This window comes from Niallia sp. HCP3S3_B10, assembly GCF_052064465.1.
Lineage (GTDB): Bacteria > Bacillota > Bacilli > Bacillales > Cytobacillaceae > Niallia > Niallia hominis.
In genome coordinates, this window is sequence record NZ_JBQHVO010000010.1 from 1 (window position 1) to 97,703 (window position 97,703).

At 34.5% G+C, this 97,703-nt stretch carries 86 protein-coding genes, 1 pseudogene and 3 riboswitches; of the genes and pseudogenes, 18 read left to right on the top strand and 69 right to left on the bottom strand.

Translation table 11 applies throughout. The features are described 5' to 3' along the window. The 18 genes from ACTNDN_RS07075 to ACTNDN_RS07160 all read right to left on the bottom strand — a co-directional run. A partial coding sequence (locus ACTNDN_RS07075; RefSeq protein ID WP_441130999.1) for a flagellin N-terminal helical domain-containing protein occupies positions 1-926 on the bottom strand: 926 nt, incomplete at its 3' end. A 255-nt stretch (positions 927-1,181) separates the two neighbouring features. Beyond that, entirely contained in the window at positions 1,182-1,403 is a 222-nt protein-coding gene (csrA, locus tag ACTNDN_RS07080; protein WP_441131000.1) for a carbon storage regulator CsrA, read from the bottom strand. A gap of 4 nt (positions 1,404-1,407) precedes the next feature. Beyond that, positions 1,408-1,857: a flagellar assembly protein FliW gene (gene fliW / locus ACTNDN_RS07085; RefSeq protein WP_441131001.1), complete on the bottom strand. Its 450-nt coding sequence runs from the start codon at positions 1,855-1,857 to the stop codon at positions 1,408-1,410. A gap of 13 nt (positions 1,858-1,870) precedes the next feature. Next, entirely contained in the window at positions 1,871-2,458 is a 588-nt protein-coding gene (locus ACTNDN_RS07090) for a DUF6470 family protein (RefSeq protein ID WP_441131002.1), read from the bottom strand. Between the two features lie 105 nt (positions 2,459-2,563). Beyond that, positions 2,564-3,454 carry a flagellar hook-associated protein FlgL gene (flgL, locus tag ACTNDN_RS07095; RefSeq protein ID WP_154708630.1) on the bottom strand — a complete coding sequence of 297 codons (891 nt, stop codon included), beginning with the start codon at positions 3,452-3,454 and terminating at the stop codon, positions 2,564-2,566. An 11-nt stretch (positions 3,455-3,465) separates the two neighbouring features. Beyond that, positions 3,466-5,007 carry a flagellar hook-associated protein FlgK gene (flgK, locus tag ACTNDN_RS07100; protein WP_441131003.1) on the bottom strand — a complete coding sequence of 514 codons (1,542 nt, stop codon included), beginning with the start codon at positions 5,005-5,007 and terminating at the stop codon, positions 3,466-3,468. 13 nt (positions 5,008-5,020) lie between these two features. Further along, the gene (locus tag ACTNDN_RS07105) at positions 5,021-5,515 is read right to left on the bottom strand and encodes a flagellar protein FlgN (RefSeq protein WP_441131004.1); all 495 of its coding nucleotides are present in this window, start codon (positions 5,513-5,515) and stop codon (positions 5,021-5,023) included. Between the two features lie 170 nt (positions 5,516-5,685). Further along, positions 5,686-5,952 carry a flagellar biosynthesis anti-sigma factor FlgM gene (flgM, locus tag ACTNDN_RS07110; RefSeq protein ID WP_235252097.1) on the bottom strand — a complete coding sequence of 89 codons (267 nt, stop codon included), beginning with the start codon at positions 5,950-5,952 and terminating at the stop codon, positions 5,686-5,688. A 196-nt stretch (positions 5,953-6,148) separates the two neighbouring features. Continuing rightward, entirely contained in the window at positions 6,149-6,547 is a 399-nt protein-coding gene (locus tag ACTNDN_RS07115) for a TIGR03826 family flagellar region protein (RefSeq protein WP_441131005.1), read from the bottom strand. A gap of 13 nt (positions 6,548-6,560) precedes the next feature. Continuing rightward, complete coding sequence (locus tag ACTNDN_RS07120; protein WP_031540579.1) at positions 6,561-7,253, bottom strand: ComF family protein; 693 nt, start codon at positions 7,251-7,253, stop codon at positions 6,561-6,563. After that, positions 7,250-8,749 carry a DEAD/DEAH box helicase gene (locus ACTNDN_RS07125; protein ID WP_349204469.1) on the bottom strand — a complete coding sequence of 500 codons (1,500 nt, stop codon included), beginning with the start codon at positions 8,747-8,749 and terminating at the stop codon, positions 7,250-7,252. Before ACTNDN_RS07125 ends, ACTNDN_RS07120 begins: the two co-directional genes overlap by 4 nt. Then, the gene (locus ACTNDN_RS07130) at positions 8,749-9,744 is read right to left on the bottom strand and encodes a nuclease-related domain-containing protein (protein ID WP_441131006.1); all 996 of its coding nucleotides are present in this window, start codon (positions 9,742-9,744) and stop codon (positions 8,749-8,751) included. The genes ACTNDN_RS07125 and ACTNDN_RS07130 overlap by 1 nt, the downstream gene beginning before the upstream one ends. Before the next feature lie 282 nt (positions 9,745-10,026). Continuing rightward, positions 10,027-10,272 (bottom strand): hypothetical protein, encoded by a 246-nt coding sequence (locus ACTNDN_RS07135; protein ID WP_441131007.1) that lies wholly within the window; start codon positions 10,270-10,272, stop codon positions 10,027-10,029. A 23-nt stretch (positions 10,273-10,295) separates the two neighbouring features. Further along, positions 10,296-10,457 (bottom strand): hypothetical protein, encoded by a 162-nt coding sequence (locus ACTNDN_RS07140; protein ID WP_441131008.1) that lies wholly within the window; start codon positions 10,455-10,457, stop codon positions 10,296-10,298. Positions 10,458-10,661: 204 nt separating this feature from the next. Next, positions 10,662-11,504, bottom strand: coding sequence for a DegV family protein (locus tag ACTNDN_RS07145; RefSeq protein ID WP_441131009.1), 843 nt, complete (start codon positions 11,502-11,504; stop codon positions 10,662-10,664). A 148-nt stretch (positions 11,505-11,652) separates the two neighbouring features. Further along, the gene (gene sda / locus ACTNDN_RS07150; protein ID WP_251627618.1) at positions 11,653-11,802 is read right to left on the bottom strand and encodes a sporulation histidine kinase inhibitor Sda; all 150 of its coding nucleotides are present in this window, start codon (positions 11,800-11,802) and stop codon (positions 11,653-11,655) included. A 213-nt stretch (positions 11,803-12,015) separates the two neighbouring features. Next, positions 12,016-12,702 carry a response regulator gene (locus tag ACTNDN_RS07155; RefSeq protein WP_441131010.1) on the bottom strand — a complete coding sequence of 229 codons (687 nt, stop codon included), beginning with the start codon at positions 12,700-12,702 and terminating at the stop codon, positions 12,016-12,018. Positions 12,703-12,728: 26 nt separating this feature from the next. Beyond that, the gene (locus ACTNDN_RS07160; RefSeq protein WP_031540587.1) at positions 12,729-13,868 is read right to left on the bottom strand and encodes a sensor histidine kinase; all 1,140 of its coding nucleotides are present in this window, start codon (positions 13,866-13,868) and stop codon (positions 12,729-12,731) included. A 541-nt stretch (positions 13,869-14,409) separates the two neighbouring features. Here ACTNDN_RS07160 and ACTNDN_RS07165 point away from each other — a divergent pair. From ACTNDN_RS07165 to ACTNDN_RS07175, 3 genes are all read left to right on the top strand, one after another. Then, positions 14,410-15,042: a YigZ family protein gene (locus ACTNDN_RS07165; RefSeq protein ID WP_235250672.1), complete on the top strand. Its 633-nt coding sequence runs from the start codon at positions 14,410-14,412 to the stop codon at positions 15,040-15,042. A gap of 123 nt (positions 15,043-15,165) precedes the next feature. Continuing rightward, a complete protein-coding gene (locus ACTNDN_RS07170) occupies positions 15,166-16,227 on the top strand; it encodes an LCP family protein (RefSeq protein WP_251627619.1) in 1,062 nt (353 codons plus the stop codon). A 484-nt stretch (positions 16,228-16,711) separates the two neighbouring features. Beyond that, the gene (locus ACTNDN_RS07175) at positions 16,712-19,654 is read left to right on the top strand and encodes a SpoIID/LytB domain-containing protein (RefSeq protein ID WP_016205201.1); all 2,943 of its coding nucleotides are present in this window, start codon (positions 16,712-16,714) and stop codon (positions 19,652-19,654) included. 98 nt (positions 19,655-19,752) lie between these two features. Here ACTNDN_RS07175 and ACTNDN_RS07180 read toward each other — a convergent pair whose 3' ends face one another. After that, a complete protein-coding gene (locus ACTNDN_RS07180) occupies positions 19,753-20,814 on the bottom strand; it encodes a glycosyltransferase family 4 protein (RefSeq protein WP_169189141.1) in 1,062 nt (353 codons plus the stop codon). A gap of 378 nt (positions 20,815-21,192) precedes the next feature. On the opposite strand from ACTNDN_RS07180, the gene ACTNDN_RS07185 reads away from it, so the two are divergent. Continuing rightward, positions 21,193-21,330, top strand: a complete 138-nt coding sequence (locus ACTNDN_RS07185; protein ID WP_169189142.1) for a hypothetical protein — start codon at positions 21,193-21,195, stop codon at positions 21,328-21,330. Positions 21,331-21,441: 111 nt separating this feature from the next. On the opposite strand, the gene ACTNDN_RS07190 is transcribed toward ACTNDN_RS07185, so the two are convergent. From ACTNDN_RS07190 to ACTNDN_RS07215, 6 genes are all read right to left on the bottom strand, one after another. Continuing rightward, positions 21,442-22,953 carry a glycosyltransferase gene (locus tag ACTNDN_RS07190; protein WP_016205204.1) on the bottom strand — a complete coding sequence of 504 codons (1,512 nt, stop codon included), beginning with the start codon at positions 22,951-22,953 and terminating at the stop codon, positions 21,442-21,444. A 602-nt stretch (positions 22,954-23,555) separates the two neighbouring features. Further along, positions 23,556-23,894, bottom strand: a complete 339-nt coding sequence (locus tag ACTNDN_RS07195; protein WP_251627621.1) for a hypothetical protein — start codon at positions 23,892-23,894, stop codon at positions 23,556-23,558. 90 nt (positions 23,895-23,984) lie between these two features. Beyond that, positions 23,985-24,743, bottom strand: a complete 759-nt coding sequence (gene istB, locus ACTNDN_RS07200) for an IS21-like element helper ATPase IstB (protein WP_251627622.1) — start codon at positions 24,741-24,743, stop codon at positions 23,985-23,987. Beyond that, positions 24,736-26,277, bottom strand: a complete 1,542-nt coding sequence (gene istA, locus ACTNDN_RS07205; protein WP_251627623.1) for an IS21 family transposase — start codon at positions 26,275-26,277, stop codon at positions 24,736-24,738. Before istA ends, istB begins: the two co-directional genes overlap by 8 nt. 375 nt (positions 26,278-26,652) lie before the next feature. Continuing rightward, positions 26,653-27,432: a teichoic acids export ABC transporter ATP-binding subunit TagH gene (gene tagH, locus ACTNDN_RS07210; RefSeq protein WP_016205205.1), complete on the bottom strand. Its 780-nt coding sequence runs from the start codon at positions 27,430-27,432 to the stop codon at positions 26,653-26,655. 14 nt (positions 27,433-27,446) lie between these two features. Continuing rightward, a complete protein-coding gene (locus ACTNDN_RS07215; RefSeq protein WP_016205206.1) occupies positions 27,447-28,265 on the bottom strand; it encodes an ABC transporter permease in 819 nt (272 codons plus the stop codon). 400 nt (positions 28,266-28,665) lie between these two features. On the opposite strand from ACTNDN_RS07215, the gene ACTNDN_RS07220 reads away from it, so the two are divergent. Beyond that, a complete protein-coding gene (locus ACTNDN_RS07220) occupies positions 28,666-31,113 on the top strand; it encodes a glycosyltransferase (protein ID WP_251627624.1) in 2,448 nt (815 codons plus the stop codon). Between the two features lie 54 nt (positions 31,114-31,167). Here the strand turns inward: ACTNDN_RS07220 and ACTNDN_RS07225 are convergent, their stop codons facing one another. From ACTNDN_RS07225 to galU, 3 genes are all read right to left on the bottom strand, one after another. Next, the gene (locus ACTNDN_RS07225; protein ID WP_016202182.1) at positions 31,168-32,670 is read right to left on the bottom strand and encodes a glycosyltransferase; all 1,503 of its coding nucleotides are present in this window, start codon (positions 32,668-32,670) and stop codon (positions 31,168-31,170) included. A gap of 115 nt (positions 32,671-32,785) precedes the next feature. Continuing rightward, positions 32,786-35,437 carry a glycosyltransferase gene (locus ACTNDN_RS07230; protein WP_016202181.1) on the bottom strand — a complete coding sequence of 884 codons (2,652 nt, stop codon included), beginning with the start codon at positions 35,435-35,437 and terminating at the stop codon, positions 32,786-32,788. A gap of 211 nt (positions 35,438-35,648) precedes the next feature. After that, positions 35,649-36,539, bottom strand: a complete 891-nt coding sequence (gene galU / locus ACTNDN_RS07235; protein ID WP_016202180.1) for a UTP--glucose-1-phosphate uridylyltransferase GalU — start codon at positions 36,537-36,539, stop codon at positions 35,649-35,651. A gap of 270 nt (positions 36,540-36,809) precedes the next feature. On the opposite strand from galU, the gene tagU reads away from it, so the two are divergent. Further along, positions 36,810-37,739, top strand: a complete 930-nt coding sequence (tagU, locus tag ACTNDN_RS07240) for a polyisoprenyl-teichoic acid--peptidoglycan teichoic acid transferase TagU (RefSeq protein ID WP_016202179.1) — start codon at positions 36,810-36,812, stop codon at positions 37,737-37,739. A gap of 25 nt (positions 37,740-37,764) precedes the next feature. Here tagU and ACTNDN_RS07245 read toward each other — a convergent pair whose 3' ends face one another. Continuing rightward, positions 37,765-39,861: a CDP-glycerol glycerophosphotransferase family protein gene (locus ACTNDN_RS07245; protein ID WP_016202178.1), complete on the bottom strand. Its 2,097-nt coding sequence runs from the start codon at positions 39,859-39,861 to the stop codon at positions 37,765-37,767. A gap of 283 nt (positions 39,862-40,144) precedes the next feature. On the opposite strand from ACTNDN_RS07245, the gene tagD reads away from it, so the two are divergent. Together tagD and ACTNDN_RS07255 are read left to right on the top strand one after the other, a co-directional pair. Beyond that, on the top strand, positions 40,145-40,540 hold the full coding sequence (tagD, locus tag ACTNDN_RS07250; RefSeq protein ID WP_016202177.1) for a glycerol-3-phosphate cytidylyltransferase: 396 nt from the start codon (positions 40,145-40,147) through the stop codon (positions 40,538-40,540). Beyond that, positions 40,533-41,705, top strand: coding sequence for a CDP-glycerol glycerophosphotransferase family protein (locus ACTNDN_RS07255; RefSeq protein ID WP_285846402.1), 1,173 nt, complete (start codon positions 40,533-40,535; stop codon positions 41,703-41,705). Before tagD ends, ACTNDN_RS07255 begins: the two co-directional genes overlap by 8 nt. 268 nt (positions 41,706-41,973) lie before the next feature. Here the strand turns inward: ACTNDN_RS07255 and gloA2 are convergent, their stop codons facing one another. After that, the gene (gene gloA2 / locus ACTNDN_RS07260) at positions 41,974-42,363 is read right to left on the bottom strand and encodes an SMU1112c/YaeR family gloxylase I-like metalloprotein (RefSeq protein ID WP_169189145.1); all 390 of its coding nucleotides are present in this window, start codon (positions 42,361-42,363) and stop codon (positions 41,974-41,976) included. Positions 42,364-42,477: 114 nt separating this feature from the next. After that, the gene (gene galE, locus ACTNDN_RS07265; RefSeq protein WP_016202175.1) at positions 42,478-43,440 is read right to left on the bottom strand and encodes a UDP-glucose 4-epimerase GalE; all 963 of its coding nucleotides are present in this window, start codon (positions 43,438-43,440) and stop codon (positions 42,478-42,480) included. Between the two features lie 443 nt (positions 43,441-43,883). Here galE and ACTNDN_RS07270 point away from each other — a divergent pair, with 443 nt between their 5' ends. Beyond that, on the top strand, positions 43,884-47,492 hold the full coding sequence (locus tag ACTNDN_RS07270; protein ID WP_251627631.1) for an alpha-amylase family glycosyl hydrolase: 3,609 nt from the start codon (positions 43,884-43,886) through the stop codon (positions 47,490-47,492). Positions 47,493-47,525: 33 nt separating this feature from the next. On the opposite strand, the gene ACTNDN_RS07275 is transcribed toward ACTNDN_RS07270, so the two are convergent. Then, on the bottom strand, positions 47,526-48,278 hold the full coding sequence (locus tag ACTNDN_RS07275) for a WecB/TagA/CpsF family glycosyltransferase (RefSeq protein ID WP_441131011.1): 753 nt from the start codon (positions 48,276-48,278) through the stop codon (positions 47,526-47,528). 255 nt (positions 48,279-48,533) lie between these two features. Next, positions 48,534-48,620, top strand: a riboswitch (cyclic di-GMP riboswitch). 26 nt (positions 48,621-48,646) lie between these two features. Here ACTNDN_RS07275 and ACTNDN_RS07280 point away from each other — a divergent pair. Continuing rightward, positions 48,647-48,790 carry an anti-repressor SinI family protein gene (locus ACTNDN_RS07280; RefSeq protein WP_109767414.1) on the top strand — a complete coding sequence of 48 codons (144 nt, stop codon included), beginning with the start codon at positions 48,647-48,649 and terminating at the stop codon, positions 48,788-48,790. A 279-nt stretch (positions 48,791-49,069) separates the two neighbouring features. Here ACTNDN_RS07280 and ACTNDN_RS07285 read toward each other — a convergent pair whose 3' ends face one another. The 4 genes from ACTNDN_RS07285 to ACTNDN_RS07300 form a co-directional block, all read right to left on the bottom strand. Continuing rightward, entirely contained in the window at positions 49,070-49,219 is a 150-nt protein-coding gene (locus ACTNDN_RS07285) for a hypothetical protein (protein ID WP_204375772.1), read from the bottom strand. 11 nt (positions 49,220-49,230) lie between these two features. Then, positions 49,231-49,572, bottom strand: coding sequence for a single-stranded DNA-binding protein (locus ACTNDN_RS07290; RefSeq protein ID WP_031540392.1), 342 nt, complete (start codon positions 49,570-49,572; stop codon positions 49,231-49,233). 264 nt (positions 49,573-49,836) lie between these two features. Next, positions 49,837-51,573 (bottom strand): phospho-sugar mutase, encoded by a 1,737-nt coding sequence (locus tag ACTNDN_RS07295; protein WP_441131012.1) that lies wholly within the window; start codon positions 51,571-51,573, stop codon positions 49,837-49,839. A 169-nt stretch (positions 51,574-51,742) separates the two neighbouring features. Beyond that, positions 51,743-52,249 carry a cupin domain-containing protein gene (locus ACTNDN_RS07300; protein ID WP_031540395.1) on the bottom strand — a complete coding sequence of 169 codons (507 nt, stop codon included), beginning with the start codon at positions 52,247-52,249 and terminating at the stop codon, positions 51,743-51,745. Between the two features lie 259 nt (positions 52,250-52,508). On the opposite strand from ACTNDN_RS07300, the gene ACTNDN_RS07305 reads away from it, so the two are divergent. Next, on the top strand, positions 52,509-54,197 hold the full coding sequence (locus ACTNDN_RS07305) for a methyl-accepting chemotaxis protein (RefSeq protein ID WP_031540396.1): 1,689 nt from the start codon (positions 52,509-52,511) through the stop codon (positions 54,195-54,197). 185 nt (positions 54,198-54,382) lie between these two features. On the opposite strand, the gene ACTNDN_RS07310 is transcribed toward ACTNDN_RS07305, so the two are convergent. The 13 genes from ACTNDN_RS07310 to ACTNDN_RS07370 form a co-directional block, all read right to left on the bottom strand. Next, positions 54,383-55,852, bottom strand: a complete 1,470-nt coding sequence (locus ACTNDN_RS07310) for an MFS transporter (RefSeq protein ID WP_441131013.1) — start codon at positions 55,850-55,852, stop codon at positions 54,383-54,385. 121 nt (positions 55,853-55,973) lie between these two features. After that, the gene (locus ACTNDN_RS07315) at positions 55,974-56,594 is read right to left on the bottom strand and encodes a cysteine hydrolase family protein (protein WP_035416839.1); all 621 of its coding nucleotides are present in this window, start codon (positions 56,592-56,594) and stop codon (positions 55,974-55,976) included. Positions 56,595-56,659: 65 nt separating this feature from the next. After that, complete coding sequence (locus ACTNDN_RS07320; protein ID WP_349205346.1) at positions 56,660-57,694, bottom strand: ABC transporter substrate-binding protein; 1,035 nt, start codon at positions 57,692-57,694, stop codon at positions 56,660-56,662. Between the two features lie 56 nt (positions 57,695-57,750). Then, entirely contained in the window at positions 57,751-58,611 is an 861-nt protein-coding gene (locus ACTNDN_RS07325) for an ABC transporter permease (RefSeq protein ID WP_441131014.1), read from the bottom strand. Positions 58,612-58,635: 24 nt separating this feature from the next. Then, a complete protein-coding gene (locus ACTNDN_RS07330; protein WP_109767437.1) occupies positions 58,636-59,406 on the bottom strand; it encodes an ABC transporter ATP-binding protein in 771 nt (256 codons plus the stop codon). Between the two features lie 139 nt (positions 59,407-59,545). Beyond that, complete coding sequence (locus tag ACTNDN_RS07335; RefSeq protein WP_152910832.1) at positions 59,546-59,932, bottom strand: Na-translocating system protein MpsC family protein; 387 nt, start codon at positions 59,930-59,932, stop codon at positions 59,546-59,548. 243 nt (positions 59,933-60,175) lie between these two features. After that, positions 60,176-61,609 (bottom strand): NAD-dependent succinate-semialdehyde dehydrogenase, encoded by a 1,434-nt coding sequence (locus tag ACTNDN_RS07340; protein WP_109767411.1) that lies wholly within the window; start codon positions 61,607-61,609, stop codon positions 60,176-60,178. A 152-nt stretch (positions 61,610-61,761) separates the two neighbouring features. Next, entirely contained in the window at positions 61,762-64,002 is a 2,241-nt protein-coding gene (locus tag ACTNDN_RS07345) for a GAP1-N2 domain-containing protein (RefSeq protein ID WP_109767410.1), read from the bottom strand. A 252-nt stretch (positions 64,003-64,254) separates the two neighbouring features. Next, positions 64,255-64,695 (bottom strand): VanZ family protein, encoded by a 441-nt coding sequence (locus ACTNDN_RS07350; RefSeq protein ID WP_109767409.1) that lies wholly within the window; start codon positions 64,693-64,695, stop codon positions 64,255-64,257. Positions 64,696-65,384: 689 nt separating this feature from the next. Then, positions 65,385-66,293 carry a nuclease-related domain-containing protein gene (locus tag ACTNDN_RS07355; RefSeq protein WP_349205350.1) on the bottom strand — a complete coding sequence of 303 codons (909 nt, stop codon included), beginning with the start codon at positions 66,291-66,293 and terminating at the stop codon, positions 65,385-65,387. 57 nt (positions 66,294-66,350) lie between these two features. Next, complete coding sequence (locus tag ACTNDN_RS07360) at positions 66,351-67,346, bottom strand: NADPH:quinone oxidoreductase family protein (protein WP_349205353.1); 996 nt, start codon at positions 67,344-67,346, stop codon at positions 66,351-66,353. A 107-nt stretch (positions 67,347-67,453) separates the two neighbouring features. Continuing rightward, positions 67,454-68,266, bottom strand: a complete 813-nt coding sequence (locus ACTNDN_RS07365; protein ID WP_031540409.1) for a MurR/RpiR family transcriptional regulator — start codon at positions 68,264-68,266, stop codon at positions 67,454-67,456. 48 nt (positions 68,267-68,314) lie between these two features. Then, a complete protein-coding gene (locus ACTNDN_RS07370) occupies positions 68,315-68,899 on the bottom strand; it encodes an AAA family ATPase (protein WP_441131015.1) in 585 nt (194 codons plus the stop codon). Positions 68,900-69,074: 175 nt separating this feature from the next. On the opposite strand from ACTNDN_RS07370, the gene ACTNDN_RS07375 reads away from it, so the two are divergent. Beyond that, the gene (locus ACTNDN_RS07375; protein WP_031540412.1) at positions 69,075-70,163 is read left to right on the top strand and encodes an iron-containing alcohol dehydrogenase family protein; all 1,089 of its coding nucleotides are present in this window, start codon (positions 69,075-69,077) and stop codon (positions 70,161-70,163) included. Between the two features lie 31 nt (positions 70,164-70,194). On the opposite strand, the gene ACTNDN_RS07380 is transcribed toward ACTNDN_RS07375, so the two are convergent. Together ACTNDN_RS07380 and ric are read right to left on the bottom strand one after the other, a co-directional pair. After that, entirely contained in the window at positions 70,195-71,058 is an 864-nt protein-coding gene (locus ACTNDN_RS07380; RefSeq protein WP_109767404.1) for an NAD(P)-dependent oxidoreductase, read from the bottom strand. 133 nt (positions 71,059-71,191) lie between these two features. Then, positions 71,192-71,881 (bottom strand): iron-sulfur cluster repair di-iron protein, encoded by a 690-nt coding sequence (gene ric, locus ACTNDN_RS07385; protein ID WP_109767403.1) that lies wholly within the window; start codon positions 71,879-71,881, stop codon positions 71,192-71,194. Between the two features lie 153 nt (positions 71,882-72,034). On the opposite strand from ric, the gene ACTNDN_RS07390 reads away from it, so the two are divergent. After that, positions 72,035-72,745 carry a Crp/Fnr family transcriptional regulator gene (locus tag ACTNDN_RS07390; RefSeq protein ID WP_031540415.1) on the top strand — a complete coding sequence of 237 codons (711 nt, stop codon included), beginning with the start codon at positions 72,035-72,037 and terminating at the stop codon, positions 72,743-72,745. 149 nt (positions 72,746-72,894) lie between these two features. Here ACTNDN_RS07390 and ACTNDN_RS07395 read toward each other — a convergent pair whose 3' ends face one another. The 8 genes from ACTNDN_RS07395 to ACTNDN_RS07430 form a co-directional block, all read right to left on the bottom strand. Further along, positions 72,895-74,376 (bottom strand): glycosyltransferase family 2 protein, encoded by a 1,482-nt coding sequence (locus ACTNDN_RS07395; RefSeq protein WP_235250683.1) that lies wholly within the window; start codon positions 74,374-74,376, stop codon positions 72,895-72,897. A 452-nt stretch (positions 74,377-74,828) separates the two neighbouring features. Further along, a complete protein-coding gene (locus ACTNDN_RS07400; RefSeq protein WP_235250466.1) occupies positions 74,829-76,061 on the bottom strand; it encodes a Zn-dependent hydrolase in 1,233 nt (410 codons plus the stop codon). Positions 76,062-76,080: 19 nt separating this feature from the next. After that, positions 76,081-76,323 carry a hypothetical protein gene (locus ACTNDN_RS07405; RefSeq protein ID WP_031540418.1) on the bottom strand — a complete coding sequence of 81 codons (243 nt, stop codon included), beginning with the start codon at positions 76,321-76,323 and terminating at the stop codon, positions 76,081-76,083. Positions 76,324-76,460: 137 nt separating this feature from the next. Next, complete coding sequence (locus tag ACTNDN_RS07410) at positions 76,461-77,936, bottom strand: NCS1 family transporter (RefSeq protein ID WP_031540419.1); 1,476 nt, start codon at positions 77,934-77,936, stop codon at positions 76,461-76,463. 57 nt (positions 77,937-77,993) lie between these two features. Further along, positions 77,994-79,412 (bottom strand): dihydropyrimidinase, encoded by a 1,419-nt coding sequence (hydA, locus tag ACTNDN_RS07415; protein ID WP_031540420.1) that lies wholly within the window; start codon positions 79,410-79,412, stop codon positions 77,994-77,996. Positions 79,413-79,469: 57 nt separating this feature from the next. Next, a complete protein-coding gene (preA, locus tag ACTNDN_RS07420; protein ID WP_031540421.1) occupies positions 79,470-80,756 on the bottom strand; it encodes an NAD-dependent dihydropyrimidine dehydrogenase subunit PreA in 1,287 nt (428 codons plus the stop codon). Between the two features lie 15 nt (positions 80,757-80,771). Continuing rightward, positions 80,772-82,145: an NAD(P)-dependent oxidoreductase gene (locus ACTNDN_RS07425; protein WP_441131016.1), complete on the bottom strand. Its 1,374-nt coding sequence runs from the start codon at positions 82,143-82,145 to the stop codon at positions 80,772-80,774. A gap of 407 nt (positions 82,146-82,552) precedes the next feature. Then, positions 82,553-83,929, bottom strand: coding sequence for an aspartate aminotransferase family protein (locus ACTNDN_RS07430; RefSeq protein ID WP_031540423.1), 1,377 nt, complete (start codon positions 83,927-83,929; stop codon positions 82,553-82,555). Between the two features lie 185 nt (positions 83,930-84,114). Between ACTNDN_RS07430 and ACTNDN_RS07435 the strand changes: the two genes are divergently transcribed. Further along, positions 84,115-85,749 carry a PucR family transcriptional regulator gene (locus tag ACTNDN_RS07435; RefSeq protein ID WP_441131017.1) on the top strand — a complete coding sequence of 545 codons (1,635 nt, stop codon included), beginning with the start codon at positions 84,115-84,117 and terminating at the stop codon, positions 85,747-85,749. 194 nt (positions 85,750-85,943) lie between these two features. Here the strand turns inward: ACTNDN_RS07435 and ACTNDN_RS07440 are convergent, their stop codons facing one another. The 3 genes from ACTNDN_RS07440 to ACTNDN_RS07450 all read right to left on the bottom strand — a co-directional run bounded on the left by ACTNDN_RS07440 (position 85,944) and on the right by ACTNDN_RS07450 (position 87,489). Beyond that, positions 85,944-86,096, bottom strand: a complete 153-nt coding sequence (locus ACTNDN_RS07440) for a hypothetical protein (RefSeq protein ID WP_155986809.1) — start codon at positions 86,094-86,096, stop codon at positions 85,944-85,946. 118 nt (positions 86,097-86,214) lie between these two features. Next, positions 86,215-86,691, bottom strand: coding sequence for a hypothetical protein (locus ACTNDN_RS07445; protein ID WP_441131018.1), 477 nt, complete (start codon positions 86,689-86,691; stop codon positions 86,215-86,217). Between the two features lie 99 nt (positions 86,692-86,790). Beyond that, positions 86,791-87,489, bottom strand: coding sequence for a GerAB/ArcD/ProY family transporter (locus tag ACTNDN_RS07450; RefSeq protein WP_349205134.1), 699 nt, complete (start codon positions 87,487-87,489; stop codon positions 86,791-86,793). 122 nt (positions 87,490-87,611) lie between these two features. Then, positions 87,612-87,728: riboswitch (cyclic di-GMP riboswitch) on the top strand. A gap of 37 nt (positions 87,729-87,765) precedes the next feature. Between ACTNDN_RS07450 and ACTNDN_RS07455 the strand changes: the two genes are divergently transcribed. The 3 genes from ACTNDN_RS07455 (at position 87,766) to ACTNDN_RS07465 (ending at position 89,224) form a co-directional block, all read left to right on the top strand. Further along, positions 87,766-87,948 carry a hypothetical protein gene (locus tag ACTNDN_RS07455; RefSeq protein ID WP_235250406.1) on the top strand — a complete coding sequence of 61 codons (183 nt, stop codon included), beginning with the start codon at positions 87,766-87,768 and terminating at the stop codon, positions 87,946-87,948. 97 nt (positions 87,949-88,045) lie between these two features. Continuing rightward, positions 88,046-88,450: a YkvA family protein gene (locus ACTNDN_RS07460; RefSeq protein ID WP_031540431.1), complete on the top strand. Its 405-nt coding sequence runs from the start codon at positions 88,046-88,048 to the stop codon at positions 88,448-88,450. Between the two features lie 183 nt (positions 88,451-88,633). Continuing rightward, on the top strand, positions 88,634-89,224 hold the full coding sequence (locus tag ACTNDN_RS07465; protein WP_441131019.1) for a DUF421 domain-containing protein: 591 nt from the start codon (positions 88,634-88,636) through the stop codon (positions 89,222-89,224). A gap of 56 nt (positions 89,225-89,280) precedes the next feature. On the opposite strand, the gene ACTNDN_RS07470 is transcribed toward ACTNDN_RS07465, so the two are convergent. From ACTNDN_RS07470 to ACTNDN_RS07500, 7 genes and pseudogenes are all read right to left on the bottom strand, one after another. Next, positions 89,281-90,462 (bottom strand): NupC/NupG family nucleoside CNT transporter, encoded by a 1,182-nt coding sequence (locus ACTNDN_RS07470; RefSeq protein WP_031540433.1) that lies wholly within the window; start codon positions 90,460-90,462, stop codon positions 89,281-89,283. 438 nt (positions 90,463-90,900) lie between these two features. Next, positions 90,901-91,422 (bottom strand): KdsC family phosphatase, encoded by a 522-nt coding sequence (locus ACTNDN_RS07475; RefSeq protein WP_031540434.1) that lies wholly within the window; start codon positions 91,420-91,422, stop codon positions 90,901-90,903. A gap of 8 nt (positions 91,423-91,430) precedes the next feature. Next, positions 91,431-92,414, bottom strand: coding sequence for a KpsF/GutQ family sugar-phosphate isomerase (locus ACTNDN_RS07480; protein ID WP_031540435.1), 984 nt, complete (start codon positions 92,412-92,414; stop codon positions 91,431-91,433). Between the two features lie 17 nt (positions 92,415-92,431). After that, the gene (gene kdsA / locus ACTNDN_RS07485; protein WP_031540436.1) at positions 92,432-93,259 is read right to left on the bottom strand and encodes a 3-deoxy-8-phosphooctulonate synthase; all 828 of its coding nucleotides are present in this window, start codon (positions 93,257-93,259) and stop codon (positions 92,432-92,434) included. Positions 93,260-93,552: 293 nt separating this feature from the next. After that, positions 93,553-94,860, bottom strand: a complete 1,308-nt coding sequence (locus ACTNDN_RS07490; RefSeq protein WP_441131020.1) for a nucleobase:cation symporter-2 family protein — start codon at positions 94,858-94,860, stop codon at positions 93,553-93,555. 1 nt (position 94,861) lies between these two features. Then, on the bottom strand, positions 94,862-95,470 hold the full coding sequence (locus ACTNDN_RS07495) for a xanthine phosphoribosyltransferase (RefSeq protein ID WP_235252427.1): 609 nt from the start codon (positions 95,468-95,470) through the stop codon (positions 94,862-94,864). A 165-nt stretch (positions 95,471-95,635) separates the two neighbouring features. Continuing rightward, positions 95,636-95,737, bottom strand: a riboswitch (purine riboswitch). Positions 95,738-95,882: 145 nt separating this feature from the next. Next, positions 95,883-96,203 (bottom strand): annotated as a pseudogene (locus tag ACTNDN_RS07500) (methyl-accepting chemotaxis protein); the annotation flags it as partial. A gap of 693 nt (positions 96,204-96,896) precedes the next feature. Here ACTNDN_RS07500 and ACTNDN_RS07505 point away from each other — a divergent pair. After that, positions 96,897-97,586, top strand: coding sequence for a response regulator transcription factor (locus ACTNDN_RS07505; protein ID WP_031540440.1), 690 nt, complete (start codon positions 96,897-96,899; stop codon positions 97,584-97,586). Positions 97,587-97,703: the final 117 nt, after the last annotated feature.

Genomic DNA, 97,703 nt, shown 5'->3' on the forward strand with positions numbered 1-97,703 from the left:
TTTACAGCAGTTTTATCTAAGCTATACTTTTTACCATCAATTGTAATATCTAGGGTTGCATCTGCACTAGTCATGTCGTTTGTTGATGCTAATGTACCTGTAATGGTACCGGCAGAAGGTGCGTCTAAACCTTTTTCCTCATCTCCAGAAGTAATACCTAAGTCTGTTGCTAATTTCGCTGCATCTGTACCACCAGTTTCAATTTTAACCTGAGAATCTGAACCAGCCGTTTTAGAGGTAATCGTTAATTTACCGCTTGTAATTGAGATATCAGCAGCATCAGTAATTGCTTTTCCATCTGCATCCTTTGCACCTTTTAATGCATCAAGAATCTTTGTTGTATCAGTCATATCTCCCATAGAATTTACAGCAGTTTTATCTAAGCTATACTTTTTACCATCAATTGTAATATCTAGGGTTGCATCTGCACTAGTCATGTCGTTTGTTGATGCTAGTGTACTAGTCATTTCTGCTGCTACTTTTCCACCTGTGCCACCGGCTCCACCTGTACCACCATTTAATAATTTCTTTGTATTAAACTCTGTTGTATTACCAATTCGGTTAATTTCAGAAGTTAATTGGTTAATTTCTTTCTGGATTTCTCCACGGTCATCAGTAGTATTTGTATCATTTGCAGCTTGAGTAGCTAATTCACGCATGCGTTGAAGGATATCATGTGTTTCATTTAAAGCTCCCTCTGCTGTTTGTACCATTGAAATACCATCTTGTGAGTTCTTAGAAGCCATATCTAAACCACGAATTTGTCCACGCATTTTTTCAGAGATTGCTAGACCCGCTGCATCATCTCCAGCTTTGTTAATACGTAAACCAGAAGATAATTTCTCCATTGATTTAGATTGTGCAGTTGATGCAGTATTCAACTGACGATAAGTGTTCAATGCAGCAATATTATGATTAATTCTCATTGTTTGTTTTCCTCCTTGAATTTAGGTGTTCACATCCTTGTGAACATGATCATTTTTATTGGAGTTAGGAAGGTCGGCCGCCCTTCCCTCTCTTACTTTATATATCGTCTCTGCTATTCAAAGTTTAATAGTTTTTTGATAATATTTTTTATTTTTTATAAAAAGATTTTAGAGATAGCTATTTTTATAGAGTCTTTAACAAAGAAAAAGCATAGCCCCTTTCAGCTACGCCATTTTATCTAATAAATATCTAATTCAATTATTCCCTTTAAACAAATCCATAACTGTTGCAACATCCACAGATGCCTGTTGATTTTCTGCAATAATTTCTTCATATACTTCTTTACGATATATTTCTACACTCTTTGGGGCTGAAATACCGATTTTTACTTGTTCTCCCTTAGATGCAATAATAGTGATTTCAATATCATCCCCAATTTTTATTACCTCACCTTTTTTCCTTGTAAGTACTAACATTGAATCACCCCTTCACCAATATTGGTTTTGATTTTTCAAATAACGGGTGTTTTGTATGATAATTCGGTTCATTTAAAATTACTTGTTTTGCAATGTTTTTCTTACTATTAATTATGATTGGTGCTTGCAAATTTGCTGTTGTCATTTCAAATGGATCTTGAACAGTTAATATAGAAAAAACTTGGACTTCTTCTTCTGATTCTAATTCCAATAGCTCGACAATATGATCTTCTAATGTAAAATCATAATCCTGAAAAAAGGTAAATGGATTGGACAGCACAAAAGCTAATTGCTGATTTCCCACCGATTGTAAGACAATAAATTGTCCTTCCTCATCAAGGGGTAATAGAACAAATTCCTTTTCTTCAGGAAATCCAGGAATTGCTTGAGGAAATGTAATAACTTCTTTATCTCTTATTTCTTTCTCACCATGATATTTCGTCGCAATTTTCACTTACATCATTCCTTTATATGTATTGTTCATAGTTTACCCCAATATACTTTAAATTTTCAAAGTCTATCTCTAAAGATGGATATTGTGCTAGTTGGATATTTACTTTGGAAGGGGTGTAATTAATTTCTGGATTGTTCATTTTAGTATTAATAATTGCTTTTTTCGGTTCAATCGAAACGTTCACTTCTCCTGGATCATAATTGATTTTCACACTATTTGAAGAAGGAATCCAACCTATGCCAAATTGTTTCGGACTTCCTTGACTATTTCTTTTAGCCTGGGCAGCAATAGGGTTTCCACCATTTTGGATTTGTAGCAATTCATCGCGCTCTTGTCCTCTTCTTGCTATCCCTTCCATCACCGCCTGCTTTCCCTCTGCCGCAGCATCTTCAATCATCCGGGGCACACTTTTATAGCCAACATCTTCCCTTGCCTTTGTCTGATCAATCGTTAATTGGGACGGTCTTCTTTCAATCGTTAACTCTGCTTTTGGCTGTTCTATCTCTAATTCTGCCTGTTTTTGTCGAATCTCTAATGACCCCTTATCTACAGACATATCCAAACGTGCAGGTGTCGATTGTAATCTAATTTGCGGAAACATACTCTTCACATCCTTTTGTGCTTTATTATTTTAAACTTTAAACATAATTAAATAGGAGCCAAACCATCAGACCAAAACAATAGTCAGGCTTGCCTCCTTCCATTTTTATGTTAAGAAATCAATTAAAGACGTTTGAATCAATCTTGCGCCAACTGCCAATGCTGCATTATGAACACTTTCCTGAACAGATAAATCAGTAATTGCCTTTTCCATATCGACATCTTCATTATCAGAAAGTACCTTTGTTGCCATTACTTCCTGTGCATCAATTCTCGCTTCTACCATTTCCAAGCGATTGGAGCGAGCGCCAAGCTCTGCTCTTTCACTGTTCATTGAGTTAATAACATTATCAAGCCGACCTAATAAATCGTCTAATCCTTCTGTTTCATTACTATTGAATTTATCTTCAATTCCTTGTAATACATCAAACATCTCTTGATTAAATGTACTAGCCGGACTAACATTTGCCTTCATTGTAATTCCTTGAGAAACTTCAACCCCATAATTATCAATTGCTGGTTCATTGATATTTGCTGCTACAGTAGGAGGTGAACCACTCGTTACTAACGGATTGGATACATCCGTACCATGGAAAATGTATTTTCCATTAACTTGTGTATTAGCAACATTCACTAAATCGTCTTTAATCTGGGCAATTTCTTTTGCGATTGCAGATCTTTCATCAATACCATTTGTACCATTTTTTCCTTGCAGTAAAAGTTCGCGTACGCGATCCAACCCGCTTGTTGCCTGTTCAATTCCCGCCTCGGAATTATCCATCCATAAATGTAACTCTGAAAGATTTCGCTTGTACTGTTCGACTTGATTTAAATTGGATCGGAAGTACATTCCTTTCATTGCAACTACTGGATCGTCAGATGGCTTTGTGATTTTTTTACCGGTTGCAACCTGATTATTTAGTTCTGCTAATTTATTATAGCTATTGCTAATATTTCGAAGGGAGTTTGCTGAAACCATTGATTGTGTAACACGCATTATTTATTCACCTATCTTCCACCGACACCCATGCCGTTAATAATTTTGTCTAACATTTCATCCATTACGGTAACCATTCTTGCAGATGCATTATATGCTTGCTGGAATTGGATCATATTGCTCATTTCTTCATCTAACGAAACAGAGCTCACACTCATTCGTCTGTTATCAACTGTTTGTTGAAGTGTAGCAGAATTAGCAGTCATCTTATTCGCCTCTTGTGCGCTTACTGCCATACTTCCAATAACTCCTTCAAAATAGTTGCGGAAATTAGACTGCTCTGAGTTATTGCCATAATCATAATTATTATTGAAGATGTCTGCTAATTTGCTCACATAGGTTGCATCCCCCAGTGTTGGATTAGATGGATCAGCATTTACAATATTATCTAAGCTATTCTTAATATCTTCTGAAATCGTGATTCTACTTGCAAAGCCTTCTCGCTCTCCAATGCTTCCACTTTCCGAATCGGCAAAGAAAGAAATCGCCTGGTCCCCATCAGTTATTTCATTGGGGCTCAAACCTTCTTCATGCACCTTGTTAAATTCTGTTGCAAACGTATAAGCAAGATTATCTAATTCTGTTAACATATCATTATATATTCCTGCTAATTGTCCATTTTCATCCTTGTAACCATAGGATTCTACGACACTCTTTAATTTTCCAGTAGAATTGAAGTTATTAATGTCAATTACTGTATCGCCAATAGAAATCGACTCAACAGCTGTATCATCCACATTGTGGTTTACTTTTATTTGATGGACACCATCCGTATCCACTAAGGTACCAAGAGCATTTCCACTGTCATCCACTAAAGTTACTACTGCTTTTCCTTCTGCTTGTGCTAAAGCATTTCCGCCTGAAGCCTCGTAGCTAACTTTAATGTTGGCATATTGGGATAATTCATCAAGGATGCTATCTCTTTTATCATATAAATCATTTGGCAAATAGCCATTTGGTTCCACACTGCCAATCTGCTTATTTATTTGGTCAAGCTGTGAAAGCAAAGTATTCATTGCTTTTTCCGATACGCCTAATTCATTTTTTGCATCTGCTTTTTCTGCTGAAACGGTTTGATGTAAGTAGTTAAATGTTTCTGCAACAGCAATACCGCGCTGACGAACAACAGCACGAGCGCCTGCATTTTGTGGGTCAACGGCCATGTCTTGTAGAGATTCCCAGAAAGAATCCATCGCTGCAGCTAAACCAGAATCTGAAGGCTCGTTCATAATCGTTTCCAAATCACTTAATGCTGCAGCACGATTTTCCCAGTAACCAAGCTTGCTGGATTCTGAGCGATACTGTGTATCAAGAAATGTTTCTCTCACACGTACAACGGAGCCAGCTTCCACTCCTGTTCCCATTTGACCTGGTATCATCGGAGCATTTTGCCCTACAGATGGAAAGCTTTGTGATTGCTGCAAATCCACTCTTTGCCGAGTGTAGCCAAGTGTATTTGCATTTGCGATATTATTTCCTGTCGTATATAAAGCACTTTGTTGTGCAGTCAGTCCACGTCTTGCGGTTTCTAATCCCATAAACGTTGAAGCCATTTTCTTTCCCCCATTATGCCTTAATATTTAAAATGCTATTTCCTTGTTTCCCAATCGTGTTTGTACGAATATTATTGCCGCTCGGCTTACCATAATTCATGCTTTTCTGCGTCGGCTTAAATAAATTTAAGGAAATATTGACAAATTGCATGGATTGCTGAAGAAGCTGTTGATTCAATGAATTTGTTTCTTTTAAATCCATGATGATTTCTTTTAGTTGATTGGCAATTCCAGCTATATTCGCCGCAGCTTCAGAATCAAGATGCTTGACGCAATCCATCACAGAAGGATCTGGAACATTGACAACAATTCGTTTCGAGATGGTCATCCTTGCTTCTTCTAGCTTTTGGATACTCATTATATGAGCTTGTTCATCCTTCATTATTTGCTGAAGGGCTTCCATATCGCCAACCTTAATTATTTCCGTCTTCTTTTTTGCCACTTCATGTAAACTTTCATGAAGTTTTACAAGCTTGTCTAACGTCTGCATTAATAATGTAGCTGACATGTTAGCCCTCCTTTTTATATGAAAGTTGTTTCAGTAAAGTTTGTTGTTATAACCCGCACGCAGCCTGAATATACTTCGCTTTCCATGGGAGTTTACGTGTATTAAGGCTTAGAGAATATACCTCTATTGAAAAAGCAACAAGCTTTTAGAAAACAACCTTTATGGATGAATTAGTTTTTGGAATAAAAGTTCAAGATGCTTTTTGCTACATCCTGTGGATTTACTTCATATGCACCACTTTGCACTTGTTTCTTTAGTGCGTCAATTTTCTCCGTGCGGGCTGCAGAAACTTGGGAAACTTGCTGTAGTTCTTTTGCGGCTGCAGAAATTTCCACTTTATCTGCTCCCTTTGTTCCTTCCGCTTTATTGGATTGTTCGACTTTGTTTACTTTTTTATATGGGTTAATGCCCTGTGTCCCAAAATTATTGATTTTCATTGTGTATTCCTCGCTTTCTTTCCCGTACAAGTTTTATTCTTATTACTAGTATCGGATGATTAGCATTTTATTTAAACATTTCCTTCTACTTTTATAAAAATACGCCAAAATAACTACTTTTCAAATAGCTTATATGAATATCTTCCTAGAGGGGATAGTAGGTTGTAGGTTGCGCCGAAGGGAATCGGCGCTTTGTTTATCGAGTAAAATACGTGTTCCTTTTTTCTAACTCTTTTTTTCGTTCTTCTTCTTTTTCAATGACATGCAAGTCACTCTGTATTCCTGTCATACATGGCTGACAAAGCTTTCCTTCGCGAATAATCGTTCCACACTTTGCACAAGGGTATCCAAGATTAGGAAATTGAGCAAGCTTAATTCTGCCTTTTTTTATAAATTTATATATCAGCGTTTTTTGTACACCCGTCGCTTCTACTACTTCCTCCATTTGCGCTGTGCGGTTCTGTTTTTTTCGAATAAATTGGTAGACCTTTTCGAAATCTGCTTCTTCTTCCTTATAACAATTTAGACACACATCACGAATATTATTTAACACATAAATATCTCCACATTGTGGACAATTTCCCAGTTCTGCCATCCATGGTTCCTCCTCATCTTGCAATCGTAAAGGAAGTGATGGACTTTGCTCCCGCTTCCTTTAATACTTTCGCCGCATTTCGTAACGTCGATCCTGTAGTATATATATCGTCAACGAGGAGAATATCTTGAGCCATAATCGACTCTTTCTGTTCTAGTTTAAAAATATTTTCGATTTGCAATCGCTCTTTTCTTGTTTTTTTCGATTGTTTCTCACTATGTAACCGGACCATACAGTTCAAATAAGGGACTTTAGCATAGAAAAGAACTGCTTCTACTTGATTAAATCCTCTCTCGTACAACCGTTCCTCACTTAATGGAATGGGAACTACCACCTTGTTTTTTGCAAAATCCTTCGGTAAAAAAGAAACAAAGGATGCTGCTATTCGAAAATCCCCTCGATACTTAAACCGAGCGATTGTTTCTTTCAAAAAATCATTATATAAAAATAACGATTGATTTGCTTCCAGTATTCCTTTCCATTCTGTGGATTCATTCCATCTGCAGCAATCATGGCATACTCCTTCCTCCACATGAACAGCTTCAAGCAGGTCGAGGGGCCGACCACAAATCTGGCATGTTTCTCCCATAATTACTTGAAGCTTTTCCTTACATCCTATGCATAAATAACATTCTGGCTCTTTTGATAAAAGATATGTCCAGTTAAAATCAGGAGTAACAGGCGTTAAGCAAATCACACAAATCATAGAAGAAGCATACCCCTTTCCCTTGCTTCCTTATTGCTTTTCATAATTTGTTTTCGTGCAGAAACCATGCTATTTGTTTTTCCATAGTGAAAAAAAGTAATCGTTCCATCAGGAAATTCTTTTTTTCGCCCAACTCTCCCAGCAATCTGCACAAGGGCACTTTCTGTGAAAATTTGATTTTCCGCCCCTAACACAGCAACATCTACATTTGGAAAAGTAACCCCTCTCTCTAAAATAGTTGTTGTAATGAGCAAATCGACCTCTTTCTTCCGCATTTTTTGCACCTTTTCTTTTCTGTCTGGGTCTTCTGCATGAACCGTTTCTAAACTGCCAACTATTGATTGCAAAAGAATTTTTACTTTTTCCATATAATGAATTTTCGGGACAAATAAAAGCATTGGCTTATTCAGCAGAACACGTTCTTGCATCCAATTAACAACTGGCGTAGGGAGCTTGTCCTTGTTCAGTCCCTTTTCCCAATTACCACACCACTGGAAGTTTGGAACAGGCAACGGAAATTGATGGAAGCGCGCCGGAATCGTAACATAATCAATTTTGTTTTGTCTGCATTTTTCCTGCCAATTTTTATCAGGGGTTGCCGTTAAGTAAATGAGCGTGGAATGATCTTTTCTCGCCTTTTGCACAGCATACTGAAGCGATTTGTCTACAGAGTAAGGAAAGGCATCCATCTCGTCCAAAATAACAAGATCAAATGCCTGTTGAAAACGAAAGAGCTGGTGGGTCGTGCTTATTGTGAGTGGACTAAAATGATGGCGATCTTCACTGCCACCAAAGACAGGCAAAACCTTTATCTTTGGGAAAACTTCCTGTAATCGAGGGGCCAATTCGAGGACAACATCAGTACGAGGAGTAGCAATGCAAACACGTTGATTTTTTTGCAATGCTTTTTCAATTCCCTTGAAAAGTATCTCAGTCTTGCCAGCTCCACACACTGCCCAAATTAAAAGCTCAGATTTATTTTCAATAATAGAAACCATTTTATCTGATGCTTCTTGCTGTCCAGGGGAAAGTGTCCCGCTCCATTGTAAAGCATTGTCTGAAGTATCTTGATTTAACTGCGGCCCACACCAAGTAATTAGTGGTGTGCATTCACTAATTCTTCCCATCATGATGCAATTGCGACAATATGTGCATATCACTTTACATCGTGCACATGGAAAACTGGCAAACAGCTCCTGATTCTCATTGCCACATCGTTTGCACATATATTTATTGCGAGCATTTTTATCAATGCCCTTCAAGTAAGAACAATATCCATTTTCATAATGGGCTTGGATTTCTTCTTGGGAAAAAGGAATTTCATCAAGTAGTAAGGCCTTGCCTTGAAGTGTGGATTGTAGAGATGGGTTAAATGGGTAATTTTCTTTTTGGGGAAGTTTGTTGAGTTGAGTTTTTGAAATATCTGCTATTCGGTAAGCATGTGTGGGATTAGTTTTAGTAGGAATTAGCAGATTGTCTTTTATATAAAACCGCATTAGTTTCCTCCTATTTCTGATTTAAAAAGGTTTAAGGATAAGTGATGGACAGTCTTTTTACCCGTTCCAGTCACTTTCAGGTTTAATTTTGCTAGTATTCTTGATGATGTGTATATAGATTCTATTTGTAAAAATTCCCTAAGTTGAGAATTGGTAATCTGTTCCCCGAAAAGAAAGTAGTAGTCTTTTAAATTAGGTATCAATAATTGACGTTCCTTCTGTTTGCACCCAGTACAATACCAGTGTTGCATATGTTTTTTCATCAAAAATTGATTGCAGCCTTCGCATTTTATACCAGTAATAATATCTTTTTTATCAACCTGATATTTATGCAAAATCTCAGTATCTAAAGGAGTATGCTGTCTTTTTAACCCCTTGATCAATTTCTTTCTCTCATTTGATGGAAGGAAGGTCGGTTGGTAAGAAGCAGTTAGTTTAGGAATTAATTCTGGTAAATATTCTTTATGAATTAAAGTATTTTTAAAGGTTTGAATTTGAGTTGGGGTTAAGCGTAAAATCGACTTGGTATTACTAAACACAACGAGGGGATAGATCGGTATGTTGGGGAAATGATGGACCGCTAGCCAAGTCTTGAGTTGCCTTGTTAGGCGATTCACTTGAAGAATAGGATCTGGGAAGGCCTCTTTTTCCTCACCTTTTATTCGTATCATTTGATGCAAGTCTGTATCAAAGTATAGTTCACCGACTATGTTTTTTACCTCGATGATTAACGCATATTTTGCATGGAGGATTAATACATCAATTTGGAAAAAATGCTTTCCATCCCAAAGCCGTAAATCATGAAGAATAAAATATTCCTCGTCTGGTAAAAAACTAAGTGGGAAGTCAACAGCTTTCTCTCCTCTGTATCCAGCTAGTTTCCATTGATAATCTTGATTAATCAAGGAAATATTAGGATGATTCGCCTTGATCCTAGAGAGTAAAGCTTCTAATTGGAGCGCTCGATATGGATATTCAATTGGTTTAACAATCAATTAATCACATCCTTTACATTTTATATTGCATTATTCTTGGAGCTTGGCGAAAATTCCTGCTTATTTTAGAAAAATGTTGGGGCTATTGAAGAGTTAATTTATTTTGATGCTTTTTTACGGGCATGATGGGGGCAGTCTTAGTTTTCGCTTTCGATCTCTTACTTGTGGCTTTTCTACTTTTACTTGCTGCTTTCTCACTTTTACTTACGCTTCCCACCTTTACTTGCGACTTTCTCACTTTTACTTGCAACTTTTTCACTTTTACTTGCAGCTTCTTCACTTTTACTTGCGCTTAACACCTTTATTTGCAGCTTTTATACTTTTACTTGCAACTTTTTCACCTTTACTTGCAGCTTTTACACTTTTACTTGCAACTTCTTCACTTTTACTTGCGGCTTCCCCACCTTTACTTGCGCTTTCCACTTTTACTTGCGACTTTCTCACTTTTACTTGCAGCTTCTTCACTTTTACTTGCGGCTTCCCCACCTTTACTTGCGGCTTTCCCACTTTTACTTGCAACTTCTTCACTTTTACTTGCGACTTTCTCACTTTTACTTGCGCTTAACACCTTTACTTGCGACTTCCCCACCTTTACTTGCGACTTCCCCACCTTTACTTGCGACTTTCTCACCTTTACTTGCGACTTTCTCACCTTTACTTGCGACTTTCTCACTTTTACTTGCAACTTCTTCACTTTTGCTTGCGCTTAACACCTTTATTTGCAGCTTTTATACTTTTACTTGCAACTTCCCCACTTTTACTTGCAACTTCCCCACTTTTACTTGCAACTTCCCCACCTTTACCTCCAACTCCCCACCCTTACCTCCAACCCCCCCACTCCAACTCACCCGCACCCCAATCAATCCACCAACACAAAAAATCCCGATTCTCACCAAGAACCGGGATCTCACATAACTCTATTCTCTTTTCTTCATCCACCCAAGACCCATAGAACCTTCACCTAAATGGGTTCCAATTACAGCACCAAAGTAGCTTAATGAGAATTCAATGTTTGGGAATTCTTTCTCTAGTTCCGCTTTCCATTCTTTTGCCTCTTCTTCCCGATTAGCATGGATAATGACGGCGTAGTAGCTGTCACCATTTGTGGCTTCTCCCAAAAGCTCTACAATGCGCTTCATTGCTCTTTTTTTTGTGCGGATTTTTTCAAATGGGACGATTAATTTATCTTTGAAATGAAGTAATGGTTTAACTTGAAGGAGGCTTCCTATTATTGCTTGGGCACTTGATAGGCGTCCGCCTCTTTGAAGGTTAGACAAGTCATCTACCATAAAGTAAGCATGGCTTGTTTCTTTCAATTCATCTAGAATTGGGATTATTTCTGCTGCTGATTTCCCTTCTTGGACCAACTTTGCTGCTTCAATTGCATAAAAGCCTTGCACCATACAACTCACTTCTGTATCAAATGCATATACTTCCAATCCTTCCACCATGGATCCCGCAGAAATAGCGCCTTGGTATGTACCGCTTATTCCACTTGATAAGTGAACGCTGATTACTTCATCATACTTTTCAGCTAGCTTTTCAAATAGCTCCACAAACTTTCCAATTGGTGGTTGAGAGGTAGTTGGCAGCTCCTTTGTTTTAATTACTTCATAAAATTCGGCAGCAGTTAAATCTCTTTCTTCCTCATACACTTCTGCACCGAGAATCACCGTCAACGGAATCATATGTATATTATACTTTTCCCTCACTTCTTGAGGAATATAAGCTGTACTATCTGTAACAATAGCTGTTTTCATCCAATTAATTACCTTCCTTATCTATTCGTTTGTCTATCATTTTAACTAAAAAAGAGTTTACTTGCATTATTTATTAACTCTATTATAATGCACAAAAAGAGGAATTAATATGGAAATTTAAAAGGCAGGATAAATAAAGCAACAGATCTTATTTTGGAGAGGAGTGAGGAACTGGAAGATTCCTTCTTTTTAGTTCAGCAAGGAGGATCATGATGAACTCTTCCGCTAGCTCTAACTTTACAGCATCTGTATATGCTTTTAATAGGGCTGGATCCGAAATTCTGTTTATTCCATTCATTGCAATCCTCCCATCACTAAAGAAATTTATACTTATCTTATCAAGAATTGCAATAAAAATATAGGTGAAAACACCTACAACTCGCAGAATTTTATGACAGATTTCCAACAAATAAGTAGTAATTTTCAGATTAAGAAAAGGAGTCTTCCTTTTATTTTAAAAATAAAAAGGAGCTCCTCAAACCATCTAGTGATTCAGGTAACTCCTTTCTTTTTAACGAACTTCTACCCAACCGTTTTTAATCGCAACAACCACTGCTTGTGTACGGTCATTTACATTCATTTTTTGCAAAATATTACTTACATGGTTTTTAACCGTTTTTTCACTAATAAATAGTGCTTCGCCGATTCCTCGGTTACTTTTTCCATCTGCCAGAAGCTGTAAAACTTCGCATTCACGTCTCGTTAATAAATGTAATGGTCTTCTAATTTCTACTACTTGTACATGATGTTCATCTGAATAAACATTTTCTAATGCTAAACGACGATATTCATTTACTAAATTATGCGTTACTTTCGGATGAAGATAAGAACCTCCATCTGCAACTACTTTAACAGCTTCAATTAGTGCATCTGCATCCATTTCTTTTAACAGATAGCCGCTTGCTCCTGTTTTTAGGGCATGTGTTACGTAGTTTTCATCATCGTGTATGGATAAAATAATGACCTTTGTTTCAGGAAATTTCTCTAATAATTGTCTTGTTGCCTCTACTCCATTGATAGAAGGCATGTTTATATCCATGATGGTTACGTCTGGTTGGTATTCTTCGATTAGCTGAATGGCTTGTGTGCCATCATCTCCTTCAGCTACAACCTCGAAACTTGATTCGAAGTCAAGAATTCTTTTTACCCCTTCTCTAAACAATTGGTGATCATCAATAATAACTATCTTTGTAGTCAACTGCTCCGCCTCCCTTTTTTTCTTTATCATCTAATAGGAACGTTGATCATAACAATGGTTCCAACCCCGAGTTTGGAATCAATGGTTATTTCTCCATCAAGGAGTTGTACTCTTTCTCGCATCCCAATTAAGCCAAAGGATTCTTCCTTCTTCTGATTCTTATCGAATCCTTTCCCATTATCCTTAACTAAGACGATAATTTGATCTCTTCGTAATTCTACTTTTACCGTAATATTAGATGCTTCTGCGTGCTTTAAAGCATTTTGTACGGATTCTTGAACTAACCGAAAAAGTGCAACTTCATATTTACTTGGAAGTCTTGCTTCCTTCCCTATTGTGGCAAACTCGATTTTTGTCGATTCATGATACTCTTCTATTGTTTTCAGATATTTTTTCAACGTTGGAATGAGGCCCAAATCATCTAAAGCCATCGGGCGAAGATCGTAAATAATTCTTCTTACTTCATATAACGCGCTTCGAACCATAACTTTTAAATTTCTGATTTCTTCAAACGCCTCTTTTGCACCACGCTCTTTATATATTCTTTCCACTAAATCAGAACGCATCATAACATTTGCCATCATTTGAGCTGGTCCATCGTGTATCTCCCGAGAAAGTCGCTTTTTCTCTTCTTCCTGGGCACCGATAATTTTCAGGCCAAAATCCTGCTTTTGCTTGGCGTCTTCTATTACTTCGCCAACCTGTTTCAAATCACTAACCAAATAATTCATGACGACAGAAATTTGCGTAACCAGATGCTCAGCCCTCTCGATTGTTTCATCTAGTCCTAACAATCGGCGTTCCAAATCATCTCTGCGCTCACGATATTGCTTTTCAAGATGCCGATTCATGCTTAAATCCATTTGCAACGTATGTGCTCTTTCATAAGCTTCTCTTACTTCCGCTTCTGAGTATTCATTAAAATGCTTACTTACTTCTGACAAGCGCTTACGAGCAAATCGAGACTGGATTTCTAACTCGTCTCCTTTTTCTATCGTTTCTAACACAAGTACTTTCATTTCTTTTAATTCTTCGGTAAGGGTTTCATAATCTTGTCGACATTGTTCTCCGATACGAAAAATTTCGTCCTTGCTGGAACCAACAGTCTGAATCATTTGTTCCACAATATAATCTAACGTTTTTGTGTCAAATTTCCTTATTAACATATATAATTCCTCCAAAAAGGCTAAAACCCTTCCAACATCCATTCTTATTTTAGCTTGAAAGTTAATAATATGTATAATTCATTATAAAATAAATGAAAATCGTTATTTAGACACATATCCCCCTGTTCAAAACCATGTCTTAAGACCTAACAATTCCAAAGATTGCTGTGAAAAAGTATGTAAAAATTCGCTAATATAATTTTATCCTATTCTAAACGAAAAACAAAGAAAAAGAAATATATATAGGTTAGAACATGAACACAAGCCGCTCCATGTAGAATAGCCCATTCCATATGTAGCGGGTCTTTTCGAGCATGGAGTTTTACTTATTATATCACGCTTGCTAAATCACTATATTAAGATTTGATTACAATAATTGAAGAATAGACCTTGTCGAATTATAATGAAATAAGACTAATTATCGATTTTCCTGTTTTTTTTCGAAAAGCTTAATCGATACACCCGTCTTTATAGATAGAAAAAATTAATCGCACTTTAAACAACGGACGGTTATAAAGACATAATGAAAGGAGCTTTCAGTATGCTTCCTTCCTATCTAACTGTGCCTAGCTACGGAGAATACGAGCTAATTATACAAAAATCGCGGTTTATTGCACATATTGCGCGAACAGAAACAGAAGAAGCTGCACAGGCTTTCATAGGAGAAATAAAGAAAAAACATAAAGACGCAACACATAATTGTTCTGCTTACTTAATTGGAGAGCATGACCAAATTCAAAAGGCAAATGATGACGGAGAACCAAGTGGCACAGCAGGAGTACCCATTCTTGAGGTGCTCAAGAAAAAAGGTCTAAAAGATACTACCGTTGTTGTAACAAGGTATTTTGGTGGGATCAAGCTTGGTGCTGGAGGCCTTATTCGCGCTTATGGAAAAACAACCTCAGAAGGCTTGACAAACGTAGGCATCATCGAAAGAAAATTAAAGCAAATAATCAGTGTTTCCATCGAGTATCCTTTACTTGGTAAAATGGAAAATGAATTACGGTCCTCAAACTATCAAATCAAAGACATTCACTATTTAGAAAAGGTTGAAATCGAAGTCTTTGTAGATTCAGATCAAATCGAAAACTACAAAGCGTGGATAACAGACTTAACGAATGGACAAGGTATTATGACAGACAAAGAAAAGATTTATGCAGAAAATTTTATTTAATTTTTTTCACCATACAAAGAAATACCTAATATAGCCAAAAAATGCTAATTTACGGAACCGATATTTATCGTTAATATAGTATATAGCTTTTGGTGGTATTTTTTATTTACAAAGGAGAAACTTATGGCAAATAAATCAAGAGAAACATATATAAAGGATAATAAGAAAAAGAAACGAAAAAAAGTAAAACTTTTTATTTTCGTTCCTCTGCTTGTTATTATTTTAGCAGGCATTGGTTATGGAGCAACCCTCTATTCAAAAGCAAAATCAGTTGCAGATGATTCATATGAACCAATTGATCGTGATACAAAAAGGGAAACTAGAGTGGACCCAGATATCGACGATGTTTCCATTTTATTTATTGGAGTAGACGACAGCGAAAAGAGATCAAGTCAATCTGGAACAACACGTTCTCGTTCCGATGCCTTAATGGTTGCTACTTTAAATGAGAAAGAAAAGTCCGTTAAATTACTAAGCATTCCACGTGATTCTTATGTATATATTCCTGAACGCGGCTATAAAGATAAAATTACCCATGCACATTATTTTGGCGGAGTTACATCTACTTTAGATACTGTAGAAAATTTACTAGAGATTCCAATTGACTATTATGTAAAAATGAACTTTGACGCTTTCATGGATGTTGTTGATGCTTTAGGTGGTATTGATGTCGATGTTCCAGTTACTTTTACAGAGCAAAACTCAAAAGATAAAGCAGGAGCTATCCATCTAGAAGAAGGATATCAAGAATTGGACGGAGAAGAAGCACTTGCCCTTGCTAGAACAAGAAAAATTGATAACGACATTGAGCGTGGAAAAAGACAACAGTTAATCATGCAAGCAATCATGAAAAAAGCGATCTCTGTTGAAGGGATAACAAAATATTCAAAAGTAATGGAAGCGGTCGGAAGCAATATGACAACAGACCTATCATTCAGCGATATGCAGTCCTTAATTGCTTATGCAACTGCCGATAACGGTTTACAAGTAGAAACACTTACACTCGCGGGTACGGATGGCCGTGTAGATGGTAAATATATTTATCAATTAGATGAAACAGCATTAGCGGAGACAAAATCTGTCCTTCAGCAGCATTTAGGTCTAAATAGCAGTTTCTTATCAGACTCTAAAAACTCTACTGAAACAGAAACAGATTCAACAACGGATTCCTCCACTTTAAACTAATCACTATATCTGACATACACCAATTTTCATTGGTGTATGTTTTTTGGTTTATTCGATTCAATAGAAGATAAGCCTAATGTACTTCCCTCATCTTTCCCAATATATTATTTAGAAAGATTGTTAACCGAATGAATATCTACTTTTCAAATTAAGAAATTTGTCACTAAACTAATAGAAGATAATAATTCTATATTTTGTTCTATATTTTTCCTATCTAAAATTCCCCCTACTTATTTATCTAACCATTAATTCTACTTATTATATTCTCTATTAGATATTCACCATAATTATCCATACTAACACAACATGCTATTATGATAGAATCATATTAGTCCCTTATTTTAGGTAAAAAGACATAATTTTTAAGTATTTCTTTCACCTACATTAAAATTTGGTATAATTCTAATTAATTGTAACGGGGTCTAAAGTATTAGATTTTTTTACTAGATTCATAGTTTATTACTAATGTATGAAGGAGAAAAAGATGTTAAAAAAATTACTATCCATGTTGCTTTCATTTGTTTTACTGATTTCTATACTGCCAATTTTCGAACATAATGCCTATGCTAGTGTTAACGAACCACAAGTACATGTAAAACTTAAGAATTACCTCGGAAATAAAACACAAGTTACTCTTAAACCATCCGGAACCTATAAAACCATTGATGGCAAAGTTTCTTTAAACAGCAACACAGAATATATCCTTAAATTAGAGCAATCTCAACTAAAATTGTATCAAGGAAGCAAATCTATTTATCAATCCACTTCCTTTACTCTAGCTTCTTCCGACTCAGACAGCTCCTTATCGATTAATAATCGTTCATATAAAGGATCTTTTGAATTTATTATGGAAACAATAAGTGGCAAAAACTATATTAGACCAATTAATACGGTTGGTATGGAAGATTACCTTAAAGGGGTTGTTCCGCGAGAAATGCCAGCTTTATGGGATCTTGAAGCGTTAAAAGCTCAAGCCGTTGCAGCACGTACTTATTCTTGGAATTATGGTGGTCAGACAATCACAGATACTATAAACCATCAAGTTTATGGCGGACTAACTGATTCCCATCCTAACTCCAATAAAGCTGTAGATTCTACTACTGGACAAGTCTTAAAATATAATGGAAAACTAATCAGTGCCGTATTCTCAGCAAGTAATGGTGGCGTAATGGAGGCTGCTAAGAATGTTTGGGGATACGAATATGGATATCTAAAAAATGAACTCGATCCTTATGATACAAGCTTTAATTGGGATTTTAGCTTGCAAAAAACGCAAATCGACATGAAAGACAAAGATTTAGTTAAACCAGATACATGGTGGAAAAATGCGTCTGAAAAAGATAGTAAAATTATCTCCCTTATTAAAACTTGGTTAAATAATAATGGGTATAAAGATAAAGATATCAAGATTGTCTCAATTCCAACTCTTTCTTTTAATAACCCTTCTTCCACAAAACGTGTAACTACAGGTTCCATAACGGTTCAGTTTTACGTGAAGGATATAAAAGACAAAGACGGAAAACTAATTTTACAAGAAGTAAAACAAACGAATGTTGCAGCATCAAGAGTTAGAGCAATGATAGGAATAGACAATGTAAAAAGTTATCTTATTACAAAAAGCTCCTCTAATTCAACTGCTCATAGCATTGCTGGAAAAGGGTACGGTCACGGAGTTGGCTTGAGCCAATATGGTGCAAATAATCGTGCTAAGGCAGGACAAAAATACAATGAAATTCTAGCATTCTATTATCCTGGAGCTAAACTAGTTACTGAATATACACAGACTGATATTTCTGCTCCCGTTATAAAAGATATAAAAGCTTCGTTCGTTAACTCGAATGATAATGTGAGAATATCATTCAATATCAATAAAGCAGCAACTGTCATAGTAAGAATTAAAGACAGCACTGGTAAAATCGTATCAACACTTTTGAATAACAAATCTTTAAACGCAGGTAGCTACTCCTACACTGCTGATGCTTCAAGTTGGAGCAACGGAAGCTATACAACAGAAGTTATAGCAACAAACAGTAATAATCAAACAACTTCAAGTAGTGCCATTGTTCAAGTATCAAAAGTAGAAGCACCAACTATTAGTTCAATCAGCACTAAATATGATTCAGATCCAAACAGAATAGTTGTTTCCTTTAAAGGAAACCAACCAACAAAAACAACTGTAATAATAAAAGATAACAACAATAAAGTTATCAAAACATTAGCAAGCAATCAATCAATCGCTGTTGGAACAACTTCGTATAATTGGGATGTATCAAATGTCAACAACGGAAACTATACTCTAGAAATTACATCTGTTAATAGTGTTGGCAAATCAAGTTCTGCTAAACAAAATTTCACTTTAAAAAAAGCAGAAATAGTAGCTCCTTCTATTAAAGATATAAAAACAAGCTATACCGCAAGTAACAACCAGGTAAAAGTTAGTTTCCATGTTGATCAAACAGCAAAAACAACTGTCGAATTGAAAGATAGCAACAATAAAGTAATTAAAACGCTAGCTAGTGATGAATCAAAGGCTGCTGGTACGAGAACGTATAACTGGGATGTTAGCAAAGTTAATAATGGAACCTATACTGTTGCAATAACTTCAACTAATAATAGTGGACAGAAAAAGACAGCTACTCAAAAATTCACTTTACAAAAGCCAACTGCTCCTACTATAAAAGACATAAAGACAAACTATACAGCAAGTAACAACCAGATGAAAATTAGTTTCAATGTTAATCAAACGACCAAAACTACTGTGCAAATTAAAGACAACAAAAATAAAGTCATCAAAACATTAGCAAACAATCAATCAATTGCCACTGGTACGAGAACTTATAACTGGGATGTTAGTAAAGTTAATAATGGAACCTATACTGTTTCAGTCACTTCTACTAATACTAGTGGGCAGAAAAAAACGGCTAATCAAAAATTCACTTTAAAAAAAGCAATTGCTCCCACCATTAAAGAGATGAAAACGAGCTATGATACATCTGGCAATAAAATCAAAGTTAGCTTCCATGTTAACCAAGCTTCGACAACAACTGTAAAAATCGTAAATGGTAAAAACAAAGTCGTCAAAACCCTTGCTTCTAATAAGTCCATAAAAGCAGGAATTCATTCTTATACATGGAATGTTGGCAATGCAAGTGATGGAAGCTATACTGTATCTATTGAATCTGTAAATGGTAGTAAGCTAAAAAAAACAGCTACTAAAAAGTTTACGTTATATAAAGTAAAGACAGGGACTGTTAAGGCAACAAATCTAAATATTAGACAAAAGCCGAATGCGTCATCCAAAAAAGTCGGTTCAATACCTAATAACAAGAAAATAACAATTTTTGAAAAAAGCGGAGCTTGGTATAAAATTAAATATGGTAAAGTTACTGGCTATGTTTCAGTACAATACGTAAAGAATGTGAAATAATAAATAAGAAGTAAGGCAAATCTAGCCTTACTTCTTTCCTTTCTATTTACTACATAAAAAACAAAAGACCCTCCTTCATTCTTGAAGGGGGTCTTTTACTATCGATTTTTATCAGTAGAATATCTTATATCATTAATAAATTTTAAAATAGGTTTATAGTTCTTTCCAACTAAACCTATCTTTTCAACAATTAATTCAATTACTAATAATACAGTAACTATTAGGAGTATTGCTCCCCATACTTTTGCCATTGAAAAAATCACCGCAACTAGTCCAAAAAAAGATGCCATTGCATAAATTATAATAACCGTTTGACGATGTGTAAAACCAACATTTAACAAGCAGTGATGTAAATGCGACTTATCTGGAGCCATCAATGGCTGCTTATTAACTAATCGACGAATAATAGCAAAAAATGTATCTGAAATAGGAACTCCTAGAATAATTACTGGAATAATAAAAGAGATTAACGTAACATTTTTAAATCCTAATAGAGACATTACCGCAATAATATAGCCAAGAAATAATGCTCCCGTATCTCCAAGAAAAATCTTTGCAGGATAAAAATTGAAAAATAAAAACCCAAGTGTACTTGCTAAAACAATGGAAGATATAGCAATTACATATCCATTCCCCATAATCATTGCCATACCAGTGATCGTAAATAAAGCAATACAGGAAACACCTGAGGCAAGCCCATCTAATCCATCAATTAAATTAATTGCATTCGTTATGCCGACAATCCAAAGAACGGTTATCGGTATATCCAAGAATCCAAATTCCAATTGTCCTCCGAATGGCAAGTTAATAAATTCAACTTGTACGCCACCCCAAACAACAACAATTATAGCGGCGATTGTTTGAGCAAGAAACTTAATCTTTGCAGAAAGATTATAAATATCATCCAATACTCCCGTTAACACTATAATGACACTACCAATCAATATTGGATAATGGTAAGCTTTATCCGGATTAACTACTAATGCACCGATCACAAAACTAATGTATATAGCTAAACCGCCCATACGAGGCATAATTTTTTGATGTACTTTTCTTTGTTCTGGTTTATCCATTGCTCCAACTTTAAATGCAAGCTTTTTTACTAATGGAGTAAGTAAGATAGAAGCAATGAAACATACCACAAGCATTATATAAATCATGCAAATCCTCCCTAATGCCTTAATTAACGTACTTCATAGGCATCTATTCTTGCATATAATCGAAGTTTATTATAACACAATACCTACTGGCATGTTTATATTAATTTCATCATTATTTTACATTTATATTACATTTTTTATAAACTAAATTTAAATAACTGCTTATTATTATATATGACGTATTTCATTTTAGAAAGTTTCATCTTAAATTTTTTTATTAATTACCTAAAATTAAACTCAATTCTAAATTTTTTATAATGAAGAGTTTTTAGATTATTGTTTTGAAATGTTTAATATTTTTTTCAACTATTGCTTTAAAACGTTCTAAGTTAGTTCATACTATTAAAAATAAAAAACAATATAAAATGAGGGATAGAAATGAAAATCTGGACGTTCAACAGAACAAACCTTGAAAATTTACAGCACTATAATAGCAAACTATTCTACAGCGATGATGAAGAAGGCGAAGAATTATTAGATATACCCTCAAAAATAGCAATAAATGAGCAAGATTAAACATACTCATTTAGCAAATACTTCCTAACAAAAAGATCTATATAAAGTGGTAAATTCACCTCGTATAGATCTTTTTTTTGATTAGGAGATAGACAGATATTATCCTAATTATTATGAATTAATTGCTCTTATCCATCTCTCTTCATACTTTTGATAATTAAAACGTTCATTTACTTCTAGTGCGTTCTTGGACAATTGATTTCTAGTATCGTCATCAGACAAAATCTTTACTACTTTTTCAGCTAACTTCTTTTTATTTCTACATGGTACTAAAAACCCATCTATTCCATCTCGAATAATATCACTTGGTCCATATTTACAATTATACGAAACAACCGGAGTTCCTACCGCCATGCTTTCTGTAATAACCATTCCAAAACCTTCATAATCAGATGTCAAAATAGAACAGGATGCGGACTGATAAACTGCAGATGCTGCATTCGTAAACTCTTGTAACATTATATTTTTCTTTAAATTCAATTCTTCTATTAACGCTTCTAACTTTACTTTTTGGGGACCAAATCCATAAATATGCAATTGAGCATCTGGTATCTTTTTTACAACATATTTGAATGCTTTAATTGCTTCATCAATTCTCTTCTGAGATTCAAATCTTGCTAAATAGACTACTAATTTTGGATTATATTTCTCCACTGTAGCAACCTTCATTTCAGGCACAGCATGGGGAATCACATCAAATGTAGGGAGATTCCCCACTAATGTTCCAATGTCTTTCTTTTGATCATTCGTTAAAAAAATGACCTTATCATATTCATGAATTCTATTGAGAAAGGATTTCCATGTTTGCTTAGTATCCGCTCTAGTATTGTATGGCCAGGAATAATGATTGTTATGTAGAACAGCAACTCTTTTTATATTCTCTACCTTTAAATCAAGAACGAGACCATCAGAAAAACGTGAATCAGAGAAAGCAACCGGATTCTCAATATCTTCTAACTTTTCCTGCACCCAAAAAGTAAATAATTTATATAGTGATTTAAATTCGTGGCAAGTTGGTTCATACAAGAGAGAACGTCCTTCTTTTTTAGTATAGTCATCTATCCAAACAGTCATATAGCACTTCCCATTTTTAGCATAATAACTTTTTAGTCTTGGACTATTATTTATTGGGTCCATGAATTGTGAGCACACCAAATAGCCATTTTTATCATACTCATCTCTGCGAGTTCGATTCCGACTTTCACTCATATAATCAACAAATACTAACCTTCCCTCTTTATCGAATCTTTTATATTTTATATAAACACCATTTTTATAGTAACGATAAGAAGGCAATTCATTTCCCTTATCAATAAACTCATATAAGCCCTCTTCTTTGATTATATTGTTTTTAGGTTCTTTTATATCTACTTTATTATCGCCTACCTTTTTTGATAAATCATGGAAACAATTAAACACCTGTACACGCTTATCTAATCGACCTGTACTATATAATTCCTGTAGAATATCTTCAAAATCTGGTTGGAAGCTTAAAGTAAGAATATAAACTTGATTATAGTATTTTATTAATGTATTCGCTCTTGTAAGAATCGCTTTAGTGAGCCCACCTCTTACTATATTTAGTGATTTAAATATAAATACTGGAGTATAATTTACTTCCATTACTTTCTCCCTTTCTTTCGCTATATTTACTATTTCATTGTTGACTGAAACATACGTAGATAAACATACAGAAAATCTATTGTTCTAATAAGTTAGTCAAGTCTTCTAGATAGAATGGATTAAATAACTTGGTCAGTGATATTCAGACTTAGTATGCAACTAGATATAAATTTTTTAAACAAAGGTGTGTAACAAGTAGCTCCTTCATTTTTTTGTAATTTTCATAATATTCTATCTCACTAACGAGAAAAATGTAGGTATTACTCAGAAACACTATCTGCTTGAATATCGTAACAATAGTCAAAAGGGACAGTTAATTTCATAAGAATAGAAGAATTTAAATTAAGCTGATAAAACTCATTTAGAAGAAACAAAAGCATGATTGTAACCGTCAAGTAAAAATGAACATTTTTTGCTCGTTTGTAATGAACACTTTTGCTAAAGATACAGCTGCCTATTATTTGCGATCGCCATTTATGTAAGAACCTTTACATCATATAACTGACGATCTAAATTGACAGCCGTAATCCTTGATTATCCATTTATTCAATGTTCTCCTACCAAACCTGTTTAAAATGGGTGGAGAAAAATACCTCCTAAACTTAGAACGGCATAATTCCTAGTAAGTTCTGTAATTGTTCCTTCAGTTGTGATTTCTCTTTTTCTAATTCGATCACTCTTTGTCTATAATCCTCAACTTCTTCTAATAATCTACTAATCTTTAGCTGGTCATCTATTCCTTGTTCATATGCAGTCCCTTCCCATCTATATGCTGCTAAGAAGTTATAAACTGCTCCTTCCTCTATAATAGTATTCCCTTCTTTTTCAACTCCTTTGAGTTTTCCTTCTTTTAACCATTGTTTTACCATCTGCACATCACATTTTATCCCATATGAATGAATAAGTAGGGTAGCTTCATTTTCATTTAATAATTTAACCATCTTTTAAAACCTCCGGCTTACTGAGTTAACTGATTCTAAATAGTTTTGCCACCTTTAAATAGAATTTTGTAGTTATCGCTTATTTTCCATTTACATTTTTTCTTGAAATACATGCTGTCTATTTTTCATGCGATAACTTTCGCCATTCATGCGAATAACCTCTACTCGATGTAACAAACGGTCCAAAATTGCTGTAGTTATACCTTGATCTCCCATTAGCTCACTCCATTGGTCAGGACTCTTATTTGAGGTTAAAACAATCGAACTTCGTTCATACAAGTGATTAACCAGTTGAAAGAATAGGTTTGCCTCACGTTGATCCATTGCCATATACATCAAGTCATCGATGATTACTAAATCAGATGCCTGTAATCTTTTCAATTGCACCTGTGATTTATGCGCAAATTCTTGTGTTTTCAGTAGCTGGATTAGTTCGCCCATTGTCACAAAATACACTTGGAATCCTTTTTGGATAGCCTGTATTCCTAGCCCTACGGCTAGAAACGTTTTTCCTACACCAGGAGGTCCTAATAAAATTAAATTATACTGTTTTTCTAGCCAGCTAAATTCTTGAAGTTGTGTTAACTGCCGTTCTGTAATGGCAGTTTGTTCTTCTACATTGAATTCATGAAGCGTTTTAACAAAAGGGAAACGAGCCCATTTCATTCTTCGCTCCATACTTTTTATCTCACGTTTATTTAGTTCGAATGTTGTAACTGCTTCTAAGAATTCTAAATAAGTCCATGATGCTTTTTCTGCTTCACGAAGGAGTTGAGGAAGTTCCTCTGCAGTTTCAGCTAATCTTAGTTGGCGAAAGTAGTCTTGTAACTCCTTGACGGTTTTATTCATTGGATACACCCTCCAAAATGCTTGTATATGTACTTATAGAGCGTGTTGTTACTTTAATTTTTGTTTTAGAAGTTGGCACAATATTACTCTTATAAATTGCGGAAATAGATTCTGTATTTGACTTACTTAAATAATTAACCACATCGCGGAAATCATTGGCGCTATAAAGTTTTTCGTAGATACATTTTTGAAGTGCCTGATTAATCCATTCTGGATCGCTTTTTATGACAGATAAAAGAATAGCTAGTTGATCGCGTCGATAACGAGTATAGATTTGACAAATTTCATCTATATAGGCTCTTGCATCTTCCTGCTTTTCAAAACTAGAAATGACGCTTTGTTTTATCTCCTCAATTCCTTTAGAACGGTCGCGTGAATGATTTCTATTCTTAATAAGTCTACCTTTTTCATTACTAATTTTATGTTCAGCTAGTATCTCGCCATCTGCCTGAGTTAGAATAATCAACGTATCTTGTTTTATTTTGAGGTACACTTGATTGTCTGGTTGCGACCCATAAGTTCCAACAGGAACTGAATAACGATTTGACTTGAAGCGAATCGTATTGTCCTTATTTATGTTCCTTGGTATAATTACTGTATGGTTACTTTCTAATGAAAGTATAGGGGAGACTGGCTGTAAGTGTTGCTTTTCGACGAGAAACACTTCAACTGGTCTCTTTTTCGTTGTATTATGTACATTCTTATTACCTGTACGATCTAACCATTGTAATGCACTTACATTCCAACTCTCAATGTCTTTAAAGACGCGACTATCTGCGAAATTACCTTTTATGTATTTCACCACGTTTTCTATCATCCCTTTTGACTCAGGATCGGCTTTTCGACATAAGTGTACGCGAAACTTACGTTCTTTTATATAGGCTTGAAATTCTGACGTTAAAATTAAATCTCCTGCATTTTCACTAACGGAAAGTAAATGGTCTTGATCATAAACAATTTCCTCTGTATAACCACCAAAAAAGCGAAATGCATTTTCGTGACAGCGAATGGCATCCTTTGTTGTAAAAGGCCGGTCTAGCCACTCCATATATTTATAACGTGAATGCGCCAAGACAAAAGCGATGAAATACAATTTAACTTCTTTTTTCTTTATCGTTTTCTGCTTTGTTTCACCCCAGTCCACTTGTAGCTGCTTAGCCATCGGCTGTTCAGGTACAGCCTCGTAATGTCTAACAATGGCTTTTTTCTCAATCTGATATATTTCGCGAATTTCTTTTACATAAGAACGTACCGTGCTTTCTCCAATCTCTAAATTGGGATGACGTTCTAATAGCCAATCTTGAATTTGTGCAGCACTTAAATGAGGGTACTCCTCTAACCAAGCTACAATCCAATCCCGATAGGGATCTAGTTTTTTAGGCTTTTGAAGTGGGTTTCCTAAATACTCCTGTGCTTCTTCAAAAGACATTCCTAAATACTTATAGACAGTCCCCCGATTAATTTTTAAATGTTTAGCAATTTGAGCAATCTTTAATTTACGCTTAAATAGTTGATGAATCTCAATATATAACACTAACTTTCCCTCCAAGTCTTTAACCTCCAGTAAACGAATAATTCTAGTTTACTAGATTGTCTATATGTTTGGCGAAAGTGTTCACGGGATTCTAGCGAAAACTGTCTATTTTATTCTAGCGGTTACAATGATCTTCCTTATAGAATTTATATAGTGGTTATCTATAATATCCAAAGATACCAGTTAAACGTACAAACCTAATTTAGTTTTCCATAAAAAGGGGTACAACAATGTTTAAAAATTTTATCATCAATACTACTTATGTAATTTAGAGTTAGTTGTAGATATAATTTAAAATAACAAAAAAAGCTAGATGTGATTGAGGTCTCCAAAAAATCGTTAAGGTTTCCTTTACACATCTAGCTAATATATTATTTAACTTTCAAACCCTTTTTCTCTAAAAGCTTGCTTTTCCTCAGGGGACATTTTATTATATGTCTTTAAAAACTCCTCATAAGAGGATAAAACCTCATTTATACTTCCAATCATCTTAACTTGTCCATGCTCAATCCAGATTCCTTTTTGACAAAATTGCTTCATCTGTCCAATAGAATGACTTACAAAGAACATCGTCTTACCACGCTCTTTAAACTCTTCCATTTTCGCTAAACATTTATCTGCAAACGCCTTGTCTCCTACTGACAATGCCTCATCTATAATAAGAACATCAGGATCTGTATGAACAGAAATACCAAACCCAAGTCTTGATTTCATTCCACTTGAATATGATTTTACTGGCTGATCAATAAATTTTCCTAATTCGGAGAACTCAATAATCTTTGGTTCAAGCACTTTTATCTGGTCTTTAGTAAAGCCAAGCATCAAACACTTTAGTTCAATATTTTCACGACCCGTTAATTCATTATTGACACCCGCTGCTACAGCTATAAGAGATGCTTGTCCGTCAATTAAAACCTCACCAGATGTAGGCGGAACAATTCCTGCAATAATATTAGATAAAGTAGATTTACCGGATCCATTTACTCCAACAAATCCTATAACATCGCCATGGTCTGCTTCAAAACTAACGTTTCTTAAAGCATAAAATGGTTCTCCATAATCTTTAGGAAAAAATACATCCTTTAGTTTTTCCGATTTATTATTATATAACTTATATCTTTTTGTTAAATTTTTCACTACAACAGATTTTTCCATCTAACCACTTCCAATTATAAAAAGTCAATAAAGTGTCTTCTGAAACGCACATGCATATAAGATCCTATAGTCAATAATAGGAAAACTACAGCCCAAAAGTATATCGTTATAGCTGGATGTTCTATAATAAACCAACCTTGTCCTAATAGGGCATATCGATATCCTTCTATTAAATAATAGACTGGATTTAATTTCATGATAAATTTAAATGTATCACCTAAATTATGCACTGGCCACAATATAGGAGTTACATACAACAGAACTCTCATTAGGGATTGTAACAGCATTTGAAAGTCACGAACTATAGTAGCTATAGTCGATGTAATAAGTGATAATGAAAATAAAAAGATAATGGCTGCAAATAAGAAGTACGGTAACTGAATATAATATATAGATATTGGATAACCAATAAATTGAAAAATTATAATAACAGCAACCATTAATAAGAGCTGCGGATATAATAAGGACAGCATGACATAAGACGGAATGGCACTTAACGGAAAATTCATTCTTGAGACCATTCGTAACCTAGTGTATATAGATTTAGATCCTTGCGTTATAGCTGGATAAATGAAAAACCACAGCACAATCCCAGCTAGCATCCATATAAAAAAAGGTATCTCTTGTCCATTTGCACCATCAACAGTTGGTCTTTTTTGAACATATCCAAAAACAAACCAATAGATTGCAATTTGAATACCAGGATTGATAAACTCCCATAATATCCCCAAATAATTATTCCTATTTGAACTCTTAAGTTCATACATAGACAATCTTCTTATTAAATGAAAATTATCTATTTGCTCTTTTATAACATTGATAATAGAACTCATTTTTATTATGCCCTTCCTAAAACAAACCTAATTGTATTTATTTTTTTATCATTATTTTTATTTAAAGTTATTATTATCCTATAAGTAAGTGATTCTTCCTTTTTATCTCATCTCTTTATGATTCAGTTTATGTATATTCCCTCCCTTAGCTTTTAAAGTAATAGCCTACATATTTTATCATATATCTTCATTTTCTTCTAATATTCTTCCCAAATTTAATTCACTTTTTACGCTAATTCGAAACATTAAATTCTTTATACAGGAAATTATAAAAGAATAAAGTATAATTTTTTTCAGTAGATTATTCTTTTATAATAAAAAAAAAGAAAATCTTTTTATACTTATAAGATAAATTGCTATACTATACAAAGACCAATGTTAAAAGAGGAGTATATTAAAAATGGCCATAAAAAATTTTTTCAATAAAATATTTACATTAATTGAGCTTATTAGATTACCTTATATTAAACGAGCAACAGATAGAGAATTTAAAATGATTAATTCATATACTGACTATTTTAAAAAGAAAGCTATACTACATAACACTATATTATACCAGTCTCATAATGGAATGGGGATGTCCGATAGTCCTTTAGCTATTTTTAAGGAACTTATTTCCCATCCAAGCTACAAGGGTTATAAACATATATGGGTCGTAAATGATATAAATAATCCCACGATTAATCAATATAGTTCTATGTCTAATGTTAAATTTGTTAAACTTCATAGTGATGAGTATTTAATGTATCTTGCTTCTGCAAAATACTTAATTAATAACCATTCATTTCCAAGCTACTTTCAAAAAAGAGAAGAGCAAATTTATGTGAATACATGGCATAATACACCTTCCTTATATGATGAAAGCTCTAACTATGGGAGAGTTTATGCAAATACTCAAAGAAATTTCTTACAAGTAGACTACCTACTTACAGATAGTTTGCAAAACGCAAAAAATTTGATGGGTTCATATGATTTAGATGGTATATTCAAAGGGAAAATTTTAGCAGAAGGCTACCCGAGAATTGATTTGGTTTTGAATTCAAATAGTCAATTGGTTAAGAAACAGTTATCAAATTGCACCACCTATAAGAGCAATCAGAAATTAATCATTTATTCTACAACATGGAAAAATGAGTACTTCAGTAAACAAAATGATGATATAAAACTAACAGATTTCCTTGCACAACTAAAGCTGAATATTCCTACAGGATTTCAACTTTTACTAAATATTGAGGGACTTCCTCCTGCTACTATAAATGAAAATTTAAAGGATCTCATAATTCCTTCCTATATGGACATAAATGAAATATTATCTATTACAGACTTTCTTATTTCAGATAATATGCATATTATAAATGACTTTGCTTTTACAAATCGTCCAATAATATTTTTTACTAACGAAGAAGTTGATTCTTTTGAAATTCCAGTTAAAATTTGTACAGATTTAACTGCTGTTACTAAAGCCATGAGAAACATGTCTAATACCTTAACTTCTGACATAAAATATGGAAGTGAAACGAGTAAGATAACACCAAAAATTATAGATTCCGTTTTAAACAACAATTCTTCATGGAAAATCTATAGTATAGCAAATGAAAAAACCAATTTAATTTTCTATTGTGGAGGTTTTTTAAATAACGGTATTACCACTTCTGCCATTAACCTTATAAACAATATTGATTACGATAGGTTTAATGTGATTGTAGTGGACAATATAAGAACAGACAAAGCATCCATTGAGAACTTCAAAAAAATTAATCATAACGCAACAAAGTTAATTAGAGTTGGCGCTATGAATATTTCTGTAAGCGAATGGTATATCCATCATTACATCACTAAAAAAGGATTAATTAATAACCGATTAGAAAAATATCTTCCTTTTAACTTATATAAAAGAGAGGCTCAAAGGCTTTTCGGTAATATAGATTATGATGTGGCCATAGATTTTAGTGGATATGTTCCATTTTGGTCATTTATATTTGCTTTCGGGGGATTCAAAAAGAAAGCAATATACCAACATAACGATATGCATGCTGAATACTATAAGAAAATCAACAATAAATTTAAACATAAACAAAAGATGAATCTAATTTTTCCTATCTATAAATATTTCGACAAAATAATTGCTGTTTCCAAAAATACAAGAGATGAAAATATTAAAAATCTTTCTAAATATATGGAAGAGACCAAAACAGTTTATGTTCATAACTGTATAGATTCAGAAAAAATTAAGCAACAGATCAAAGTAAATGAAGAAATGGTTTTGGAGGAGACTACCTTTTTACTCTCTAGCAAGGACATTTCTGATGGAAATTTGCAAATTAAAGGTATAAAAAAACCAACTAAGAATAAAATTAACTTTGTTACTATGGGAAGACTTTCTCCTGAAAAAGATCATGAAAAATTATTAAGGGCATTTAAAGAATTTTATACGAAAAAGAAAGATAGTATGTTATATATTATTGGCGAAGGAGTTCTTGAGACACAATTAAAAGAATTGACTTATAATTTAGGATTACAAAAAAATGTAATCTTTACAGGCCAATTAACAAATCCGTATTCTCTAATTAGCCAATGTGATTGTTTTATTCTTTCGTCTAATCATGAAGGACAGCCTATGGTGCTATTAGAAAATCTTATTATTGGCATGCCTATAATAGCTACAGATATACCTGGAAATAGAAGTATTTTGCAAGAAGATTATGGATTAATTGTTGAAAATAGTGTAAATGGATTAGTTCAAGGTATGGAACAATATTTGAATAATAATCTACCAAGATTTAATATGTTTAACTATACGTCTTATAATAAAGAAGCATTAGATAAATTTTATAAAGAAATTCTTTAAACAGAAAAAAGAATCTCCAACTTTTACACTAGTAGGAGATTCTTTTTTCTATCATTATAAATTCGCTAACATGTCAATCCATTTTTGTGATATTTCTTTTTCATTATATCTTTGGACAACTTCTGGACCATTTTCAGACATTCTTTGATACAATTTTTTATTTTTTAATAATTCAATTACAGCTTTTGCAGTAGCATCTATGTCATATTTTTCTGTTATAATGCCATCTACTCCATTTCTAACTACTTCGTTTGGGCCATACCTTGTATTATAAGATACAATTGGAGTTCCACAAGCTAAAGCTTCGTTGATAACTAGTGGAGATCCCTCATATAAAGAGGTCATTAACATAACAGAAGCTTTCTGTAATTCTGCTATTGGATTATCGGTAAAACCCTTGAGCTGGATATTATTTTCTAGATTCAATTCTTTAATTTGATTTTCTAACTCTTTTTCTAGCGCACCATATCCGTATATGTGGTACTTTACATTAGGAATTTTTTTTGCAACCTTTTTTATAACTTGTATAGCATCTTTTAAATTTTTTTGTCGATGATATCTTGCTAAAGAAATGACTAAATTCTCTTCCCTCGTTGTGTGAAATATCTCCACTTTATTTTGAAAATGTGGTATAACTACCATTTTATTTTCATGACCAAACACCTTACTTATATCTTTATATTGTTCATTAGTAAGCACTACTAATTTATCTATACTGTTAATATTTTGAAATAGCGGTTCACAAGTTGGTTCCAATTTCGTAATATCATCATATGGAGTTTTAAGATGCACGTTATGCAAAATAAAAATTTTCTTTAAATTTTCATGCTTTATATTCATAAATGGAAGAACAAATTCTCTTTTATCTATAAAAAGCACAGGATTACTAAACATATTTACTATTCCTTGTAACCAACCTGCTAATAATTCTAATTCATTTTGGTATTCTTGACCATTAATATGATAAAAGAAATTAGTTTCTTTTCCTGTATTTATATCAACTTTTGTAGATAGCACTGATGTTCCATCAGGTGAATAATAACAATTAAAAGCTGGTTTATTTTTTAATTTATCCATATGTATTACTTTTCTAGTATTTCCATTAGAATCAAAAATTTCTTTTCTAACCCTTGTCCACGGCACCTCAAAATGATCAACAAATTCAATGTTATTCTCTCTGTATAACTCATACATTACATAATGACCAGACTTATTAAAACATCTATAAACATTAGGGTTATTTTTATCCTGATATCTCATGTTTTCATCCAAAAATCTTGCTTCTTTTGAGTTATTAATATAAGTTTGATTATTTATAAATTGATCCGTTGATTCAAACAAGTTGAAAATTTTTACTTTTTGATCTATATTTCCGTTACTCTTATGATACTCTACTAGTTCGTTAAAATTGGGATGATAATTAAAAGTACAAATTATTACCTCATTATATTCTTTTATAAGCGCGTTCACACGATGGTATATTGCCTTAGTTACTCCTCCATTTTTTTTAAATATATTTCCCATTACCATTATAGGAGTTAGATTACTATTTTTCATAAAACAACTCATCCTTATTCTTATTTTAACCTTTTTAACCCTTTATAACTTTTACTAACCATATATATTTTGGGAAGATGTTGAATAAAGGACATCTTCCCTATATTGTAAATAATTAAACCTGAATATAACTATAAAACATTTCCATAGCAGACTTATTATATTCTACGTAGTCAAACTTCTTAAATGTTGGTTTTACTTCTCTCATTTTTTTTAAGCCTTGCACTAAACCTTCTATACTATTCTCCACTAATTCTCCATAGCCATTCTCTAGAACACTTCTATTCCCTGGTATATCTGTTGCAACAATAGGTTTATTTAAGATTAAACATTCCAACAGTACCATAGGCTGTCCTTCATGGTTAGAAGATAAGACGAAACAATCGCAATCTTGTATTAAGGGGAATGGATTATCTAATTGTCCCACCAGATGAATTTGATCATTTAACCCAAAAGACTTAATAGTTGATCTTATCTCCTCTTCTAATTCTCCCGTACCAATAATATATAACTCTGTATCCTTATACTCTTTATGGAATTCTGCGAATGCCTTAATCAATTTAATTTGATCTTTCTCTGGAGACATGCGACCCATGGTTACAAAGTTAAATTTAGATGTATCAGGTACTTTTATTGCATTACCATCTAGGATTTGATTTATGTCCCCATTTTTCTCAATATAATATTCTTTGTTATTCACTTGCACTTTTTCCACTGAGGCAATGGCGTTAAGGACATATTGATAATTAATAGAGTTATGAACATAAACCATTTTTTGATCACTATTGACCACTAGATGAGATAAACCTGCTTTATTCTTATTTCTTGTATGCTTAGATACCGCAATAACATGATCATACTTATTATAAAGCGGAAAAATAACACTTAGATTTTCCTTATGTTTATATTCATTATCTACGATTTTATCATATTCCTCCATCATATCATTATGTTGGAAAATAGCTTTTTTGGAAATATCATTCGCTGCAAAAAGAATACTCCAAAATTTAACATAACCGCTAAAGTCAATTGCTATATCTATATCAACTGTCCCAAACATGCGTTTGAATTCTCTTTTGTACATAGTAATAATATCTTCTTCTAGATAATTCATTGGACCTTTTTTATAAAATTGTTCAGCTGCATAAGCAAATAATTGATTTTGACTTTCTAGCTCATTCAATGAGACATTCATACTTCCAACTCTATATAATTTCTTCACATGATTATTTAACTTCATGAAGTTTTTTGAACTTTCTTCATCAAATTCTGATTTGTCCGCTACAATAACATTGTATCTCTCGTAATCAATATTATTCATCAGATTGACAGCAGAAGTAGTGACTCCATTATTTAAGAAACCTCCACAATACATAACAATTGTTTTTTTATCATTTTTTACCGAATAAGTATGTTGCTTATTCTCGAAAAATACTGTATCAATTACTCTTTGTGTGCTAGCACCGTCTTCTAAATATAAAAATTCATTTATACATTTGTCCAACTTTTCATTAAATACGTCCTGATAATTTGATGCATTTTTAATCTCTTTTATCACACTTTCAATGGTAGAACAGATAGCCCCCGGCATATCATCTAAGTTTAAATAAAAACCTCTATCACGTTCGTATTCTTCTCGATCATAGGCATAAAAGATAACCGGTTTTTTTGTTGCTAAAAAGTCAAAGAAAATACTTGAATAGTCCGTAACAAGAATATCTACATCACTAAATAACTCATTACTATCAATTTTATCCGGAACTACATCGAAATCTAATTTGTTTTGCTTTATATATTTCTGCATTAACGTATGAACTTTTAATAAAATGACATATTCTTTCCCTAGTACTGACTTAAGCTTTCTCATGTCTCTTATTATCTTATTGATTTCACCAGAAACATTCCCAACTTCGCCCCTCCATGTTGGGGCATAAAGAATCACTTTTTTATCTGTTTTAATATTTAATTTATTAGCAAGTACATTGTTATCTTCTTTCACCAAGTCAATCCGTGGGTAACCTGATTCAATTATCTGTCCATTATATATTCCCCTTAAATCATGAGAATCAATAATTTTGTCGATGGTAAATTTATTAGGTGAAACTAAGTAATCTGTATGTAGAAAATTTCTCATGAGATTCTTATGCTGACCTAATGATCCTTCCATATCTTTACCTAATGTTTTTAATGGCGTACCATGCCATGTATTAACATAAATTTGCCCTTCTTTTTTTATAAAGTAAGGAGGAAAAGATGTATTATTAATTAAATATTTACAAGAAGCTAAGTATTGGAGATATTCCTCTGAGTTTACTCTAACAAATTCCACATTTGGCAAATTGAGATACTCTTTAGGGCAATCGTTTAAGTTATTTAGTGCCCAAACATGATGAAAATCAGAGAACCTCGGATCCTTAATTAGTGTTTTGAAAATTGCATAAGGATTACAAGTCATATTTTTCCCGTGGAAACTTTCATAAAAAATAGTATTATCTCTGACTTCCAAAATCTCATAATAATTTGTATAATCAACTACTTGACTAAAACTCTTATTTGTAAAATACATTTTCTCAGTGTTAGTTGAAATATCTCTATTCTTTCTAACAATTAATTCTTTCTTTTCAATCATTTCTTTCTTAATTAAAGTATTAAATTTAGTCTTTTTTCTAGATCTTCCATTTGGGTCTGTTACATTAATTTCATAACCAGTTATTTTTTCCACTGTTTTCCTAGCTAATCTTAGTGGTTTTAAGATATTTTTCTTCAAGTTTATTTCCCCTTATACGGTGATATTAATTTTAACTTTTACCTTACGTTTCTTTTTTATTCTATAGAAAATAATTCATTAAGAATAAATCATATTTAATATTCAACCATTATTATAATGTTTTTATATACTTAATTCTACCGTTTAGGCAAGATAGATTAATTCCCCATAATAAAAAGGGGAACGCTCCTATTTCCCCTAAAAGTAACAGTTAAATATTATTTTGCTCTCCTACAAGTTTTTGCGTTAGCTGAATTAAATAATCCTTTAAGGGTTCACTAAGATCTTCACGCTTTAACGCAAATTCAATTGTAGTTTGAATAAAACCTAATTGTTCTCCAACATCATAGCGATTGCCCTCAAATTGATAAGCAAATACTCTTTGGATTTGATTTAATTTCTCAATTGCATCCGTCAACTGTATCTCTCCACCTGCTCCTATCTCCTGCGTTTCAAGAAAACGGAATATCTGAGGTGTGAAAATATACCTTCCTATAATCGCTAAATTCGAAGGAGAGGTACCTTGCTTAGGTTTTTCAACAAATCTACTAACTTGATATCTTCTACCAACCTGGCTTGCAGGGTCAATAATTCCATAGCGATGAGTTTCTGATTCTGGAACACTTTGAACACCAATTACCGAAGATAACGTCTCATCGTATTGTTCGATTAATTGCCCTAAACATGGCTTTTTACTATCAACAATATCATCACCTAAAAGAACCGCGAATGGTTCATTTCCAATAAAATTTCTAGCACACCATACAGCATGTCCTAGACCTTTGGGTTGTTTTTGTCGTATATAATGGATATCTACATTTGCCGATTCCTTTACTTTCGCAAGTAGCTCGAACTTTTCCTTTGCAACTAGATTTTCTTCTAATTCCAACGAATTATCAAAATGGTCTTCTATCGCCCTTTTACCTTTTCCTGTTACAATAATGATATCCTCAATTCCCGAGGCAACAGCTTCCTCTACAATATATTGAATAGTTGGTTTATCTACAATAGGCAACATTTCTTTTGGCATCGCTTTAGTTGCTGGTAAGAATCTAGTTCCAAGTCCGGCAGCTGGTATTATGGCTTTTTTCACTCTACTCATTCATTAGCCTCCTTAAGAAAAATAATAATATATTTTATTATTTTTACCTCTTTTTGTCCAACATAACTTCTATATATTATTTTTCCCCTATATTCTCAATAATATTTATTATCGCTTGTATAAATTCAACTTCTTATGATGCATATTAATAGAATAGCGATTAGATTTTGCATTAAGCAACTATTCAAATTAATTATACCTTTTATTGATTCTTTCTGGTATTCTTATATTAGTTATCAATTTTTGTCAAGATATGGAGGATTTAGAAGAATGGATACTAAAAGGCCCAAAAAAAAGAAGCGTAAATGGCTACGAATTACCCTAATAGTAGTATTATTACTATTAATAGGTGTTGGAATTTATATATATAGTGTTTGGAACTCTTTAAATAATGCTGTTGAAACTATGCAGCAACCAATTGAACGGGAAACTTCTAAACGAGATAAAACATTAAGTTTGAATAACAAAGAACCCTTTTCCATATTAATGCTTGGTGTTGATGAACGTGATGGAGATAAGGGACGTTCTGATACCATGATTGTGGTCACAGTTAATCCTGAAAAGAAATCAGCAAAATTATTAAGTATTCCTCGTGACACTCGTACAGAAATCATAGGGCATGGAACAACTGATAAAATCAATCATGCATATGCTTTTGGCGGTGTCGCCATGGCAATGGATACAGTTGAAAATTTCCTTGACATTCCTATTGATTACTATATGCAAATTAATATGGAAGGTTTTCAAGATATCGTTAATGCTGTAGGTGGAGTTACAGTAAATAATGACCTCGATTTCACCTATGAAGGAGTACATTTTAAAAAAGGAACCCTTACATTAAACGGAGAAGATGCATTAAAATTCTCACGAATGAGATACGACGACCCTAGAGGTGACTTCGGCAGACAACTTCGACAAAGAATGATTATTGAAGCTGTTGTGAAAAAAGGGGCTAGTTTAAATTCATTAACTAATTTTCATAATATCTTTGAGGCACTGGGTAAAAATATAAAGACAGACATCACTTTTGATGAAATGGTTGATATCCAAGCTAATTATAAAAGTGCTGCCAATAATATCGAACAATTAACTATCACTGGTACCGGGCAAACAATTAACAAAGTTTGGTATCTAATTGTAGATGAATCAGAAAAAACTAAAATCCAGAATACATTAAAAGAACATTTAAATATAAAGTAAATATAAAAAAGAGCGATATCAAACTTTAGGAGTTGATATCGCCTTTTAATACTTCTTTCCATACTCTTTCTGATGATTTTCCACATTCTAAATAGCAAAACCTTTTGTAGAAGTTTTCAAAATCAACACTTAAACCTTCTAATTCAGCAACCTTTATCGCACCAATCACTTCTTTCGTTGTTTTCACAAGAGGACCTGGAGCTTTTTTTTCAAAATCGAAATAGAACCCTCTGAGTTTATCGCGATATTCCTCGATATCATATACATAAAAGATCATTGGTTTTCTTAAGTTAGCATAATCAAAAAATACAGAAGAGTAATCTGTCACTAAGAAATCTGAGATCAGATAAAGTTCTCTAATATCTTCATAATTTGAAAAATCATATGCAAACCCCTCATATGGTGTTAAATCAAAATTTTCCGCTACAAGATAGTGCATTCTAAGTACTACGATGTATTCATCACCTAATTGCTCTCTCATTAAAGGCAAATCTAATTCTAAATTAAATTTATATTTGCCCCTTCCATAAAATTGATTATCTCTCCATGTTGGAGCATAAAGAATAATCTTTTTATCTGATGGTAATTTAAATTGAACCTTAAGTTCCTCTATTTTTTCATTCGAATTATCTCTATATAATACATCATTTCTTGGATAACCCGATTCAATCATTTTCTTTCTAAAATCGAACGCTCGCTCGAATATTTCAGAGGAATACGAATTGGGGGATATTAAATAATCCCACTTGGAAGACTCTTTAAGAAAATTCTCCTTATATTTAATTGTATCTGTTCCTGGCATATGTACCTCATCCATATCAGCTGCTAATTTTTTTAGAGGTGTTCCATGCCATGTTTGTATGTACTTAGTGTTTCTTGGTTTAGGTATCCATAATGGAAGCCTACTATTGCTAACCCAATAGTTAGCTCTCGCCATCACAAACATCCATTTAATAGAAAATCTCTTAACAACCTCTACATTCTTACCTTCGAAATTGTGTAGATATCTTTTGTCTACACTCCAATATAATTTATAATTAGGATAATTTTCTTTCATATATTCGTATAATGCGCGAGGATTGTCACTATACTGTTTTCCTAAAAAACTCTCAAAAATCACCGTATTTTTTTTTACTGGTAGCATACTTGTTAATTTAAACAATACTTTGTATATTCTTTTTAACATTTTTTTATTTTTCCACTTCTTTAATTTAATTTTAATTTGACTATTCCATTCTCTTCTTCGATTATACACATAAATTTTTGTAGATAAAAACTTTTTTGACTTTGTCTGTTTTACAATAATTTTCCTTTTAAGCCCTTTTATATAGATTAACGCTTCATGACTTATATCTTCAAAGGGAGAAACTTGAACTCGAGGACTATATTTTTCAATTATTTTTGTATCTTTTTCATAAGTTTCTTTTATGTAAAACCTAAAAAACTCTAAACCATCTGTCTGAATATATTTTGGCAAAAACATCTCACCACTATAATAATAAAGAGAATAGTCTTTTTGGAATTCTTTTGTATCCAATATTCTCAAAGGCATTTCTTCCATTAATTCACTATCGTGATTTGTAACTACTAAATATCTTTTAGGGTTAATTTCATTTTTTTGTTGAGTATTAATAACATAACCAGAAAAGGATAATAGACCTTCTCTATCTAGATGGACCTCACTCACTCTTGCAATTATACCATTTCGTATTGTTTTAAAAGATAAATTATATTTATTTGTTGTATATGGATAAACAGTCTTTCCTAAGGACTCATATATATATAACTTAAATTCTAATGGCTCATTCTTGCTTTTTAATCGATATTTTGATTCTGATTTTCCATTATTTATTATTATATATACATCCAGTACATCTATCTCACTGAAAAAAATTTTATTTTTTTCTAAGTCAATTTCTGCTTCCATTAATGCATGGGAATTTTTAATTTTTTTAGTTTTTACAGGAAACACTAATTTTTTTCCTTGATTATTTCTTTTATTAAGTTGTAGTAACAGTTTATTTCCATCTAGCAAATTGAGTTTTATATCAAATGATATTATCATCTCTGTTTCCATAACATTTAAGCTACTTAAAATTATATGAGGTAATTCCTTTTTCAAATTTCACATCTCCTAATTTATACTACACGTTATGTTTTTTATTATTACTATTGATAATATAGAGAATAAACTAGTCTTATTATGTAATACTAAAATTACATATTTATTCCGCCAAATTACAAATTATTTGTATTTACTTGTCAGTTTAAAGGAAGTGCTTTAATATATAAGAATGAAATAAATCCTAATACCATCTTTACCAAGTTTCCATCTTAATAAAATAAAAAAGAAAATAATATTTAGGCTCATACTTAAAATAATTTATTTAAATAGGAGGCAAACAATGAAGAAAGTAATTACTTATGGAACCTTCGACTTATTACACTGGGGCCATATTAATATCTTAAAGAGAGCTAAGGAATTAGGCGATCATTTAACAGTTGCCCTTTCCAGCGATGAATTTAATGCCATTAAAAATAAACAAGCATACCATACTTATGATAATCGAAAAATGATTTTAGAAGCAATTCGTTATGTTGATGAAGTAATTCCTGAGCATGATTGGGACCAAAAAATAAGAGATGTTGTAGATCATAACATTGATATTTTTGTTATGGGAGACGATTGGGAAGGAAAATTTGACTTCTTAAAGGATTACTGTGAAGTGGTTTATCTTCCAAGAACGGTTGGGATTTCCACAACAAAAATTAAAAAGGACTTATTTAAAGTAAATGGTTAGAGAGTTAACCATTTACTTATACTTAAAACTATTTTCTTTTCTATTTGGAATTGCAAAACTATTTCCTTTACAGAAGAAAATAGTTTTTTGTGTGTCTTTTGTTGAAAATACTACTCATCTCTATGAGGAATTAAAGAAAGATTACCCAAACATCCAATGCATTTTATTAACAGATGATAAAACTCATCCTTTTTTTAAAGAACGGATTACAAGAGATACGGTTTTGCACTTCTCTCCAAAACATCCTTTATCTTTCCTTAAAGGAATATATTTTTTAGCAACATCTCAAGTGATTATATTAGATAATTATTATGGTTTCTTATCTTCTATCACATTCAAGAAAAATGTAAAAAAAATACAGATTTGGCATGCGAATGGCGCAATTAAAACTTTTGGCTGGAAAGACTTAAGTGTCAAAGATCGTTCAAGTAAAGCGAAAGAGAGATTCGCAGCTGTCTATAAACAGTTTGACTATATTCTGTCTGGTTCAGAAAAAATGTCTGCTATCTTTTGTGAAGCCTTCTCTGCTTCCTCCCGTCAAATACTACAAATGGGAATACCAAGAACAGATATTTTTTTTGATAAAGAACATATAGAGAAAGTGACAAGCTCCTTTTATAAAAAGTATACCAATCTAAAAAATAAGAAAATTATTCTCTATGCTCCAACTTTTCGAGAAAATGAAGCAGAATTATCTAATCAAATTCATTTAGACCTTCCCTATTTAAAAAATGCTTTAGCATCAGAGTATATCATTCTTGTTCGTCTTCATCCTAGCATTAATAATCAAATAGATTTTAGTGACTATAACGGCTTTGTTTATAATTTTTCTGATTACCCTATTTTGAATGATTTATTATTTATTACCGACATATTAATAACGGACTACTCCTCTATACCTTTTGAATTTTCATTTTTGCAAAAGCCAATGATTTTTTATCCTTATGATTTAGAAGAATACAGAAAGACTCGAGGTTTTTGGGTACCTTATCATGAACTTGTTCCTGGTCCCATTGCTTTTTCAACCGAAGAGATCGTTGAAATCATTCACCATTCTTCTTTTCAATTAGAAAAAATTGCTGATTTTCATCAAGAATGGAATACGTATTCAATTGGCAGCTCTAGTAAGAATGTTGTCGAAACGATAAATAACTGGTTAATTTAATAAAAAATGACCTTTAGCACTTTGGCTAAAGGTCACTTTTTATCCATCCGACATTTCTCGGGAAATACTTGTCAGCTTTTGTTGATAATTTTAGTGTTTTCAATGAATTTAAACGCGGTATATATATACTATAAGAAAAAATAGTAGAAAGGATGATAAATATGAAAATAAAAGCTGGAAGCTGGAGATTACTAAGTTCTCAAGATAAGCAATTTATTTTACAAACTGTTTGTTCCCTTTCTCAATATAAGGGAAAAGCACATGCTAATTAAGCCTCATATAGTTCAATTGGTAACCCATCAGGATCTGCAAAAAAGGAAAACTTTTTGGCTGTAATTGGATCAATCCGAATTTCTTCAACTGTAATATTGCTCGATTGTAAATATTGTACAGTTTCTTCTATGTTATTCACTTCAAATGCAATATGACGTAAGCCAGCAGCCTCAGGATAACTTGGTCTTTCCTTTGGATTAGGAAAAGAAAAAAGTTCAATTTGATAAATATCATTTACTAAAAGGTCTAGCTTATATGAGTCTCTTTCTTCTCTGTATACTTCGTTTAGTGGTTTAAAACCTAATAGATCAACATAAAATTGTTTAGAAACTTCGTAATTACTACAGATAATTGCTATATGATGAATACGATTTACATTAAACATTTTTTAGCTCCCTTTGTGTTAAATACGATTGCTGAGACAAGCTATCCAACCTAAAATAAGACCGGAGTGTTAGAAAAAAGCGAAGAAATTGTATTGATTCCTTCGCCTTCAGTATTATTTATTATGCCATTTCCAAGCACTTTCAATAATTGTCTCTAAGCCTCTTTCTGCTTTCCAGCCAAGTTCGCTGAATATTTTATCTGAAGAAGCAACTAATCTTGCTGGGTCTCCTGCTCTTCTATCACCAAGAATTACGTTCGCTTTTTCACCAGTAACCTTTTCACACATTTCAATTACTTGTTTTACAGAATAGCCCACCCCATTGCCAAGATTATAGGTTTCTGCTTTCTTTGTTCCATTTAATAGGGCGTCTAATGCAGCTATATGAGCATTGGCTAAATCTGTTACATGGATATAATCGCGAATACAAGTCCCATCTTCTGTTGGATAATCTGTACCAAAGACAGAGATAGACTCTCTTTCTCCCAATAATTGCTGTAAGATAATCGGAATTAAATGTGTTTCCGGATCATGATTTTCGCCGATTTCGCCTGATACATGAGCACCTGCGGCATTGAAATAACGTAATACTACATAATTAAGTCCATAAGCTGCATGAAAATCAGCTAAAATTTGTTCTACCATTAATTTTGATCTTCCATACGGATTAATAGGGGAAGTTTCTGATTTTTCTACAATTATTTCCTCCTTCGGAATTCCATATGTAGCCGCAGTAGATGAGAATATAAAGTTTTTAACATTATGTTTTAACATGACATTTAATAATGTTAATGTATTAGCAACATTATTCTCATAATACTTATACGGATCTTGAACAGATTCACCTACTAGACTAAAAGCAGCAAAATGCATGACTGCTTTAATTGGATACTTCGAAAAAATGGATTCTAAGTCCTCCACATTTCCTAAATCACCTTTTACGAAAACTGCACGAGAATCAACAGCTTCCTCATGTCCGGTAGCAAGATTATCTAGTACTACCACTTCTTCCTTTTCCACCAATTCTTTGACTAGATGGCTACCAATATAGCCAGCTCCACCTACTACTAAAATCATAAGAATAATTCTCCTTTAAATTACAATTTAAACTCTTTCCTATTTTATCACATCTTTTACATTTATTATTCTTATAAGAAGTTAAATATAATAACTTAAAAAGAAAAACCTATATTGATACCTTACTCTGTCAGATAAAAATTAAAATAATCTAGTCATTATATCACTTTTTCTCATATTAAAAACTACAAAAACTATTGTCAAAAACCGAAAAACATAGTATCTTTAAAAAGAATCAGCAGAAAACGTTTTCAACAATTAAATTCAACCATCTTCTTTTTTTGCTATTTTGCGCAAACGTTTTCACAAACCTTTTCATCATGACTTCACTTTCTCGATAAATACCTTTATTTTCTTAGCGCAATCGTTTTCTTGGAAGCAATACATAGGTAGCAACAGAAGTCATTCTGTTTCTCATAAAAAAATGGAAAGGAGAATGTTTTTTGAAAACAAAAAAACATCCTTATCTCGCACTATGTTTAATTTTTCTTCTTATTTTCAGCAGCTTTGGAGGCTATCTTCCAAGTAAAAAAGCACAAGCAGATAGTTTACTAGATTCCCCTATCCTTACTGCTGATAAGTCCGTGCAGTTTTTCTATGATAATGCAGCTGCAAAGGAAGTTAAAGTGGCAGGAAGCTTTACGGATTGGCAAAATGGAGCATTATCAATGGAACAGGATGCTGATAATCGATGGTCGCTTACCGTTCCGAATCTCGCAGCAGGTGTCTATCAATATAAGTTTATCGTGGACAATGAATGGATAACAGATCCAGCCAATGAAAAGATAGAAAATGGAAACAGTACCTTCGTTGTTCCCGGCTTAAATCTTGATTTAATTCCTGTAAAAGTTGAAAAAAATAAAGCCTATCCATTAGAAGCAACACTAGTAAACAAAGATGGCAGTGTGCAAAAGGAAACGCAGCTAACTTGGTCACTGAAAGACAAAGTTGAAGGTATCGAGCTTGTTGATGGACTACTAAAAGTGCATGACAATGCAAAAGCAAATGAATCCTTTACCCTTCTTGCTGAAAAAGATGGGGAAAAAGCAGAAAAGAAAATCGAGATTGTTGGAAGCATGTATACGTACAATATAAACTATTACCGTTTCGATGAAGACTATACGAAATGGGATTTATGGATTTTTAACAGTGGCGTACCTGATAATGGCTTTCCTTTTACGAAGAATGTTACAAATGATTATACGTTTATAAGTGGAACTTATTCTTTTCCAGAAAACGAGATAACCATTATCCCCCGCAAAGGAAACTGGGAAGCACAAGATGCGCAAAATACAATTGTTGTTGCTGATGGCAAACAAGATACTGAAGCATGGGTAATTGAAGGATTAGAAACTGTTTTTTACTCGAAAGAAGAAGCTATTAAAGCCATTGATAAGTTAAAGGGAGGCAATTATGAACGGCGACATATCCAATTTATGTATGATCGACCTGATTCAGATTACAAGGATTGGCATATATGGGTTTGGGGAACTGGTGTAAAAGATGATCAAATCGATTTTGATCAAAATCTCCATGGCATGGCGACTGCAACGATTAATGTAAGTGAAGAAACGCAAAACGTTGGATTTATTTTACGAAAGGGTGAGAATTGGGATACTGCTATTAAAGAAGGTAATGGAGACCGTTACATTTCTCTAAATAAAACAGATTTAATAACGAAGGTTTATGTAACTAGTGGTCAAGAGGATCTTTATATTGTCCCTGAAGTTACTGGTCCTGTTTTGGAAAACGGAAATGCCACATTCTACTACAGAGACAAAGATTTATTTGCTAAAAATGAAATGGACAAAATCGAGCAAGTAGAACTTCAATACAATGGAAAACGTTATAAGATGGCGAATGAAACAAAGAATGAACGTTTTTCCTATACGATAGAAAATATTCCAGAAGGAACGCATCCTTATTCATTCTTTGTCACAATTGATGGGATAGAAACAGAGGTTACTGATCCTTACAATACAGTCGATGGAAAGTCCCTTCTCGCTTATGAAAAAGCAGATTTAAATATACTTGCAAATATCCATCCAAAAGAAGCTACTTATAACGACAATGCAGTACTAGCGGTTGATTGGAAAACAAACAAGAATACAGCTATTAGAGAAGTTTATGCTGATTTACGAACAATTGGTGGAAAAGAAAAAGTAGCGATTGATCCACAATTAAAGGAACTAACCATTGCTATTGACCAAAATACAACTACTGGACCAAAAGAAATTCCAGTATATATTATCGATCAGTATGGCAACACTCATACAGAAAAAGCAGAAATCACCATTAAAGCAAGACATTCAGTAGGAAAAGATGATTTTGACTGGGATGAGGCAAGAATATACTTTATGCTTACCGATCGATTCTTTGATGGAGATACATCCAACAATGATCCGTACGGTATTGGCTATGATACGAGTAAATCTGGAACCTATCATGGTGGAGACATTAAGGGCATAACGAAAAAGTTAGATTACCTCGAAAACCTTGGAATCAATACAATATGGATTAATCCTATAGTAGAAAATATCCAGTACGATGTTCGCAATGAAGAGCCAGAAACCCCTTATTATGCGTACCATGGATATTGGGCTAGTAATTTTGAAAAGTTAAATCCTCATTTTGGATCAATGGAAGATTTTCATGAGCTAATTGATGCAGCCCATGATCGTGGGATAAAAATTATGGTTGATGTTGTCGTAAACCATGCCGGCTATGGTTTAAAAGCAAGTGATGCAGTAAATGATGGAAAAATCGCCAACTTCCCTACATCGGAAGATCGAAATCGTTTTGCTGGAATGTTCCGTGATGGTGGCACAGATACTGTACAAGGGGAACTATCTGGACTACCTGATTTCTTAACCGAGAAGCCAGAAGTACGGAAACAAATTGTAGATTGGCAAACTAGCTGGATTGAAAAATCAAAAACAGCGAAAGGCAACACGATCGATTACTTCCGTGTCGATACAGTCAAGCACGTTGAAAATACAACCTGGATGAGCTTCAAAAATGAATTATCAAAAATTATGCCAAGCTTTAAATTAATTGGAGAAGCATGGGGAGCACAGGTAAATGACGATCAAGGCTATTTAAATAGTGGCATGATGGATTCCTTATTAGATTTCGATTTCAAATATTTAGCACGTGATTTTGCAAATGGCGATATAGAGCGTGTCCAACTTGCATTAGAGGAAAGAAATAATAAGCTTTCAAATACAGGAACATTAGGCCAATTTTTAGGTAGTCATGATGAAGATGGATTTTTAGAATCTGTTGATGGTGACATAGGAAAGCTTAAACTTGCAGCAGCTCTCCAAATTACTTCCAAAGGTCAACCTGTCATTTACTATGGAGAAGAGCTTGGACTGTCAGGAGCAAATAATTACCCTTACTATGATAACCGTTATAGTATTGATTGGAATTTAACACAAAACAATGATGTCCTAGCACACTATACAAAACTATTAAATGCTAGAAAAGAATACTCTAGCGTATTTTCAAAAGGAACTCGTGCTCAAGTAACGGGGAGTGATGAAGAAGGTTATTCTGTATTTAAACGTGAATACTCCAATCAGCAAGTTTTTGTGGGATTAAATACGAAAGAAACAGCAAATGAAGTAACTTTTGAAGTTCCATTTGCTAAGGAAGCAGTAGATTTATATTCTGGAAAGACATATCCTATTAGTGAAAATAAAATTACGATAAGCCTTCCTTCTAGAGAAGACGGTGGAACTATTCTATTAGTCGATGCTGATGAAAAAGAGCCAACTCAGCCTACTAAACCAGAAACACCACCTACTTCTGGAGAAACAGATTCGGAAACACCACCGCCTGCTTCTGGTGGTAACGATGTTAAAACACCAGGCTCGGAGGATTCAAAGCAAGTCACAGAATCATCAAGTAATCCAAACAAAGGAAAAGGAGAATCACTTCCTAATACTGCTACAGGTACTTATAACCTTCTTTTAATTGGGTTAAGTCTCCTGCTAATTGGGGCAATTGTATTTCTAGTACAAAAAAGGAAAAAGCGAACAGCTAATTAACAGAGAAAAATACCTGACAAGGAGTTTTCCTTATCAGGTATTTTTCTCTGTCTTTCTTTGCTTATAAATAGAATAGAAAAAAGCGAAATGCCCCACGAAATTTCGTTTCCATAATCTTCTCGGCTCTTTTCCCATTCGATATAGCCATTCGAGACGAAGGTCGCGAAAAATTTTAGGAGCTCTTGTAACTTCACCGGAAGAAAAGTCGATAAAAGCACCTACAGCCATTGTAATCGTGCTCTCAAGCTTTGATCGATGTTCCTTAATCCACTGTTCTTGTAGCGGCATTCCAAAACCTACTAAAAGAATATCTGCCTTACTCTCATTAATCTGATGGATGATCCGATCGGTATTTTCTTTCGGAAAATATCCATCCTGATTGCCTACAAATAAAATATTCTTATAAGTTTCCTGCAACCGCTCTTGAGCTTTTTGTGCAATGCCAGGCTTAGCGCCTAAAAGAAACACTCGATATTGGTTACTCTTCTCTTCATTTAATGATTCAAATAATGCAGGGATAAAATCTGTACCGTTTAAATTTTCCTTAAAAGAAAAGCCAAAAAGCTTAGCACCCATTTCGATACCGATTCCATCATTTAACAATAAATCTGCATTATTTAACATATCGCGATATTCCGAATCCTTTTGTGCAATATTATATCCATGGTCATTTAGAAAAAAAATATCTGATGCAATTTTTTTCTCCAGTTTTTCTTTTATATATGTAATAGCTTCTTTTGAGCCTAAAACATCTACTTTTAAATTTCCTAGCCATTTCTTATCCATTTTGTATCCCCTAATGAGAAAATTTTTAAAAAGCCCCTTTCTATTATATAAAAATTGTCTCCTAGAAACAATTAAGGCTAGTGATGGTTTACTCGTAACATTTCTAAAGGAAAAAAGGCTTGCATTCTATTTTTTCAACAACCCTTCTATTAAACAGAAATATTCACTATGCATATGTTGAAATATGTCGAAAGATTGTATATGAAAAGGTTGTTAACATTAGCACAATAGTGATAAAATTTTACTTGTACAATTATCAGATAAAGGCAAACCATCTGAAAGGGTGGGACGCAAAGCTTCAGGTCTAAGGTAGATTTTTACTATGATGGCTGGGTCACCTTATATTCTCTATAAGGAGGTTAATTATCATGATTAATTTGTTTCCCACAGATGTTTTGACGAAAAGTAATTTGGACAGTGAATGGATAACACTCATAATGGAGGCAAAAAAGCAAGGCTTCACCCAAGAAGAAGTACGTGCCCTATTAACAATATTAGAAGATAGCAATTGAACACAATATCAGAATATTCAATAATGATAACGTTTTAGCCTTAATTATTTTTAAGGTTATTTTTTTTGCAAAAGCATAAGCCAATGTACCTTTCATGCCGCCTTTACATACAATAATATTGTTCAATAATTCACAAAAAAAAGCGCCTCATTAGGCACTTTCAAAAAAGAAGGATTTCTTGGGGGAGTTTATTGATTTTTTCTATTAAAAGATTGATTGTTTCAAATGAATTTTGAAACGGAAAGATAATGGGTGTGAGTAGTGTATAGGGTGAAAGTCTTAAGATGTTGGGGAAGTACGCGAGATGTTTTCCATGTGAATAATATGTTCTAATTGCTTTATTCTTCTATTACATTGTTCTAATTTTTCATTTGTCTTTGCTTGCATTTTAATTAATGTAACCATTAAATCTGGTGCATTATTCACCATCCTTACCTCCTTTACGGAATGGTATGTTCCACTTTTTTCGGATCCAAGAAACGAACAGATTCGGCAATTACTTCTGTCACATAGACCTTTTTTCGATCCTGGTTTTCGTAATTCCTCGTATGGATCCTGCCAGTAATACCAACCAGTGAACCTTTATTACAATACTGTGCTGTATTTTCTGCCACTTTATTCCACAAAGTACATAGGACAAAGTCGGCATCGTAATCGCCAGCTTGATTTTTATAGTTTCTATTTACTGCGACAGTAACATTCACTATAGACGTTCCTTCTTGTGTAACTCTTAGCTCTGGATCCTTCGTTAGCCTTCCTACTAAAGTAACCTGATTAATCATCTTTTCCCTCCTCTCTATTATAAATTAGTTAAATCATACTATTAAGGAAGAAGATTGCCAAATGTCGAAATTTCAAGTTTTGTCACTATTTCGCCATAAAACATCGAATTTTCGCCTAGGCCATTTTTGCATTTTTAAACATAAAATAGCTTTAAACTTTAATTTTTGCATTTTTAAAAAAAACTAAAAAAATCTCTTCTTCCGATGCATATAAAGCATCGGTAGAAGAGATTGATAGTTCTATTTAGTTATACTCAATTAGTTTTACTTATAATATCCAGCGATTACAGTGTTCACTTGTTCCATAACTCCTGCCTTCAATGCGCTCAGCTTACTTGTGCTTTCTTCTAAAGAAGAACTATTTACACTAAAGTAGAACTTAGCTTTCGGCTCTGTTCCTGATGGACGTAAGCAGAACCATGAACCGTCTTCTAGATAATATTTGATTACATTGGACTTTGGTAAATCAATCAATGTTTCTGTTAAGCCTTCTTGACGTTGACTTGTTAAATAATCTTCTACTGCAACAACATTTAAGCCATTAACTTCTTTGATTGGAGCTTTACGGAAAGTGTCCATAATATAAGCAATTTGTTCTGCTCCATCTTTCCCTTTCAATGTTAAGGACTCTAATCCTTCTTGATAGTAGCCGTACTTTTCAAAGATTTCTAGTAAACCTTCGTAAAGTGTTAAGCCTTTTGCTTTATAGTATGCAGCAACTTCTGCAGCAAAAATAGCAGATTGAACAGCATCCTTATCACGAACAAAATCACCAATTAAATAGCCATAGCTTTCTTCATATCCAAAAAGGAATGTATGCTCATGTGTTTGTTCGAATTCCTTAATTTTTTCACCAATAAATTTAAATCCAGTTAATGTATCAATTGTAGGAATTCCATAAGCTTTGGCAACAGTGCGCCCAATTTCAGATGTTACAATCGTTTTGATTACAACACCATTATCAGGAAGAATGCCTTTCGCTTTCTTCTCTGATAGTAGATATTCAAGCATTAATGCACCTAATTGGTTTCCTGTTAGAACCGTGTATTCTCCACTTAAATCTTTAACCGCAACTCCTAATCTGTCTGCATCTGGATCTGTTGCTAGAAGAATATCCGCATCGATTTCTTTGCCATAACGAATCGCAATTTCAAAAGCGGCATGCTCTTCTGGATTTGGCGATTTTACAGTTGAGAAGTTAGCATCAGGTAATTCCTGTTCTTTTACAATCGTTACATTTTCAAATCCGAATGCTTCTAATCCTGCACGAACTGGCTTGTTTCCTGTACCATGTAATGGCGTATAAACTATTTTTAAATCCTTTGCTTCTGGCAAACGATTTAATTGAATTGTCTTTAATTGTTCTACATAGGCAGCATCTACATCTGCACCAATATATGTCAATAGTCCTTTATCTAATAGCTCTTTTTCTTCTAAAACATCTATTGTAAGCTCGTCTTCTACTTCATTTACATATTTAATAATGATATCTGCAGCCTCAGGAGGAAGTTGTCCACCGTCTTCTCCGTATGCCTTAAATCCATTATACTCAGGAGGATTGTGACTAGCGGTAATCACTACTCCAGCAAATGTATTTAGATAGCGTACAGCAAAAGATAATGCTGGTGTTGGACGAAGTTCTTCAAATACATAGGATTTAACTCCAAGCTTCCCTACTACTTTCGCAACCTCTAAAGCAAATTCTGGAGATTGATGACGGGAATCATACGCCACAGCTACTCCGCGTTTCATCGCTTCTTCTCCTTGTTCTACTATGTATTTCCCTAATCCTTCTGCTGCTTTACGAACAGTATAAATATTCATTCGGTTAATACCAGGCCCTAATTCTCCACGCATACCGCCAGTACCAAATTCCAAATGCTTATAAAAACTGTCCTCCAGCAACTTATCAGATGTTTGTAATTCTGTTAGTTGCGCCTTTAAGTTAGCTTCTAATCCTGCAAAACTTGTCCACTTTTCTACGATTTCTTTATAAACCATTGTCGCTGTTCTCCCACCTTTAAAATTAATGTGACGATATATCTTTACATTACCTAAAATATGTATATAAGTAAAGATTTTTTAAAAAGCGCTTTTATGGAACCAATATCTCTGAGTAGTCCTTAATACCTACAGTGATAAGGGTTCCATAAAGATTATCTTCAAAAAATTATTTTTTTCTCCACATTTTTGCAAGAGGACCACTTTCCCCATAAACAGGATCTGCAACAGGGAACACGGCATTTTCGATTTCCTCCTGTACCCCTTCCAAGTCCTCCTCCACGTCTTTTTTGAGATTATACTCTACTCCATTAGGATATGCCCCAACCACTTCAAAGTCTGGTGAAGCAGATAATTTTTTATGACCTGTTCCAGCTGGAAGCAATAAAATATCTCCATGCTTTACAATAAGCTTTGATCCACCTTCCCCACCTATTTGTAATAAAGCAGATCCTTTTTTAATACCAAGTACTTCATGTGCATTGCTATGATAATGATGGTATGGAAAAACTCCATTCGTCCAACTATTTTTCCAATTATTTAAATGAAAAACTTTTTCTATATTTTCCTCCTTATTCTCCATTGCCCTTTTATAATGTAAAGCAGGCAAATAAGGGTGATTTGGTATATATCTATTTTGTTCGAAATAATACATTGTAATATCTGGATTAGCCATTGGATGTACACCTCTCTATCTATTGATACTACTGTATACCCCTCTTTTTCCTAAATCATTCCTTTAGTTAGCAACACTAAAATCCAATGATTCTATTGAATTATTACCGCTTTTCTTTTTATTCCGACTTCTTTTTTTCTACTAAAAATTAGAGGATTTTCGTCGATATAAAGCGATGTACATTAAGTTGCTAGATTCTTTTGAAAAGCTTAATAAGTCCATTTCATCTTATGCGTGTTATAAAAGAAAGGAGAATAACATGAGAACATCCATTAAGCAGAAATTATTAGCAAGTTTTCTGATTGTTTCTATTTTATTTATGATTCTGTCCTATTATTCTTATAGAAGTACAAAGGAAACTGTAGAAAAATATGATTATTTAATCGAAACAGTTACAGAATTACGCTCTATCTCAGAAAAAATCAACACAAATGCATCTAGACAAATTGCAAACGTAAGAGGTTATTTTGTCTATGGAACCTCTGATTACAAAAACAGAGTAAATGGAGCAAGCAGTAATATTGATACTTTTGTAGACAATGGGATTAAAATCTCTACCAATGCAGAAATAGAAAAACGATTAAATGAATTAAAGACTTTAAATAAAGAACTTACACATAAGGCTAACGCACTGATGAATAGCATTACTCCTTCTCAAACTGCTTTAGATGAGGTTACTACACTATCTGATAACTTATCACAACAGGCTGAGACCTTAAATATTTTGCTGACAAATGATGTCTTGAATCCAGAAATTGAAAGTGCTCAAACACACTCTAAACAAAAAATGTTATTTGTTATGATAGTTAGTGTTTTCGTTACTGCTATTTCTTTAGCTATTGGTTTCCTACACGCTTCTCTTATTACGAAGCCGATTCAAAGTTTGAAAACAAATATGCAGAAAGTTGCTAAAGGGAACTTACATACAGATAAATTCTCTATTAAAGCAAAAGATGAAATTTACTATTTAAACGAGGCTTTTGAGCAAATGAAAGATAATTTATCGCTCATGATTTCCAATATGACAGATAGCTCTACTCTTGTGGCAGCATCCGCAGAACAATTAACTGCAAGTGCAGAACAATCGAGTAATGCATCTGCTACAGTCGCGTCCTCTATACAGTCTATTGCTGAGAGCAATGAGCATACCATTGCTAAAATCTCTGATAACAAGCTCGCCCTAGATTCGATTCTTGACGGAGTGGAGGCAATTAAGGAAAGTTCCTTGCATGTATCTGCACTATCACAAGCTGCTTTTACAAATGCAGAAAAAGGAACGAAACAAGTTCATGATAATTTGAATCAAATGGAGTTCATCTATGACTCTGTTCAACGTTCCAATTCGATTATTGCCGCCTTGGCTGATCGATCAAATGAAATTGGAAAAATGATTGAATTAATAAGCAATATTGCTGACCAAACAAATCTATTAGCATTAAATGCTGCCATTGAAGCTGCTAGAGCAGGGGAAAATGGGAAAGGATTCGCAGTTGTTGCTGATGAGGTTCGTAAATTAGCGGAGCAGTCACAAGCTTCTGCACAAGATATTTCACAGTCCTTACATGGAATTCAGCAGGATACATCTGAAGCAGTCACCATGTTGAATGAGACATTGGATAAAGCGAAGACAGGAGTAAGCATATCAACCAATACCGTTGAATCTTTCTCCATCATTGTATCAAATACGCAAAAAGTAGCTCCAGAAATAGAAGAAGTTGCCCTAACAGTTGCCAAGATTACGACACAAATTGAAGATGTGGTGGAGGTTGCTAACGAGATTGCCATTCTTTCTAAAGAAAATGGGAGTGGTACAGAAGAGGTTGCCGCTTCTACAGAGGAGCAACTCGCATCCATGGAAGAAATTAAAGCATCTGCAGAATCTTTATCTAGTATGGCCGATGAATTAATGGATATTGTATCACAGTTTAATCATAAAGAAGAAATCTAAATATGAGGTGAAAGGAGTATAGGACAATCTGTTCCATACTCCTTTTTTGGGGAACTAAATGGAATTGGTTTGGCTGATATAACTTTATTTTGGCTGACTTCCCCTTGCTTTTGGCTGATATATTCATAAGGTTGGCTAATATAATTAAAAATTAAAGCAAAATTCACAAGAATCCACATAATTTTTTAAGAAAAACCTCTTTCATCATCTTTACCTCGCAAAATAGAATAAAGAAAGTAAATACCAATCAACACTAAAAGGATAAACAAAAGTAGAAATAAATAATGGAAACCTAGCATTACTGCCTCGAATTCTGAGCGCTTTGTATCATTCATCCAATCTGTTATCGTGCCATCTAGCCATGTATTCATAAAGGTAATCGCAAGTGCTGTTCCGATAACCATTCCGATATTACGAAGCAAAGCAATCGTACTGCTCATCATTCCCAAATATTGCAGGGGAACATATAGCATCATAATGCTGTAATTCGGTGAGGTTAAAATCCCCATTGAAAAACCTAATAAACTAAACAAAATAATTAATGTTGCTAAAGATGTTCCTGGTGTTAAAAAACTAAGCCCAAGCATGGTCATACATAATAGTCCTAAACCAATTACTACTACCTTTCCCCCGCCAAATCGGTCTGATAATGATCCACTTATTGGACCGAGTACTGCAAGAAATAATGGATAACACATTAATAAAAGTCCTGATTGATCTGCTGAGAATCCTAATACGCCTCGTAAATAAAACGGCATAATGACAGTAGAAGCAAACGCTGCACAATAGCTCGCCATTAAAATCAACCCACCTGCTTTAACGATTGGGGAAGAAAAAATGGAGGGCTGTATAAAGGGATGCTCTTCCTTCCTGCTATGGAAAAAAAAGAAAAGAAAACATGCAACACTAACACATGCTATTCCTAATAAATATACCTTATAAACACCCTCCCCTATTGAGTTAAGTACAAAAACAAACGAAACAATCCCTATCCCAAAATAGATGCTCCCCTTATAATCAAAACTGGAGTTCTGAAAGCTCTTATCCCTCGGCACAAATTTTTGTGCCAAAAAATAGGCTCCGATGCTTATTGGCACAACGGTCCAAAATAACATATGCCAAGAAAATGCTTCGATAAAGAACCCACCAACGGAAGGACCTAATAAAGCACCTATTCCAACAGAAGTACTAATAATGCCAAGTGCCTTTCCCCGATGTTTTTCAGGATAGGCATCTGTTACAATTGCCATACTAACGGCCTGTAACATGGCAGCACCACCACCTTGGATAACTCTCGCAATAATTAAAATGGGGATACTTGATGATAACGCAGAACCACATGCCCCTACGGCAAAAATAAGATAGCCCATATTATGTATACGTTTTTTTCCAAATTGATCAGCTAATTTACCCATTAGCGGTAAAAATAGCATGATGGATAGAAGATAGCCATTGACAATCCATTGTGTGATAGATAGCTTTGCAGAAAAATCAATCGATATATCGGTTAAAGCAATATTGACAAAGCCTGCAGAAAAATGAGATAAAAAAGCGCCTGTACATACAGATAACAATAAAAGTATCGATTGATACTTTTTATCCTCTGCTTTTGGCTCATTCCTTACCTCCAAATAGCTTATCTTGTTTTTAGTCATTTGAATCATCCTTTGTGGTGTTGAACATCTGCATATTTTTAATTGTGAGTATATTAGGAGAGAATCATTCTCTCCTATATACATTTTACTACTACTAAAGTAATCAAAATCTCGAATGAATTCATTCACTTCCAACAGGTATAGCATGAATAGATTGGATAACTTCATTACTAGTAACAACTGTACCAAAAAACTGATTGATGGTTTGCAATGTCATATTGTGTGCCTCTCTTGAGAAGGCTGCTGTACAGTCAGATAAGAAAATAACATCATAATCAAGCATGAAGCCATCTCTTGCTGTTGATTCCACACAAATATTTGTACTAACCCCTGCCATTAAAAGTGTCTCGATTTTCAAGGCTCTAAGTACGGAATCCAATCTTGTATTAATAAATGCACTGTATCGATGTTTTATCACAATAACATCATCATTATCTGGTTCTAATTGATAAAACTCCGCTCCCCACGTATCCTTTCTACATAAGTTTGTTTGATTCTTTCCTTTTAATCGTTTAATCCACGTTTCCGAATCCGTACTATTCTCATGGATCGTCTGGATATATATAATAGGAACATTTTCCTCTTTCATAGTTGCAATCATATTTTTTAGATTAGGCATCATTTCTTCGACCATGGAAACGTCCAAATCCTGTTTAGCCAAACATCCTTCTTTATGACAATAATCATTCTGAACATCAACAATTAGTAAAGCACTATGTTGTGGATTCCATTCCAACTTCATCTGTTTCATCCTTTCAAGTCAAATTCACTTCTACTCTTTTTACCGTATTTTTAAGCAATTTTCGTTTATTTGGAAAGTGCCTCTACAAACTGCATGTCAATTAACTCATCGTAACTATAGCCATTTGTGTAAACGCCTGTTTTTTCTACAACTTCCATTGGTTTCGCAAGCGCTTCTTCCGTTATAAATCCATCTTTACTCCAAAGGCTATCTGCATAAGCTCGATCAAGTGAAGCCTGTAAGCTATCTTCTGAAGTAGAAGGAAACTCCTGTTTTAAGATCTCCAGTGCCAATTCATGATCCTCATCAATCAACTTTAATCCTTTCATAACAGCACTTACAAAGCTATTTACCGTCTCTGGATCTTCTTCTATAGTTGATTTTTTGACACTTAAAACAGAATATGGATAATCTCCAAGACTTGCAAAGCTGTAAAATGGTTCGGCCCAGACATCTTTATTTATTCCTTCTGTAATTTGTGGTTCTGCTCCATTTGCGATGTCAGCTTGACCGGATTCCACTAAAGAGACGACAGCACTAGCATCTGCTGGTTCTTCTAGTTTGACATCTTTTTCAGGATCTAATCCTACATCCATTAATAACCAGCGAGTTAGTAGGTTGGGACTTCCACCAAATCGCCCAGCCGCAATGGTTTTACCTTTTAAATATTCAGCAAGGCTCTCCTTACTAGTATCTGTTATTGTTTGTTCTGTATCCGCCATTAGGTAGACATTCGCTCGGTTTACGACATTTACTACAGAAACAATCGGGTCAGAGTTACCTGTGTTTGCCATCTGATTTGATTCTGGACCACCGATATTTCCCCACGCATCCCCACTTACTACTGAAGTAACATGTGCTCCTCCTGTTGCTGTAATGACTTCCACCTCCAGCCCCTCTTCTTCAAAAAAGCCTTCTCGAATCGCCGCATATAATGGTAAATAGCCAATTAAGTGAACTGGTTCTGCAATAACAAGCTTTTTTGTTCCACTTTCAGACTTTTCTTCTCCACTTGTACCTTCTGATGAGGAACATCCACTTAAAATCATTAAAAGAAGCAACAAATAAATTCCAGCTTTAAAGAAAATACTTTTTTTCATTTCCTTTTCTCCCCCTCTATGCATACTTTTTATATCCTTAATTAATCCTAAAATCGTTACCCTCTTATTCTTCGTCCTCTTAATAAACGTTTTTCTACCCATACGGTGCCAACATACATCAGTACAGATAGAATGGATAAAACAACAACCCCTACCCAAACTAAATTAATATTCATAATCTGTCCCGCATACAAAATCATTCGACCAATTCCTTGTCTAGAACTAATAAATTCGCCTACGATTGTACCTGCTAACGCTAATGCAATATTAATTTTCAAACTACTGACAATCCATGGCATCGCAGACGGGATAACGACTTTCGCAAAAATATGATGTTTTTTGGCTCCTAAAGAAAAAAGCATTTTTTCTAAATCAGAATCAACACTCTTCACTCCACTATGTGCCGCAATGGCTGTGACAATAACCGTCATCATAAATGCCAAAACAACCTTTGAACTAAAACCAATTCCAAAAAGAATGACTAATACCGGAGCCAATGCTAATTTCGGAATGGCGTTAAAAGCAATTAAATAAGGCTCCGCTATTCTGGAATAAAAGTAGGACCACCAGAAGGATAATCCAAGTAATGCCCCAAAAAAAGTCCCTAATAGAAACCCTAGTATCGTTGCTCCTGATGTATATAGGAGGTCGCTCCATAAAGTCCCTTCCGTAAAAGCAATAAGGCCTGTTTCCCATATGATCGATGGGCTGCTCCAGTAATAAGCATCAATGATTTTCCACTTTGCAAACAACTCCCAAAGAACAAAGCCAAAAATACCGATTAAGAGCTGCCCAATAAGCGTAATCCGTTTCCTTCTTCTTTCCTTTAGCTCTTCATCCTCAATAAGAATGGATGAGTCTATCTCTTTCACTTTCACCTTATGCGGCAATATGATTTGCTCTGGATTGTCACGCATGTCTAACTCCTCCTTTATGTAAATTTATTTTTCTAAGACTACTTCTTGCTTTAATAAAGCAAATAAATGCTGTTTTAAATCAATAAATGCTGGTTGTAATAACGTTTGTTCATTTCGTGGTCTTGATAAATGTACATCTACCTTTTCCTTAATCCGTCCAGGTCTCGGAGATAGAACATAAATCTCATCTGACAAATAAATCGCTTCATCTATGTCATGGGTTACAAAAAGAATCGTTTTCTTAAAATCAGTCCAAATATTAAGAAGCCATGTTTGCATCAGCAACCGAGTCTGTGCATCTAAGGCACCAAAAGGTTCGTCAAGCAAAATGATATCTTGATCGTATAAAAGGGTTCGCAATAATGCTGCTCTTTGTCTCATGCCGCCAGATAATTCATCTGGATAATGATGTTCAAACCCACCTAAGCCATATTTTTGCAGAAGGGGCATTGCTCTTTCGATCGCCTCTTTCTTGGTAACTCCCTTGATTTCCAGTCCTAATATCACATTTTGCAAAATACTTCTCCAAGGTAGTAGCAAATCTTTTTGAAGCATATAGCCTACATTTCCATTTTTTCCGACGATATTCTTGCCATCGAGAAGCACTTCACCTGTCGTTGGCTTAATAAGCCCTGCAATTATATTAAATAACGTCGATTTTCCACAGCCACTCGGACCAATTAAACTGATAAATTTTCCTTCTTCGATTTTTAAATTGGCATCCTTTAAGGCAACAACCTCTTTCCCTTCTTTTTTAAAAATTTTATTCGTTTGGCGAACCTCTAGTTTATACATAGTGAAACTCCCTTCTTTCCTTTGAATTGCCATTATATATACACTTGCTTTTTCCAAATAAAAAAACCGCCAGAATTTACCGAGCGTAATCGCTCAGTCTAATTCTGACGGTTTTCCTGCTCTCTTAAATAGAGTTCATTTAACCAGCCAAATAGGATTCAATTTTGTTTTCCAACAAAATAATTGTTCCACTAATTTCTCTCATGGAATCATAGTCCTTTAATATTAGCTGCACATTAAAGTGCAGTTTTTCTTCTAAATTACGCAAAAGCAGTTCCTTGTATTTATCAATTAATAGACGATCAATGATCTCCGCAAGGTTATCACTTGAACTTTCTATTATTTCTAGTACAGGAATACGTTTATGCTTAGCAATAATAATAATTTTATTATCCATTAAACTAATCTGCTGTTCGGTAAGACCAACTTTGAAAATCAATTGATTCACAAGATTGTTTTCCCTCATGATGCTTTGCTTCAATTCTCCTAGTGTTCTTGGTAGTTGATCAACTAAAATGATTATCACCCCCAATAGATATAGCAGAATGAATGAGCGATTCCTTTGTCGACCGAATGCTCACACCATACAAGCAAAACGTAATCTATCCACTTATTAAAATAGTGAATATTCTGTTTATTGGATAATATCATATCATTGTACAACTTTCTTCCTTTTTGTCAGAATTTCTTACTCTATTTTTTTATAGAGGCTGTTTCATCTAGTTTGTTTGCATAGCCTGAATAATGAATTTTCCCCCTATCAAACAAATCAAAGCTCTAATTCTAAGGAAAGAAATTTATACTCTAAATAGTCCTCTAAACCATATCTTCCACCTTCACGACCTACTCCTGATTCCTTTACTCCTCCAAATGGGGCTTGTGCCGTTGTTGGTACCGGATCATTAATGCCAATTATTCCGTATTCTAGTTTTTCAGACATTCTAAAGACACGAGATACATCTTTTGTATAAAAATAAGCCGCTAATCCATACGACGTATCATTGGCAAGATGTAACGCTTCTTCTTCTGTATCAAATTCAAAAATTGGCGCGACTGGTCCGAATGTTTCTTCTGTTGCGATTTTCATTTCATGGGTAGCATGTAATAAAATGGTCGGTTCATAGAAATGTCCTTTTTTATAGACTTCCCCTGTAGGTTTCTTTCCCCCATATACTACTTTTGCGCCTTTTTTAACAGAATCAGAAATATGGTCCTCTGTTTTAGCTACTGCAGCTTCATTAATTAGTGGTCCAATTGTTACTTCTGGCTGTAGACCATTCCCAACTACTAATTTGTCCATTTTCGTTACCAATATTTCGGAGAAACGCTCTGCAATAGTTCTCTGGACATAAATACGATTTGTGCATATACACGTCTGGCCAGCATTACGAAACTTACTTGCAATAACTCCTTCTGCTGCTTTTTCTAAATCGGCATCTTCAAAAATGATAAAAGGAGCATGTCCCCCTAACTCCATTGATATCTTTTTCATGGTAGCTGCAGCTTTTGCTGCAAGTTCTTTTCCAACCTTAGTGGATCCTGTAAAGGTTATTTTTCTTACTTCTTGTCTTTCCATCATCGCCTCGCCAATTGGAGCTGCTTCCCCGTGGACTAAATTTAACACACCTTTTGGCAGTCCTACTTCATGAAATATCTTCATTACCTCAATTGCTGTTAAAGGCGTAGATTCAGCAGGCTTTAAGACAACTGTACATCCAGCAGCAAGAGCCGGCGCTATTTTTCGAGCAAGCATGGCAATTGGAAAATTCCATGGCGTAATGGCAGCAACGACGCCAACTGGCTGTCTTAGCACAATGATTCGCTTTGTTTCAGAACTGGAAGGAATTGTATCCCCATAGATTCGTTTTCCTTCTTCAGCATACCATTCCAAATAATCAGCAGCTAAGTTCACTTCTCCCTTCGCTTCTGCTATTGGTTTCCCCATTTCCGTAGTAATAATGGTTGCGAGATGATCTATTCTCTCCCTTAACTTTTCCGATACTGTTTTCAGATAAAAAGCGCGTTCTTTAGCTGTTTTCTTTGACCATGAAGGCAAAGCATTCTTTGCTGCATCGATTGCTAAATTCCCCTCTTCCTTTCCACCTCTTGCTATCTGTTCAATAACTTCACCGGTAGCTGGATTATAGACTGGATAGGTTTTTCCTGTGGTTGCCTGACACCATTCTCCATTAATATATTGCATTTCTATTCTCCTTTCTCGTCTGTTTTTTTTATCATAACAAACATTTTGGATAATTCCACTTGATGAAACTCCATTCCTAAAATTACTCTATTAATGGAATAGACTCTATAAAAAAGAAGCATCCTTTTTTAAAAGATACTCCTTTTTTTCGATTAATTCACATAAAAATAACCAACGACTCCCAAAATGACAAGTACGATTAATAGTACACCATATTTTCGAAAAAACCTTACTCCTGGATTTGCCGTTTGCTCACGCACCTCTTTTAATAACTTCTTCAATGATTGTGACCGGATACTTGTTAATTCTTTTTTCATGTCTTTTTTCTTCCATATGGAGTTTCGATCTGTTATTAAATAGTCCTTTAAAGCATGGCTAAATCTTGGACTTGTCCCATATTTTTTCAGAGACCATTCTATATAATCAAGCATTTCATCTTCTGATCCATAGATGGCTATATTCGAAAATACTTGGCGAAATTCCACCCCTTCCATTCCGCCTGGGAACAAAAGGAGGAAACGTTCATATGGTTTAAAAAGGCCATTGTCTTTGATAATCTCCTGTGCCAAATCACTTGCTTTCGCCTCGATTGGTGTACTCGCCATCCGAAATACATGCTGTGTTTGTTCAATAGGAAGATAGAAGTAGGTATACAGCAGCTCTAACACCTCAAATTTCTCCTTCTCCCAGCCTTTAATTTCAAAGCTATGTTCCTCTTTATCTAGTAAAAATATTTCCCCAAAATTTTTCACATCTACTAGATTCACTTTTTCTAGCTGTAATTGCCCCAAAAGCTGTGCCTTTACATCTGGCAGAGCCATTCGTTTATATGTTTGAAATGGAATGGATCGTTCAAAGTATGTAATTACTTCAAAAACGACAGAAATAGGATGACTACTTTTTTTGACTTCATACACTAGTCTATTTTTCGTTAATTTTAAGAAAATTGCATTATGTTCAAAAGAGGAATTAACATTTAATAAGCTCTTTATATTAATCAATACATCTGCTAAAGAATGTTGAAAGCTAAATTTATCCTTTAGGTAATCTTCCATCATCTCAGCGTAAGAAAAAATATCACTCATATAAGATAAAACTTGCTGATAAATGTCTGGGTATTTTTCTAAAATCCTCCATAGCGATTGACAGATAGCTTCTCCTTCATAGTAAGCAAGGCTTTTCACTATAAAGTCAACAACATTTACATGTTCTACTGCCTTTTGAATTTCCAAAACGAATCTCAAATAATCCTGTACAATGGAAGCATCCTTCATTCTTTCTTCTCTTTGAAGCAAGTGTGTGAAAATATTTACCAATTCCACTTTTTCTCGATGATTTTTTTGAAGAAAAGCTAACAGCATTTGTAAAGTGCCTACTTTATCCTTTTCATAAAAATAGTAATCTAGCTTCTCCATATAAAACAGCAGAAATAAATCATCATATGTTTGAATAGTTAGTTTCTTTTGCTGATCTAATCCTTGTAAGGCCCGCTCACAGTATATGAAAAACTCGTCAAGCTCCGTGGCAGTCTGAAGTGCTTCATAAGCGAAATGGAGATAATCATGTTCTTCTTCCTTAAAGGTTAATCCACTGCTTTTATGCTGACTTAAATCAAATGTAAATTGATTTTCCACCGCTCTGTTTCGTAGACGAATCGATCCTTGTTCTACAAACATAACATGGATATTTTCGATAATCTCCGGTTCATTATGAAATGTGGTTGCTCCAAACAGTTTTCTTGTTTCATAGGGCATATATAGAAATAGTAACTCCAATAGCCACATGGCATATTTATGTTGCATGTTAGGTGGAGCCTGAAACGATATATAGACTCTTTTCTTTTCAGCAACTGCAGTAATACACGCACACAGCAGCTCCTTATATTTCTTTTCATCCAACTGTAAAACATGAAACAGTTCTTGCTTTTTAGCATATATATTTTCGTTTTTATAAGGTATATGGTCGATTTCTTCTAGTTCCCCCTTTAGATTTTCCATATCTTCCAAACCATAAAATTGATCAATATGAAAAATTTGGGAAGGCTGAAGGATCCATTCTTCTTTTCTATTTGCCGGAATAATATAATTATGTACAAAAAGACGATTCTTTTGCTTCGAGCTTTCTGCAGGTGCAAAATTAGATTTTCCTATAACGAATTCACCTGACTCAGGCTGAATCATGGTAAATAGCGGCGGATAGGCGTCTATTTCTTTATCACCGCTTTTCTTTAATTCACTCGGCATATGATAGGTACTAATGGGATTAAGATATTTTTTCACGAAGCTTTCATCAACGTTTGGCGAAATGACTATTGTATCAGCACCCTCACTGGAAAGAAAAAAACCTTTACTATCCTTCGTTACTATTTGCTGCTGTATCAGGCTTTTTCCCATTATCCTCTCCCCTTTCTTCTCTTTAATAGGAATTTACTGCAAATTTATCAAAAACATATATAAAAACGCTACATTAATAGTAAATAAAAAGCAGCATACTTATCGCTTCTAATGGTCCGTTTTCCTAAAAAAACATTTGTTTCTCCTAATGAGGAGAGTAATTATTCCATGAATATGGATAAATAAAAAAACAGCTAATACCTGTATTATACAGGCATGCCGTTTTTTTAAAAACCAACTTTGCAAGACTTTTCAAAGAAATATAGAAATTCTTTTCTTCATTCTCCTAATTCCTTGATATATTCCGTATCCCAATACAGTCCCAAATGTATTTAAAATCAAATCGTCTATATCACTCCATCTATTTTCCATAAACCATTGAATCATTTCAATAGAGCATGAAAGCCCTCCTCCCGCTAATAGCACGGGGAGAAACGAACTTTTATTCGGAAAGGTTAACGGGTAAAGTAATCCAAATGGAATAAACATAGCGATATTTCCAATATTATTTACAATAGCAGAAAATACACTACCATCTAGGAAAATCTCCGTTATCATCAAAAAGGGTGTAAAATTATGTCCCCCTTTGGCGATACCAGTTCCTAAATACATATTGGGAAACATTGTTAAATAAACGATAGCTAATAAAGAAGTGAGGAATAAACCATCCATAACTATTTGTTTTCTATTCATTAACAACCTACATTTTTATTTTTTTAATTAGATTATCCATTTATTTGGTGTTTTATTCCAATAATTTGTTTATGGGGAGATTGTGGGGAGATTGTGGGGAGATTGTGGGGCTCTGTTACGTTGCCTTCTGTTTTATTCTGGTTGTGGTTGTGTGAGGGCTTAGATATGGGGGTTCTGTTACGTTGGTTACTGTTTTTTTCCGCATTTCGGGCTTAGAGAGGCGCTCTCTGTTACCTTTGCTACTCCTTTTTCCGCATTTCGGGCTTAGAGACGTGTTCTCTGTTACCTTTGCACCTTCTTTTGCTGGATTTCGGGCTTAGAGAGGCGCTCTCTGTTACCTTTGCTACTCCTTTTTCCAGATCTCGGGCTTAGAGACGCTTTCTCTTTTACCTTTGCACCTTCTTTTGCAGGATTTCGGGCTTAGAGAGATGCTCTCTGTTACCTTGCACCTTCTTTTGCTGGATTTCGGGCTTAGAGAGGCGCTCTCTGTTACCTTTGCTACTCCTTTTTCCGCATTTCGGGCTCAGAGAGGCGCTCTCTGTTACCTTTGCACCTTCTTTTGCTGGATTTCGGGCTCAGAGAGGCGCTCTCTATTCCCTTCCAATTCTCTTTTTTTAAAAAAAGGGGGGGCAGACTGTCTCTATTTCTTTCCCACTCAAGAACAATAAACTTAATCATTCTTTCAATAATTATTCAAAATAACTCCAACGATTGTTTCCGATTAGCTTATAATGCTTTTCTAATATTTTCCGGATCCTTTTCTTCGAAGCAATGATTCTACACCAATCATATAATAGGGGTGTTGTTATTTTTTCATTGGGGAAAAGTATCTTAAGTTCTTCTACATTTCGTAATACCACCTTTTCGAATGCTTCTTCATGTCCACATTCTTTGCAAAGTACATTCGTTCCTGCTTCTGCTACTTCGAATGAGTTGCACACTTCGCAGAAAATCCCTTTCTTTAATTCTTTAAATTCATATGGAGGTAATTTTGAAAAAGGGGACTTATTAATATGCAACGATGTTAATTTTTCAGCTAGTTGCTTCTGAGATTTGTTTGTCTTTTGGGAATGATGATTTATTCTTTTTAAATATCGCTGGATTTGTGTTGGAAAAATAAAAGGTAACGTTAATGGTGCTTGATATAGGGTAAACTCAGGATTAATAAAAACAACAGAGGAAGTGATTGTTTTATTCTCCAAACCATGCTTTTGAAGTATTTGTTGAAATAGTGTTTCATTCCTTCTTATTTGATTTAATGGATTATTGATTTCCTTATGATTCATCGTATAGATGCGATCATTTTGATAGTAATAATCTCCTTCGTAATTCTTTATTTCAAAAAGATGAATTTCTTCTAATGTGATGATTGTGGAGTCAATCTGAAAAATGTTATTGTTCGTTTGGAGCAATAAATCATGGATGATATAGCCATTTTCTATAAGTTTTTCCGTGAAGCTATCAAACATTTTTTCTCCTTCAAAACCTTTTTGCAAATTAACTAAATATTGTTTTTCATTCGCACTAAGTTCCAACCGCTTATTCAAGGAATTTAAAACGAATATTTCTGGAGATACTGTACGAGGTTTGTAAAGCATAATAATTGGACTCATCCTTTTTTAGAGGCTATTCCGTAAGAACAGCCTCACCTTTTTTTATACTACAGCAACAATGATTCTTCCTGTTATTCCGCCTTCTAAAATAGTTGGCAGTTCATTAGGAAGTTGCTCTAAAGTTACTTCTTTGTATATAAAAGAAGTAAGAGCTTCTGGCTTTAAATCAGTTGCGATTCGCTCCCAGATTTTTTGTCTTTTCTCCATTGGACAATAAACGGAGTCGATTCCAAGGAGATTTACTCCTCGCAGGATAAATGGAAATACACTTGTCGGCACAGCTCCTCCACCTGTTAAACCACTTACTGCAACTGATCCCCCGTATGTTATTTTACTAAGAATAGCTGCCAATGATTCTCCACCGACAGGATCAACTGCTCCAGCCCATAACTGCTTGTCCATTGCTTTTATCTTGCCGTTATACACGTCTTCTCTTCCGATGATACTTGCTGCTCCGATGCTTGTTAAATAGTCTTCTGCCTCTTTCTTTCCTGAACTTGCAACAACGTTAAAGCCTAATTTAGAAAGCATGGCAACACCGAAGCTACCTACACCACCAGTTGCACCTGTAACCAATACAGGTCCATTTTCTGGGTTCATCCCATTATCCAATAACCGTTGCACAGAAAGAGCTGCCGTGAATCCTGCTGTTCCGACAATCATCGCTTCTTTCAGGCTTAATCCTGTTGGCAGTGGTACGATCCAATCAGCTGGAATACGAGCATATTCACTATAACCACCAGAATGAGATACACCAATTTCATAGCTAGTCGCAATGACTTGATCTCCTTCTTTAAAACGGCTATCTTCTGAGGAAACGACAGTACCTGCCAAATCAATTCCTGGAATATGGGGATAGGAGCGGACAATTTTCCCATCAGGTGTACTAGCAAGTCCATCTTTATAATTCACTCCAGAATAATGAACCTTGATAACTACTTCACCAGAAGATAAATCTTCTAAAAAAACTTGCTTTGTTTCTACTGAAAAATTACCATCTTTATTATCAACTACGACTGCTTGAAAATTTTTTTCCATCATTATGTCACCTCGTACTCATAGTACCAATTTAAAAATTGCAGGTCAAAGCAAAGAAATTACCCTATTTCCACAGTAATAACGCACAATTCTCCCATTACACCAAATTATTTTGTACGCTTAACCGGATAAAGCTTTTGATAAAATCCAATGGCAAAATCAAAAAAGTACATAAGACCAAATCGTTCAGAGGAGAAACCAGTTCGATCATATGTTTTTCCATGGAGTCGATATACTATATCAGCTGTGTCAATAAATGGAACCTTTTCATTATGAGTAATGATTATTATTTTTGCTTTACTCCTTTGGATAGATTGGATCAACTCCCTATTTCCTTCTATAAACCTTCCAGAAGGACTTGTGATTATTGCAACAGAATGTTCGTCTAATTCTGCTACATCCTCCATTTGCTCTTGTATATCTGAAAAGGCATGAATAAACTTCCCATACTTTACTAAACGATATTGGAAGTCTTGGGCCATTGCTTGTGATAACTGGGTTCCAAAAAAAGAAACCTTCTTAGAACGATGAATAACGTCTAAAATCTTCCTCACATTCGCCACATCCATCCCTTTTTCCATTGTGTCAAGCCACTCTACCATTTTTTGATAAAACTGTTTTTGAAGTTCTGCGCCAACTTCATTCCCTTGTAATCCATGATCAATATATTCATCCACTGGATTTTCTAGCCTATCATTTTTTGCTATATCTTTAAATTCTTGAAAAGAGGCATAGCCAATTTTCTTGCAGAATCTCGTAATTGCGGCTGGTGAGGTATAGCAGGATTCTGCCAAAATGCTGATATTCATACTAGCAATATGATGTACATCCTTTAATAGAGCTAATGCAATGAAATAATTTGTATCTTTTGTTTTGTAATTATTAATAAAATCTAATAAACGAAAAATAATATCTTTCAATTTATACCACCATAATTCATTTAATTTATTTACCTTTACTTAAATAAGCTAATCTCTTTTTAGCTTAATCAAAAATCGATCCATTCTTTTTCTAAGTAGATTTCTTTTCTCTTCTTTCAGTTTTAAACCTGTAACTTGTGCAATTTTCTCTAAGACTTCCTCTACAGTTAAATTATCTGTCTCTACATGTTCTTTAAATAATGGTCTTTGTAGCTGCTGTAATCTAGCTGCTGCTTGTTTGTATGCCCAAGAATTTTCTCCTTCTAATCTGCTCCGTAACCTTTTTTTAATGGTAGCTTTCGATGCCATAAGTGTAACATGCTTAACACGTATTTGATCCTTCCGTAATCGAGAGAGAATTTCGTGGAAGTATTCTTCATTTGTGATTGTCATCGGTACAATAATGATTCCTTCATAATTTATGGCGATTTGCTTTAATAAGGAATAGTTTGTTTCTCTCCAAATAGGAAAATCTTGAAAGTCTTCCTTTTGTAAGGACTTAGGGATATTTTTCATCAATACATATCCAAAGCTTTCTGGATCAAAAACAAATGCTTTTTCTACTCTTTTTTCTAACTCATAGGCTGTTGTCGTTTTTCCTGAACCAAATGTTCCATTAATCCAAATAATCATAGGATTCCCCCAAACAGAAAGATTCTTCTCTTTACTATAGCAAATTTCTCAAGCACTCTTCTTTCTTTATGAAATTTATAAGAATATCTACTTTTCGTTTCTCGAAAGTTGTATAATTTTTAGAATAATAGAATTTATTACTATTGGATTATTGTAAGGAGGAAAAAACATGCAAATTCAACCAGAGGATATCGTTAGAAGTGGTCCTAATCAATACATTTGTAAAGAAGGAATTCTAAAGGAATTAAGTAGTTTTCTGTCTCCTTTTCAATCTCCTACTATTATAACAGGCTATAAGTCTTTTCAAGCATTTTCACAATATGTTGATTCTATTCCTATTGATTGGCAAGTTATTCAGCATACAGGCTATAGTTCTCAACAAGCAGTAGATCAAATCTCTCAAACGTGTACAGGTACAGATGTAATTGTCGGAATTGGTGGTGGTCTTGTTTTAGATACGGCTAAAGCTATTGCAAATCAACTAAATATCGAAGTGGTATTAATTCCAACCGTTGCAGGAACCTGTGCTGCTAGTACTCCATTAAGTGTCATTTATTCGCCCGAAGGAGTGTTTGAACGAGTTGCTTATCATCGTCGTTCTAGTTATTTAACATTAATCGATCCTTCCTTTTTAATACATGCGCCAATTGATTATTTAAAAAGTGGTATTGGTGATACATTAACAAAGTGGTATGAAGCAGAAGCTATTATTCGCAATGCGAACGATGAAAGATCACAATCTTTATTTGTCCAAGCTGCTTTAAGCCAGTCTGTATTTATCCGCGATATTTTGCTAAAAGAAAGTATTGAAGCTGTTCAAAACAGTGAAGCAGGTAATGTTACACCAAGCTTTACTAAAACGATTGAAGCAGTCATCACTTTAGCAGGAACAGTAGGTGGATTTGGAGGAAGATATGGCAGAATGTCTGGAGCGCATGCCGTCCACAACGGACTAAGCTTTATTGAAGAAACACATACAATCCTTCATGGACAAAAGGTAGCATTTGGCATTTTAGTTCAGCTTGCTTTAGAAAATCGCCTAGACGAAATCGAAGCATTATTATCGTATTATCAAAAGCTTGGATTCCCTACCAATTTAGCCGAGTTAAATATTGTCGACAATCAACCAGAAGCCTTGCATAAAATTGCTGCACATGCTGTTAATCCAAAAGAATCTCTTCAGCTAATGGGTTCATATACGGTGGATGAAGTTATAGCAGCAATAAATGTACTTGAAAATCTCACTGCTATGAAACAAGTGTAAAAATTGTAAAGGAGATGAATCTAACATCGCATTAAAGCGATGTTGATCCATCTCCTTTTAGCTCTTTTAAAACAGCCATTACATCTAATTCTCCTAGTCCCTTTTCAAGTGCACGCTGGTAGGTTTTATTGGCAGATGCACCAACTGCCTGTAATTCCATTGTTTCACTTGCTAAGCGCAAATCTTTTGCCATATGCTTTAGCGCAAATGCAGCAGGAAATTCATTCTTTAATATGGACGGTGTTTTCATTTTCGAGATAGCGGTTCCGACCGCACTCTCATTAATAATGGTTAACATGTCCTCCTGCTTAATACCTTGTTTTTCTGCAAAAAGAACAGATTCAGCAATTCCCTGTACAGTAATCCCCAATAAAAGATTGATCGCTAATTTAGCATTACTGCCAGCTCCAGAATTTCCGAGATAAATAGATAGTTTACTCATCGGTTCAAATATCGATTTTACCTGTTCATACACTTCTTCCTCTCCGCCGACCAGAACTAGTAGTTTCCCATCCTTTGCTGGCTGAACACTTCCTGATACAGGAGCATCAAGATATTTCACACCATTTTCTAAAGCAGTGTTGTATATGAATTGAGATGTTTGCGGGGAAACAGTACTCACATCAATAAATACTTTGCCTGCTTCTGCTTGCGATAAAATCCCGTTTTCAATATAAATGCTTTTCACCGCATTATCGTCAGATACCATCGTAAAAATGACATCACTTTGATTAACTAATTCTGTTAAAGAAGTCGCCTGTTTAGCACCTAGTTCAGCCAGTTCCTCTCCCTTATCTGGTGTACGATTATAAAATGTTAATTCATATCCAGCCTTTACTAAATTTAAAGCCATTGGAATTCCCATATTTCCTAATCCAATCCAACCAATTTTCACGCAAACATCCCGTCCTTTCGTTCTCCTATTCATACACATTTTACCATATCGTATATAAAAATACGTATGGAAAGGAGAGGCGCTAGGTTAAAAATATAATGAAAGAGGGTTCTCCTCATATTTTCTTAGATTTTTATAACCTTCTAAACAATACATTATTCTCTAAATGAATATGATCAAATGTTAGGCTTTCTAATTCTTCCAATTTTAAATAGGTTAATCTGTAGGTATTGCATGCATTCACAGGAATGGAATAATCTTCTGTAGCTTGACGGATTTTTTTCAGTATATCTCCTGCCCCTTCATGCTCCTCTTCTAATATACTAATTTCTGCTCTTGCTTCTTCAAGAATATCAAGTGATTTATTTAAATCATATTCCATTATCTTTGGAAAAATTCGTTGCTCTTCTCCAAGCAAATGCTGCTCTAATTCATCTTTTAATAAGAAAAATTGGGTATATACTTCTTTCAAATGGGTGTCTCTTTCTCCATGCACACGGTATACTTTACTCACAAATGCAGATAACTCTTCTAGTAAATCCCTTGTTTGTGCATGATAATGGCGAATGATATGGTTTACTAAATCTGTTAACGGTATATTCATCCAATCCACTTCTTCTGTTGCTTGCATTTGCTCGTACATAATATTGAGCACTTTTATTAAATCCTTCTCTTCAAGCTGTAAGGAATTAATAACTTCGCCAATTGGACGGTTCCCTCCACAGCAAAAGTCAATTTTATATTCTTTAAATAGCTTACTCGCAGCTGGAAACTTAATAATAATATCACCTGTTTTTGTATCCTCTGTAAAAATGGTATTCATTTTGACACTCTCCTTTTTTAGAATAGCTTCAGTATAGGAGAAAAAAGCAAAGCAAAATAGGATTGAAATCACATATCAATCCTTGTTATAATTTATTCAGATATTCACATTATTAATTGTGAAAAAATACACAAACTCTACTGAGGTGTTTATATGCAACCATATGCGAATGAGCCTTGTCCTAAACGTGTGCCAATTTTCCATTCTTTATCCGAACTAGAAATTCAAAAAATAACTGACGTTGTCCATCATAAAGTCTTTAAAAAAGGCGAAAGAATTATAGAGGAAGGGGAAAAATCAACTTCCCTCTATATTATTCATAGTGGAAAAATAAAATTATCTAAATTAACTGTTCAGGGGAAAGAACAAATTGTCCATTTATTAACAGTTGGTGATTTCTTTGGAGAACAAAATCTCTTTCATGACAATACGGTTATGAACTTGAGCGGCTATGCAGTAGAAGATACAAAGATATGCCTTTTAAAGAAACAAGATTTTGATCAAATTATGGCAAATAATCCTGACATCTCTTTCAAATTTCTAAAAACAATCACAAAGCGCTTAGCCCATACAGAGGACTTAGCGAGAACATTAGCGACAAAAGACCCTGAAGTTAGAATTGCAAATATGCTTCTAGAGTTTTGTGAAATTTTTGGGACAGAGAAACAAAATGCTATTCTGATTAATCTTCCCATTACAAGAGAAGAGATTTCTAGTTACGTAGGTTTAACAAGAGAAACAATTAGTCGAAAACTTGCAAAGTTTGCGGATAAAGGAATTCTTACGTTGATCGGAAATAAACAAATCCTTATTAAAAATAAAGGAAAGCTGCAAACGACGGGTGATCCCCTCCTCGATTTTTAACCAATCATTTTTCGTGGTCACTCTTTTTTCCTGTTATTTAGATGTGGTTTTATTACCATTTTGCGGAGTCTAAAATAGGAATTTACCTCTCCATATAAGCAAAAAAAAAAACGCTTAGATAATCTATCTAAACGTTTCTCCATTAAATCTTAAGCTGTATGTCTTCCGCGCAATGTCCAAATTTGATAAGCCATCATGAAAGATTTTAAAATAGTCAAGTATGTTAATGTTATCCAACCACCCATCAAATATGGATTAATTGCTTGTTGAACAGCCTCACTTGTTAGAAAATCACGATAAGAAAAACATATATAGCCGATAATTAAAATAGTTATTGTTCCAAGCAAGATTCCTTGGGCTAATTTGCTTCGCGTTTTTCCTGACTCGGCAGCATATTGATTTGCCCATCCGTCTTTCTTATTAGCAGATAGCTTTTGCAGCCACACCTGACTAAAAGTCATTAAATTCACCCATAAATAAACTTCGGGAGCAATCAATAGTGCCGCAAAAATGACATCTATTGTCCGATGCATCGGTGTTTTGATAGCAAGAACCGTATTAAGAATAGATGCCAGTACTATTGGTGTTAACCATATCCAGGACCAATAAAATTGATCTGTCGCTAATGCAACACTTAATAAAATGACAAAGAGGACACGTATTACTAAATCCGAAAATGACTTTAGTTGGTTTCGCCAAATTTTCCCCTTGTGTCGCGTCTGAATACTTAAATCTTTATTTGTAAGCAATTCAACCGTTCCGGAATTCCACTTATTTCGTTGTTCCCTAAAAGTATGGTACGAGCGCATTGCATCTACAAAGCAGCGGCCCTTTGGACTAATAAGCGTCTTCCATCCCGATTTTTGCAATTGCCAAGTAAGTAGCATATCTTCTACATCACTATCATTCTGCCATGGGCCATCTAATTTATTATGGTTTACTACTTCTTGCAATGCTTCTGGTCGAAATAAGGTTGCTTGACCTCCAAGTACATATGTGCTGCCACCATGATACTGAAGATCTAATAGCCAGCTTGCCATATCTTGTTTTTGCTGATGTGTCCACCATCTACTAATGGGACCACCGTACTCACCGCTAGCTATCTTTTCTTCATAATAGACATCATGTTTGCTTAATAAGCTCTTCTTTTTCGGCATACGCATTGTATATTTAGCCATAACTCCACCAATGTTGCGGCCACTCATCAACCCTTCCCATAGATATTTTAAACAGTTAGGGGCTAAACGACTATCTGCATCCATCCCAAGAATCGCTTTAATACTTTGTTTATATAATTCTTGCGATTCGGTTAATTGAATATTATAGAAATCCATAATATCCCCATACAATAATTTCCATCCGCTATTTAAAGCGCCAACCTTCCGAAGTTTATTTCCTTCCGTAATAATCACTTTTAGATTTAAGCCGAATTCTTCGCCTGCCTTTATTGCCTTTTCTTCCGTGCGATCTGTACAGTTATCTGCGATGACATAAACATCTAACTCTACGCCTTTTGGTAGCAATTGATCATTAATTCCGGCTAAACAATCTCTAATGGATTTTTCTTCGTTGTGAGCAGGAATTAGTGCTACAATTCTAGGTTTCATATAGGATTTTTTTATACCAGGCATGCTAAAAAACGATATACTACCTTTTTCCTCTTCTACTACTAATGACAATGAATCCACCAACTTTCATTTTTCTTCATAATGCTATGTTAGACTTCATCAAGTTGTCTTACTAAAAAACAAATCGTTCTTTAAAAAGAACAAGTGAACAAAAAAAATAAAATAATAACTTTTGGATTCATCTCCACCATTCGTTCTTATTTAAGAACATTTTATCATTATAATTGCCTAAAAGTCAATCACATCCTTTTACTTTTTCTTTTTTCGTTCCTTTTATAGAACAACATCATTTCTGGATGACAGGAAAAACACTTCAAAATAATGAACACCTGTAGCTATTATTGGAACCCTTTCATTTTTGCTGTCCCCTTTATGTCAAAATAAAAGGCTAGCCATTGTTTTGACCAGCCTCCAACCATCATTCGACTATTTCGCTACCGTTCTATTTACTCTTACTATTGTTTTCCTAAACTTAAGACAGTTTCTAATAAAACATTTACACCCTTCTCACAATCCTCCCATGGCGTTAGTTCTTCCTCACAGTGACTTTTCCCCTTTATACTTGGTACAAAAATCATCGCTGTAGGTACCACACTTGCCATAAATTGAGCATCATGTCCCGCGCCACTTGCCATTGTCTTATAGGAGTAGCCTAAAGTTTTTACGGACTCTTCTATTTGTTCCAAAATCCTTTCATCAAACCAGACGGTATTTCTATCCCATAGTTTTATGGCCGTCAAGCTACAATCTTCTAGTTCAACAGAAGTATCTAAATCTTGCAAAACACTTTCCACTTGTTTCATAATAAGTGGATCCTTATGCCGAGCCTCTACTGTAAAAATCACCTTATTGGGAATAACAGTATGAATATTAGGATATGTATTCATTCTGCCTATCGTAAAAACTAATTCACTATCTAATTTTCCAAGCTGCTTTCTTATTTCCGCTATTATATCATTAGCAGCAAAAAGCGCATCTTTTCTCATTGACATTGGCGTCGTTCCAGCATGATTCGATTCGCCACTTACTGTTATTTCATAACACACCATTCCAACAACACATTCAACAACGCCAATTGTTAGATTCTCTGCTTCAAGAACTGGTCCTTGCTCAATATGCATTTCTAGTAATGCTGTGGCCTTTGTTAATCGGTTTTTCTTATCCCCATCATAGCCGATTGCTTTTAATGCCTGTTCAAAAGTAATGCCATTTTCATCTTTTTTTCTCATCATTATTTCTTTTTCAAATTTTCCTGTTATAACACCTGAAGCCATCATGGAAGGTTCGAACCTTGCTCCTTCTTCATTTGTGAAATTAACAAGCATTAACGGAATCCTTGGTTTAATGCTATTGTCTACAATCGTTGTAATGACCTCAAGTCCTGCTGCAACACCAAATACTCCATCAAATCGGCCCCCTTTTTTCACAGAATCCAAATGAGATCCCATTACAATTGGTGGATGCTCTGTTTCCCCCTCCAAAAGGGCATACATATTTCCCATATCATCAATACTTACGATCATCCCCAGTTCTTCACAGCAGCTGCGAAAATAATTTCTAGCCTCCTCATCTTCTTTTGACAAGGCAAGTCTCGTAACGCCATTATTTTCTGTCCTACCAAAGTCTGCAAATTTTTCTAATGAAGCTTTTAAGCGATCACCATTTATTAATACTTTTTGGCCCTCCATCCTTGATTCACTCCCTTTTTTAACTTTTTGAAGCGTGATGCATTTTTAATTGCTCTAGTAAAAGCACAGAAAAGTATTTTCTTCCGTTAGCCGTATGGATTCGTAGTGTTTGCTGTTCTACTAGTCGATTAGTTCTATCCTGTTTTTCTAGTTGAACCATCGCACCATTTAAATCTTCTAATATACTTTTTATTCGATAGCCGTCCGAAATTAAATAATCTATTTGGTCACGCTCATGTAAGAATTTCTGATAATCGGACATCTAACTCCTCCTTTTTAAAAAGTCTTTCTTCACGGGATTCAACATGATTATTTATTCAAGATAAATCTACTTCAAGCAGGGGAGCTTCCCATTCACTTACTGTCGCTGTTTAAATATTTCCAATTACATTCTAGTAACTAAACTCTTTCCACCATTGCATCCTCTATTTCTGTAGCTTCCTCTTCTGCTCCATCAATATACCAGTCATGACTTACCGTGATACCTAAATATTTTTCATCACAAGGATCCTCTATTTCTGCTTGTGGATATTTTTTAAACCACCAATATTTTGCCAATACATAATAAAGCCCTGATCCTACAACAAAACCAACGATGGAAGAATAAGAAGAAAGAAGATTTGCCAGCACTCCACCAACAATCCAAGCGATGAATCCAGCAAGATTTATTCCTTTCATATATCGAAATTGTCCATCTGGTTCATATAAATCGATGACATTTACCCTTCTTTTTCTTAAAAGATAGTAATCTGCAAACAAGATTCCTACAATGGATGTTAAAATTCCGCCGATAACAAGCAGGGCACTATTTAATACTTCAAATAAACTCCATGGCTGTGCAATGACACCAATAATTCCTGCAATCACCACGCCTACCCAAAAAGGCATCTTTGGTCCACCTACATTTGAAAAAATAGTGGCTGCTGGTATAACGTTAGCAGATGTATTTGTAGACCACTGTGCAAGAACAATCATTAATAATAAGATTCCTAATGCGAAACCACTTGCAGCTTCTTGCAAAGCAACGACAGGATCTGCGTTAGAAACAGCCATATAGGATACTGCACCAATGATAATCATAAATGTATTCACAATCGGCATTACAACAATGCTTCCTAGTAGCTGTGTTTTATTTCTTTTAAACCAATTTCTTTCTTCTTTTGGTGCTTTAAAAAAACGAGAGAGAGAAGGCATATCGGCAGCTAATGTTGCCCAAAATCCCATATTGCTCATGACAATGACCATAAATGCTGTAAAAGCAGCTCCCCCTGTTACAGGGCTTTCCACCCAAGTCCACACATCCTTTCCATCTGCAATGGCTTTATCAGATAAAGAGACATACATCCAGCATGAGATGAGGATAATAATAGGTGCCGCCAAATCAGCAAATCGTTCAATTGATTTAATCCCTAATGAAGTATTTAATAATTGCAATGCAGCAAAGAGAAAAAAGCATACTAGCCAATTGTCAAAGCCAAATAATAAATTTAATATGGCATTAATGGCAGTCGATCCAAAATACGTGTTAATTCCAAACCAGCAAGCGGCAGTAACCCCCCTTACAATAGAAGGAATATGTGTCCCAATCGTTCCAAATGGAGCCCTCATATAAACAGGAAACGATAGGCCATGCTCCACCCCTATATCGCCAATAATCGTCATAAGAATTCCTATAGCTACTGAACCGATGATTGTTGCTAAGATAACCATACCTAAAGGAAGGTTTATAATCCCTCCCCCGCCAATGGCAAATGCCGCCAGTACAATTGCCATCCCTACCCAAATAACCGCAAAACCAAATGGTCCAATACTTCGTTTTTCGTGACTAATCGGCAATAAATCAGGAGATTTTAAATAATTACTTTTTTGGGACATATAAAACACCTTCCTTTTATTTATTCAGAATATTAAGAATTCAAAAATCATACATTACTACTTCATTGTTAGTGATTTGCTTTTTGCAGATAATGCTTCTCCATACTTTGCACGTTTTAAATACTGACCTTTACCTGCTGTCCCTACAAATACTTTATTTTTAATCACATATTCTCCTCTTGAAAATACCGTAACTGGCTCTCCTATAATCTCCATGCCTTCAAACGGATTATAATCAACAGCCATATGATGTGTTTCAGCGGAAATTATTCTTTCTGTCTCTGGATCAAAAAGAACGATATCAGCATCTGCACCAATAGCAATCGTTCCTTTTTTCGGATATAGACCAAATAACTTGGCAGCACGAGTGGAAGTTATCTCTACAAATTGATTTAAGGTAATTCTTCCTTTTTTTACACCTTCAGAAAATAAAATACTCATTCTATCTTCAATAATTGGTCCACCATTCGGTATCTTTGAAAAATCGCCTCTCCCTAAATCTTTCTGTCCTTTAAAATCAAATGAACATTGATCTGATCCTAATGTTTGCAGTTGACCAGTTTTCAATGCATTCCATAATACATCTTGATTCCAAGCTTCTCTTAAAGGCGGAGACCATACATACTTCGCTCCTTCAAAATTAGGCTTTTCCAAATAGGATTGATCTAATACCAAATATTGAGGACATGTTTCTCCCCAAATATCTACTCCTTTTTTCCTAGCCTCCTCTAATTGTTTCACTGCTTCTGCACAGGAAACATGGACAACATAAAGTTGTGAATTGGCTAGCTGTGTTAATGTTGCAGCTCTACCTGTTGCTTCTCCTTCTGCTTCTGGTGGTCTTGTTAATGCATGATAAATGGGGTCAGTATTTCCTTCTTCCAATGCCTTTTTTACCAAATAATCAATTACATCCCCATTTTCTGCATGAACCATAACTAGTGCGCCTAATTCCTTTGCTGCTATTAACGTCTTAAATAATGTCTCGTCGTCCGCTTGAAATTGATTTTTATATGCCATAAATACTTTTAAGGAAGTGATGCCTTCCTCTGTGATCATTTCCTGTAGTTCCTCTAGCACCAGATCTGTTACTTCTACTATTTGCAAATGAAATCCATAATCAATCACTGCCTTATCTTTAGCTTTGGCATGCCAAGTTTCGATTGCGCTTTTTAAGCTTTTTCCTTTCGTCGTTAAACAAAAATCAATAATAGAAGTCGTCCCTCCAAACGCAGCAGCCATTGTTCCTGTTTCAAAATCATCTTTCGTCATTGTCCCCCCAAACGGCATATCTAAATGCGTATGCGGATCAATGCCTCCTGGAAAAACATACATTCCTTTTGCATCAATGATTTCAGCCTGAAGATCTATTATGTTCTCGGCAATTTGGGTAATTACTCCATTTTCCATTGCAATATCTGCATTATACGTATCAGTTGCTGTTACAATACAACCATTTTTAATAATTTTTTTCATGGTCATTCCTCCATTTACTTTTTAGGTCTGAACATTATCTTTTTCAGCTGAAAAAATTTACTTATTTCCTATTCCTAATGCAGTAGGAAATGCTCCAATTACGGCTTGTCGTTCATTCCATGTCATCGCAGGCATAGAATGAGCAACTTCTATCATTTCAATGGCTCCATCCACTGGACATACAATGGAACAGAGATTGCATCCTACACAATCCTCCTCTCTTACCTTTAAATAGCTTTTTCCATTACTATCCTTTAGCATGTCAATACATTGATGACTTGTATCTTCACAAGCAATATGACATTTATTGCAATTGATGCAAACGTCATTATTGATTTGTGCTACAATTTGGTAATTTAAATCGAGGTCTCCCCAGTCCGAATATTTCGGTACAGATTTCCCTACTAATTCCATAACAGATGAAAGATTTTTATCATCTAAATAATTATTCAACCCATCTATCATATCTTCGACGATTCGAAAACCATGGTGCATAGCAGCTGTACAGATTTGCACATTTGTTGCTCCCATTAGCATAAATTCCACAGCATTTTGCCAATTGGAGATGCCGCCAATTCCTGAAATAGGAACATTAATTAATGGATTTCTAGCACATTCTCCTACCATATGCAATGCGATTGGCTTGACTGCTGGTCCACAATAGCCACCATGGGCCCCTTTTCCAGCAACATGAGGAATCGTATCCCAAGTATCAATATCTACCCCTGCTAAACTATTAATTGTATTTATCATACTAATGGAGTCTGCTCCTCCATTCACTGCTGCTTCTGCAGTTGCAGTTATATCCGTTATATTAGGGGTTAATTTTACAATTACAGGTGTCTGTGCTACTTCCTTCACCCAATATGTCTGCTTTTCAACCAACTCTGGAACTTGCCCAGATGCAGCCCCCATTCCTCTTTCTGCCATTCCGTGTGGACAGCCAAAATTAAGTTCTAATCCATCAACACCTACTGCCTCTACTTTTTTAACAATTTCATGCCATTTTTCCTGCTTTGGTTCCACCATTAATGAAGCAACTATGGCATGATTGGGAAATCTTTTCTTTGTTTCATATATTTCTTTTAAATTTACATCTAATGGTCTGTCGGTAATTAATTCAATATTATTAAAACCCGCAACCCTTTGCCCATTAAAGCTTACAGCTGCAAACCTTGAGGATACATTTAAAATCGGATCTCCTAGTGTCTTCCACACAGCACCTCCCCAACCCGCTTCAAAGGCGCGTTGCACTTGATAACCAGAATTTGTTGGCGGAGCAGAAGCTAGCCAAAACGGGTTTGGTGATTTAATACCTGCTAAATCAACACGTAAGTCTGCCATGCTATTCCTCCTTTGTTATGCGGTTTCCATCTTTTTCGAAAGAAAAGATTGATGAATACGATAGGCACTTTCCTTCCCTTGCTGTGCCGCTGATACAACCATAGCCTCACCTTGCCCTTTTCCAAATATAACATCACCACATGCGAATACTTTACTATTACTAGTTTGATAGGTTGCAGAGTGAATGTTGACAATTCCTTGATCATGTTCTAATCCGAATTCCTCGATTAAATCTATATATCTAGATTGCCCAATTGCCTTAATTACAGCATCTACTTCCAATATAAATTCTGAGTTTTCTTGTTCAATAGGTCTTCTTCGACCATCTGCATCTGGTTCTCCAAGCATCATTTTGACACATTCTAAGCCAATAACTTCTCCCTTTTCATTCCCAATAATTTTTTTCGGAGCAGTTAGCCATCTGAATTCAATGCCATCCTGTTTTGCAAATTCGTACTCAAAATCATATGCAGACATTTCGGCTTCTGTACGCCGATATACTATTTTGACATTCTCGGCGCCTAAGCGAATGGAACAAGTTGCCGCATCTATCGCTGTATTTCCAGCGCCAATTACTGCAACCCTTTTTCCAATTAAATCTGTCGATAATGGCTTTGTCTTTGTTTCTTTTACAAACTCAATCGCATCATAAACGCCAGTTAATGTTTCACCTGGAATACCTATATTAGGTACATTAGCCATTCCAATCGCAAGCAATACCGAATCATAGTTTTCAAGAATCTCTTGTACAGAAATATCCTCTCCAACCCTTGTATTCGTCCGGATTTCAACTTCTAAATCTCTTACTTGTTCTACTTCCCAATAAGAAACTTCTTTTGGAAGACGGAAGGAGACAATCCCATATGTATTTAAACCTCCCGCATTACTTTCAGCTTCAAAAATAGTGACATTATACCCGAGTAGCGCCAGTTCTCTTGCTGCTGAAAGTCCTGCTGGACCACCGCCTACAATTGCGATGCTTTTATTTATTGGAGGGACATTTCGCTTAAATAGTACCTGGTTGTTATACCTCGCCCAATCCGTTGCATATCGCTGAAGGTTTCCAATCATAATTGGTTTTGTTGAATTGTTCAGCACACAAGCTCCCTCACACAATTCTTCTGTTGGACAGACTCTAGAACAACTTGCCCCGACAGGATTTGCTGACATAATTGTCTTCGCAGATCCCTTCAAGTTTCCTGAAGCAATTTTTTTAATAAAACTAGGGATATCAATACCAGTTGGACAAGCCGTTATACAAGGCGCATCATAACAATATAGACAACGATTTGCTTCTTCTAATGCCTCCTGATTGGAAAGTGCTTCTTCTACTTCAGAGAAATTAGCCAATAACTGTTCATAAGAAAGCGTAGCATTAGATTTTCTCATAATCGACCTCCTTTAAATTGGTTATTAAATTGCGATTAAGAAAAATTAATAGGCTGTTTATACAACAAACTCTTTAATTAGTATTAAATAAATCACAGCCTATTGGACATGAAAAAAATTCTCTACCGTGTCGGAGTCTTGTATGGAATTAAATCTGTTTAAGTAAGTGTTGTTGTAGAATAAGTAGAATAGTTGTTTTAATGTTAAACGACGAAGAAGAAGTTACGATTGATGATGTTAGTTTTCATAACATTTATAGGATAAGATTTCCCTATTATAAGCTGATTGACATATTTAGTAAATGGATTTTATAGAAAATTAACAATATCCTACTATTTTCTTAAAATTGTTGCTAAACATGTTAGATTTTCTTTCGTAATTAATATTCTTGGTACTTCGATTTTTATCTAAGAAAGAACTTTCTGAGTCGATTGATTATTTTGTAGCACTTTCATTAAGACAGAAATAATAAAGTTTAGGTCATCTTCTGTAGATGATAATGGCGGGCTAAGTGTTAAAATATTATTGTATCCATCAACTGTGTCCCCATTTTTCCCTATTATAAGTCCTTCTTTTTTACATTCTGCAACAATCTTAGCCATATATTTAGATGATACAGGCACCTTTGTAAATTTATCTTCGACTAGCTCTATACCCAAAACTAGTCCTAATCCTCTTATATCTCCCACATTTGGATGACTATGTAAGCCATTTTTTAGATGTTCTAAAAGATATATCCCACTCTGAGCAGATTTTTCTACTAAATTTTCCTTTTCTAATATTTCGAGATTTTTTAAGGCAACAGCACAAGAAGATGGATTCCCACCAAAGGTATTGATATGGCGAAAATGGACATTTTCTTCTGTTCCTTTAAACTTCTCAAAAATTTCTTTTTTAACAGCTGTTACAGATAAAGGTAAATAAGCACTTGTTAACCCTTTAGCCATCGTTACAATATCTGGTTTGATATTAAAATGTTGGTGACCAAATTTCTTGCCAGTTCTTCCAAAGCCACAAATTACTTCATCCATAATAAGTAAGATTCCATATTTTTTACAAAGCTCCTGTACCTTTTCTAGATAAGAAGGATGCGGAATTAATACTCCTCCTCCCGTTATCAACGGCTCCATAATAACCCCTGCAATTGTCTCCTTTTGCTCCCAAATTATTTTTCTCTCCAATTCTTCCATCAACATAGAATGAAATGCCTCTATTGACATATTGTCGGGTCTCCGATAGGAATCTGGAGGTGAGATGTGAAGAAATCCACTTGCAAGGGGCTCATATTTATATTTTCGAAGTGCCTGTCCCGTTGCCGATAAGGCTCCCATTGAACTTCCATGATAGGCACGGTGTCTTGAAATGAATTTAAATCGACCATGCTCTCCATTTTGCTGATGATACTGACGAATTAATTTAAAGGCGACCTCATTCGCGTCTGAACCGCTATTTGAATAGAAAATCATATATTCTCCTTCTAGCCATTCATTAATTTTCTCTGCAAGCTTTATAGCCGGAATATGGCTTTGGGTTAAGGGCATATAGCATAATTCTTTCATTTGTTCATATGCTGCTTTTGCCAATTCCTCTCTTCCATATCCGATATTGACACACCAGAGTCCAGACATTCCATCTAGGTAGCGATTCCCATCATAATCGATAATCCATGATCCCTCCCCCTTAACAGCAATCATTGCTGGGTTTTCTTCAACATATGGAGAGATATGATGCCAAACATTACTTTGATCCCGTTCAATTAATGAATCTGTCTTTGTTTTTTCCATGGAACCACTCCTTAAAAACAGGTTAAGCATTCGTACTTTTTTAATTGCCATAAAAGAAAGGACAATTAATTGACGATGCTTGTTAACTAAGATACTATATAATTTACAGATTATTCTCACTATTTTCATTTTACATGGTGTCAAATGTTTTAATATTTTATTTTACATTTAGGAGGGTGCTCAAAATGGTTCTTGGCAAATTAACGGTTGAAGAAGCATTAAAACGACATACGTTTCAGCACGCGAAAGTATTGACAGGTGTAAATGGATTAAATAGAGTAATTAATTGGTGTCATATATTAGAAGTGAAGGATATCGATTTATTTATCAATGGAGGAGAATTAATTTTAACTACTGGCATCGGATTATTAGATTCTGATAATCAAAGAAACTATGTAGAAACATTGATAAAAAAGCAAACAGCTGGATTATGTATTGAATTAGGCTCTTTTATGCATGAAATTCCTAGGAACCTTTTATCTTTAGCAGAACAACAAAATTATCCAATCATAATTTTTGAGAAAACGGTGAGATTCATTGATATAACCCAAGATATTCATTCCCTGTTAATTAATCGACATCATCAAAATATGTTGGATCTTGACCGCTTATCTCAGAATTTTAATAAGCTTTCGTTGCAACCTAACGGAATACTAAAAATCCTTCAGGAGCTATCTCTATATTTCCAAAGTCCATGCTTTTTCATTACAAGTAATGAAAAATACTACTACCCTACTAATCAAGGGGAAACGGAAGCTGCCATTAGAGAATTTATAAATAACCATTCAAATGAACCAAAAACATTATCAACATTTTGTTTAAATAACAAATCATTTAGCGTGAATGCAGTGCAAGTATTCGAACAAGTTTGGGGCTATCTATTAATAGAAACTAGCAAATTCCCTTCCTCTGAGCTTACTGCTCTTATGTTAGATCGAGCATCAATTGCACTTTCTCATATTCTCCTTCGCAATCGAACGATAGAAGAACGAAAGCAAAGCGACGAGGCAGAGCTGATTCATTCACTCCTTAACATGGAAAACTTGGAAAGTAACCAGCTAAAGAACATTTTACCAATGTATTGTTTTTCCCATTCTTTCCGACTTATTTGCTGGCCACTACTTGAAGATGAGCAAGTTAATTCCAGTAAAGGGGAAGAATTTAAACTCTATCACTTAACATTATTACGCCCTTTTTTCAACAAATTAGGATTTCATCCCATCATCTCCTTCCGACACCAAGAATTAATAGTAATGATATATATGAATCTCTCCAAAGAAAAAAAAGTAAATTGGCAACAAATCACTGATAAAATATCAGAACTTACTGAGACTTATTTTCCTGCACAAACATTTTTTGGTATCAGTTCCATTCATCAAGAACCAATTAAAGCAAGAACTGCCTATGAAGAAGCAAAGCAAATCATCCTCTTAAAACAGAAAAAATTAATTGATTCCCATACTTATGAGCAAATAGGAATCTACCATTTAGTTCTTCCATTATTAAAAACGAATATTATTAAAGCGTATATCGACGTTCATCTAGGAAAAGTGATCGATTATGATCGAGTGAATAATAGCGAACTCCTTAAAACGCTTACTATCTATTTAGACTGTAACGGCAATAAAAAAGAAGCTTCTGAGCGCTTATTTATCGTACGACAGACCCTTTATCACCGCATAGAGAAGCTTGAAGGAATTCTCGGCCCCGACTTTATGCATTCGTCTAATCGATTAGCAATTGAAGTTGCCATAAAAGCCTTTTCCTTAGAAGAAGACGAGATGTACGTTAAAGATCAACTAATTGCTGATGCAAAATAATTCGACTTCTACTATGCTTCGATTTTGTTATTTCATATTTTGGGTGGGGACCTATTTTGCGTGGGGAAGAGGCAAGTTAGGTTGTTACTTTTATGGTAAGGCGAATATTATTTAGGTAGCCGTCCTGATTGGAGAGAAGAATGGTACATTCCGCTGTTTGTCTCCTATTCAATGGGGAATTCTGGCTTTTATGTTTAAGGCAACGCCGGTTTCCCCTTATTTTTTATGAATTTCGGCTTTCGTTTTTGGGATAAACGCCACTTTTCTGCTGTTGCCTCTGCTTTTTGGTTTTCATCTTCCGGATGAACACCACTTTTTCTCTGTTGCCTGCACTTTTTGGTTTTCATCTTCCCTATGAACACCACTTTCCCTCAAGCATCTGCTTCTTTTGGTTTTCATTATTATTTATTCATCAACAGAATAGGGAGGTGAACATTTTTATATTCACCTCCCTTTCTATTATTATTAATTACACTGAAAAGAACGAATGCGGTTAGTATCTGTGCCGTAATAAGACCAATGATTCATTCGCCAACGATATCCTGCAATGGAATGTCGTCCAACAAAAGTTGGATAGAACCAAAATCCTCGACCATTCTCTAGCCAAACATAAGTAAAACGGAACAGACAAGGTCTCATTGAACCAGAATCGACTGCAAAAGTACTTACAGACGACTGATTTAATTGTGGTGTAAAGGATGGTGGCGGTGTTGGTGGTGGTCCGTGATCTGCTCCACCCCCAATATTTGGAGCATCCGGATGAGCAGGATGTCCTCCTGGACCTGCTGGTGGCATTTCACCTCCAGGAAATGGCGGCAAAACGCCTCCTCCGATTGGAGGTATATGTGGAACAGTCCCTCCACCAATCGGCGGGAAGATTATTCTATTTTGTTGTGGAGATACTTGTTGAACATAGTAAGGATAATAAGGCTGAAAATACATCATTTTTCCCCTTTCTTTTTTGATATATTAATCTATGCAATTCACCCAGTCAAGGTGCAAGGTTATAGTAACCTCCACCCTTAAGAGAAAACGACTAAGCTATTGCTTTACCTCATAATTTGCTTTCCATTTTTTACGAAAAACAAGACCCGAAATCCATAATATACCAATTAATCCAACCACCGTTCCAATGCTCAAATATACCCATGGACCTTCTATAAAATGCATTGCTCGATGATGATCCTTTACTAGCCAATAGCAAGAGCCACTTAAAATAAGACCTACAGGAATAATAACTGGACGGTAATCTTTTAATCCCAATAGCTTTTGAACAGCTATGGATGAGCAGAGAAATGCCATAATAATTTGAGTTAAAATCGATAACGCAAAAAATGCAATCATAATCATTTCATAACGATGGATAAAAAGACCAATTTCCGCACTCCTTGCCATTTGCATACAGGAAACAATATACTGGGCTGCGACGTCTGCTGTAAGCACTCCTGTTTCGAGAATTGGCCACATAACGATGATTATTCCACCATAAAAAATACCTGCTGTGGAAGATTTTATCCATGTCTCTTTGTCCCTTACTAAAGGAAGAATCATACAAATCATCATGGCAGCCATCGCATAATCTGTATTATGATGACGGCTCGCCCAAACCGTTTCTTTAAATCCTGATTGAAAAACTGGCTGAAGCTCTCTTATATCAAAATTACTAAGAGATCCAAGCATTAGCAAGATGTTCAAAGCAATTATAGAGAATACTCCAATCAATGCCATTCTTGCAACCACTTCAATTCCAAAATTTATATATTTATTAAATTTTTTTACCGTTAGTTAACCAACATCTATAGTTCTTTAGATACTGGTATAATGGACTACTTTGTACTAGTCTAAGTATATAATTTAACTAATCGACGAAAGGGCAAAATCATTGAAAAATGATGACGCAAAGCTATAGGGGCTTCAGGGTATAAAGGTAGACGGAATAATTTCCAATCATTCCATACTCTTGCCAGCCAGTTACCGAATATACCTTCGACGATTCAGATGAAGGGGACTAGAAAATTGAGACAGGAAAATAACGATGAATTAATAATAAAACGAGCAAGAATTGTGAAGGAACAAATTGATTCTATTGAAACTGGCCATATAGGAAGAGGCTTATTTTTCGGCATGCTCATAAGCACTCCATTATGGATTTCTTTTTTTGGATGGCTTCGTATTTTCCTTTTTTTATTGGAGAAGTAAAACCTAACCAACATGAAAATATTTTACTTATACGGAATAAGGGCATATAATCATGATAAGAATAGGCATGGAAACCATTAGGAAAGGAGCTTTCATAATGGAAGATTCAAAAGAGAAATTAGAACAAGAAATATCGGTAGCAGGAAAGCATTATTCCGAGGAAAAATTCTGGAAGAAACTTGCAAGGTTTGGTAAAAAAGCAGGTTCCTCTGTTGTTTATGCGGTTTTACTTTTATATTACACCTTACAAAAACCAAATGTACCTAAAAAAGTAAAAGCAACTATTATTGGAGCTTTAGGCTATTTTATCTTACCAATTGATTTAATACCTGATTTTCTAGTTGGGATAGGCTATACCGATGATTTAGGTGCTTTAGGGATTGCATTACTCCAAGTAGCCATGTATATTGATGATGATATTAAATCTAAAGCAAGAACAAAGCTTGCAGAGTGGTTTGGTAACAAAGTGGATACCACGGATATAGATAAAAAATTGCATTAACGAAAAAAAGATCTCTAATGTCCTAAAAATAAAGCAGGTGAAAAAATATCAACTATTTTCTTCGCTTGCTTTTTTATTCCCAAAAATCAAAGTAACCGAAAGCAAACAACCTAAGTATTTCTAGGATAATTATTGAAGTCAAGGCTAAACTATCTTTATCTTAAAAATAGGATGGTGTTATCTTTGTCTTATATATGGCAGTCAATCATACTTATACTTTCCGGAATATTGCTACTCCGTTTGGCTGGTAGAAAATCCATTTCTCAAATGACACTAGCTCAAACGGTTATTATGATTTCTTTAGGAACCATTATTGTTCAACCGATTGTCGAAAAAAGTACTTTTAAAGCTATTATTAGTGCGGGTATTTTTGTTGTCACTATACTCCTTTTAGAGTTCTTACAGCTTAGATCAAATCGATTTGAAAAGTTTATAACAGGTAAATCAAAAGTAGTGATTAATAACGGACAAATAAATAGTAAAGAGCTAAAAAAGTTAAGATTGACAGTAGATCAATTAGAAATGCGTTTAAGAAACAATGGTATCAGTAAAATAGAGGACATAAAACATGCGACAATCGAGCCTAATGGTCAATTAGGGTTTGAATATATGGAGAACGCCAAGCCTCTAACAGTTGGAGAATTTCAAAAAATAATGCATACGTATTTTTCGAATCCACAAAATCCTAATCCTACTCAGACCATGAGTAATGGAAACAATATTTTCAGCGAAATAAATGAGCAGGATCAGCATAATCCTAAGTGGCTTCAATAAATAAAAGGGACTCCAAAAGTCTGTAACATGACTTTCGGACAGTCCCTTTTTTGTTATTATAAAAACAACCCAACAATTGTCGCTGTTAAAGTAGAAGCTAGTGTTGCTGTTAATAACATTTTCAAACCGAATTTTGCAACGATATCTGCTTTTTTCGCATTAATCGCTTGTATCGATCCAGCAATAATCCCAATACTAGAGAAGTTTGCAAAAGATACAAGGAATGTAGAGACAATTCCTACTGTTTTCTCTGATAACTCCCCAATCATTGGCTGGAATTGCAGCATTGCTACAAATTCATTTGCAGCTAATTTCGTACCCATTACAGATCCAGCAGTTACAATTTCACTGACAGGTATCCCCATTATCCAAGCAACCGGCGCAAATACATATCCTAATAATCCAGTAAATCCGATTCCGAAAATACTTGTAAAGAAACCATCAATTAAAGCAAGTAAACCTACATAAGCAACTAGCATAGCGGCAACAATTAAAGCAACGCGTCCACCATCTAAAGCGCCTGCTGAGATTGCTCCAAATACAGAATTGGTGTTGGAAACATCTTTAATGTTAATTGTCTCATCTTCATCTTTTGAAATAGGAGCAACTAATGTTGCAATTATTAATGCAGATAATGCATTTAAAATCATAGCAGCAAGTACATATTGCGGAGGAATCATTTCCATATATGCTCCCATAATGGATGCAGATACAGATGCCATAGCAGATGTACAAACAATGAATAGCTTATTGGCATTCATAGAATCTAAATGTGTTTTAATCGCAATAAGTGATTCAGATTGACCAAAGAAGATAGAGTTAATGCTATTAAATGTAACTACCTTTGATAACCCAGTAATTTTCGCCAATGCCCCACCAATATATTTAATCGCTAGCGGCAAAACTTTTATGTGGGTTAATAAAGATAATAAAGTAGAAGTGAAAATGATAAGCATCAGTACATTTATAAAAAATACACTTCCACCTTCTGGAACTAATCCACCTGTAACAAAACTAACACCTTCATTCCCATAGTTAAGAACTTTGGAAACTCCATTGGATGTAGCTTCAACTATTTTTAGTCCTACAGTAGTTTTAAACATTATTAGTGCAACAATAAATTCAAGCACAAATAATACGAGGATAGCTCTGAAATTAATCCTTTTTTTATCATTTGATAGTAAAAAGGCAATTGCTATCGTTACGATGATACCTAATATCCCAACTAAAATCGACATAGAAAATTCCTCCTAAATAAGAAACAAAAACAAGCCTTTCTCCTTAACATAAAACTATCTCAATATAGTTAATATGTTTTCGATAAGCATTGTTAATACATTAAAAACGATATACAGTTTTAGATGTTACCTTATATTTAGGCCATTGTCATCCTTTAATTGAATATCAGGTTAAATTAATAAAATTAAAACCTTTCAAAAAATTATCTAAATATATTTAATTTCTACGATTCAAAATTCTTTTCCAAAAATCACAGAAATAAAAGGAAGCAATTTTAGAAAGTACTCCCTAAAATTGCTTCCTTTTATCCTATTATATATTCTACTTCTTATTCTTTAATGAATATTTTCCTTTTCTTGCTTTGCAGTTTCATATGCATTATTCACACTGTGTAAAAGGACACTATTTTAAAGTACTTTCGCACTTTCCAATCCTTACTATTGTGTTATCTTTGCTTTTTTTGATAAAAAAAGCTGAACTATTTCTTCTTGACTATACTTTTGCAGGAGAAGAGAATCGATCATTTCTCGAACTGCACCATCTCCTCCATTTGATTCAGCTACAAATGCGACTTGATTTTTCACAAAATCAATCGCATTTTTGGGAGCACATGGCCATCCTACCTTTGTTAAAATAGGAATATCGTTGAGATCATCACCCATATAGCATACTTCCTCAAACCCTATTCCTATTTCATCGATTATCTTCTGAAGTGTTATCAACTTATCATGAATTCCTTCAAAAACATAGTCAAATTTTAACTCTTCTGCTCTTTTTCTAACTGCTTCAGACTTCCTGCCCGTTATAATAGCAGTCTTTATCCCTACTTGTTTAGCTAGACTAATCCCCATTCCGTCCTGGGTATGAAAAGCTTTATACTCCGTTCCGTCTGAACCAATATACAGTCTCCCATCTGTTAATACTCCATCCACGTCTAATACAATTAACTTAATCGCCATGTAATTACTTAAATGCCTAACTTCATTAAATCATGGAGATGGAGCATTCCAACTGGTTTATTATAGGGATCCACAATTGGGAGTACGGTTATTTCTTTCTCCTCCATTAATTGCAGGGCTTCAGCAGCTAAAGCACCTCTTTCAATTACAATCGACGGAGCAGAGATTAAATTTTCGACATTTTCATTCATGACATCCATCGAGAGGGCAAAGGCTCTACGGATATCTCCATCTGTAAGAACCCCTATTAATTGATCGTTTTCATTCACAATCGATGCTGCTCCTAAACCTTGATCTGTCATCGCAAATAAGGCATCTTTCACTTTGTCTCCTTCTCGGACAATAGGGTTTTTCCTCGTATGAAAAATAATATCGTCGACCTTTAATAATAATTTCCTACCCAAAGAACCATTTGGATGATAAAGTGCAAAATCCTCTGGTCTAAACTTTCGTGCTTCTAATAACGCAATAGCAATAGCATCGCCTAAGGCAAGGGTTACAGTTGTGCTTGTTGTTGGTGCTAAGCCTAACGGACATGCTTCTTCAAACTCCCCTAGACATAGAGCTACATCAGCCTTCATTGCTAAAGTGGAAAATACATTTTTCGTAATAGCAATTAACTTCGCTCCAATCGTTTCTATGGAAGGAAGTAATCGTAGTACTTCATCACTTTCTCCACTATTTGAAATAGCGAGTACAACATCATCTGAAGTCACCATCCCTAAATCTCCATGCAACCCTTCAGATGGATGCAAATAGCAGGATGGTGTTCCTGTGCTTGAGAAAGTCGCCTGTATCTTTCTACCAATAATACCTGACTTTCCTATACCCGTTACCACTACCTTCCCTTCACAGGATAAAATTAGTTGAATGGCATCTTCTACTGAATTATCCAACATATCTCTTAAATCCAATATTGCTTGTGCTTCTTTTTCTAAAACGTTTGCTAATGTATCTGTGTAATCGAATTTCGGTAAATTAATTTCTTGCATATAAATCACTCCCATTCTTACAGATTTTTCACCAGTGCATCAATCTCCACTATTGGCTTTAACACTTCCTCTAACTCGGCTAATTTCACCATGTTTGGTCCATCAGACATTGCTTCATCAGGATTCGGATGAACCTCCATAAATATGGAAGAAATCCCTACTGCAGCTGCAGCTCTTGATAAATAGGGAACAAATTCTCTTTTTCCACCAGTTGTTGTTCCATTGCCGCCTGGTATTTGAACACTATGTGTGGCATCAAAAACGACTGGTACCCCTAATTCCTGCATCGTTATAAGAGATCGCATATCCACAACTAAATTATTATAGCCAAATGTGGAACCACGTTCCGTTAATAAAATCTGTTCATTTCCGCTCTCTCTTAACTTAGTAACAACATTTTTCATATCCCACGGTGCCAAAAACTGTCCCTTTTTCACATTCACAATCTTTCCTGTTTCTGCGGCAGCAACCAATAAATCAGTTTGTCTGCATAAAAAAGCTGGTATTTGCAATACATCCAATACTTCTGCTGCAACAATCGCTTGAGCTCGCTCATGAATATCTGATGTAACTGGCACATCAAATGTTTCTTTTACCTTAGCTAACATTTCAAGACCTTTCTCCAAACCTGGTCCTCGAAAAGAATGAATGGAAGAGCGATTTGCTTTGTCATAGGATGCCTTGAAGATAAAAGGGATGTTTAGCTTTGTTGTTAATTCCTTTAGGTGTTCAGCCGTTTCCATAACAAGTTTCTCATCCTCCATAACACAGGGACCAGCAATTAGAACAAAGGGTTCCATGCCTCCAAAGACAATAGTATCGTTTAATATAACTTTTTGTGTAATGGTACATACCTCCTCTATAAATGAATTTCCTTAAAATTATTCTGAATGATGTTTTATAAGCAAAATGTGGTAGATGAGATGGATAAGGGAAAGGATATTTTTTGGAATTTTCTAATTATATACCGTGTAGTTTACATAATATATGAAAGAAGATGTTTTGAAAAGGATTTTGTTACATTATCTGACACACTTTTTTTATTTCCCCCTAAAACATCGTTATTTTTCTGACAAAAAAAGACTTTCCGTTATATTAGGAAAGTCTCTCTTCATAAAGCTTTGCCTTAGGAAATGAATTAAGCTATTGTCTTTTCTTCCATTTGAGTTGTTTTGACTCGAGAACCTGGAATAATATTAAATAAAATATTTAATATTATCGCGGTTATTCCACCTGCCACGATACCACTTTGGAAAAGAATGCGGATGCTTTCTGGGAATTTCATAAAAATATCAGGAACGACAGTTACACCAAGTCCCATCCCTATTGAGCATGCAAGAATTAATAAGTTACCTTGTTGATTAAAGTCTACTTTTCCAAGCATTTTAATACCATAGGACACTACCATTCCAAACATCGCAAGAGAAGCTCCCCCAAGGACTGGAGTTGGAATCAATGTTGTAATAGCTGCAATTTTAGGAATAAAGCCTAAAATAATTAAAATCGTACCAGCTGCATAAATGACATTTTTCGTTTTTACACCTGTTAGCTGAACAAGCCCAACATTTTGCGAATACGCAGTGTAAGGGAATGAATTAAATATTCCACCAATAACAGATGCCACTCCTTCTGAACGATAGCCCTTCGCTAGATCCTTTTCAGATACCTCTTTGTTTGTAATATCTCCGAGTGCTAGATAAACGCCTGTTGATTCAATTAAACTCACAATAGCAACAAGTGTCATCGTAATGATAGAAGTAAGATCGAAGGTTGGAGCCCCGAAATAAAACGGAGTAATTCCATGAAGCCACTTTGCTTCTCCTACCTCTGAAAAATGAACCATCCCCATAAATGATGCAATAATGGTTCCAATAATAATACCAAGTAAAATAGAGATTGTTTTGATAAATCCAGTTGTAAACTTATTAAGTAAAATAATGATTGCTAACACACCAAAAGCAAGAACTAAATTTTTTAGGTTACCAAAATCTGCACTACCTTCTCCACCAGCCATATCATTAAAAGCTACAGGAATTAAAGTAAGACCTATGATTGTAACAACAGAGCCAGTAACAACTGGCGGAAAGAATTTTACTAGTTTGCTGAAAATAGATGAAATAAGAACGACAATAATACCAGAAACAATAATTGCTCCATAAATAGCGGATATTCCATGCTTACTGCCAATTGCAATCATTGGACCAACAGCTGTAAATGTACAACCTAACATAACAGGAAGACCGATTCCAAAGAATTTGTTTTTCCAAACCTGTAATAATGTCGCTACCCCACAAGTTAATAGGTCGATTGAAATAAGGTATGCTAATTGTTCTGATGTTAAGTTTAGAGCCCCACCAACGATTAAAGGTACGAGCACAGCACCTGCATACATCGCTAGTACATGTTGTAGACCTACAGACCAAGTTTTTACTGTCATTTTTTCCATTTTAATATCCTCCTGCATAAATGCCTTCGTTTATTCGTTGTTCAGCAAATGTAACTTTTCCACTCTTTAAAGATGCAATTCTTGCTAAAGACTCTAATCGATAGCCTTTTGCGATTAACTCTTCTGCTCCTTGCTGGAATGATTTTTCGATCAATATCCCAATCCCACTTACAGTCGCACCAGCTTGCTCGACAATGTTCGCTAAGCCAAGAGCCGCCTGTCCATTAGCCAAAAAGTCATCAATTACTAGAACATGGTCTTCTGGATGAATATACTTTTTAGAAACAGTAATTTCATTTGACTCTCGTTTAGTAAAGGAATAAACCGTTGCTGTATACAAATCACTTGTTAATGTCAGGGATTTTCTTTTTCTTGCAAAAATTACAGGAACATCTAATGCCAGCCCTGCCATTATAGCTGGTGCGATACCAGATGACTCTATTGTTAAGATTCTAGTAATTCCTGCTTCTTTAAACAATCTAGCAAATTCAAGGCCAATCTCTTTCATCAGATGAGGGTCCATTTGGTGATTAATGAATGAATCTACTTTTAATACATGATCACTTAAAACAATACCTTCTTCTTCAATTTTCTTCTTCAATAAATCCATTAACTAGACTCTCTCCTTTTTTAGAGGACAGTGTTACCAAAGTATTCGTAATGACTGTCCTCTCTTAATACGAAAAAAAGCACATTCGCTTACTCTATGAGTAAGCGAATGTGCTTTTTCGAGCAAAATAAACTGCTCTATTTAGGCAATAGATCAGTATATCTCCATTTTTATGCGCTTACCCGTAGTCAGATGATTAACGGTCATCTGGTAGAAACTTGCAGGCCATATTCCTGCTATTATACGAGTGGTTATTTTGTTAGATTATTTGACAACATAATGGATTATAACGGATTTTCTTTGAAATGAAAACCATAATTTTATAAAGGGGAAAAGTTTCCATCTATTTTTATTATAACATCTACTTAGGCACTAATATTCTGACAATTTTTCAACAATCTCAAAACACTATTTATAGCTTATTTGAGTAATCATTTAATTTTTTTGCCATTTCTAATATTTGTTCCATAATAACCGATGTATGCTGAATCGAGTCTGCTTGTTTTTCACCAATTGCCGCAATTTTTTCAATTGATTCATTGATTGCATTAGTAGTGCTTCTAATTTCTTCCATCGTTTGAGAAATAGTTTGTGTAAAGTTGACTGTTTCTTTTGAGAATTTACGTATTTCATTCGCTACTACCTCAAAGCCCTTCCCCTTTTCTCCAGCTCTTGCTGCTTCAATAGCAGCATTTAATCCTAATAGATTCGTCTGATCGGCCACTTTTTTTATAATCGAAACTACTTCACTCGTTTTCCTTATATTTTCTTCTGCAACATTTGATTGCTCTAAAAGTAGTTTGGAAAAATCCACTAAGGAATGCGATCCATCGGCTATGTTATTAATATGTTCTTGTGATTGTGATAAAGATCTTGTTATTTCATCTACGATATTTCGTATCTCTGTTTGCCTTTTTAACTGAACAGCTATTCCGCCAATCACTTCTCCTTTTGTATTGATAATCGGAGAAGCTGTTCCAATAAATTCAAAACCGTAAAAATCTGCTGGCACCTCTTGCTTTAACGTTTTCTTTTCACGTATTGCCTCTTTTAATGGTTCATCAGGCTGCAGAGCTTGATTCGGTTTAATATGTAAATCAATAACCTTTCCAGGAAAATAAGCAATAAATTTGTCCCTATCGCAAATTGCAATAGAGAGATCAGCAGGAATTGCTGCTTTAATAATGGGAACTATAGGGATAATATCTTCTAAGGATTCTACTTGTTTAATCACAGTTGTCGCACTCCAATCTTTCTAAATCACTTCAACATACTACCATAAACATACCATATTTTCACAATTTTTTACTTTTGATTTCGACTCTTTCGTATTGGAATATATTGCAACATGTTATAATGATATTAGTTCTCTTCTTATTATTGACAAAAAAGAGAATTAAAACCTAACTATTATGTGGTGATTTCCATGTTTAAAATACTATTAATCGAAGATGATCAAACATTATTTCATGCCATAAAGGAACGCTTAGAGCAATGGTCCTATGAAGCTTTTGGAATAAATGATTTCAATAGAGTCATGCAGGAATTTACGGAGATAAAACCTGATTTAGTGCTTATCGATATCCAGCTTCCTAAATATGATGGATTTCATTGGTGTCGAATGATAAGGGGCCATTCAAACGTGCCAATTATATTCCTATCCTCAAGAGATCACCCAACTGACATGGTTATGTCGATGCAGCTCGGAGCAGATGACTTTGTGCAAAAACCGTTTCATTTTGATGTCTTAATTGCAAAAATACAGGCAATTCTCCGTCGTGTTTATAATTACAGCTTAGAGCAGTCGATACTTAAAACATGGTGCGATGCAACAATAGATTTTGAAAAAAATACGGTAACTTCTACTGTTGGAGAAATTGAACTAACGAAAAATGAAATGTTCATCTTAAAAATCCTACTAGAGCAGAAAAATAAAATCGTCTCTAGAGATCATCTTATAAATGAACTTTGGAATGATAAACGGTTCGTTAGCGACAATACGTTAACAGTAAATGTAAATCGTTTACGAAAAAAACTCGATGAGCTCCATCTTGGTAGCAATATAGAAACAAAAGTTGGCCAAGGATATATGGCGATTGAAGAGGACATAAAATGATTAAACAATATTTAATTGAAAAAAAACTTACACGGCACAACTAACACAATGATTTAGTTGTGCCGATTCCACTTGCTTTCAATATTGTTTAAATATGCATTTGGGTCCTGCTTAAAT

What these genes read in the sequence shown, in the direction of transcription:
- tagH (WP_016205205.1), bottom strand. Translation starts at nt 27,432, where the DNA reads ATGGAAAAATCTGTTGTAGTGAAAAATTTAACAAAAAGATATAAGTTA.
- ACTNDN_RS07495 (WP_235252427.1), bottom strand. Translation starts at nt 95,470, where the DNA reads ATGGATTTATTGAAGAAGAAAATTGAAGAAGAAGGTATTGTTTTAAGT.
- ACTNDN_RS07350 (WP_109767409.1), bottom strand. Translation starts at nt 64,695, where the DNA reads ATGAATAGAAAACAAATAGTTATGGATGGTTTATTCCTCACTTCTTTA.
- ACTNDN_RS07285 (WP_204375772.1), bottom strand. Translation starts at nt 49,219, where the DNA reads ATGGTGAATAATGCACCAGATTTAATGGTTACATTAATTAAAATGCAA.
- ACTNDN_RS07195 (WP_251627621.1), bottom strand. Translation starts at nt 23,894, where the DNA reads ATGGTTAAATTATTAAATGAAAATGAAGCTACCCTACTTATTCATTCA.
- ACTNDN_RS07180 (WP_169189141.1), bottom strand. Translation starts at nt 20,814, where the DNA reads ATGATTTATATAATGCTTGTGGTATGTTTCATTGCTTCTATCTTACTT.
- ACTNDN_RS07275 (WP_441131011.1), bottom strand. Translation starts at nt 48,278, where the DNA reads ATGGATAAGAAATGGCTAGGAAATTTAAAAGTAGATGTTTTAGGCTCA.
- csrA (WP_441131000.1), bottom strand. Translation starts at nt 1,403, where the DNA reads ATGTTAGTACTTACAAGGAAAAAAGGTGAGGTAATAAAAATTGGGGAT.
- ACTNDN_RS07305 (WP_031540396.1), top strand. Translation starts at nt 52,509, where the DNA reads ATGAGAACATCCATTAAGCAGAAATTATTAGCAAGTTTTCTGATTGTT.
- galU (WP_016202180.1), bottom strand. Translation starts at nt 36,539, where the DNA reads ATGAGTAGAGTGAAAAAAGCCATAATACCAGCTGCCGGACTTGGAACT.
- ACTNDN_RS07120 (WP_031540579.1), bottom strand. Translation starts at nt 7,253, where the DNA reads ATGATTTGTGTGATTTGCTTAACGCCTGTTACTCCTGATTTTAACTGG.
- preA (WP_031540421.1), bottom strand. Translation starts at nt 80,756, where the DNA reads ATGGCAGACTTACGTGTTGATTTAGCAGGTATTAAATCACCAAACCCG.
- flgL (WP_154708630.1), bottom strand. Translation starts at nt 3,454, where the DNA reads ATGCGTGTTACACAATCAATGGTTTCAGCAAACTCCCTTCGAAATATT.
- ACTNDN_RS07295 (WP_441131012.1), bottom strand. Translation starts at nt 51,573, where the DNA reads ATGGTTTATAAAGAAATCGTAGAAAAGTGGACAAGTTTTGCAGGATTA.
- sda (WP_251627618.1), bottom strand. Translation starts at nt 11,802, where the DNA reads ATGAATGGAATAAACAGAATTTCGGATCCAGCCCTATTAAAAGCATAT.
- ACTNDN_RS07355 (WP_349205350.1), bottom strand. Translation starts at nt 66,293, where the DNA reads ATGCTTTACAAACCTCGTACAGTATCTCCAGAAATATTCGTTTTAAAT.
- ric (WP_109767403.1), bottom strand. Translation starts at nt 71,881, where the DNA reads ATGAATACCATTTTTACAGAGGATACAAAAACAGGTGATATTATTATT.
- galE (WP_016202175.1), bottom strand. Translation starts at nt 43,440, where the DNA reads ATGATTTTAGTAGTAGGTGGAGCTGGCTATATTGGTAGCCATCTAGTC.
- ACTNDN_RS07090 (WP_441131002.1), bottom strand. Translation starts at nt 2,458, where the DNA reads ATGTTTCCGCAAATTAGATTACAATCGACACCTGCACGTTTGGATATG.
- ACTNDN_RS07325 (WP_441131014.1), bottom strand. Translation starts at nt 58,611, where the DNA reads ATGCGTGACAATCCAGAGCAAATCATATTGCCGCATAAGGTGAAAGTG.
- ACTNDN_RS07170 (WP_251627619.1), top strand. Translation starts at nt 15,166, where the DNA reads ATGGCAAATAAATCAAGAGAAACATATATAAAGGATAATAAGAAAAAG.
- ACTNDN_RS07125 (WP_349204469.1), bottom strand. Translation starts at nt 8,749, where the DNA reads ATGCGGTTTTATATAAAAGACAATCTGCTAATTCCTACTAAAACTAAT.
- gloA2 (WP_169189145.1), bottom strand. Translation starts at nt 42,363, where the DNA reads ATGTTTAATGTAAATCGTATTCATCATATAGCAATTATCTGTAGTAAT.
- tagD (WP_016202177.1), top strand. Translation starts at nt 40,145, where the DNA reads ATGAAGAAAGTAATTACTTATGGAACCTTCGACTTATTACACTGGGGC.
- ACTNDN_RS07405 (WP_031540418.1), bottom strand. Translation starts at nt 76,323, where the DNA reads ATGTCCGATTATCAGAAATTCTTACATGAGCGTGACCAAATAGATTAT.
- ACTNDN_RS07300 (WP_031540395.1), bottom strand. Translation starts at nt 52,249, where the DNA reads ATGGCTAATCCAGATATTACAATGTATTATTTCGAACAAAATAGATAT.
- ACTNDN_RS07340 (WP_109767411.1), bottom strand. Translation starts at nt 61,609, where the DNA reads ATGCAATATATTAATGGAGAATGGTGTCAGGCAACCACAGGAAAAACC.
- ACTNDN_RS07470 (WP_031540433.1), bottom strand. Translation starts at nt 90,462, where the DNA reads ATGTCGATTTTAGTTGGGATATTAGGTATCATCGTAACGATAGCAATT.
- ACTNDN_RS07320 (WP_349205346.1), bottom strand. Translation starts at nt 57,694, where the DNA reads ATGAAAAAAAGTATTTTCTTTAAAGCTGGAATTTATTTGTTGCTTCTT.
- ACTNDN_RS07145 (WP_441131009.1), bottom strand. Translation starts at nt 11,504, where the DNA reads ATGAAAACAGCTATTGTTACAGATAGTACAGCTTATATTCCTCAAGAA.
- flgK (WP_441131003.1), bottom strand. Translation starts at nt 5,007, where the DNA reads ATGGCTTCAACGTTTATGGGATTAGAAACCGCAAGACGTGGACTGACT.
- ACTNDN_RS07460 (WP_031540431.1), top strand. Translation starts at nt 88,046, where the DNA reads ATGGAAGATTCAAAAGAGAAATTAGAACAAGAAATATCGGTAGCAGGA.
- ACTNDN_RS07390 (WP_031540415.1), top strand. Translation starts at nt 72,035, where the DNA reads ATGCAACCATATGCGAATGAGCCTTGTCCTAAACGTGTGCCAATTTTC.
- ACTNDN_RS07475 (WP_031540434.1), bottom strand. Translation starts at nt 91,422, where the DNA reads ATGGCGATTAAGTTAATTGTATTAGACGTGGATGGAGTATTAACAGAT.
- ACTNDN_RS07330 (WP_109767437.1), bottom strand. Translation starts at nt 59,406, where the DNA reads ATGTATAAACTAGAGGTTCGCCAAACGAATAAAATTTTTAAAAAAGAA.
- ACTNDN_RS07190 (WP_016205204.1), bottom strand. Translation starts at nt 22,953, where the DNA reads ATGGAAGTAAATTATACTCCAGTATTTATATTTAAATCACTAAATATA.
- ACTNDN_RS07220 (WP_251627624.1), top strand. Translation starts at nt 28,666, where the DNA reads ATGGCCATAAAAAATTTTTTCAATAAAATATTTACATTAATTGAGCTT.
- ACTNDN_RS07410 (WP_031540419.1), bottom strand. Translation starts at nt 77,936, where the DNA reads ATGTCCCAAAAAAGTAATTATTTAAAATCTCCTGATTTATTGCCGATT.
- ACTNDN_RS07185 (WP_169189142.1), top strand. Translation starts at nt 21,193, where the DNA reads ATGAAAATCTGGACGTTCAACAGAACAAACCTTGAAAATTTACAGCAC.
- ACTNDN_RS07165 (WP_235250672.1), top strand. Translation starts at nt 14,410, where the DNA reads ATGCTTCCTTCCTATCTAACTGTGCCTAGCTACGGAGAATACGAGCTA.
- ACTNDN_RS07425 (WP_441131016.1), bottom strand. Translation starts at nt 82,145, where the DNA reads ATGAGAAAATCTAATGCTACGCTTTCTTATGAACAGTTATTGGCTAAT.
- ACTNDN_RS07115 (WP_441131005.1), bottom strand. Translation starts at nt 6,547, where the DNA reads ATGGCAGAACTGGGAAATTGTCCACAATGTGGAGATATTTATGTGTTA.
- ACTNDN_RS07440 (WP_155986809.1), bottom strand. Translation starts at nt 86,096, where the DNA reads ATGAAAACCAAAAAGTGCAGGCAACAGAGAAAAAGTGGTGTTCATCCG.
- ACTNDN_RS07310 (WP_441131013.1), bottom strand. Translation starts at nt 55,852, where the DNA reads ATGACTAAAAACAAGATAAGCTATTTGGAGGTAAGGAATGAGCCAAAA.
- ACTNDN_RS07505 (WP_031540440.1), top strand. Translation starts at nt 96,897, where the DNA reads ATGTTTAAAATACTATTAATCGAAGATGATCAAACATTATTTCATGCC.
- ACTNDN_RS07160 (WP_031540587.1), bottom strand. Translation starts at nt 13,868, where the DNA reads ATGTTAATAAGGAAATTTGACACAAAAACGTTAGATTATATTGTGGAA.
- ACTNDN_RS07370 (WP_441131015.1), bottom strand. Translation starts at nt 68,899, where the DNA reads ATGATTATTTGGATTAATGGAACATTTGGTTCAGGAAAAACGACAACA.
- flgM (WP_235252097.1), bottom strand. Translation starts at nt 5,952, where the DNA reads ATGAAAATCAATAATTTTGGGACACAGGGCATTAACCCATATAAAAAA.
- ACTNDN_RS07215 (WP_016205206.1), bottom strand. Translation starts at nt 28,265, where the DNA reads ATGAGTTCTATTATCAATGTTATAAAAGAGCAAATAGATAATTTTCAT.
- tagU (WP_016202179.1), top strand. Translation starts at nt 36,810, where the DNA reads ATGGATACTAAAAGGCCCAAAAAAAAGAAGCGTAAATGGCTACGAATT.
- ACTNDN_RS07360 (WP_349205353.1), bottom strand. Translation starts at nt 67,346, where the DNA reads ATGGAAAAAAATTTTCAAGCAGTCGTAGTTGATAATAAAGATGGTAAT.
- ACTNDN_RS07430 (WP_031540423.1), bottom strand. Translation starts at nt 83,929, where the DNA reads ATGGAAAAAACAAAGACAGATTCATTAATTGAACGGGATCAAAGTAAT.
- ACTNDN_RS07315 (WP_035416839.1), bottom strand. Translation starts at nt 56,594, where the DNA reads ATGAAGTTGGAATGGAATCCACAACATAGTGCTTTACTAATTGTTGAT.
- ACTNDN_RS07280 (WP_109767414.1), top strand. Translation starts at nt 48,647, where the DNA reads ATGATTAATTTGTTTCCCACAGATGTTTTGACGAAAAGTAATTTGGAC.
- ACTNDN_RS07225 (WP_016202182.1), bottom strand. Translation starts at nt 32,670, where the DNA reads ATGAAAAATAGTAATCTAACTCCTATAATGGTAATGGGAAATATATTT.
- ACTNDN_RS07105 (WP_441131004.1), bottom strand. Translation starts at nt 5,515, where the DNA reads ATGTCAGCTACATTATTAATGCAGACGTTAGACAAGCTTGTAAAACTT.
- ACTNDN_RS07255 (WP_285846402.1), top strand. Translation starts at nt 40,533, where the DNA reads ATGGTTAGAGAGTTAACCATTTACTTATACTTAAAACTATTTTCTTTT.
- ACTNDN_RS07345 (WP_109767410.1), bottom strand. Translation starts at nt 64,002, where the DNA reads ATGGGAAAAAGCCTGATACAGCAGCAAATAGTAACGAAGGATAGTAAA.
- ACTNDN_RS07395 (WP_235250683.1), bottom strand. Translation starts at nt 74,376, where the DNA reads ATGCCTGGTATAAAAAAATCCTATATGAAACCTAGAATTGTAGCACTA.
- ACTNDN_RS07400 (WP_235250466.1), bottom strand. Translation starts at nt 76,061, where the DNA reads ATGGAGGGCCAAAAAGTATTAATAAATGGTGATCGCTTAAAAGCTTCA.
- istB (WP_251627622.1), bottom strand. Translation starts at nt 24,743, where the DNA reads ATGAATAAAACCGTCAAGGAGTTACAAGACTACTTTCGCCAACTAAGA.
- ACTNDN_RS07480 (WP_031540435.1), bottom strand. Translation starts at nt 92,414, where the DNA reads ATGCAAGAAATTAATTTACCGAAATTCGATTACACAGATACATTAGCA.
- hydA (WP_031540420.1), bottom strand. Translation starts at nt 79,412, where the DNA reads ATGAAAAAAATTATTAAAAATGGTTGTATTGTAACAGCAACTGATACG.
- ACTNDN_RS07290 (WP_031540392.1), bottom strand. Translation starts at nt 49,572, where the DNA reads ATGATTAATCAGGTTACTTTAGTAGGAAGGCTAACGAAGGATCCAGAG.
- ACTNDN_RS07445 (WP_441131018.1), bottom strand. Translation starts at nt 86,691, where the DNA reads ATGTATTTTCAGCCTTATTATCCTTACTATGTTCAACAAGTATCTCCA.
- ACTNDN_RS07175 (WP_016205201.1), top strand. Translation starts at nt 16,712, where the DNA reads ATGTTAAAAAAATTACTATCCATGTTGCTTTCATTTGTTTTACTGATT.
- ACTNDN_RS07435 (WP_441131017.1), top strand. Translation starts at nt 84,115, where the DNA reads ATGGTTCTTGGCAAATTAACGGTTGAAGAAGCATTAAAACGACATACG.
- ACTNDN_RS07490 (WP_441131020.1), bottom strand. Translation starts at nt 94,860, where the DNA reads ATGGAAAAAATGACAGTAAAAACTTGGTCTGTAGGTCTACAACATGTA.